The sequence below is a fragment of the Streptosporangium sp. CA-135522 genome, assembly GCF_050949235.1.
GTDB lineage: Bacteria > Actinomycetota > Actinomycetes > Streptosporangiales > Streptosporangiaceae > Streptosporangium.
This window is the reverse complement of sequence record NZ_CP192026.1, coordinates 6,514,679-6,628,673: the sequence shown is the minus strand read 5'-3', so window position 1 is coordinate 6,628,673 and position 113,995 is coordinate 6,514,679. Positions and strand designations below refer to the sequence as shown.

The following is a 113,995-nucleotide window of genomic DNA, read 5'->3' as shown; positions in this document are numbered from 1 at the left end:
GCCCGGCGTCACCGCGCAGATCCTGCGCGAGGCGTACGAGAGCGCGACCAAGGACGAGCCGTTCCTGCGGCTGCTGCCGGCGGGGCAGTGGCCCGCGACCTCGATGACCCTCGGCGCCAACACCGCCGCCCTCCAGGTGACCTTGGACGAGCGCGCCGGACGCGTCGTCGCGGTCATCGCCATCGACAACCTGACCAAGGGCACGGCGGGAGGCGCGATCCAGAGCGCCAACCTCGCCCTCGGCCTGTCAGAAGAGCTCGGCCTTCCTCTCAATGGAGTTGCCCCATGAGCGTGACCGCCCCCCTCGGCTTCCGGGCAGCGGGTGTCGCCGCCGGTATCAAGTCCGGCGACGCCCGCGACCTGGCGCTCGTCGTCAACGACGGTCCGTCGCGCGCGGCGGCGGGCGTCTTCACCAGCAACCGCGTCAAGGCCGCGCCGGTGCTCTGGTCCCAGCAGGTGCTGGCCGGAGGCCGAGTTCACGCGGTCGTCCTCAACTCCGGCGGCGCCAACGCCTGCACCGGCCCGCTCGGCTTCCAGGACACCCACGCCACCGCGGAGAAGGTCGCCGAGGCGCTCGACGACTCGGCGGGCGAGATCGCGGTCTGCTCCACCGGCCTGATCGGCGAGCGGCTGCCCATGGACGCCCTGCTGAGCGGAGTGGACCTCGCGGTCTCCCAGGTCAGCAGGGACGGCGGCCTGGCCGCCGCGGACGCCATCCGCACCACCGACACCGTCTCCAAGATCTCCTTCAGGCGGGGCGAGGGCGGCTACATGGTCGGAGGCATGGCCAAGGGCGCGGGCATGCTCGCACCCGGCCTGGCCACCATGCTCTGTGTGATCACCACCGACGCCGACGTGCCCGCCGAGCAGCTCGACGCGGTGCTGCGCAAGGCGACCAGGGTCACCTTCGACCGGCTCGACGCCGACGGCTGCATGTCCACCAATGACACCGTCCTGCTGCTGGCCAGCGGCGCGTCCGGCCTCACCCCGGACCTCGTCGAGTTCGAGCAGGTGGTCCGCGCCGTCTGCGCCGATCTCGCCCGCCAGCTTCTGGTGGACGCCGAGGGCGCCACCAAGGCGATCGCCATCGAGGTGGTCGGCGCGGCCTCGGAGGAGGACGCGGTCCTCGTCGGCCGTACGGTTTCTCGATCCAATCTCCTCAAGTGCGCCATCCACGGAGAGGACCCCAACTGGGGGCGGGTGCTGTCGGCGGTCGGCACCACCGACGCCGTCTTCGAAGCAGACCGGCTCAACGTGGCCATCAACGGCATCTGGATCTGCAGGAGCGGCGCCGCCGGAGACGACCGCTCCAAGGTGGACCTGCGCCCCCGCGACGTGACGATCACCATCGACCTGTCGGCGGGCCCGCACTCGGCGACGATCCACACCACCGACCTCACCGCGGCCTACGTCCACGAGAACTCGGCCTACTCCTCATGAGGACCAACGACATGAGGACCAATGACGCCCTGACCAAGGCGCACACGCTGATCGAGGCGCTGCCCTGGCTCGCCCGCTTCAACGGCGCGACCGTCGTCATCAAGTACGGCGGCAACGCGATGACCGAGGAGCACCTGCGGGAGAAGTTCGCCGCCGACATCGTCTTCCTGCGCTACGCCGGGCTCAAGCCGGTGATCGTGCACGGCGGGGGACCGCAGATCAACGCCCAGCTCGACAGACTCGGCATCGAGTCCACCTTCACCGCCGGACTCCGGGTCACCACCCCCGAGGCCATGCAGATCGTCAGGATGGTCCTGGTCGGCCAGGTCAACCGCGACGTGGTCGGCCTGATCAACCGGCACGGACCGCTCGCGATCGGCATGTCGGGCGAGGACGCCCACCTGTTCACCGCGATCCGCAAGCACGCCGTCGTCGACGGCGCCCGGGTGGACATCGGCCAGGTGGGCGACATCGTCAACGTCGAGGCCGGAGCCGTGCAGGCGCTGCTGGACGACGGCCGGATCCCGGTGGTCTCCTCGATCGCGCGCAGTGACGACGGCACCGTCTACAACGTCAACGCCGACACCGCGGCCGCCGCCCTCGCGGTGGCCCTCCAGGCGTCCAAGCTGATCGTCCTCACCGACGTCGAGGGCCTCTACCGTGACTGGCGCCCCGAGGCCGGGGCCGGCGGCAACGAGGTCATCAGGCAGCTGTCCGCCACCCAGCTCGACGAGCTCCTGCCCGGTCTGTCCAGTGGCATGGTGCCCAAGATGGAGGCGTGCCTGACCGCCGTCCGAGGCGGCGTGCCCCAGGCGCACGTGCTCGACGGCAGGGTGCCCCACTCGGTGCTGCTGGAGATCTTCACCGACGAGGGCATCGGAACCATGGTGCTGCCGGACGCCGCGAAGGCGCCCGCCGTGCCGAATCTGGTCAACCGGCGGCTGACCGCCACCATCCAGCTGAACGGGAGCGACAAGTGATGGACGAGCGCCCCGCCTCCGACGCGCTCAGCAAGCGCTTCGAGGCCGTTTTCATGCCGAACTACGGCGTGCCCCCGGTCGCGCTGGCCCGCGGCGAGGGCTCGAAGGTCTGGGACGTCGACGGCCGCGAGTATCTCGACCTGATCGGCGGCATCGCGGTCAGCTCCCTCGGTCACGCCCACCCGGCGCTGGTGGAGGCCGTCTCCAGGCAGGTCGCCACGCTCGCGCACACCAGCAACCTGTTCCTGCAGGAGCCGGAGGTGCTGCTCGCCGAATGCCTGATCGGCCTGCTCGGCGCCTCGGCCAGGGTGTTCCTCACCAACTCGGGCACCGAGGCCAACGAGGCCGCGCTGAAACTCGCCATCAAATATGGCAAGACGAACGGTCGCGGCTACTTCGTGGCCGCCGAGAACGCCTTCCACGGCCGTACCCTCGGCGCGCTCTCGCTGACCGGCAAGCCGTCGATCCGTGACCAGTTCGGCCCGTTCCCGGTGGACGTCCGGTTCGTCCCGTACGGCGACGCCGACGCGCTGAAGAACGCGGTCACCGCGGAGTGCGCCGCGGTCTTCCTGGAGCCCACCCAGGGCGAGGCCGGCGTCGTGCCCCCGCCCGACGGCTATTTCAAGGCCGCCAGGGAGATCTGCGACGCGACCGGCGCGCTGCTGGTCGCCGACGAGATCCAGTCCGCCATCGGCCGTACCGGCCACTGGTTCGCCCACCAGCACGACGGGGTCGTGCCCGACGTGCTGACCCTGGCCAAGGGCCTGGGCGGCGGCATGCCGATCGGCGCCTGCGTCGGCTTCGGCCCGGCGGGCACGATCTTCGCCAAGGGCGACCACGGCTCCACCTTCGGCGGCAACCCCGTCTCGGCGGCCGCCGCGCTCGCCGTACTCGACACCATCGACCGGGACGGCCTGCTGGAGCACGTCCGGACGGTCGGCGCACAGCTCGCCGAAGGCATCGCCGCGATCGACCACCCGCTGCTGAAGGGCGTCCGCGGCCGAGGCCTGTGGCTGGCCATCGTGCTCGACGGCGACCGCTCCGCACAGGTCCAGGCGGCGGCACAGCGAGCCGGCTTCCTGGTCAACGCCCTCCAGCCCGACGCGGTACGGCTCGCACCCCCGCTGGTGATCACCTCCGAGCAGGTGGCCACCTTCCTGGCCGCCCTCCCCACCATCCTCGACGAGGCCGCTGATGACTGAGCACCACACCAGCCCCGCGCCGGTCCGGCACTTCCTCCGGGACGACGACCTGTCGCCCGCCGAGCAGGCCGAGGTGCTCGACCTGGCCGCGGCCATGAAGAAGGACCGCTACGGCTACCGCCCCTTCGAAGGCCCGCAGACCGTGGCCGTGCTCTTCGACAAGCCCTCCACCCGCACCAGGGTCTCCTTCGCCGTCGGCATCGGCGAGCTCGGCGGGCTGCCCCTGATCATCGACGCCGGGTCGTCGCAGCTGGGCCGGGGCGAGCCCGTCGAGGACACCGCCCGAGTCCTGGAACGCCAGGTCGGCGCCATCGTGTGGCGGACGTCGGGACAGACCAGAATCGAGGCCATGGCCCGTGTGTCCTCGGTGCCGGTGGTGAACGCGCTCACCGACGAGTTCCACCCCTGCCAGATCCTCGCCGACCTGCAGACCATCAGGGAACGCTTCGGCAAGACCGCCGGGCTGACCCTGGCCTACCTCGGAGACGGCGCCAACAACATGGCCCACTCCTACCTGCTCGGCGGGGCCGTCGCCGGCATGCACGTGAGGATCGGCGCCCCGGCCGGATACCGGCCGGACCCGCAGATCCTGCGACGGGCCGGTGAGATCGCCGCGGAGACCGGAGGATCGGTGACCGTGCTGCCCGACGCGGCCGCAGCCGCCGCCGGCGCGGAAGTGATCGCCACCGACACCTGGGTCTCGATGGGCCAGGACGGCAAGGAACAGCGCGTCACCGACCTGATGCCCTTCCAGGTCGACGCCGAGCTGATGGGCCGGGCGGCCCCCGGCGCGATCGTGCTGCACTGCCTGCCGGCCTACCGGGGCCTGGAGATCTCCGCCGACGTTCTCGACGGCCCGCAGAGCCTGGTGTGGGACCAGGCGGAGAACCGGCTGCACGCGCAGAAGGCCCTGCTGCACTGGCTGATCTCGGCGTCCAGGGAGGCGGACGACAACGAGGACAGTGGCAGGTTCATGAGGCCGGCGGAAGAGGCCACACGATGATTCCCATGACCAAGGTCGCCCGTCAGGCGCGGATCGCCGAGCTCCTGGAGCGGCAGCCGGTCCGTTCCCAGCCCGACCTCGCCAAGCTCCTGCTGGAGAGCGGGGTGGAGGTCACCCAGGCCACCCTCTCCCGAGACCTGGACGAGCTCGGCGCGCTGAAGTTGCGCGCCGAGGACGGTTCCCTGGTCTACGCCCTGCCCGGTGAGGGGGGTGGCCGGATCCCGCTGGCCCGGCTCGGTTCCGGTGAGTCGCCGGCCGCCCGGCTGAGCCGGCTCGCCGAGGAACTGCTCGTCTCCGCCGAGGCGTCCGCGAACCTGGTGATCGTCCGCACGCCGCCGGGAGCCGCCCAGTTCCTCGCCTCCGCCATCGACCACGCCGACTGGAAATCCATCCTCGGCACGGTGGCCGGAGACGACACGATCCTCGTCATCAGCCGGGATCCGATGGGTGGAGAGTCGGTCGCCGAAGCCCTGCTCCGGCACGCCGACCGACGTATGTAGCCCGCTCCGGCGGGCCGCCCGGCTTCACCCACAACCTGTGACGTAAAAGACTTTGGAGAAATTGATCATGACTGACCGGGTCGTACTCGCCTTTTCCGGCGGCCTCGACACCTCCGTCGCCATTCCCTTCCTCGCCGACAAGACCGGCGCCGAGGTGATCGCCGTGGCCGTCGACGTCGGCCAGGGCGGCGAGGACATGGAGGTCATCCGGAAGCGGGCCATCGAATGCGGTGCCGTGGAGTCCGTCGTCGTGGACGCCCGCGAGGAGTTCGCCACCGACTTCTGCGTGCCCGCCCTGCAGGCCAACGCCCTCTACATGGACCGCTACCCACTGGTCTCCGCGCTGTCGCGGCCGTTGATCGTCAAGCACCTGGCCGCCGCGGCCAAGGAGTTCGGCGGCACCCACGTCTCGCACGGCTGCACCGGCAAGGGCAACGACCAGGTTCGGTTCGAGGCCGGCCTGGCAGCCCTCTTCCCCGAGCTCAAGGTCATCGCCCCCGCCCGTGACTACGCGTGGACCCGGGACAAGGCGATCGCCTACGCCGAGGAGAAGAACCTCCCGATCGAGACCAGCAAGAAGAACCCCTACTCGATCGACCAGAACATCTGGGGCCGGGCCGTCGAGACCGGTTTCCTGGAGGACATCTGGAACGGCCCCATCGAGGACGTCTACTCCTACACCGACGACCCGGCCCAGCCGCGCGAGGCCGACGAGGTCATCATCAGCTTCGTCAAGGGCGTCCCGGTGGCTCTGGACGGACGGCACCTGACCCCGTTCCAGGTCATCTCCGAGCTCAACCAGCGCGCCGGCGCCCAGGGTGTGGGCCGGCTCGACATGGTCGAGGACCGGCTCGTCGGCATCAAGTCCCGCGAGGTCTACGAGGCGCCCGGCGCCATCGCGCTGATCACCGCCCACATGGAGCTTGAGAACGTCACCGTCGAGCGGGACCTCGCCCGGTTCAAGCGCTCGGTGGACCAGCGCTGGGGCGAGCTCGTCTACGACGGCCTGTGGTTCTCCCCGCTCAAGAAGGCCTTGGACGTCTTCATCGCCGAGGCCCAGCAGCACGTCACCGGCGAGATCCGGATGACCCTGCACGGCGGCCGGGCCACGGTCACCGGCCGTCGTTCCGAGGCCTCGCTGTACGACTTCAACCTCGCCACCTACGACACCGGCGACACCTTCGACCAGTCGCTCGCCAAGGGCTTCGTCGAATTGTGGAGCCTGCCGTCGAAGATCGCGTCAGCCCGGGACGCCCGACTGGTCTGATTGGGCTATGGTCGCGGATTGAACTGGGAGGGAGAACAACGGTGACTGATGGTGGTAAGCCGATGCGGCTGTGGGGCGGCCGGTTCGAGGGAGGTCCGGCCGACGCGCTGACCAGGCTCTCGGTGAGCGTGCACTTCGACTGGCGGCTCGTGCCGTACGACCTGCTGGCCTCGCGTGCGCACGCCCGGGTGCTGCACCGCGCCGGCCTGCTCACCGAGGAGGAGCTGGGGCGCATGATCGGCGCCCTCGACGACCTCGAGCAGGCCTGCAAGGCGGGCGAGTTCCGGCCGACCGTGGCCGACGAGGACGTCCACACCGCGTTGGAGCGCGGCCTGCTGGAGCGCCTCGGCACGCTCGGCGGCAAGCTGCGCGCCGGCCGCAGCCGCAACGACCAGGTGGCCACCGATCTCCGGCTCTACCTCCGCGACCACGTCAGGCACATCGTGTCCCGGCTCGTCGAGCTGGAGACCGCGCTGATGAGTCAGGCGGAGGAGCACGCCGAGACGGCGGCTCCCGGCATGACCCACCTGCAGCACGCCCAGCCGGTCTCCTTCGGTCACCAGCTCCTGGCCCACGTGCACGCCTTCGCCCGCGACATCGAGCGGCTGCGCGACTGGGACAGGCGCGCGGCCGTCTCGCCGCTCGGCTCCGGAGCGCTGGCGGGATCGTCATTGCCGTTGGACCCGCAGGCCGTGGCCAGGGAGCTGGGCTTCGACTCCGCCGCGCCCAACTCGATGGACGCGGTCGCCGACCGCGACTTCGCCGCCGAGTTCCTGTTCGACGCGGCGATGATCGGCATGCACCTGTCGCGGCTGGGCGAGGAGATCGTCCTGTGGGCCTCGCAGGAATTCCGCTGGATCGAGATGGACGACGCCTACTCCACCGGCTCGTCGATCATGCCGCAGAAGAAGAACCCGGACGTCGCCGAGCTCGCCCGGGGCAAGAGCGGTCGTCTCATCGGCAACCTCATGTCGCTGCTGACGACGCTCAAGGGCCTGCCGTTGACCTACAACCGCGACCTGCAGGAGGACAAGGAGCCGGTGTTCGACTCCGTCGACACCCTGCTGCTGGTCCTGCCGGCCGTGGCCGGCCTGGTCGCCACCATGCGCGTCAACACCGCGAAGCTGGAGTCCTCGGCCCCCGACGGATTCGCGCTCGCCACCGACCTGGCCGAACTGCTGGTGCGCAGGGGCGTTCCGTTCCGTGAGGCGCACGAGGCGGTCGGCCACCTGGTGGTCTGGTGCCAGGTCAACGACAAGGACTTCGACGAGCTCACCGACGAGGAGCTGGCCAAGGTCTCGCCGCACTTCACGCCCGACTCGCGCGAGGTGCTCTCGGTGCCGGGCGCGCTGGCCGCGCGCAAGGCTCATGGCGGCACCGCCCCGGACAGGGTCCGTGACCAGCTCACCGAACTGCGTGAGGTCGTCGACGCCCAGGCCGCCTGGGCGAGCGGTAACTGATGCGGCCCAGCGGGCCCGGCGAGCGCCCGCTCGCCGGGCTCGTGCCCTTGACCCGCGAGTTCTTCGACCGTCCCGGCCACGAGGTCGCCCCGGACCTGCTGGGACGGGTGATCGCCCACGGTCCGGTCTCGGTCCGTCTCACCGAAGTCGAGGCCTACGGCGAGCCCGGACAGGATCCCGCCTCCCACACCTACCGGGGCCGGACACCGCGTAACGCGGTGATGTTCGGGCCGCCGGGGCATCTCTACGTCTACTTCACCTACGGCATGCACTTCTGCGCGAACATCGTCTGCCTGCCCGAAGGGGTGGGTTCGGGGGTGCTGCTGCGAGCCGGCGAGGTGGTCTCCGGCGAGGAGGTCGCCCTGGCCCGCCGGACGGCGGGGGCGAGCCGCACCGTTTCCACGCGCGACCTCGCTCGCGGACCCGCGCGCCTGGCGGTCGCGCTGAACTTCACCCGGGAGCACGATGGGCTGGACGTCTGCCCGCCCGGCCCGATCAGCCTCCTGGAGGGCGACCCGCCCAAGGCCGAATCGATCCGGTCGGGACCTCGCACCGGGGTCTCGTCGGCGCGGGAGACTCCCTGGCGCTTCTGGATCGACGCGGATCCCACCGTCTCGCCGTACCGGCCGCACGTCCCGCGCCGCAGGTAGATCCTTCGACAGACGGCCGGCCCGGCCCGGCCTCCGCACAGGTTTCGAGTGGCGCGGTGGTGTCGTGATCGGGCAGGCTGTACGGGAGCGGTATGTGTCCCTTCGAACATTGGAAAGCAAGGATCGTGACCGACATTCTGGATGACCTCGCCTGGCGCGGTTTGATCGCGCAGTCCACCGACATCGACGCCCTGCGCGAGACGATGGCCGAGGGTCCGATCACGGTCTATTGCGGGTTCGACCCGACGGCGCCTTCGCTCCACGTCGGCAACCTGGTCCCGCTGCTGACCCTCACCCGGCTGCAGCGGGCAGGGCACCGCGTCATCGGCCTGGTCGGCGGCGCAACGGGTCTCATCGGCGACCCCAGCGGTCGCAGCACCGAGCGTTCACTCAACTCCTCCGATGTCGTCGCCGAGTGGGTCGCGCGGATCCGCGTCCAGTTGGAGAAGTTCCTCGACTTCTCCGAGGAGAGCGGAGGGGTCCTGGTCAGCAACCTCGACTGGACCGAGGGCATGTCCGCGATCGACTTCCTGCGCGACGTCGGCAAGCACTTCCCGGTCAATCGCATGCTGGCCCGCGAGTCGGTCTCCGCCAGGCTCGGCGGCGAAGGGCTCAGCTACACCGAGTTCAGCTACCAGATCCTGCAGGCCAACGACTACCTGGAGCTGAACAGGCGGTACGGCTGCGCACTGCAGGTCGGCGGCAGCGACCAGTGGGGCAACATCACCGCGGGAACCGATCTGATCCGCAGGGTGACCGGCAACCATGTGCACGCGCTGACCGTGCCGTTGATCACCAAAGCCGACGGGACCAAGTTCGGCAAGACGGCCGGCGGCGCGGTATGGATCAATTCGGAGATGACCTCGCCGTACGCGTTCTACCAGTTCTGGTTGAACGCGGACGACCGAGACGTGATCAAGTTCCTCAAGATCTACAGCTTCAAATCCCGTGAGGAGATCGAGGAGCTGGAGAAGGCCGCCATGGAGCGGCCCGCCGCGCGTGAGGCGCAACGCGCGCTGGCGACGGAGTTCACCACATTGCTCCACGGCGCCGACGAATGCGCCGCGGTGATCGCGGCCTCGGCGGCCCTGTTCGGTCAGGGGTCGCTGGAGGACCTGCCCGCCGGGACGTTGGGCGACGCTCTCGCCGAGGTACCGCGCGCGGAGGTCGCCGCGCTGGGCGCCACGTTCGTCGACCTGCTGGCCGAGAGCGGGTTGGTGGAGTCGAAGTCCGCCGCCCGCCGGGCGGTCAAGGAGGGCGGCGCGTACCTCAACAACGTGAAGATCACGGATGAGGCCTACGTGCCGACGGCCGATGACCTGCTGCACGGCCGCTTCCTGGTGTTGCGTCGCGGCAAGCGCTCCATCGGTGGTGTCGAGGTCATCGCCTGACCTTCGAGTGTGCACGAACGGATCCCGCTGAGATGAACGCCCCGGCTTTCGCCGGGGCGTTCGCGTTTGGATCTGTAACGTTCGGGTAGCGAAGAGCAGGGCTTCTTCTGTCACTTCACCAGTGACCTGCAGCTTCGCCGGATGCGGCTGATTTGACGATGTTCCAGAGGCCGCTTAATCTTCTGAATGCCCCGGGAGCGAGCCGGACGCCGGATCGGCGGACGGGCCCCAGGGACGACTCCCACTGAACGAACCTCAGCCTTCGGCTCCCGTTAAGATCGCCAAAAACCGGTGGTTTGACGAGGCCTGGATGTCAAGGTAAGTTCAGAGGGTTGCCCCTGAAAGGGGGTAGTCAAAATCCTAGTCAAGCTTCACCGTTTTGAGGCAAATAGCTCAAAACAAAATGGTTTGACAGGAGAATGACAAAGAAGCTAAGATAGAAATACGAAATGGAACGCCCTGAAGTCGGGACCATGGTCACGGCGACGGAGAACGCGTCCGTTTCTTGAGAACTCAACAGTGTGTTAAAAGCCAGTGCATGAAGCACAACCCCGTCCACCCACCCTCGGTGGGAGACGGATTCCTTTGGTTGATACACCCCCGGCCCGCTCGCGGGCCCGAGGGGGTGCTTTCAGCCGGGAAACGACTGTTCAGACATTGTTTGGAGAGTTTGATCCTGGCTCAGGACGAACGCTGGCGGCGTGCTTAACACATGCAAGTCGAGCGGAAAGGCCCTTCGGGGTACTCGAGCGGCGAACGGGTGAGTAACACGTGAGTAACCTGCCCCCGACTCTGGGATAAGCCCGGGAAACTGGGTCTAATACCGGATATGACCACTTCCCGCATGGGATGGTGGTGGAAAGTTGTTTCGGTTGGGGATGGACTCGCGGCCTATCAGCTTGTTGGTGGGGTAACGGCCTACCAAGGCGACGACGGGTAGCCGGCCTGAGAGGGCGACCGGCCACACTGGGACTGAGACACGGCCCAGACTCCTACGGGAGGCAGCAGTGGGGAATATTGCGCAATGGGCGAAAGCCTGACGCAGCGACGCCGCGTGGGGGATGACGGCCTTCGGGTTGTAAACCTCTTTCAGCAGGGACGAAGTTGACGTGTACCTGCAGAAGAAGCGCCGGCTAACTACGTGCCAGCAGCCGCGGTAATACGTAGGGCGCAAGCGTTGTCCGGAATTATTGGGCGTAAAGAGCTCGTAGGTGGCTTGTCACGTCGGGTGTGAAAGCTTGGGGCTTAACTCCAGGTCTGCATTCGATACGGGCTGGCTAGAGGTAGGTAGGGGAGAACGGAATTCCTGGTGTAGCGGTGAAATGCGCAGATATCAGGAGGAACACCGGTGGCGAAGGCGGTTCTCTGGGCCTTACCTGACGCTGAGGAGCGAAAGCGTGGGGAGCGAACAGGATTAGATACCCTGGTAGTCCACGCTGTAAACGTTGGGCGCTAGGTGTGGGGGCCTTCCACGGTTTCCGCGCCGTAGCTAACGCATTAAGCGCCCCGCCTGGGGAGTACGGCCGCAAGGCTAAAACTCAAAGGAATTGACGGGGGCCCGCACAAGCGGCGGAGCATGTTGCTTAATTCGACGCAACGCGAAGAACCTTACCAAGGCTTGACATCGCCCGGAAACACTCAGAGATGGGTGCCTCTTCGGATCGGGTGACAGGTGGTGCATGGCTGTCGTCAGCTCGTGTCGTGAGATGTTGGGTTAAGTCCCGCAACGAGCGCAACCCTTGTTCAATGTTGCCAGCACGCTCCTTCGGGGGTGGTGGGGACTCATTGGAGACTGCCGGGGTCAACTCGGAGGAAGGTGGGGATGACGTCAAGTCATCATGCCCCTTATGTCTTGGGCTGCAAACATGCTACAATGGCCGGTACAGAGGGTTGCGATACCGTGAGGTGGAGCGAATCCCAAAAAGCCGGTCTCAGTTCGGATTGGGGTCTGCAACTCGACCCCATGAAGTCGGAGTCGCTAGTAATCGCAGATCAGCAACGCTGCGGTGAATACGTTCCCGGGCCTTGTACACACCGCCCGTCACGTCACGAAAGTCGGCAACACCCGAAGCCCGTGGCCCAACCACTTGTGGGGGGAGCGGTCGAAGGTGGGGCTGGCGATTGGGACGAAGTCGTAACAAGGTAGCCGTACCGGAAGGTGCGGCTGGATCACCTCCTTTCTAAGGAGCATCGGTCAGGGACTCGTTATGAGTGTCTGGTCCATGTCGTGTTCGTGGGCGAACGTCTCACGCTCGACGCGCTCATTAGTGGAGCACTGGCTAATCAATCGGATCGGGTCGCCGACCGGCTAGTACCGCCTGACTTTTCGGAGTCGGGAGTGGGAACGCGGGTGCGGGGGGCCGGGTCGGGGTTGGACACACTGTTGGGTCCTGAGGAAACGGGCCGGATACGGAGCCTGCCTGCGGGTGGGCTTCGTGGTCTGTGTGACCTCGTGCGGGATCGGTCTTCCGTCAGATCAGCTCACCGGTGGGTGGGTGTTGCTGGCGGGGTGGATCTGGTCGCTGTTTGTTGTTTGAGATTTGCATAGTGGACGCGAGCATCTTTGTGGCCAAGTTTTTTAGGGCACACGGTGGATGCCTTGGCATCAGGAGCCGATGAAGGACGTGGGAGGCTGCGTTAAGCCCCGGGGAGTCGCCAACCAGACTTTGATCCGGGGATGTCCGAATGGGGAAACCTAGCACCAGTCATGTGGTGTTGCCTCCGCCTGAATGTATAGGGCGGTTGGTGGTAACGCGGGGAAGTGAAACATCTCAGTACCCGTAGGAAGAGAAAACAATTTAGTGATTCCGTGAGTAGTGGTGAGCGAAAGCGGAAGAGGCTAAACCGTATGCGTGTGATAGCCGGCAGGCGTTGCGTGTGCGGGGTTGTGGGACCCTCTGGGAGGAGCTGCCGCTCTTCCAAGCAGTGAGAAATCGATGGGATAGTCGAAGCTTCTGGGAAGAAGCGCCGTAGACCGTGAGAGCCGGGTAGGCGAAATCTTGTCGACTGTTTGAGGGGATCCCAAGTAGCACGGGGCCCGAGAAATCCTGTGTGAATCTGCCAGGACCACCTGGTAAGCCTAAATACTCCCTGATGACCGATAGTGAACAAGTACCGTGAGGGAAAGGTGAAAAGCGCCCCGGTGAGGGGTCGTGAAATAGTACCTGAAACCGTGTGCCTACAAGCCGTAGGAGCGTAAACAGGCTTGCCTGTTTGTGATGTGACTGCGTGCCTTTTGAAGAATGAGCCTGCGAGTTATGGTGTGTGGCGAGGTTAACCCGTGTGGGGGAGCCGTAGCGAAAGCGAGTCTGAATAGGGCGTTGTCAGTCGCATGCTGTAGACCCGAAGCGGAGTGATCTAGGCATGGGCAGGTTGAAGCGCGGGTAAGACCGCGTGGAGGACCGAACCCACCAGGGTTGAAAACCTGGGGGATGACCTGTGTTTAGGGGTGAAAGGCCAATCAAACTCCGTGATAGCTGGTTCTCCCCGAAATGCATTTAGGTGCAGCGTTACGTGTTTCTTGCCGGAGGTAGAGCACTGGATGGCTAATGGGCCCTACCAGGTTACTGACGTCAGCCAAACTCCGAATGCCGGTAAGTGAGAGCGTAGCAGTGAGACTGCGGGGGATAAGCTCCGTAGTCGAGAGGGAAACAGCCCAGACCACCGACTAAGGCCCCTAAGCGTGTGCTAAGTGGGAAAGGATGTGGAGTCGCAGTGACAACCAGGAGGTTGGCTTAGAAGCAGCCACCCTTGAAAGAGTGCGTAATAGCTCACTGGTCAAGTGATTCCGCGCCGACAATGTAGCGGGGCTCAAGTACACCGCCGAAGTCGTGGCATTCACACGTTTGCTGAGCCTTTGTGGTTTAGGTGTGTGGATGGGTAGGGGAGCGTCGTGCGGCCGGCGAAGCAGCAGAGTGATCTAGTTGTGGAGGCCGTGCGAGTGAGAATGCAGGCATGAGTAGCGAATCAGAAGTGAGAAACTTCTGCGCCGGATGACCAAGGGTTCCTGGGCCAGGCTAATCCGCCCAGGGTAAGTCGGGACCTAAGGCGAGGCCGACAGGCGTAGTCGATGGACAACGGGTTGATATTCCCGTACCCGCTACGATGCGCCAATACTGAATCCAGTGATACTAAGGGTCCTTAAGCCCCTAACGCCCTTCGGGGTGTGGGTGAGGCTGAACGCCTGGCCTGATCTGGTAGTAGGTAAGCGATGGGGTGACGTAGGAAGGTAGCCCAGCCCAGGCGATGGTAGTCCTGGGGTAAGCAGGTAGGGAGGACCGTAGGCAAATCCGCGGTCCGTTAATCCTGAGATGTGATGCCGAGCCGATTGTGGCGAAGTGGGTGATCCTATGCTGCCGAGAAAAGCCTCTAGTGAGTGTCGTGGCGGCCCGTACCCGAAACCGACTCAGGTGGTCAGGTAGAGAATACCAAGGCGATCGGGTGAACTGTGGTTAAGGAACTCGGCAAATTGCCCCCGTAACTTCGGGAGAAGGGGGGCCTTCGCTGGTGACGAGTCTTGCACTCCGAGCTGGTGGGGGTCGCAGAGGCCAGGGGGAAGCGACTGTTTACTAAAAACACAGGTCCGTGCGAAGTCGTAAGACGATGTATACGGACTGACGCCTGCCCGGTGCTGGAACGTTAAGGGGACCGGTTAGTGCGCCTTTGGGTGTGCGAAGCTGAGAACTTAAGCGCCAGTAAACGGCGGTGGTAACTATAACCATCCTAAGGTAGCGAAATTCCTTGTCGGGTAAGTTCCGACCTGCACGAATGGCGTAACGACTTCCCCGCTGTCTCAACCGCAGACCCGGCGAAATTGCACTACGAGTAAAGATGCTCGTTACGCGCAGCAGGACGGAAAGACCCCGGGACCTTCACTACAGCTTGACATTGGCGTTTGGAACGTCTTGTGTAGGATAGGTGGGAGACGGTGAAGCGGTGACGCTAGTTACCGTGGAGTCATTGGTGAAATACCACTCTGGTCGTTTTGAACGTCTAACTTCGGTCCGTGATCCGGATCAGGGACAGTGTCTGGTGGGTAGTTTAACTGGGGCGGTTGCCTCCTAAAGAGTAACGGAGGCGCCCAAAGGTTCCCTCAGCCTGGTTGGCAATCAGGTGTCGAGTGTAAGTGCACAAGGGAGCTTGACTGTGAGACCGACGGGTCGAGCAGGAGCGAAAGCTGGGACTAGTGATCCGGCGGTGGCTTGTGGAAGCGCCGTCGCTCAACGGCTAAAAGGTACCCCGGGGATAACAGGCTGATCTTCCCCAAGAGTCCATATCGACGGGATGGTTTGGCACCTCGATGTCGGCTCGTCGCATCCTGGGGCTGGAGTAGGTCCCAAGGGTTGGGCTGTTCGCCCATTAAAGCGGTACGCGAGCTGGGTTTAGAACGTCGCGAGACAGTTCGGTCCCTATCCGCTGCGCGCGCAGGAGACTTGAAAGGAGCTGTCCCTAGTACGAGAGGACCGGGACGGACGAACCTCTGGTGTGCCAGTTGTTCCGCCAGGAGCACGGCTGGTTGGCTACGTTCGGAAGGGATAACCGCTGAAAGCATCTAAGCGGGAAGCTCGCCTTGAGATGAGGTCTCCCACCCTGTGAGGGGGTAAGGCTCCCGGTAGACGACCGGGTTGATAGGCCGGAGGTGGAAGCACAGTAATGTGTGGAGCTGACCGGTACTAATAGGCCGAGGACTTGACCACAAAGCATATGCTTGGTTTCTGCAGCGCTCTGTCCCTTCGCCGGGTCCGGAGCAGCGCGAAACCAGGGTTGTTGCCCGCGTCCACTAGGCAATTCTGAAACAACAAGCACCCGTTGTGTGTGTTTGATAGTTTCATAGTGTTACGGCGGTTATGGCGAAGGGGAAACACCCGGTTACATTCCGAACCCGGAAGTTAAGCTCTTCAGCGCCGATGGTACTGCACCGGGGACGGTGTGGGAGAGTAGGTCGCCGCCGGACAATCGTTTGGGAGAGGCCACCCCTTTTTTGGGGTGGCCTTTTCTGTTTTCCCGACCCTTTTCAGCCGAGCGGGCAGTCGCTCAAGGGCGGTCCCTGCTTCGCGATACAAGATCGTTTTACTGTAGTCGTGGCGATCATTCGGACCTTCTTCCCCTTTGCGATCAGTGTCGACGATCATCTTTCGTCCTGGAGAGCTGCGACGACCTGCTGAATCGTCAGGCTCTTCCGACCTCAGCCACCTCACGCTCGTCCGGATGCGGGAGGAGATTCCCCGCAGGTAAGAGGCCAGAAGGCGTACGGACTTTGGGGGGCTTGCTAGGCTGAAGGGGCCGGGCCACCCCCACCGCGGGTGGCCTTCGTCGCGCCAGACCACGATAGGGCGGGGCAGCGATAGCGAACGGGGCGCACCCCGCGGCCGGAGACCGCCCGCACAGCGAATCGTCCCATCCGTCTGAGAAGACAGGACGCGCTCGCCGAGTGAGCAAACGAATGGACCAGAAGTGAACAGTGACAATGGGCGTGACGGCGCGGGCCGGCGCGACGAAGGCGAGAACCGCGGATCCGGCGGGCAGGAAGGCTACCGGGCTGGTGGCGGCAGGGGGCGTCCGGGGGACGGCCCTCGATACGGTGAGCGCCGTGAAGGACGTTCGGGCGGTTCGTACGGTTCCCGCGATCGAGGCGACCGTCCGTCCGGTGGTTACCGCGACAACCGCGGCGGCGGTGAGCGGTCCTCCTTCAATCGTGATGACCGCCCGGGTGGTCAGCGTTTCTCTGGGGCGCGAGACAGCGGCGAACGTCGTTCCTATGGCGATCGTGACCAGGCGCGTGGTCAGTATGGTTCGCGGGATCGGGGTGAGCGGCCGCCGTTCAACCGCGATGACCGTCCCGGTGGTCAGCGGCCGCCGTTCAATCGTGAGGGTGGTCAGCGGCCGCCGTTCAATCGCGATGACCGTTCCGGTGGGGAGCGTCGTCCGTTCAATCGCGATGACCGTCCTGGTGGTGAGCGTCGTTCGTACGGCGATCGTGACCAGGCGCGTGGTCAGTATGGTTCGCGGGATCGGGGTGAGCGGCCGCCGTTCAACCGCGATGACCGTTCCGGTGGTCAGCGGCCGCCGTTCAACCGTGAGGGTGGTCAGCGGCCGCCGTTCAATCGCGATGACCGTCCTGGTGGTGAGCGTCGTTCGTACGGCGATCGTGACCAGGCGCGTGGTCAGTATGGTTCGCGGGATCGGGGTGAGCGGCCGCCGTTCAACCGCGACGACCGTTCCGGTGGTCAGCGGCCGCCGTTCAACCGCGATGACCGTTCCGGTGGTCAGCGGCCGCCGTTCAACCGTGATGACCGTTCCGGTGGGGAGCGTCGTCCGTTCAACCGTGATGACCGTCCCGGTGGCGAGCGTCGTTCGTACGGTGACCGTGAGGGTGGCCAGCGGCCGCCGTTCAACCGCGATGACCGTCCCGGTGGTCAGCGGCCGCCGTTCAATCGCGATGACCGTTCCGGTGGGGAGCGTCGTCCGTTCAATCGCGATGACCGTCCTGGTGGTGAGCGTCGTTCGTACGGCGATCGTGACCAGGCGCGTGGTCAGTATGGTTCGCGGGATCGGGGTGAGCGGCCGCCGTTCAACCGCGATGACCGTTCCGGTGGTCAGCGGCCGCCGTTCAACCGTGATGACCGTTCCGGTGGGGAGCGTCGTCCGTTCAATCGCGATGACCGTCCCGGTGGCGAGCGTCGTTCGTACGGTGACCGTCCCGGTGGTCAGCGGCCGCCGTTCAATCGTGAGGGTGGTCAGCGGCCGCCGTTCAATCGCGATGACCGTTCCGGTGGGGAGCGTCGTCCGTTCAACCGCGATGACCGTCCTGGTGGTGAGCGTCGTTCGTACGGCGATCGTGACCAGGCGCGTGGTCAGTATGGTTCGCGGGATCGGGGTGAGCGGCCGCCGTTCAACCGCGACGACCGTTCCGGTGGTCAGCGGCCGCCGTTCAACCGTGATGACCGTTCCGGTGGGTATCGGGACAGTCGTGGTGGGGAGCGTCGTTCGTACGGTGACCGTGAGGGTGGTCAGCGGCCGCCGTTCAACCGCGATGACCGTTCTGGTGGCCGGCCTTTCGCTGCCCGCGACGGTGGATTCCGCGGCGAGGGCGAAGGATCTCGCACCCGTTACAGCCGGGACGACCAGCCGGTCGGCCGTGACGAGGCTCCGAGCAGGGAGCGCGAGGAACTGCCTCCCCTCGCTCCGGACATCACCGCGGAGGAGCTTGACAAGGAGATCAGGGAAGAGCTGCGTTCCCTCCCGCTCGATCTCGCCGATCTGATCTCTCGCCACCTGGTGGCGGCGGAGCGGGCCCTTGGCGAGGACGACGCCGAGCAGGCTTACGAGCACACCAAGGTGGCCCGTCGCTTCGCGGCCCGGATCGGTGTGATCCGTGAGGCCGTCGGTATCGCGGCCTACCATGCCGGGCACTTCGCTGAGGCGCTGAGCGATCTACGCGCGGCGCGTCGTATGACGGGCTCCGATTCCTTCCTGCCGATCATGGCGGATTGTGAGCGTGGCCTCGGCCGTCCGGAGCGCGCTCTCGACCTCGTTCGTTCCAAGGAGGCCGAGCGCCTCGACCGGATGGGCAAGATCGAGCTCGCCATCGTGGAATCCGGCGCTCGCCGGGACCTTGGTCAGAAGGACGCCGCGGTCATCACCCTGCAGCGTCTGCCGGAACTGCGCGACACCCGTCCGCAGCCCTGGTCGGCCCGTCTCGCCTTCGCCTACGCCGACGCCCTGGCCGATGCCGGTCATGAGGAGCCCGCCACCGAGTGGTTCGGTCGCGCCATGGCTTTCGACGAGGACGGAGAGACCGACGCGGCCGAGCGCTATGCGGAGCTGACCGGCGCCGTCATCGAGGACCTCGAAGAGGATGACGAGGACGTCGACGGTGAGCTCAGCGCCGACGGCGATGAGGACGCCGAGGACTTCGACATCGAGAATGTCGACGACGAACTCGACGTCGATGAGGACCCCGAAGACGAGGACCTCGAGGGCGACGCCGATATCAGGATCGATGATGTCGCGACTCTCGACGCCGAGATCGAAGCCGAGGATGTCCTCGACGAGGACAAGCTCATTCTCGGCCGTGCCGGCGAAGACGAGGATCTCGCCGCCGAGGACAAGCCCGAGAAGGTCGAGACCGGTGTCGGCCCGGCCTTCATCGAGCCCGACTTCGGTGACATTCTCGATGACTCCTCTGACGACACCGCTGATGAGGACAAGGCCAACAAGAAGTGACCTGTTCTGTCCCGGGTGGATTGACGCGTCCACCCGGGACAGGGGCGCTCTACGGCTGGACCCGGTCCAGCCAGTGAAGAATGCCGGCCACGTTGGACGGGGCGCCGCTGAGGAGCTCGAACTGCTCGGCGGTCGCGTCGTCGGCCTTCAACGCCGCGTAACGTTCCCGGGTGCGCTCTTTGACCATCGCCACCGCGTGGTCCAGATCCATGCCTTCCGAGTGTGCTTGGCGGGTCAGCTCGACCCAGACGCGCAGTTCCTCCGCCGAGCGTCCCAGGATCTCCTCTACGTCTGTGACCGGCCCGTAGTGGCTGAACAGCAGCCGCTGCGGACCAAGTGCTTCGAACAGCGCGACCGAGTCCAGCGCGGTCTGCAGGTCGAAGTCCGGCGGTGGGGTGGCGGGGCGTAGGTCACCCGTCTGCGGGAAGTAGACCCCGGCGGCGTCACCGACGTAGAGGTCGCCGGTGCCCGAGTCGATCAGTCCCACGTGGTGCTTGGCATGGCCGGGAGAGTAATGGCTGTCCAGCGTGCGCCCGTTACCGAGATCGATGACTCCGGTGTCGCCGAGCGCCCGGATCCGCGAAGCCTCCGTGGGTGATAACTCGCCGAACAGGGTGTCCAGCATGTCACCCCATACGCTTCGGGCACTGGCCATCAACCGGGACGGGTCGGCGAGGTGTCGTGCCCCCTTCTCGTGGACCACGATATCCGCTTGCGGGTAGAACCCGGCGATGTCCCCGACCCCGCCCGCATGGTCCAGATGGATGTGTGTGACGACGACCGTGGCGAGATCGTTCGGGCCGACGCCCAGTGAGGTCAGGGCGTCGCGAACGATGGGGGCGGAGGTGGAGGTGCCTGTCTCCACCAGGCAAGGTCGATCGCCCAGGATCAGGTACCCCGCGGTGATGCCGGCGTATCCGGCCATTCTCGTGTCGATCTCATAGACGTCTCCGCCGAGAGCGGTGATGTTGTCCACATGCCACCTCAGAACTGGAACGGGCATCCCCAGAATGGTGTTCAAGCCATCCCGGCACAGCTCACATCGTAAAGAGTCGACTTCGATCGGCAGAGATCGAAGGAGGATTCGATGGATCGCAACGAGGTCATTCTGGTGGGCCGTCTGCCCGAAACGGCGCGGATCAGATCGCTGCAGAGCGGGAGCACGCTCGGTGCCTGGCGGTTGATCGTCCGGCGGCAGCAGCGCGGCCGGGGGACGCGGGTGGACACCATCCCGTGCGTGTCCTTTGAGCCCGAGGTCACCGTGGCCGTGGCCGACTGGTTGCCTGACGACATGGTGGAGGTGGTCGGCTCCCTGCGGCGTCGATGGTGGGGAAGCGAAGGGGCCAAATCATCCGGTTACGAAGTCGAGGTCCGCTCAGCCAGACGCCTCGAACGCCGGATCACCACAGTCCTGCCCGGCGATGAGAGCACGCCGGCTCAGCCACCCGCCCCGCCCAGATCGGTGCGCTCGCTCGTACGCGCCGGGACCGCCTCGGTTAGGAGGGCTGGTTCCGATCCGGTGGTGAAGGAAGAGCCGACCGGGCCCGTTGACCCGGAGCCGGCCCGCATCGTCGAGGAAGCCGCGGAGGAAACTGTGGGCACAGCGCCGATATCTGTCCGGCGCTCTGTGGAGGCCCCGTCTCTGAGATAACCGCTCCACCCACGATTTCCTCGATCGAGGCCTGCAAGCGCACGGCTATGCCTGTGATCGCACGGCTAAGCCTGTGAGCACCCGGCTAAGAGGGAGAGTCCGTCTCCGGCGGATCAGTCGAAGGCGAATGTGCGCAAGACCAGTCCGGTGCGGGGCTTGGGACCGAAGGAGGTGGACTTACGCGGAACCCGTTCCTCCTGGGCCGCGACCGCGAGCACGTCGTCGACCGTCAAAGGGTTCAGCAGCACCGCGGTTCCTCCCGACTCACTTGCGAGCCGTACCGCCGCCTCCGGGTCGTGGTGCACGATGCGCACCGTCTGCTCGTCGTCGACCCTCCCCCACACCTTCGGAAGGAGGAACTCCGAAAGGACGGAGGTGTTCAGCGCACGCCATCGTGCGGATCGGTTGGCGGGCATGGCCTGCTCGACCTGACCTGGGTCCGGGTCGGTGAGGAGGTAGGACTGGGTTCCGGCGGACAGCAGGTAGGCCGGTTCGGTGGCGTTCCGCAACGCGGTCAGTCCTTCGGCCAGGTCCGCGTGCCGGTGCACCTGCCAGGCCCCCTCCGCCCTCATCAGGGCCTCCTCCAGCGGCAGTCCCGGGATGACCCGGTGGATGGCCTTCAGATTCGGCGGATAGGAGGTGGAATCCACCAGGAGTGCCAAACCGAAATCCCAGGGGCCCGGCTTCGGCCGTCCGGTCGTGCTCGTGCCGTCCGTGCCGTCCGTGCCGTCCATGGTGCCTGTACCGTGGTGCTCCTGCCGGAGAGCGTGGTGTTCGCGCTGGAGGGTGAGATAGGTGGCGTAGCGGTGGTGGCCGTCGGCGATGAGGGCCTGACGGGCGCGGAGATCGGCGTCGAGGGCGGTGAGCTCGTCGGGATCGGTGATGGCCCACAACCGGTGCCTGACCCCGTCACGGGTCTGCGCCTCGGCCAGTGGCGGGCGGGAGGCGGCGACTCGGTCCACGAGAAGGGTCGCGGTACCGCCATCGCCGTCGTAGAGCAGGAATATGGGCTCTAGATTGGCCTCGGTCGTGCGCATGAGGGCCAGCCGGTCGGCGACCGGCCCGGGCATGACGTCCTCGTGAGGGAGGATGACCTGCTGCTCCGGGCCGGCCAGACCCACGTCGCCGATGAGACCGCGCTGCAGGATCCCCGGACCGCTCTGCTCGTAGACGTAGACGGCGGGTGTCTCGTCGGGGGCGAGCACACCATGGGAGAGCCAGGCCCGAAGGGTCTCCCGCGCCTGGGCGTACCGATGGTGATCGGCGCCGGGAAGGATCAGGCGCACCACGTTGTTCGGATGGGAGTCGAGCAAGTCTCGCACGGCGGATTCGTCGATCAGGTCGTAGGGCGGAGAGGTCACCTTGGCCAGATCGTCGATCGTGAACCGTACGCCGCGAAACGGGCGTAGCACGAGCCCGTCCGGTACCGGCAGTTCAGGATTCGCCATAAGGGGCATGCTGCCATAAAGGCCTGAAACGTCCAGGGGCCGCTCCGACGGTGCGGCGGTGCTCGGGCGGCCGTCAGGAAATCGGTCAGATCTGTCGTCTGTCGATGAAGGAGGCCTCACGTATGGTCCAAGGACGTAGCGGTCCGTCTGATTCCCCCAGCCCCGAGACGGGCGCTCCGGCCGGGGACGTCTATGACTGGTTCCAACGAGGAATGAAACTGCTGGCCGAGGGGAGTCCGGCGGCGGCTGTCGCGCTGCTGGAGCGCGCCGCCGACGCCGAGCCGGAATCGCGGAGTATTCGAGAGGCGCTCGCCCGTGCCCAGTTCAACTCCCGGCAGTATGCCGATGCCGTCGACAGTTTCCGCTGGATCGTCGATGCCAATCCGACCGAGGACTACGCCTATTTCGGACTCGGTCTCGCGCTGTGGCGCACCGGTGACATGGAAGGAGCCCAGGAACCTCTGGCCATCGCCGCAGCGATGCGTCCCGACCAGCGACACTACGTTTCGGCGCTGAAAAGCGTCCGCGCCACCTTACGCGCCCGCCGGAGGTGATCCCCGTGGGTGGTGGAATGGGCACGTGGACACACAGACGCTGATCGATCCGTACGACACGCTCCTGCTCGACCTCGACGGGGTGGTGTATCTCGGGCGCGATGCCGTACCCGAAGCCCCGGAGTCGCTGCGCGAGGCGGCGGAGCGTGGCGTACGGCTCGCCTACGTCACCAACAACGCCTCGCGAACCCCGGGCGCGATCGCCGAGCATCTGAGCGCTCTGGGGGCTCCGGCGACTCCTGAAGACGTGGTCACCTCGGCCCAGGCCGCTGCGCGGCTGGTGGCCGAACGGGTGGAGCCGGGCGCGGCGGTGCTGGTGGTCGGGGGGATGGGGCTGCGCAGCGCCCTGCGTGCGCACGGTCTGCGTCCGGTCAGCACCGCCATGGACGACCCGGTCGCGGTGGTGCAGGGCATCGCACCCGGCCTGTCCTATGGCCTGCTGTCGGAGGGCACGCTTGCCGTGCGGCAGGGAGCGCTGTTCGTGGCGGCCAATGCCGACTCGACCATGCCGACCGGCCGGGGCGAACTGCCCGGAAACGGCGCGATGACCCGGGTGATCGCTACAGCGAGCGGCGTGGAGCCGATCGTGGCGGGTAAACCCGAGCCACCGCTGCACCGCGAGTCGATGCTGAGGACCGGGTCGAAACGGCCACTGGTGGTCGGTGACCGCCTCGACACCGACATCGAGGGGGCCACCAACGCCGGAGTGGACAGCCTGCTGGTGCTCACCGGCGTGGCGACCCCTCTTGATCTGCTGACCGCCGGTCTCCGGCACCGGCCCACCTATGTCGCCGCCGATCTGTCGGCCCTGCATCGGCCCTACCCCCGGGTGGGGAAGGGCGGAGGCGGATGGGCCTGCGAGGGGTGGACCGCCCGCTGGGAGGACGGGCGTCTCCGTCTCGAAGGGCATGGTGATCCACTCGACGGGCTCCGGGCGGCTTGCGCCGCCACGTGGGAGGCCGCAGGGGAGGGGCAGGCGGACGAGGACGCGGTGAAGGCCGTGCTCGGCTCCTCGCTCTTCGGTCACGCGTCCACCGAGTAGCTTCCGGCTACGCGTCCACCGAGTGGCTCCGGCTACGCGTCCCCGAATAACTTCCGGCCACACACACGTCCCCGAACGGTTTCCGATCATCCGTCCTCCGACCGGTTTCGGTCACGCATCGCCCGGACACGGGTCGGGTCACGCGTTCTCCCCCGGCAGCCCACACGCCTTCGGGAGAACGCGATATCACTCTCCGTTCACTCTCCGGAGCCGGACCCTTTCCAGAAGTCCCAGAAGTCACAGGAGTTTGCGGAGACGGAGAAGGTCACCGAAGCTGGCGTCGATCTTGACCCGGCCGCTGAACACGGCGCGTCCCATGTCGAGCTCGCCGTTGACCAGGGCGACCAGGTCGTCGCTGCCGATGGTCAGCTTCACCTCGGCGGGCCTGCCGTCGGAGGGAGGCGAATCATCGAAGGGACCGAGGCCGCCGTGGTGGATACGGCCGTAGAAGGTGACGTCGAGATCGCGGATGTGACAGCTGATGCTGCGCTCGACCACGTGCCTGCTGCGACTCTCCTGGTCAACCTCGTCGAACTGCTCGCCGAGTTTGCGTAGTGCCACCCGGCACTCGTCGACGGTCGCCATCGCGCGGCGCTCCCTTCTGTTCGGACCGGGCTGTTCGGCCCGGCCCGAATCTCTCGAACCTACGGACGGTAGCGTTCCACATGAATGGAACCCGCGATCCGGCACATGGGGGATGCGCCGGAGGAAAGGAGGCCTCTGCCATGGCGTTCGAAGCACTGCGGGGGTACGTGCAGGCGGCTACCGGTCTCACGGAAATGACAACGAGCAAAGCCCGCACGCTGGTTCGCGAATTGCTTGCTTCTGGAGAAACCGGTCTTTCCCAAATGTCTGACCAGGTGGACCGGATGGCCAAGGAACTCGTCGCGACGGGAAAGGCCAACCGCGGCCAGCTCGACGAGCTCATCACCTCGGAGGTGAGCCGTCTGCTCGGCGCGCTCGACCTGGTTCGCAGTGCGGACGTCGACCGGTTGCGGGCGCGGGTGGGGGAGCTGGAGGCCAAACTCGCCGCCGTCGAGGAAGCGCTGGAAAAGGTCTCCGCGACGCCGAGCCGTACCGCCGCGAAGGGCGGCTCGCCGCAGAAGGCCGGCAAGAGCACGACGGGGGCGAGGAAGGCGACCGCCAAGGCCGCGGGGAAGGACGCCGAGGCGACGAGCGCCGCGGCTTCCGATACGGTCAAGGCGTCCACGGGTAAGGCGGCTCGCACGCCGCGTTCCCGTTCGACCACCAAGACGGCGAAGAGCACCTCCGGAGGGGGCGCATGACGGACCTGCCGGAAGAGACCGGTGAGGAGCGGGTCGACACCGCGCTGGGCGGCCTCGCCCGGCTCGGCGCGATGCCCGTCTCGGCGCACGTGAGCGTGTTCGAGGAGGTGTTCACCGGGTTGGAGCAGGCGCTCGCCTCGGTGGACGGCATCCCGGACCGGCAGCGGTGAGCCGGCGGGTACGTCTCGACAGCGAGCTCGTCCGCCGGAAACTGGCCCGTTCCCGGGAGCAGGCGGCCCAGCTCATCGAGGCGGGACGGGTGAGCGTCGGCGGCCGGCAGGCGGCCAAGCCCGCGACCCAGGTGGACACCGCCTCCGCCATCGTGGTCACCGAGGCCTCCGAGGGTCCCGACTACGTCTCGCGAGGGGCGCACAAGCTCCTGGGCGCGCTGGAGGCCTTCGGCCCCCGCGGCCTGACCGTCGCGGGTCGGCGCTGCCTGGACGCCGGCGCCTCGACGGGGGGGTTCACCGACGTGCTGCTGCGCAACGACGCGGCGCACGTGCTCGCCGTCGACGTCGGATACGGCCAGCTCGCCTGGTCGCTGCGCACCGACGAGCGGGTGACGGTCATGGAACGGGTCAACGTCAGGGACCTGACACCCGACATGGTGGGACAGGCGCCCACGCTGGTCGTCGGCGACCTGTCTTTCATCTCGCTGCGCCTGGTGCTGCCCGCCCTGACGCGGTGCGCCGCCGAGCGGGCCGACTTCGCGATGCTGGTCAAACCGCAGTTCGAGGTCGGAAAGGAGCGGGTCGGCGCCGGCGGGGTCGTCCGCGATCCCGCACTTCGGGCGCAGGCCGTGCAGGATGTGGCTGAAACCGCGCAAACACTCGGTCTGATCGTGCGGGGCGTCACCGCGAGTCCCCTGCCGGGTCCCTCGGGCAACGTGGAGTACGTCATCTGGCTGGGCAAGGGCGAAGGCGCGCCGCCGGTCGCGGACCTCGGCGCCGAGATCGAACGCGCGGTGGCAGAAGGCCCCCAGTAGTGGTTATCCCCCGAAAGAGTGGAACATGACTACAAAGCGCACCGTGCTGGTCACCGCCCATACCGGGCGGGGGGCGGCCGTCGACACCGCTCGAGTGGTGATCGGCCGGCTGCTGGACGCGGGGCTGACCGTGCGCATCCTCAACGCGGAGGCCGACGCCATCGCGTGCGCGGGCGCCGACGTGGTGCCCGCGGGCGCGGAGGCGGTGCAGGACGCCGAGATGATGATCGTGCTGGGCGGTGACGGCAGCCTGCTGCGGGCCGCCGAGTTCGCCCGCCCGGCGGGGGTGCCGCTGCTGGGGGTCAACCTCGGGCACGTCGGTTTCCTGGCCGAGGCGGAGGTGGAGGATCTGGCGGTCACGGTGGACTGCGTGGTCGAGGGCCGCTACGACGTGGAGGAGCGGATGACCATCGAGGTCACCGCCCGCCTCAACGGGCAGCTGTTGGCCGACACCTGGGCGCTCAACGAGGCCACCGTGGAGAAGAACGACCGGATGCTCGAGGTGGTCGCCGAGATCGACGGGCGTCCTCTGTCGCGCTGGGGATGCGACGGGGTCATCTGCGCCACGCCGACCGGTTCCACGGCCTATGCGTTCTCGGCCGGCGGTCCGGTGGTCTGGCCGGAGGTGGAGGCGCTGCTGTTGGTGCCGATCAGCGCTCACGCGCTGTTCGCGCGGCCGTTGGTGATCTCCCCGCGCTCCACGCTGGCGCTGGAGGTTCAACCCGACACGGCCGGGGCGGTGCTGTGGTGCGACGGCCGCCGCCGGTTCGACCTGCCCGCCGGCGCGCGGATCGAGGTCCGCAGGGGTGAGGTGCCGGTACGGCTGGCGCGGCTGCACGGTCTGGAGGACACCGGGGCGCCGTTCACCGACAGGCTGGTCGCCAAATTCGACCTCCCCGTGCAGGGGTGGCGCGGCCGGGTAAGGCCGTAGCGCGTCCGGGCGGTTCCCGTCGCGAGCGCGTAGGATCGTGCCCGCGCACCGCACTGATGTTCGGTGAATTCGATGTGACGGGAGGGACCAGTGCGACCCAGGGTCGAGGAGGTCCGCATCCAAGGGCTCGGTGTGATCGACGAGGCCGTCCTGGTGCTGTCGCCGGGATTCACCGTGCTCACGGGCGAGACCGGTGCGGGCAAGACCATGGTGGTGACCGGTCTGGGGCTGCTGTTCGGCGGCAGGGCCGACCCCGCCCGGGTCCGTCCCGGCTCGGACAAGGCCACCGTCGAGGGCACGCTCGTGATCGACCCGGCGGGCCGGGTGGCCCAGCAGGTTCAGGACGTGGGCGGTGAGATCGAGGACGGCGAGTTGATCATCTCGCGGACGGTCTCCGCCGAGGGCCGTAGCCGGGCCTGGCTGGGCGGCCGCACCGTTCCGGTGGGCACGCTCACCTACCTCGCTGAGGATCTGGTGGCCGTGCACGGCCAGATGGACCAGCAGCGGCTGCTCCAGCCCGGCCGTCAACGGGCCGCCCTCGACCGCTACGCGGGCGAGGAGCTGGTCAAGCCGCTGCGCGCCTACGAGCACGCCTACAAACGTCACAGGCAGGTCGCCGATCAGCTGACCGAGCTCACCGCCAGGGCCCGCGAGCGGGCTCAGGAGGCCGACCTGCTCAGGTTCGGGCTCGACGAGGTCGAGAAGGCCGATCCCAAGCCGGGTGAGGACGCCGAGCTCCGTGAGGAGGTGGAGCGGCTCTCGCACGCCGACTCTCTCAGGAACGCGGCGGAGACGGCGCACCGGGCGCTGCTCGGTGATCCCATGTCCAGCGAGCAGGCCATGCAGGACGCCGTCACCCTGGTAGGCCAGGCCCGCACGGCCGTCGAGGCGGTGCGGGAGTTCGACCCCGTGCTGGGCGGCATCGCCGACCGGCTCGCGGAGGCGGGTTATCTCATCTCCGACGTCGCCACCGAGCTGGCCGCCTACGCCGAGTCCGTCGAGGCCGACCCGGTCCGGCTGTCGGTGGTGCAGGAGCGTCAGGCCGTGCTCGCCCACCTCGTCCGCAAGTACGGCGAGGACACCGGTGTGGTGCTCGCCTGGGCCGCCCAGGCGGCGCAGCGCGTCACCGAGCTCGAAGGCGACGACGAGCGGATCGGCGAGCTCACCCGGGAGCACGAGGAGCTCACCGGACGCCTCACCGAGCTGGCCGCCGAGCTGACCCGGATCCGGGCCGCGGCGGCCGAACGGTTCGGGCGGGCCGTCACCGAGGAGCTCGCCGCGCTGGCCATGCCGCACGCCCGGGTGGTGGTCACCATCACGGCCGCCGACGACTTCGGCCCGCACGGCGTCGACGAGGTCGAGCTACGGATGTCCCCGCACCCGGCCTCCCCGCCCCTGCCGCTCAACAAGGGTGCCTCCGGCGGTGAGCTCAGCCGGGTGATGCTCGCCATCGAGGTCGTGTTCGCCGGCGCCGACCCGGTGCCGACGTTCGTGTTCGACGAGGTCGACGCGGGCGTGGGCGGCAAGGCCGCGGTCGAGATCGGCCGGCGGCTGGCACGGCTGGCTCGCACCGCGCAGGTGATAGTCGTCACTCACCTGCCCCAGGTGGCGGCCTTCGCCGACCAGCATCTGGTCGTGGAGAAGGCCGACGACGGCAGTGTGGTGCGCAGCGGTGTGGTCGCGCTGGACAAGGACGGCCGGGCACGGGAGCTTTCCCGTATGCTCGCGGGCCTTGAGGACTCCGAGCTGGGCCGCGCGCATGCGGAGGAGCTTCTCGCGATTGCGGCTGCGGACAAGGCGTAATGCTGTGGACAAGACGTAAATAAGGACTGTTTTCAAAGTCTCGGGGGAGCAGAAGCGCGTGGGAATCTTCTGTGACGAATCTGGCATGCCGTCGGGGGTTTGGCTTTCCTGGTCATTCGCTCTGGCAGGATGGTCGTGATGAAGGTGCCGATTGACGAGCTTCAGAGCAGGCTCACCGGTTACCTCCGCCGCAGGAAGGTCACGGACCTTCCCGGGGTGACGGCAGTGGCGAGAATCGATCGGCGGACCAAGGGGCTGACCAAACGCCTCCGGGCCGGAGAAATCGCGATTATCGATCACGTTGACGTCGACCGGGTGAGCGCGGAGGCGCTTGTCGCGTGCGGCGCGGCGAGTGTGGTCAACGTCGCCGCGGGCATCAGCGGTCGTTACCCCAACCTGGGCCCCCAGATCATCGTCGAGGCCGGGGTGTCGTTCATCGACAACGCCAGCCCCGAGCTGTTCGAGCGGATCAAGGACGGCGACCTGGTGCGGGTGCACGAGGGGGCCGTCTATCTCGACGACGAGGTGGTCGGCAAGGGCGATGTGCAGACGGCCGACTCCATCGAGGCCGCGATGGTCGAGGCGCGGGCCGGGCTGACCGTTCAGATCGAGGCGTTCGCGGCGAACACCATGGAATACGTCCGGCGCGAGCGTGACCTGCTCATCGACGGTGTCGGCGTGCCCGACATCCGGACGGTCATGGAGGGGCGGCATGTCCTGATCGTGGTGCGCGGCTACCACTACAAGGAAGACATCGCCGCCCTGCGTCCCTACATCCGCGAATACCGCCCGATCATGATCGGAGTGGACGGCGGCGCCGACGCGCTCATCGAGGCCGGTTACGTGCCCGACATCATCGTCGGCGACTTCGACTCGGTCTCCACCAAGGCCCTCACCTGCGGCGCCGAGCTGGTCGTGCACGCCTACCGCGACGGCAGGGCGCCGGGTCTGGAGCGGGTCGAGCAGCTCGGCCGCGACGCCGTGGTCTTCCCGGCGATCGGCACCAGCGAGGACATCGCGATGCTGCTCGCCGACGACAAGGGCGCCGACCTGATCGTCGCCGTCGGCACCCACGCGACCCTGGTGGAGTTTCTCGACAAGGGCCGTTCCGGCATGGCCAGCACTTTCCTCACCCGGCTCCGGGTGGGCAGCAAACTCGTCGACGCCAAGGGCGTCAGCCGGCTCTACCGCAGCCGGATCTCCACCCCGTCCCTGCTCCTGCTCGTCGCCACGACGCTGATCACCATGGGGGTGGCGATCATCGTCTCCCCGGTGGGCAAGATCTGGCTGGACAGTGTCCGCGACGTCTGGAACGGCTTCATCTTCTGGCTGGTCGGACTCTTCTCGTGATCGATTTCCGCTATCACCTCGTCTCCATCGTCGCGATCTTCCTCGCGTTGTCCGTCGGCATCGTGCTGGGCACCAGCTTTCTGGAGGATCCCGTCATCAAGGCGACCGAGAGCCTCGCCAACCAGCTTCGCGTGGGAAACAACGAGCTCCGCACCGAGCTCGAGGCCCTGCAGAGCCGCGAGACGGGCAACGACGCCTTCGTCACCGCCGGCACGCCCCGCCTCGTCCAGGACGCGCTCGCGACCGAGCGCGTCGTGATCGTGGAGGCCCCCGGGGCCACCGCGGGCATGCGCGAGGCGGCCCAGCAGGTGATCGCCGAGTCGGGGGCGACCGTCACCAACAGGATCACCCTCACCGACAGATACGTCGACCCCAGCCGTTCGGCCGCCATCGACAAGCTGGTCACCGAGGCCAAGCCCGTCGACATGACCTTCCCCGTCGAGGGCACGGCCTACGACAAGGCGGCCGCGCTGCTCGCCAGCGCGATCGTGACCAGTGACCCCGCGCAGGTAGGCAAGGTGAACCCGGCAGCGGCCGGGATCCTCGATGCCTTCCAGCGCGGTGGCCTGCTCACCGTCACCGACCAGCCCGCCAAGCGCGCCGACCTGGCCGTGCTGATCGCTCCCACAGAGCCCTTCACCGGCGACGGCGCCCCTCAGCAGGTGAGCGCGATCGTGTCGATGGCCATCGGCCTGGACGAGGGCAGCCGGGGAGCCGTGCTGGCCGGCACCCTGGCCAGTACCACCTCCGGCGGCGCCATCGCCGCGCTGCGCGAGGACACCGCCGCCGCCGAGAAGATCTCCAGCGTCGACAACCTCGATATGCCCGCGGGCCGGATCGTGGTGGTCTACGCTCTGCGGGAGCAATTGTCCGGGGTCGCCGGGCAGTACGGCATCGGCCCTGGCGTCTCGGGCATCGAGCCCAGCGCGCCCCCCGCCCCCACGGCCACCTCCGGAGGATGACCCGATGGCCCGTCGTGCTTTTCTCGGTGCCCTGGCCGGCGCCTTTCTCGGTGCGGCGGCCGCCCGCGCCGCCTACGCCGCCTTCACCCGCAGACCGCCGGTCGGCGACGCGGAGACCTGGAACCGGACCAACCACCGAGGCGAGCCGATCACCCTGCTGGAGGGGCCGGCCTTCGTGGCGGGCGCCGGCACGGCCGCCGCGGTGCTGCCGGGGCTTCCGGCCAGGATCCGCGCGGCCGTCCTGCTGGCCGTGGCCGGCAGCGGCGGTCTCGGCGCCTACGACGACCTGTACGGTGCGACGTCCTCCAAGGGTTTCAAGGGCCACCTGAGCGCTCTCGGCAAGGGCGAGGTCACCAGCGGCGCCGTGAAGATCATGGGCATCGGCGTGACCGGGCTGGCCGCCGCCGCCCTGACCTCCCGGGGGCCCGTCGACACGATGGTCAACGGCGCGCTGGTCGCCGGCGGCGCCAACCTGGCCAACCTCTTCGACCTGCGTCCGGGCCGCGCCGTCAAAGTCGGCCTGCTCAGCGGCACACCCCTGCTCATCGCGGCTTTGCGCCGAGAGGCCCCGGTTCCGGCCACCCTGGCGGCGCTGCCGATCGGCGCCGCCGTCGCGCTGCTGCCCGAAGACCTCGGCGAGCGTGCGATGCTGGGTGATGCGGGAGCGAACGCGCTGGGCGCGTTGCTCGGCCTGGCCGCCTCCCTCACCCTCGGTCGCCCCGGCCGCCTGGCCGTACTCGGCACCGTGATCGCGCTGACCGCGGCCTCGGAGAAGATCAGCTTCACCAGGGTCATCGCCGGTAATCCCGTGCTCAACCGCATCGACATGCTCGGCCGTCGTCCCGTGGAGCAGGCGCCCACCGGCCGATGACCAAGAAGATCGGGCAGGGGGTCGCCGGGGCGGCGCTCCTCATCGGGATCGTGACCGTGGCGGCCCGGCTGGTGGGGTTCGGCCGCTATCTCGTCCAGTCGCAGACCGTCGGCAACCTCTGTCTGAGCACCGCCTACAACACCGCCAACTATGTCCCGAACATCGTCTTCGAGCTGGTGGCCGGTGGCGCGCTGGCCGGGATGGTGGTGCCGGTGCTGGCCTCGGCGGCCTCCCGGGCCGGGGACGACCCCGAGGCCAGGGCGGAGGTCGGCTGGACCACATCGGCCCTGCTCACCTGGGTGATGCTCGCCCTGGTGCCGCTGACCCTGCTCATCGCCGCGTTCGCCGGGCCGATCGTCACGCTGCTGATCGGCAACCCCGGCGAGTGCGACGTGGCCGAGGTCATCGGCGCGGGCACGAGCATGCTCGTCGTGTTCGCCCCCCGCATGGTCTTCTTCGGCGTGGCGGTGGTCCTGTACGGCGTGCTCCAGGCTCACCGGCGGTTCCTGGGGCCCACCCTGGCACCGCTGGTCTCCAGCCTGCTCATCGTCGCCTCCTATCTGGTGTTCGAGCCGGTCGGCAACGGGGCCGCGACGAAGCTGTCGAACCTCACGACGGCGGGGCAGCTGACGCTCTCCCTCGGCGCCACCGTCGCCGCCGCGGCGATGGTGGTCACCGTGGTCGGCCCGGTGGCCCGGCTCAGGCTGAGACTGCGGCCCTCGCTGTCCTTTCCCCCCGGTGTCGCGGTCCGGGCGCGACAGCTCGCCACCGCCGGGGTGGCCGTGCTCATCGCCCAGCAGGTCGCGCTGACCGTCGTGGTCCGCCTGGCCAACGATCTGGGCGGGGCGGGGGCGGCGGGGATCTACACCTACGCATGGGCGCTGTATCAGCTTCCCTTCGCGGTGCTCGTGGTGCCGATCGCCACCAGCTCGTTCCCGGTGCTGTCGGCCCGTGCCGCCGACGGCGACCGGGCCGGGTTCGACGGCCTGGCGTCCTCCACCACCCGCGCGATCCTGTTGGTGACGGGTCTGGCGGCGGGGGTGATGGTGGCGGTCGCCGGCCCCGTGTCCCGGGTGTTCCTGGAGGGCACGCCGGGCGGTGACCCCGAGGAGATGGCCAGGGCCGTCGCGCTGTTCGCGCCCGGCCTGGCGGGTTACGCGCTGATGCTCCACCTCGCGCGGGTGCTGTACGCCCGCGGCCGGGGCAGGTCCGCGGCGGTCGCCTCGGTGGCGGGCTGGGGCGTCGCGTTGGTGGCCCAGATCCTGCTGGCCCGTGCCGCGCAGGCCCCCGCGGACGTCGTGGGGCAGCTCGCCCTGGGCAGCACGGTCGGCATGACCGCCGGCGGGGCGCTGCTGGTGCTCGCCGTTCTCCGGGGCGCCGGCGCGGCGTCGCTGGAGGGGATGTGGCGGGCGCTGCCGGCCGCGGTGCTCGGCGGGATCGCCGCCTGCGGGGCCGGGCTGGCCGTCGTAGCGGCCTTCGGCGAGGTGTCACGGTGGATGTGCGTGGTGGTCGGGGCGGGGGCCGCGGTGGCGGGCTCGATGGCGTTCGCGGCGGTGGCCGCGTTGATCGACGGGCCGGACGCCCGGATGCTGCTGGAACGCTTCGGACGGGCGTCCATTCCAGGAGGGAGGCGTTGACGGTGGCCGATTCGGGCTCACGACTGGCGTTCGTGCTGGGGACCAGCGCGGGCGGGGTCGGGCGACATGTGGCGATGCTGGCCGACGGGCTGGTGCGCAGGGGACATCAGGTGGTCGTGGCCGGGCCGCCGGACACCGAGGAGGTCTTCGGGTTCGGCCGGCTCGGGGCGCGGTTCCTGCCGGTCCCGATCGCCGACCGGCCTCGCCCGCTGAACGACCTGCGAGCGGTGCGGGCGCTCAGAGCGCTGCGCGGGGCGCACGCCGTACACGCGCATGGGCTGCGGGCCGGGGCGCTGGCCGGGCTCGCCCTCCTCGGCACCCGCACCGGCCTGGTGGTGACCCTGCACAACGCCGCCACCGCGGGCGGCGCGATCGGCGCCGTCCACGGCGTCCTCGAACGGATCGTCGCCCGCCGCGCCGACCGGGTCCTGGTGGTCTCCCCTGACCTGGGGGAGCGGATGGCCGCTCTGGGCGCCGGTCGGGTCGAGGCGGCCGTCGTCCCCGCGCCAGCGTTGCCGCCCTCCGGGCGCGGGGCGCAGGAGGTGCGTGCCGAGCTCGGCACGCAGGACCGGCCCGTCTTGCTGACGATCGCCAGGCTCGCCCAGCAGAAGGGTCTGGAGACGCTGCTCGACGTGGCGGCCGGGTTCGGCTCCGGCCGGGCGTCCGGCGAATCCGCGACGCGGGCGGTGTTCCTGGTGGCCGGCGACGGGCCGTTGCGCGGGCGACTCCAGGAACGCATCGACCGGGAGGATCTGCCGGTGCGGCTGCTGGGCGAGCGGGGCGATGTCGGTGATCTGCTCGGGGTCGCGCGGGCCCTGCTGGTGCCCAGCCGCTGGGAGGGGCAGCCGCTCAGCGTGCAGGAGGCCCTGCGGGCGGGGACGCCGGTGATCGCCACCGCGGTGGGCGGCGTCCCGTCGATGGTGGGCGAGGCGGGGTTGCTGGTGCCGTACGGGGACGTCGCCGCGATGCGCGAGGCGGTGGAGAGGGTGCTCGCCGACGATGATCTCGCCGGGGCTCTGGCCGAGGCGGCCGCCCGCCGGGGCGGCGAACTGCCGGGACCGCAGCAGGCTCTGGAGGCCGTACTGGCGGTCTACGGCGGCATCTCGCGGGTGCGCTGAGGGGCGGAACATCCGGCTGTGCCTGATTGTTGGATTAGGCGCAGCCGAGCCTCACATCTATACTGGCTTGGTTAGGGGGGGAGTATCCCTTCGTGACAGTCTCGTCATCACGGTGCTGCCTCGCTCCACGAGGCCCCCGGGGCTGTCGGTCCGCGCTGGTTTTCCCTGGTTTCCGCGGGCGGGAGAGACCTCCGGCAGTCAGTCATGCACGCCGCCGGAGGATTATTAATCGTGGCTATTCCTTTCTGGGCATGGATCGCCGTCATCGGCGGGCTCCTCGTCGTCCTCGCCATCGATCTGTGGGTCGTCGACCGGGGTGAGCCCCGAGAGTTCTCCATGAAGCAGGCCGGTTTCTGGGTCGCTTTCTACGTCGGACTGGCCATCGTCTTCGGCGTCATATTGTGGATCTTCGCCGGGCCCACCCCGGCGGGTCAGTTCCTCGCCGGCTACATCACCGAGTACAGCCTGAGCGTCGACAATCTCTTCGTCTTCTACATCATCATGACCCGCTTCGCGGTGCCGAAGATCCACCAGCACAAGGTGCTGCTGGTCGGCATCCTGATGGCCCTGGTCATGAGGGGCATCTTCATCGCCGTCGGCGCCGCCGCGCTGGCGAGCTTCGGGTGGCTGTTCTACGTCTTCGGTCTCTTCCTGATCTACACCGCGGTGCAGCTGGTCCGTCAGCACGGGCACGACGACGACGAGTTCAAGGAGAACGCGGTCCTTCGCTGGGCGCGCAGGGTGCTGCCGCACACCGACGACTACGTGGGGTCCAAGATCACCGTCAAGGTCGACGGCCGGCGCATGGTCACCCCCCTGCTGATCGTCATGGTCGCCATCGGCACCACCGACCTGCTCTTCGCGCTCGACTCGATTCCGGCGATCTTCGGTCTCACCACCGACGCCTTCATCGTCTTCAGCGCCAACGCGTTCGCCCTGATGGGACTGCGTCAGCTCTACTTCCTGCTGGGCGGTCTGCTGCAGCGCCTGACCTATCTGAGCTATGGTCTCGCGTTCATCCTTGGTTTCATCGGGGTTAAGCTGATTCTCGAGGCGCTGCACTCCAGTGGCGTGTCCTGGGCACCCGAGGTGCCGATCTGGCTGTCGCTGTCGGTCATCGGTGTAACCATGGTGATCACCACTGTGGTCAGTCTGATCAAGGCCCGTCGTGACGGACGCGAAAGCAAGGAAATCACCACCTCCGCGAGTGGCAAGCAGGGCTAGCGGATCGGGGCGTGAGGAGCTTTGCTTGTCTGGTTGCGCCATATAAGGGCTGAGAGATGGGTAGCATCCTGCCCCAGGGTAGGTAGACATACCGGTCTAACGCCGCAAGACATCACAAAAGGTTCCCTGTGTCCCACGATTCAGTAAGCCATCAGCCAGGCCGGATACGACTGGCACGTGGCGTCTCCCCGTGGTTGCTCCCCACCGTGGCCGCCGCCGCAGCGACCTCACTGCTCAGCCGTCGTGATCGGCGCTGGGCGCTGGCGGCGGCTCCGCTGACCGCGCTCACCGGCGGCATGCTCTGGTTCTTCCGGGACCCCGAGCGCACCCCGGGTCCCGCTCGGATCCTGTCGCCCGCCGACGGCGTCGTGCAGAGCATCGACCCCTGGCCGGACGGCCGCACGAGGGTGGCCATCTTCATGAGCCCTCTCGACGTGCACGTCAACCGCGCGCCACTGGCCGGTACGGTGACCTCGGTGGAGCATGTGGCCGGAGGGTTCGTGCCGGCCTTCAACAAGGACAGTGACAAGAACGAGCGGGTCGTGTGGCACCTGGACACCGCGCTCGGCGACATCGAGCTCGTCCAGATCGCCGGCGCGGTCGCGCGCCGCATCGTGCCCTACCTCGCGGCGGGGGCGAAGGTGGCCAAGGCCGAGAGGATCGGCCTCATCAGGCTCGGCTCGCGCGTCGACCTCTATCTTCCCGAGGGAATCGCCCCCGCCGTGTCGGTCGGGCAGCGGACCGTCGCGGGGGTGACCGGTCTTGACCACGGCTGACGCGAGCTGGCCCCTGGATGAGACGGACGACGAGCCCCGGGGGCCCGTCGGCAAGGCGTTCCGGCTCTCGGCGGCTGACTCCCTCTCCCTCGGAAACGCGCTGTGCGGCTTCCTGGCGGTCTGCGTGCTGGCCTGGTCGGCGATCAACCAGCTCCAGTCGAGCGGGAAGTTCGCGGCCGTTCCCCAGTTCTTCGGCACCGCGGTGGTGCTGCTCCTGATCGGGGCCACCTGCGACCTGTTCGACGGCCTGGTCGCCCGCAAGTTCCGCGCCTCGGCCATGGGCGCCGAGCTCGACAACCTGGCCGATGTCATCAGCTTCGGCTTCGCCCCCGCCTTCATGGTGGTCATCTGGGGCGGCTTCACCCAGCGGGTGCCGTTTCCGCTGGTGATGGTGGCCGCGGCGTCGGTGCTGCTGGCCGGCGTCATCAGGCTCGCGCGTTTCGCCTGCGTGAAGACCAAGAGCGGTGACTTCATGGGGCTGCCCATCCCGATGGGCGCCATGACGGTGGTCTCGATCGTGCTGCTGTTCCCGCCGTCGGTCGTCAGCCTGCTGCCCATCTTCGGCGTGGCCTACCTGATGGTGAGCCGGATCGAGTATCCCAAGCCCAAGGGCAACCTGGCCGCCGTCGTGCTCGCCTGGATGATGATCAACGTCGCCTGCCTGACCATCTGGGCCGCGGGCCTGCCCGGTGGCGACACGCTGATCAAGGTCGGCGCCATCATGCAGGTGGCCATCGTGGGCGCCATCCCGCTGCGCATCCTGATGTTCAAGCGGGAAAAGCGCAAGGAGCGCAAGGAGTCGGAGAGCGTCACCTGACACGCACGACGAAACCGGCTCGGGGTGGATCTTTCCCCGGGCCGGTTTCGCATGCGGCCGCCACCGTCCGGGCCCCTGTCGCCCGGACCGATGCCGCCGCGGTGCGGCTGAACGGGGGCCTACCAGCCGCGCTCGCGCCACTCCGGCAGGCTGGGGCGCTCGGCACCCAGCGTGGTGTCCTTGCCGTGGCCCGGATAGACCCAGGTCTCGTCGGGCAGCCGGTCGAAGACGCGCTCCGACACGTCCGTGAAGAGCTGGGCGAAGCGCTCCGGGTCCTTGTTGGTGTTGCCGACGCCGCCGGGGAAGAGCGAGTCACCGGTGAACAGGTGGCCGGGGTGGTACAGGGCGATCGAACCCGGCGTGTGCCCGCGCAGGTGGATCACCTCCAACGTGACCACGCCGACGGTGACCCCGTCGCCGTGCTCGACCTCCAGGTCCACCGGCACCGGTAGCGCCGCCGCGTCGAGCGGATGGGCGATCACCGTCGCGCCCGTCGTCCGGGCGACCTCCTCCAGGGCCTGCCAATGGTCGCCGTGCTGGTGAGTGGTGACGATCTTGCTGATCGGCCGGTCTCCGATGAGCGCCAGCAGCCGGTCGGCCTCGGCGGCGGCGTCGATGAGCACGCCGTCGCCGGTGTCGTTGCACCGCACCAGATAGGCGTTGTTGTCGAACGGGCCGACGGCCAGCTTGGAGATCGTCAGGGCGGGCAGTTCGCGAACGTCGGCGGGGCCGCCGACCTGCACGTCACCGGTGTACGTCACGGATACTCCTCGGGCGGGGTGGTGGGCAGGTGAGGAGGTGCGGGCATGGTCAGCCACGGTGGCGGCACGGGCAGCGGCACGGCGCCGGCCGCGGCGGGCCGGTCGCCCCCGGTCCCCTCCGGCATCACCCTAAGCCCCGCTCCCGGTGAGCGGCCGGTCAACCAGCCCAGCAGGGTCCAGGCGTCTCCCTGCACCATCGGTCCCGAGCCGAGCCCCCGCCAGACCTGGTGATGCTCGTCGCCGTCCTTGACCTCCTCGACCACGATCTCGCTGACCGTGCCGAGCTCACGCGGCCAGCAGACCATCGTGTCGTGCAGCTCCCTGCGGACGAACGCCTCCGGCCAGTCGGCGCATTCGTAGCCCGCTCCGAGGTCCACGTGGTGGACCTCGACCTCGCGCAGGCGGTGGACCAGCAGGTACCACGCGGGATAGTCGGGTGGGCGCAGGCCGCCCACCATCGTCGTCCATCCTCCGGCGGGCACCGCGGCGACCGCCTCGGTCAGCCGCGCCGCGCTCTCCTCCAGGTCGGCCACCTGCTCCTTCGCCGGCCGTACGGCTCCCGCCTCGATCTGCCTCTCGCGCGTCTCCCGATCGGGGTACTGCGGCGTCCGGACGCCGGTCCCGGCCCACGTCGCCAGATTGGTCAGGCCGTCGGCGTTGCGGGCCAGATGGCTGAGCAGGTGCCCCCGGGTCCAGCCGGACAGCCGGGAGGGGGCCGCGACATCGGCGTCGGACAGTCCGGTGGCGGTGGTGAGAAGCCGGGCGGTGGAGTCGGCCAGCTCGGCCCGGAGCGTTTGGGTGACATCCATCCTCCCACTCCATCATCCGGTCGCCGGGCCGCGCCGTCCGGGCCGCGCCGTCCGGGCCGCGCCGTCCGGGCCGCGCCGTCCGGGCCGTGTCGTCCGGGCCGTGTCGTCCGGGCCGTGTCGTCAGGGAGGGGAGGTCGGGGCGGACACGGGGCGGGGCATAAACGACCATGTACCGGTGGTTGGAAGTTGTGGTTGAAGCATCAAGCGACCTGTACGGCTCGCGGGAAGCCCGTAGTCTGGAGAAGGCGGGGAAGCCTTGGGCCCCCGGATGTGGCTCCGAAAACTGTCGGACCCCGTCGCTAGTCTTCCCGCGACCGCTCTTAACCCTCTACACCGACGTCGGGATTACTGTGGCTGACCGCCTCATCGTGCGTGGCGCACGTGAACACAACCTCAAGGACGTCTCGCTCGACCTGCCGCGAGACTCTCTGATCGTCTTCACTGGACTGTCCGGTTCGGGCAAGTCCAGCCTGGCCTTCGACACCATCTTCGCCGAGGGTCAGCGTCGCTATGTGGAGTCACTGTCGGCGTACGCCCGCCAGTTCCTCGGGCAGATGGACAAGCCCGATGTCGACTTCATCGAAGGGCTCTCGCCCGCGGTGTCGATCGACCAGAAGTCGACGAGCCGCAACCCGCGTTCGACGGTCGGCACCATCACCGAGGTCTACGACTACCTCCGACTGCTGTGGGCCCGCATCGGCAAGCCGCACTGCCCGCAGTGCGGCCGCGCGATCGCCCGGCAGAGCCCGGAGCAGATCGTCGACCGGGTGATGGAGCTCGCGGAGGGCACCCGCTTCCAGGTGCTCGCCCCGGTGGTCCGCGGTCGCAAGGGCGAGTACGCCGAGCTCTTCGGCCAGCTCCAGGCCAAGGGTTTCGCCCGGGCCCGCGTCGACGGCACCGTGGTCCGGCTGGACGAGCCGCCGACGCTGAAGAAGCAGGAAAAGCACGACATCGAGGTGATCGTCGACCGGCTCGCGGTGAAGGAGAGCGCGCGCAGCCGCCTCACCGGCTCCGTGGAGACCGCCCTGCAGCTTTCGGGGGGCACGATCACGCTGGAGTTCGTCGACCTGCCCGAGGGTGATCCCAACCGTGAGCGCTTCTACTCCGAGCACCTCTACTGCCCCTACGACGACCTGTCGTTCGAGGAGATGGAGCCCCGCTCGTTCTCCTTCAACTCGCCCTTCGGCGCCTGCCCGGAGTGCACCGGGCTCGGGGTGCGGATGGAGGTCGACCCGGATCTGATCGTCCCCGACCCGGAGAAGACCCTGGGCGACGGCGCGATCTCCCCGTGGGCCGGCGGGCACACCAGCGACTACTTCGTCCGCCTCGTCGAGGCGCTCGGCCTGGCGATGGGGTTCAAGCTCACCACCCCGTGGGAGAAGCTTCCGAAGAAGGCGCAGAACGCCCTGCTGCACGGCTACGACGAGCAGGTCCACGTCCGCTACAGCAACCGCTACGGCCGTGAGCGCTCCTACTACACCACCTTCGAGGGGGCCATCCCCTGGGTGCAGCGCCGCCATGCCGAGTCCGAGAGCGACGGCATGCGGGAGAAGTACGAAGGCTACATGCGGGAGATCCCGTGCCCGGCGTGCAGGGGGGCCAGGCTCAAACCGGTCTCGCTGGCCGTCACGGTGGACGACCGCTCGATCGCCGACGTCTCGGCGATGTCGATCGGCGAGTGCGCGACGTTCCTGGCCGGGCTGAAGCTGTCCGACCGGGACATGCAGATCGCCGAGCGGGTGGTCAAGGAGATCAACGCCCGGATGGGCTTCCTGCTCGACGTGGGCCTCGACTACCTGACCATGGACCGCGCCTCGGGCACCCTGGCCGGTGGCGAGGCACAGCGGATCCGGCTGGCCACCCAGATCGGCTCCGGCCTGGTCGGCGTGCTCTACGTGCTCGACGAGCCGTCCATCGGCCTGCACCAGCGCGACAACCAGCGGCTGCTGGAGACCCTGATCCGGCTGCGGGACATGGGCAACACGCTCATCGTGGTCGAGCACGACGAGGACACCATCGCCGCCGCCGACTGGGTGGTGGACATCGGTCCCGGAGCCGGTGAGCACGGCGGCCAGGTCGTCGTCTCCGGCACGGTGGCCGACCTGCTCGCCTCCGAGGACTCGATGACGGGTGCCTACCTCTCCGGCCGTAAGAGCATCGTTATCCCCGCAAAGCGCCGCAAGCGTGATAAGAAGCGGCAGATCGTGGTGAAAGGGGCCCGCGAGCACAACCTCAAGGGGGTGGACGTGGAGTTCCCCCTCGGGGTGTTCACCGCGGTCACCGGTGTGTCGGGCTCGGGCAAGTCCACGCTGGTCAACGACATCCTCTACAACGCGCTGGCCAAGGAGCTGAACGGCGCGCGCACCGTCCCCGGACGCCACTCGCGGGTCAACGGGATGGATCTCGTCGACAAGGTCGTGCACGTGGACCAGTCGCCGATCGGCCGCACCCCCCGCTCCAATCCCGCCACCTACACCGGTGTCTTCGACAAGGTGCGCGACCTGTTCGCGCAGACCACCGAGGCGAAGGTCCGGGGCTACCAGAAGGGCCGCTTCAGCTTCAACGTCAAGGGCGGCCGCTGCGAGGCCTGCTCCGGTGACGGCACCATCAAGATCGAGATGAACTTCCTGCCCGACGTCTACGTGCCGTGCGAGGTCTGCCACGGAGCGCGATACAACCGGGAGACCCTGGAGGTCCACTACAAGGGCAAGACGATCTCCGAGGTGCTCGACATGCCGATCGAGGAGGCCCTCGGCTTCTTCGACGCCATCCCGTCGATCAAGCGCTACCTCCAGACGCTCAACGACGTCGGCCTGGGCTACGTCCGGCTGGGTCAGCCGGCCACGACGCTGTCGGGTGGAGAGGCCCAGCGCGTCAAGCTCGCCTCCGAGTTGCAGCGCCGCTCCACCGGCCGGACGATCTACGTGCTGGACGAGCCGACCACCGGCCTGCACTTCGAGGACATCCGACGGCTGCTGGGCGTGCTCGGCAAGCTCGTGGACGGAGGCAACACGGTCATCGTCATCGAGCACAACCTCGACGTGATCAAGACCGCCGACTGGCTGATCGACATGGGACCCGAGGGCGGCTCACGCGGCGGCAGCGTGCTCGCCATCGGCACGCCCGAAGAGGTCGCGCTGGTCGAGGAGAGCCACACCGGCCGTTTCCTGCGCAAGATTCTCGGCACCTGAGGCCGGTTGCGGAGCCGGGCTCCCGCGTCAATACCCTTGGTGTGGGAGCCCGGTTTGGCGGGGGACATCGGGAGAAAGGCTGCCATGAGCAGCAGTGAAGGTTCCACCATGCCCACAGACAGGTCCGAGCGCACGCCCACACGAAGGCATGTGCTCGGCGCCACGGCGGTCGTGGCGTGCGGCGCGGCGCTCACCGGCTGCGCCGCGGGCGCGTCCACCCCGGGCGGCGTCCCGCCGGGTGTCAAGGGGCAGGTCGTCGCTCAGGCCGCCGACATACCGGTGGGCGGTGGCAAGGTCATCTCCCAGTGGAAGATCGTGATCACCCAGCCCACCGCCGGGGTGTTCAAGGCGTTCAACGCGACCTGCCCGCACCGGGGCTGCTCGGTCGGCCAGGTCGCGGACGGGATCATCCGCTGTCCGTGTCACGGCAGCGAGTTCGCCGCCGACTCGGGCAAGTGCGTCAAGGGTCCGGCCGAGTCCCCATTGGTCGAGTTCGCGCTGAAGGTCGACAACGGTGGCATCGTGATGGTCTGACCTCCCACCCGCCGGGACGTGCCCGAAGGCGCGTTCCGGATGCGGCCGGGGACGCGCCGAGGGTGTAATTCTTCACAGTTTCCTGACGCCGGCTACGGCATGCTGAACCGGCATCGGGGTGCAGCCGTACATGTAGATGACGATCCTGGAGGATGAACATGACCGATACGACGCGGCGCGCGGTGATGCTGGGCGCGGGAGGCGCCGGAATGGCGGCGGTGTTGACCGCGTGCGCGGGTTACGGCGAGTCGGCCGCCGACAACGCGCAGGTGACCGGCTCGCCGGAGGCGGAGGCGGGGGCGGGCGCGGGTTCGCAGGCTCTGGCCAAGACCGCTGACATCCCCGAGGGCGGTGGCAAGGTCTTCAAGGACCAGAAGGTGGTGGTGACGCAGCCGACGGCCGGGCAGTTCAAGGCCTTCACCTCCGTGTGCACCCATCAGGGGTGTGACGTCGCGAGCGTCTCGGGTGGCACGATCAACTGCCCGTGCCACGGCAGCAAGTTCAAGATCGCTGACGGCTCGGTCGCCAACGGCCCGGCGAGCAGGCCGCTGACCGAAAAGACGATCACGGTCGAGGGCGACTCCATCACCCTCGCCTGAGGGGTCCGCGCGACGCGGCCCGGGACGGGCGGATCCGGGCACGGGCGTCGCGGGACGGGCGCCCGTGCCCTACGATGCCGGGTCGAGTAGGGGTTCCGACGAAGAGATCCTGTCGGTGAAGGCCGATAGGCTTTCGGCGTGGCGAGATCTGTGGTTGGTCCGGCGAGTTTCCGACCGAGGCCGGGGTCGATCCCCGAATCACCCGGCGTCTACCGGTTCAGGGACGCCGGGGGCCGGGTCATCTACGTCGGCAAGGCCAAGAACCTGCGCCAGCGGCTGAACTCCTACTTCGCCGACTTCGCGGGGCTCCACCCACGCACCCAGACCATGCTCACCACCGCCGTCGACGTCGACTGGACGGTCGTCGGCACCGAAGTCGAGGCGCTCCAGCTCGAATACTCCTGGATCAAGGAGTACGACCCGCGGTTCAACGTCAAATACCGCGACGACAAGTCCTACCCCTACCTCGCGGTCACGATGGGGGAGGAGTTCCCCCGGGTGCAGGTGCTGCGTGGGGCCAAGCGCAAGGGCACCCGCTACTTCGGCCCCTACTCCCACGCCTGGGCCATCAGGGAGACGGTCGACCTGCTGCTGCGGGTGTTCCCGATCAGGAGCTGTTCGGCGGGGGTGTTCAGGCGCGCCGAACAGATCGGCCGGCCCTGCCTGCTGGGCTACATCGACAAGTGCTCGGCGCCCTGCGTGGGCAGGGTCACCGCCCAGGAGCACCGGACGCTGGCCGAAGACTTCTGCGACTTCATGGCGGGCAACACCGGCCGGTTCACCAAGCGTCTGGAGCGTGAGATGCGCCAGGCGGCCGCCGATCAGGAATACGAGAAGGCCGCCCGGCTGCGCGACGACATCCAGGCGCTGTTGCGCGCGATGGAGAAGCAGGCCGTGGTGCTGGGCGAGGGCACCGACTGCGACGTGATCGCCTTGGCGGAGGATCCGCTGGAGGCGGCGGTCCAGGTGTTCTACGTCCGGGGCGGGCGCATCAGGGGCCAGCGCGGGTGGGTGGTCGACAAGGTCGAGGAGGCCGGGCCCGGCGAGCTGGTCGAGCAGTTCCTGCTGCAGATGTACGGTGATGCGACCCCTGAGGTGCTGCCCAAGGAGGTCCTGGTGCCGGTCCTGCCCCCCGACGCCGAGGCGGTCGCCGAGCTGCTCGGTGAGCACCGCAAGGCCCGGGTGGAGATCCGTGTCCCGCAGCGCGGGGACAAGAAGGCTTTGATGGAGACCGTCTGGCGCAACGCCATGGAGGCCCTCAAGCAGCACAAGCTCAAGCGAGCCAGCGACCTGACCACGCGCAGCAAGGCGCTGCAGGAGGTCGCCGACGCGCTCGACCTGGACCAGGCGCCGCTGCGCATCGAGTGCTACGACGTCTCCCACATCCAGGGCACCAACGTGGTGGCCTCCATGGTGGTGTTCGAGGACGGCCTGGCCCGCAAGAGCGAATACCGCAAATTCTCCGTTCGTTCCACCGAGGGCGACGTCGCCTCGATATACGAGGTGATCTCGCGCCGGTTCAAGCGTTACCTGGAGGAGCGCTCGGCCACCGGTGAGCTCGACGCCGGCCCCGACGCCGGTATGGACTCCGAAACCGATCCTGACGCCGGCCCCGGAGCCGGTGCGGACTTCAAAGCCGGTGTGGACTCCGAAGCCGATCCCGACGCCGGTGTGGACTCCGAGACCGGCATCGGCGCCGAACCGGCCATCGACCCCGAGACCGGCAGGCCGCGTAAGTTCGCCTACCCGCCCAACCTGGTCGTCGTGGACGGTGGTCCGGCCCAGGCGGCGGCCGCCCAGCGCGCGCTGGACGAGCTGGGCGTGGACGACGTGGCGGTCTGTGGCCTGGCCAAGCGGCTGGAGGAGGTCTGGCTGCCGGGCGAGGACCTGCCGGTGATCCTTCCTCGGTCGAGCGAGGCCCTTTACCTTCTGCAGCGGGTACGTGACGAGGCCCATCGATTCGCCATCACCTACCATCGTTCGAAGCGGTCGAAGAGCGTCAAGGAAAGCGCCCTGGACGAGGTCCCCGGGCTCGGTCCGGCCCGCAAGCAGGCTTTGATCAAGCATTTCGGATCGGTGAAACGGCTGCGGGAAGCGACCGCGGCCCAGATCTGTGAGATTCCCGGGATCGGCCCCGCTACGGCCGAGACGATCGTGTCGGCGTTGAAGGGGGAGAACCCATGAACGAAAGAGAACGCGCGTTCGTCATCGTCACCGGAATGTCGGGGGCGGGACGGAGCACCGCGGCCAAGGCCCTGGAGGACCTCGGCTGGTTCGTCATCGACAACCTGCCGCCAGGCCTGCTGTTCGCCATGGCCGAGGAGGCCGGACGGGTGAAGCTGGCCGCGGACAAGGTGGCCGCGGTCGTCGACGTGCGCAGCCTGGCCTTCACCACCGACCTCAACGCCGCGATCGAGGAACTCGACGGCCGCGGCGTCGCGGTGCGGGTGGTGTTCCTGGAGGCCAGCGACGAGGAGCTGGTCCGCAGGTTCGAGAACGTCCGCCGCCCGCACCCGCTGCAGGGCGACGGCAGGCTGGTCGACGGGATCGCCCGCGAGCGCGGCATCCTGCGAGAGGTCCGGGCGAACGCCGATCTGGTCATCGACACCTCCAACCTCAACGTCCACGAGCTCCGCGGCAAGATCGTCGCTTTCTTCGGCGGTGAGGACCGACCCGGCCTGCGGGTCAACGTGGTCTCCTTCGGCTACAAGTACGGCCTGCCCGTCGACGCCGATCTGGTCGTCGACTGCCGTTTCCTGCCCAATCCCCACTGGGTCCCGGAGCTTCGCCCGATGAACGGCCTCGACGCCCCCGTGCGGGACTACGTCCTCAACCAGGCCGGCGCCAAGGAACTGCTGGACGCCTACGAGGAGGTGGTCGGCATCATCGCGGCCGGTTACACCCGCGAGGGCAAGGGCTATGCCACGCTCGCCGTCGGCTGCACCGGTGGCAAGCACCGCAGTGTCGCCATGGCCGAGCAGATCGGCGCCCGGCTGCGAGATCGGGGCGGCATGGAGGTGCAGGTAAGCCACCGGGATGTGGGCCGGGAGTGATCGACGGGCTCAAGGTCGTAGCGCTGGGTGGAGGACATGGGCTGTACGCGTCGTTGACGGCGCTGCGCAGAGTCACCTCCGAACTGACGGCGGTGGTCACCGTAGCCGACGACGGGGGATCGAGCGGACGGCTGCGCCGCGAGCTCGGAGTGCTGCCTCCGGGAGACCTGCGGATGGCCCTGGCCGCGCTGTGCGGTGACGACGAATGGGGGCGGACCTGGAGCGAGGTCGTCCAGCACCGGTTTCGGAGCGAGGGCGATCTGCATGGGCACGCGGTCGGCAATCTGCTGATCGTGGCCCTGTGGGAGAGGCTCGGCGACACGGTCGCCGGGCTCGACTGGGTCGGGCGGCTGCTCGGCGCGCACGGACGAGTGCTGCCGATGTCCTCGGTGCCGCTCGACATCGCCGCCGAGGTGGAGCTGGACGGCCAGGTGAGCACCGTGCGCGGCCAGGTGGCCTGCGCGCTCACCCCCGGCCGCGTCCGGGCCATCTCGCTGCTCCCCGAGGATCCACCCGCCTGCCCCGAGGCGATCCAGGCGGTCCTGGACGCCGACTGGGTGGTCTTCGGGCCTGGATCATGGTTCACCAGCGTGCTGCCCCACCTCAAGGTGCCCGAGTTGGCCGAGGCGCTGCACGCCACCGAGGCGCGCCGTCTGGTGGCGCTGAACCTGGCCCCGCAGCCCGGCGAGACCGACGGTTTCTCCCCCCAGGAACACCTGGAGGTGCTGCGCCGGCACGCGCCCTCCCTGGAGATTGACGTGGTGCTGGCCGACGCCGGCGTGGCCGATGACCGGGAGGAGCTGGAGAAGGCCGCGGCCGAGCTCGGCGGGCGGCTCGTCCTGGCCGCCGTGGCCGAGGCCGACGGCTCGCCGCGGCACGATGCGCAACGTCTTGCCTCCGTCCTGGACGAGATTTTCCGTGAGAAGCGTTGATCCTGGTCAGCGGTGCTCAGGAGTGCGAGAAACTTCTGTGAGCCTGATTTATCTCGGGCCGCAAGAGGTCTGTATGGGGGAGGACGAACGCACATGGCGATGACAGGTGTGGTCAAGGACGAGCTGAGCAGGCTGCCGGTCCTGAAGCCTTGCTGCCGTAAGGCCGAGGTGTCGACGCTCCTGCGGTTCGCGAGCGGGCTGCACCTTGTGGGCGGACGGATCGTGATCGAGGCCGAGCTGGACACCAACGTCACGGCCAGGCGGCTCATCAAGGACATCGGCGAGGTGTTCGGTCACAAGGCGGAGGTGCTCGTCCTGGCTCCCGCGGGACTGCGCAAGGGGTCGCGCTACGTCGTGCGCGTCTATCGCGACGGGGAGGCGCTGGCCCGCCAGACCGGGCTGATCGACAATCACGGCCGCCCGGTGCGCGGCCTGCCGCGTCAGGTGGTCGCGGGGGCGACCTGTGACGCCGAGGCCGCCTGGCGCGGAGCCTTCCTGGCGCACGGCTCGCTCACCGAGCCGGGACGCTCGATGTCGCTGGAGGTCACCTGTCCCGGGCCCGAGGCGGCGCTCGCGCTGGTCGGATCGGCCCGGCGGCTGAAGATCCATGCCAAGGCCCGTGAGGTCCGCGGGGTGGACCGGGTGGTGGTGCGCGACGGTGACGCCATCAGCGCGCTCCTCACCCGCCTGGGTGCCCACGACAGCGTGCTGGCCTGGGAGGAGCGGCGGATGCGCCGCGAGGTGCGGGCGACGGCCAACCGCCTGGCCAACTTCGACGACGCCAACCTGCGCCGTTCGGCCCGTGCCGCGGTCGCCGCCGGCGCCCGGGTCCAGCGTGCCCTGGAGATCCTCGGCGAGGAGGCCCCCGAGCACCTGGTGATCGCGGGCCGACTCCGGGTCGAGCACAAGCAGGCCTCACTGGAGGAGCTCGGCCAGCTCGCCGATCCGCCGCTGACCAAGGACGCCATCGCCGGCCGCATCCGCCGCCTGCTCGCCATGGCCGACAAGCGCGCTCAGGACATCGGCATTCCCAACACCGAGGCGAACCTCACGGTGGACATGCTGGCGCCGTAGGCGTGCCCGCGAGGGTGGAGTCGGTCCCCGCGTCGGGGCCCGGCTCTGACCTGGGGCCCGGCTCTGACCTGGGGCCCGCGGCGACCTGGGGTCCGCAGCCGTCCCCTCCGTCCCCGGGCCGGTGCGCCCGGCCGCGCCGCACGGATCCGGACCGTCTCCGTCCGACGAATTCATCCGTGTCACAGCAGGTCCTGCGGGTGTCACAGGCGACTGGAGTGATGATTCGGGCACTCCGCTTGAACGGTGCGATACGTACTCATGGGTTAAGTAACACCACACCCGACCCCACCAGTGGTCTAAACCAATTTGGGTCCGATAGGGTTCGTGGTTGAGGTTTCAGCCCGCCCCAAGTCGCCGGTCCGACGGACCGGCGCACCGACGTACGAGGAGATTGGCACCGTGACCATCCGCGTAGGCGTCAACGGATTCGGCCGCATCGGCCGCAACTTCTGGCGTGCGGTCGCTGCCAGCGGCAAGGACATCGAGATCGTTGCGGTCAACGACCTGACCGACAACGCCACGCTCGCTCACCTGCTCAAGTACGACAGCATTCTCGGCCGCCTGCCTTACGAGGTGAAGAGCACCGCCGACGAGATCGTCGTGGACGGCAAGTCGATCAAGGCCTTCGCCGAGCGCGACCCCGCCAAGCTGCCCTGGGGCGACCTGGGCGTGGACGTCGTGGTGGAGTCCACCGGCTTCTTCACCGACGCCAACAAGGCCCGTGTGCACGCCGACAACGGCGCCAAGAAGGTCATCATCTCGGCTCCGGCCAAGAACGAGGACGTCACCGTCGTGATGGGCGTCAACCACGACGCGTACGACCCGGCCAACCACACGATCATCTCCAACGCGTCGTGCACCACCAACTGCCTGGCCCCGCTGGCGAAGGTCCTCAACGACACCTTCGGCATCGAGAAGGGCTTGATGACCACCATCCACGCCTACACGCAGGACCAGAACCTGCAGGACGGCCCGCACGGCGACCTCCGCCGCGCCCGCGCCGCCGCGCTGAACATCGTGCCGACCTCCACCGGTGCCGCCAAGGCCATCGGCCTGGTCCTGCCCGAGCTCAAGGGCAAGCTCGACGGCTTCGCGCTGCGCGTGCCGATCCCCACCGGCTCGGCCACCGATCTGACCGTCGACCTCAGCCGTGAGGCCAGCGTCGAAGAGGTCAACGCCGCGTTCAAGGCCGCCGCGGAGGGGCCGTTCAAGGGCTACCTCAGCTACACCGAGGACCCGATCGTCTCCTCCGACATCGTCACCGACCCGTCCTCCTGCATCTTCGACGCGGGTCTGACCAAGGTGATCGGCAACCAGGTCAAGGTCGTCGGCTGGTACGACAACGAGTGGGGCTACTCCAACCGTCTCGCCGACCTCATCGAGCTGGTCGGCGCCGACCTCTGATGAAGGATCTGTCTGAGTTCGACGTGAAGGGTCGGCGCGTCCTCGTCCGCGCCGACCTCAACGTCCCCCTCGACGGGGACGTCATCACCGACGACGGCCGGATCCGGGCCTCGGTGCCGACGATCAAGGAGCTCGTCGACAAGGGCGCGCGCGTGATCGTCGGCGCTCACCTGGGGCGCCCGAAGGGGGAGCCGAACCCGAAATACTCGCTGGCCTCCGTGGCCAAGCGGCTCAGCGAGCTGCTGGGCGCCGAGGTCGCCTTCGCGACCGACGTGGTCGGGGAGTCGGCCCAAGGCGTCGTGACGGCCCTCCAGGACGGCCAGGTGGCCCTGCTGGAGAACCTGCGGTTCGAGCGAGGCGAGGAGTCCAAAGACGACGCCGAGCGCGGAGCCTTCGCCGAGAAGCTGGCCGCTCTCGCGGAGGTCTACGTGGGTGACGGCTTCGGCGCCGTGCACCGCAAGCACGCCAGCGTCTACGACGTGCCCCTGCTGCTGCCGCACGCGGCGGGCAGGCTCGTCGTGGCCGAGGTCGAGGTGCTCAAGAAGCTGACGGACGAGCCGGTCAGACCGTACGCCGTGGTGCTCGGCGGCGCCAAGGTCTCCGACAAGCTCGGCGTCATCGGCAACCTGCTCACCAAGGTCGACAGGCTGCTCATCGGCGGCGGCATGGCCTACACCTTCCTGGCCGCCCAGGGCTATGAGGTGGGGCGGTCGCTGTTGCAGGAGGACCAGCTCGACCAGGTGCGCAGCTTCCTCAACGAGGCGACCAAACGTGGTGTGGAGCTCGTCCTGCCGGTCGACGTGCTGGCGGCCGTCGACTTCGCCGAGGACGCCGAGTACGAGGTGGTCGACGCCACCGCGATCCCGGCCGACCGGCAGGGTCTCGACATCGGCCCGCGCAGCCGTGAGCTGTTCGCGAGCAAGCTGGCCGACGCCAAGACCGTGTTCTGGAACGGCCCGATGGGCGTCTTCGAGTTCGAGGCGTTCTCCGGGGGAACCCGGGCCGTCGCCGAGGCGTTGATCCGGTCGGAGGCCTTCACCGTCGTGGGCGGCGGTGACTCGGCCGCGGCCGTGCGCAAGCTCGGCCTTCCCGAGGACGGCTTCTCGCACATCTCCACCGGTGGCGGCGCCAGCCTCGAATACCTGGAAGGCAAGACCCTGCCCGGACTCGTCGCGCTGGAGGCATAGGAGTGGACCGACGCAGTGAGCATCGTGCCGTCTGGGCGTGCCCGCGGCATGAAGGCGCCGCAGGTGACCCCGGAAGCGAGCGAGGAGCGGTGAGCGACAGATGACCACGGCGCGCAAGCCCCTCATCGCCGGTAACTGGAAGATGAACCTCAACCACCTCGAGGCCATCGCTCACACCCAGAAGCTGGCGTTCGCACTGAACGACAAGGACTTCGACAGGGTCGATGTGGCGGTTCTGCCGCCGTTCACCGATCTGCGCAGCGTGCAGACCCTGGTGGACGGCGACAAGCTGCGCATCGTGTACGGCGGACAGGACCTGTCCCAGCACGACGGCGGCGCCTACACCGGTGACATCTCCGGAGCGATGCTCGCCAAGCTCGGCTGCACCTTCGTCACCATCGGGCACTCCGAGCGGCGGCAGTACCACCACGAGGACGACGACCTGGTCAACGCCAAGGTGCTCGCGGCCTACCGGCACTCGCTCACGCCGATCCTGTGCGTGGGCGAGGGCCTGGCGGTCCGTCAGGCCGGCGGGCAGGTGGCCCACAGCGTCTCGCAGCTCGACGGGGCGCTGCGCAAGGTCACCGCCGAGCAGGCCGCGTCCATCGTGCTGGCCTACGAGCCCGTCTGGGCGATCGGCACCGGCGAGGTGGCCACCCCGGCCGACGCCCAGGAGGTCTGCGCGGCGCTGCGTGTCCGACTCGCCGAGCTGTATGACGGCGAGGTGGCCGCCGCTGTCCGTATCCTTTACGGAGGCTCGGTCAAGTCTGACAACATCGCCGGCATCATGGCCCAGCCGGATGTGGACGGGGCCCTGGTCGGCGGTGCCAGCCTCGACTCGGGGGAGTTCGTCAAGCTTTGCCGCTTTGGCGAAATGTCCGTCTGAGTAGGTCGTTCGGAGGGTACGACTTGACAGCACGTCGTACCCTCTTAGAGCAAGTTTGAATCGTCACGCCATAGGCGTCATACAAGGGTCGCGCCCGGACGCGGGCCGCGCGTTAATAGGGAACAGGTCAACGGTGACAATCGGAATCTCCATCGCCCTCATCCTGGCGAGCATGCTGATGGTACTGCTTGTGCTGCTTCACAAGGGCAAGGGCGGTGGTCTGTCGGATCTGTTCGGTGGCGGTTTCTCGTCGTCGTTCGGAGGCTCCTCGGTCGTGGAGCGTAACCTCGACCGGCTCACCATCATCACCGGTGTGGTCTGGTTCGTGTGCATCATCGCGCTGGGCCTGTTGCTCAAGCCCTGACCCTGAAGCCCTGACCTGGCTTTCGCAAAGCGTGACTGTGGTTCAGCCCCCCGCATCCAACCGAGCGGCGGGGCCATCGAGCGAGGAGTTCATCCGTGGGTAGTGGCAACGCGATCCGTGGCAGCCGTGTCGGCGCCGGCCCGATGGGGGAGGCGGAGCGTGGCGAGGCGGCTCCCCGTGTAAGGGTCCCGTTCTGGTGCGCGAACATGCATGAGACGCGTCCCAGTTTCGCCAGTGACGCGGCCGTGCCGGAGTTCTGGGACTGCCCCCGGTGTGGTCTCCCGGCCGGTCAGGACGAGGCGAACCCGCCCGCGCCGCCGCGCAACGAGCCGTACAAGACGCACCTGGCCTATGTGAAGGAGCGTCGCAGCGACAAGGACGGCGCCCAGATCCTGGCTGAGGCACTGGAGCGCCTGCGTTCCTCCTCGCGTCCGATTTACTAGCAAGGCCCCGAGGGCCCCCGTGGACGTCGTCCCCGGGGGCTCTCGCATGTCCGCGGGCGGAGGCGGCTCTTTTGGCCGGGCCCCCTGGACCGCCGTGGAGTCGTCCCGTCGGCATCGCTACGGCCGGCCCGGCCGAAACGCCATCGGCGTCGCCGGTCGTCGTGAGCAGCCATCGTGAACGGTCGTGAGCGGCCGTCGTGAACGGCCGCCGTGAACGGTCGTGAACGGCCGGCGAGTTCGGCCGGTGAGGTCGGTCGCCGGGCGTCCCCGGCCGGCCGATGATCGGCCTCAGGCGTCGGCGATACCTCGGCGGTAGGCGTAGGCGACGGCCTGGGCCCGGTCGCGGACCCCGATCTTGGCGAAGAGGTTGTTGATGTGAGTCTTGACCGTGGCCTCGCCGATGAACAGGGCGGTGGAGATCTCGGCGTTGGACCGACCCTGGGCGATGAGACGCAGGACCTCGCCCTCACGCCGGGTCAGCCCGTCGGGCAGCCCGCCCTCCGACCCCTCGGGATCCCGGCCTGGACGGGACGGCCGGCCTCCGCCGGGAGCGTCGGGCGGGGTCATGGTTTCGAGAAGGCGGCGCTGGACGGTGGGGTCGAGCTGGGCGTCGCCTCGCATCACGGTGGCGATGGCCCGGGAGATCTCCTCCGCATCGGCGCTCTTGGTGAGAAAGCCCCTGGCCCCGGCCTGAAGAGCGGCGAACACCGACTCGTCGTCGGAGTATGTGGTCAGCACGACGACCTGGGTGCCCGGATGCGCCGCGCGGATCCGCCCGGTGGCCTCCACTCCGTCCATCCTCGGCATGCGCAGGTCCATCAGCACGACGTCCGGCCGCTCGGCCTCGACCAGCCGCAGGGCCGCCTCGCCGTCGCCCGCCGAACCGACCACCTCGATGCCCGGCAGCAGCCCGAGCAGCAGCGTGAGTCCTTCGCGCACGACCGTCTGGTCGTCGACCACCAGCACCCGGGCGGTCATGACGAGCATCCCGGCACGCTCCGGCCGCCGGTCACGACAGCACCTTCTCCGCGGCCCGGTCGACCGTCGCCGGCAACCTCAACCGCACCCGGAACCCTCCGTCCAGATCTCCCACCTCCAGGGATCCACCGAGCAACTCGGCTCGCTCCGCCATTCCCACGAGTCCGTATCCTCCACCCGGGGCCGTGGGGCCGTCTCCGGCGGGGTTGGTCACCTCCAGTTCGGATCCGTTCTCCCCGAAGCTCAGCCGTACGGCCGCCGCGGCCCCCGGGGCGTGCCGGCCGACGTTGGTGAGGGCTTCCTGCGCGGTGCGGATCGTCGCGAGCTCGGCCTCGGGGGTGAGGCGGTGCTCGGGGCCCGTCACGGTGAGCGTGCACGCCTGGCCGGTCGTGGCGCGAAACTCCTCGGCCAGCGTCCTGAGCGCCACGGGCAGCGGGGGACTGTCCTCGCGCAGCGCCGACACGGCTCTGCGAGCCTCCTCCAGACCTGCCTTGGCCATGTCCCTGGCGTGCTCCACCCGCTCCAGAGCCTCTTCGGTACGGTCGGCCCGCAGCAGCAGGCGCGCGCCCTCCAGATGCACGATCTGCGCCGACAGGGAGTGGGCCAGGACGTCGTGGATCTCCCTGGCGATCCGTGCCCGCTCGGCGAGCACGGCCTCCCTCGCCTCGGCCTTCCTGGTCGCCCTGCGCTGCCGGATCGCGTAGGCCGCCAGGAAGACCACGCAGACGCTGAAGCCAAGGCTCAGCTCCTGGTCCCAGCGGTGGTCGGCCAGGCCGATCAGCAGCAGGCCCGCCAGGGAGAGCAACCCGATCGGGAGCGAGAGGGAGAGCGGATACCTGAGGGCCGCCACTGCGACGGCGAAGAACATGACGGCGATGGAGGGGCCGCCGTCCGGAGTGATCGAGAGGAGCCCGAGAGAGGCCACCACGGCGGCGCCGAGCGCGATCGGCACTCCCAGGACCGTGGCCGGAGGGCGTGTCCTAACCACGCCTGACAGGGGCGCGGCGGCCAGGGCTCCAACGGTGACCACGGTCAGCGTCGCGGCCAGGGCTCCCCGCCCGGCCGGGGCGAAGTCGCCCTGCCGCGTGACCTGGGCCACCGTGAACGCCACGATCGCCACGAGCCGTATGGCGACCGGGATGGTCGTGGCCTTCCCGCGAATCGTGGTCATAGCGGCAAGATACCGAGAGGGTGGGGAATCCCCCCACCCGGACCGCTCGCCGTACGGCGGCGCTGGGAGGGGCCGGAGGGCGGGCGGCGGTCACAGGCGGACCCGAACGGCGGGGGAGGCGGGGGTGGGCAGGGCGCGGGCGCGGCGGGCGACGAAGAGGGATTGGGCGCCGACGGTCAGGCCGGCGAAGAACAGGACGGCCGTGGGAGCGGAGGTGAGGCCGAGGGCGTAGCCGGCGCCGAACAGGGCGGCCCGCGCGGCGAGCGAGGCCAGCCAGCCCAGCAGGGTCCAGCCGGTACCCCTGGACCACGGCACTCCCGCGTCGTCCCGCCAGACCCGCACGGTCCGGGCGCGCACGGCGCCGAAGGCGACGGCGGAGGCGACTTCCACGAGCAGCAGCGCCGCGCTGAGGGCCAGGTGGCGCATGTCGAGGAGGCCGCCGGAGAGAAGGCCGACCGTGACCAGGGCGAGGGCGAGGTAACGGAGGCCGTATCCGGTGGCGATCCGGGTCTTCATCTGCCGGTAGAGGACGAGGGCGATCAGGGCGAGGGCGACGACCGCGGTCTGCATTGGCTCCATGCGTGAGACGGTAGAGAAACACACGTCGGAGCGGATCGGCGCGGCGGTGGAGATCGTCTTCTCCACCCCTGGGTGGAGTTCGCCGGCGCGGGCCGTCCGGATGGGGCCGGCGGGCATCCGGCCGGTCATTCCCGGTGTGCCTCCCGCCGGCGGGCGTCTGATCCACCCGCCGAAATTGGATCTTCATCGGGACTCGGGTAGCGTGCGCGGGGCCGTCGAGCGCTTCGGCGTGGCCGGGACGCACGGATTGTCGCAATGCTGGAAGGACACGCACGCATGAACGCCGGAAACCATCGCCCCCTGCGAATGCTCGTCACAGGAGGGGGGACCGGCGGTCACACCTACCCCGCGCTGACCACCGTCGCGGCCGTCCGCGAGCGGGCCGCCGCCCGCGGTCTCGACCTCGACGTGCTCTGGGTAGGTACGGCCACCGGCCTGGAGGCCCGCATCGCCGTCGAGCACGGCATCCCGTTCCGGGCGATCAAGGCGGGCAAGCTGCGCCGCTCGCCCAGTCCCCGCGAACTGCTCACCAACCTCGCCGACATGTTCCGGATCCCGATCGGGGTCATGCAGGCCTTCGGTATCGCCGCCCGCTACCGTCCCGATGTGGTGCTGTCCACAGGGGGATATGTGTGCGTGCCGCTGGGGGTCGCCTCCCGGATGCTCGGCCGGCCGCTGGTGATGCACGAACAGATCACCGCGCTCGGCCTGGCCAACCGCATCCTGGCGCGGTTCGCCACCCGGATCGCGCTCACCCACCCGTCGTCGATCGAACACCTGCCGGTCTCGGCGCGGGAGCGGGCCGTGGTCACCGGCAACCCCGTCCGGCCCCACCTGCTGAACGGCAACGCCCCGTCCGGCCGGTGGCACTTCCGCCTCTCACCCGAGCTGCCCCTCGTCTACGTGACCGGCGGGGCCCAGGGAAGCCGTCAGATCAACACCATGGTCGAGACGATCCTGCCCTCGCTGCTCACCCGGGCGCAGGTGCTCCACCAGTGCGGTCCCGACTGGATCGGCCATTTCAAGCAGGCCGCGGCGAGCCTCCCCGCGGAGCTCGCGGGGCGCTATCAGCCGGTGCCCTACGTCGGCGACGAGTTGGCCCACGTGTTCGCCGCCGCCGACATCGTGGTCTCCCGCAGCGGCGCGGGCACCATCGCCGAGCTGACCGCCATCGGCAAGCCGTCGGTGCTGATCCCCCTGGTCCCGTCCGCGGGGGACGAGCAGCGCCAGAACGCCCGCTACCTGGCCGAGGCGGGAGCGGCCCGGGCGCTCCTGGAGACCGGTCCCCACGCCGACCGGCTCCTCGCCGAGCTCGATGCCCTGCTCGCCGACCCGCAGGCCCGCGTCACCATGGCCAAGGCCGCCAGGTCGCTCGGCCGCCTCGACGCCGCCGACACCCTCGCCCGGGTGATCCTCCAGGAGGCGGACGCCGCCTCCACTAGGTGAGCCGTCTCCGCATGAGGCGACCTCTCACTACCGGGTTCGGACGCGCGGGCACATCGTTGTGTCCACGGCTGATTCCTGGAGGTGGTGACGAGTGCGGCTCTCAGCGGAAGACGCTGCCTGGGGACGAATGCGCGACCGGTACGCCGGAGCGTGGTCGATCTGGAGAAGCGACAGGGGACGCTGGTACGCGACCCGGCGGACCGGAGCGCTGTCGCGGGCCGAGATGGACGCGGGTCTCGTCATGACCGTGTTCGGAGACGACGCCGACGAACTCACCGCGATCCTCGCCGAGCAGGAGAGGTTCGCCGTACAGGCGCTCTCCGGTTCCTGACCTGGCGGTCGTCGCCGGAAACGGACCGGGCGCCGGGCGAGGCGGAACCGCGCCGGGCGAAGCCGCCCCAGGCTCCGGCCGCCGCCGCCGGCCGAGTGTCGGTCGTTCTCGTAGACGCCCGCCTGGTCAGTTGTCCTCGCAGGTGCGGATCAGGTCGCCTCGTGAGGAGACGCCCAGCTTGGGGAAGGCCTTGTAGAGGTGGTTGCCCACCGTTCTCGGGCTGATCCCGAGGCGGGCGGCTATCTCCCGGTTGCCGTGGCCGGTGGCGGCGAGCCGTACGACGCGCTCCTCCTGCGCGGTGAGCCGGGGGCATTCCGGTTTGCCGGGCGCCCTCCCGGCGAACCTCTCCGCGGTGCTTCCGGTGACGTCTCCGGCGGCGCGTCGTTCGGCCAGTGCCCGCTCGGCCCATGGCTCGGCACCCAGCCGGGTGAAGGTCGCGTGCGCGGCCTCCAGCGACTGCCTCGCGCTGCCGCGCCGCCTGGCCCTGCGCAGCAGCTCACCGTGGAGCAGAAGGGCGCGCGCGTGCTCGTACGGCACGGCTCGCAATAGGGCCGCCGCCGCGGGAAGCAGGTGCTCGGCCGTGGGGCCGCCGTCGAGCAGCGCCCGGCAGCGCAGGGCGAGACCGGCGTGGCCGGGCCGTCCCGTCCTCGCTGCCCAGTCCTCGAAGCGAGCCGCCAGGGCAGGCACGCCGCCGGATCACCGGCCCCGACCGCCGCCTCGACCAGGTCGGGCATCCGCCGTGGCAGACCTGCCCCCGATCGCATGGCTCCAGCCGGGGGCGGGCCGAGCGGCGGCCGTGGTGGAGGAGGGGCCGGGTCGTCGAGGCGGGAGCCGTCCGGGGCGAGGGACGGGTGGCGCTCGGCGGAGCGGCGGACGGCTGCGGCGGACGGCTTCGGCGCCGCCGGTCCTCACGGATCGGGAGATTCTCCCGAGGCCGGAGCACCGGACCTCGAAGGTCAGGCGGATGGGCAGGTCGTTCATGTCCCGGCAGGCGTCGTCAGACGGCTCCGCAGGTAGTCTCGCAGCACCACGGCGTTGTTGTGCTCGGTGTCCCTGGCCGCGTACAGGAGGGTGACCGGCCCCCGGCGGACGGCGTCCAGCAGCGGGCGTACGGCATCCGGCTTGCCGTCCAGTTCCCGCCGGTAGCGAAGGCGGAACTCCTCGAAACGCTCCGGACGATGCCCGAACCAGCGACGTAGCTCAGGGGAGGGGGCGAGGTCGCGGACCCATCCCTCCATCCGGAGATCCTGCTTGCGGACACCGCGCGGCCAGATCCCGTCGACGAGGAACACCGCCCCCTCGGCGGGCTCCGCTTCGTACACCCGCCTGATGACGATGTTCCCGATGTTCCTGGTATTCCCGATATTCCCGCTGTCCCCCATCTCTCCTGCCTACCCGGGCCGTGCGTTCCGAAGCGGGCGGAGGGCGCGCGGCGCGTCGGGCAGGGGTCCGGCCGGTGTGACTGCCGGTGTGACGGTGGGCGTGCCGTGCATGGAGGACCCGCACCCGGGTAGGCGCCTGTCATCGACGCCGGGCGTCGGTGGCGCCGAACGTCGAGGCCGAGCGTGGAGAGGGAAGTGGTTCTCATGTCCGACCGAATCGCCGATCCCTGGGGCTGGCGCACGCCGTACGACCCCCCTGTGAGCGCGGCGGATCTTCCGCCGGACGCGTCATCCGGCGATCCCGGCCGGCGCAGCGGCTGGCCGGTGCGGACGGACATGTTCCTCGACGACGGGGTGAAGGAGGCCGACGTCGACGCCTGGATCCAGGCCGCCTCGATCCTGCACTCCAACGGCGACGCGATGGACATCGCGGTCCGCGGCGGTCGCATCGCGGGCGTGCGCGGACGTGCCTCCGACCGGATCAACCACGGCCGCCTGGATCCCAAGGACCTGTACGGCTGGCAGGCCAACAACAGCCCCGACCGGCTGACCCGCCCCCTGGTCCGGCAAGGGGGCGAGCTGGTCGAGACGGACTGGGACACCGCGATGGGACGGATCGTGGCGCGCTCGAAGGAGTTGCTCGACGGGCCAGGCGGCTGGGGACACTTCGGCTTCTACACCAGCGGGCAGCTGTTCCTGGAGGATTACTACACGCTCGGTGTGATCGGCAAGGCGGGAATCGGCACGCCGCACATGGACGGCAACACCCGGCTGTGCACGGCGACCGCCGCCGCGGCGCTCAAGGCCAGCTTCGGCACCGACGGGCAGCCCGGCTCCTACACCGATGTCGACCACTGCGACGCGATCGCGCTATGGGGCCACAACGTGGCCGAGACGCAGACGGTGCTGTGGATGCGGATGCTGGACCGCCGCCGCGGCTCGCGGCCGCCGGCGATGATCGCCGTCGATCCGCGGCAGACGCCGGTGGCGCGGGAGGCCGACGTGCATCTGGCCGTCCGCTCCGGCACGAATCTGGCGCTGATGAACGCCCTGATCCACGAACTGATCGCCAGAGGCCGATATGACGAGGAATACGTCGAGGCTCACACCCTCGGGTTCGAAGAGCTGTGGCGGACCGTGGAGGGCTGCCCGCCGAAGTGGGCGGCGGAGATCTGCGACGTGCCCGCGTGCCTGATCGAGCGGGCGGCCGAGATCCTCGGCTTCTGTGACCGGCTGCTTTCCACCGTGCTGCAGGGCTTCTACCAGTCCAACCAGGCGACCGCGGCTTCCTGCCAGGTGAACAACATCCACCTGCTGAGGGGCATGCTGGGCCGTCCGGGAGCGGGTCTGTACCAGATGAACGGCCAGCCGACCGCGCAGAACGCCCGTGAGACGGGGGCCGACGGCGACCTGCCCGGTATGCGCAACTGGAACAATCCCCGCCACATCCAGCAGCTCGCGGAGCTGTGGAACGTCGACTCCTCCGTCATCCCGGCCTGGGCGCCGCCCACCCACGCCATGCAGATCTTCCGCTATGCCGAGCAGGGGTCGATCAAGCTGTTGTGGATCTCGGCCACCAATCCGGCGGTCTCCCTGCCCGACCTGGGACGGATTCGCCGGATCCTCGCCGATGAGGGGCTGTTCGTCGTGGTCCAGGACCTGTTCCTCACCGAGACGGCACGGCTGGCCGACGTGGTCCTTCCGGCCGCGACCTGGGGCGAGAAGCAGGGGACGTTCACCAGCGTCGACCGTACGGTCCACCTCGCGGACAAGGCCGTGGACCCGCCCGGCGAGGCCCGGCCCGATCTGGACATCTTCCTGGACTACGCGCGCCGGATGGACTTCCGCGACAGGAACGGGGAGCCGTTGATCAAATGGCGTGACCCGGAGTCGGCGTTCGAGGCGTGGAAGAGATGCTCGGCGGGCCGGCCGTGCGACTACACCGGCATCACCTACGACCGCCTGCGCGGGGGCAGCGGCATCCAGTGGCCCTGCACCCTGTCGGCGCCACACGGCACGGAACGCCTCTACGCCGGCGGGAGGTTCAACACCGATCCGGACTACTGCGAGACCTACGGCCACGACCTGGCCACCGGCGCCGAACACGACGAGGAGCACTACCGTGCGAAGGAGCCCCGCGGGCGGGCCTTCCTGCACGCGGCGGCCTACCAGCCGTCACCGGAGGTGACGAGCGAGGAATACCCGATGCTGCTGACCACCGGCCGCACCGTCTACCACTTCCACACCCGCACCAAGACCGGCAGGGTCGTCCAGCTGAACGACGCCGCCCCCGAGCCCTGGGTGGAGATCTGTCCCGGCGACGCCGCGTCCCTCGGCGTGGCCGAAGGCGACCTGCTGTGTCTCGAATCGCCCCGGGGAGCGCTGGAGGCCAGGGCCCGGGTGTGCGGAACACGGTCCGGCGTGGTGTTCGTCCCGTTCCACTATGGCTACTGGGACCTCGGCTCCGCCGGTCCGGGCGACGCGGCGCCCAGGGCCGCCAACGAGTTGACCATCACCAGCTGGGATCCGGTGTCCAAACAGCCGATCTACAAGGTCGCGGCGGTCCGGGTGACCAGGACGGCCGAGGGGCGGGGCGCGGTGTCCGCGGCGCCGACCGTCGGCGTCCCTCCCGCTGACCCGCGCGTCCCCGCCACCGCCGGCGGACCGGCGGCCGAGGTGTCGGAACGCCTGGAGGAGGCCTGACGATGCATCTCGCCCACTATCTGGGACTGCTGCACCGCTCCCAGAACGAGCTGGCCGACGCCTTCCGGGGCGTCGGACGCGATCATCCCGACGAGCCCGACGTGTACCACGTCTGCGAGCGGCTGGCCGGGCAGTGCGACGACCACGCCCGGCGGCTGGAGCCGTTCGTCCAGCGCTACTCCGAGGAGGCCCCGGACGAACCCGAGCGGCTGCACTCGACGCTGTTCTCCGGCACCCGCGCGGGCGGGCTGGGGCTGCTGCGCGACCTGCACGACCTGTATCTCATGGCGGCCGAGTGCGACATCTCCTGGACGATGATCGGGCAGGCGGCGCAGGCGGTCCGGGACGAGACGCTGACCGAGGTCGTCGGCCGCTGCGAAGGTGAGACCGCTACCCAGTTGCTGTGGCTGCGCACCCGGATGAAGCAGGCCGCCCCGCAGGCACTGGTCGTCGCCTCCTGACCGCCGCCGAAGGAGTGCACTCCGGAGCGATCAGCCGGGTCGGGCGGCAGCTCGACCTTTCGCCATGGGGAGGGCGCCCCTCGCGGTGCCGCGGCGCGTCAATGGGCGGAGACCAGGGTCTTGAGCGCCACGATGGCCAGCCCGAGGACAAGGTTGGTGATCGCGGAGACGATGACGACGCCTGTGGTCGAACGGGTCTTCACCGCGGCCGTGACCGCCCAGGCGACCTGGCTGGCCACCGCCGCGCACAGCGCCGCCCAGGCCGCCACCGTGTCGGACGCTCCCGCCGCGGAGGTGAGGGCGGCGGCGATGGCCGGGAAGAACGAGGCCTGGGCCAGCGGCCATTCCTGCCGGGCGACTCCGCGTGCACTCGCCCAGGCGAAGCGTGCCGGGTGCCCCCGGCTCACGAGCTGGGCGTACACATGAGTGATCCAGAACACCACCCCCGTGCAGATCAGCAGGACCACCAGCTCAGACGCGGAAGGCGGGCCCCCTTCCGCGGTGCTGCCCGCGACCACGGAGGCGGCCAGCAGCGAGCCGTACACGGCGCCCGCGTACTCCACCTGCCTGTGTGCCGCGCCCGTGTCCCGCTCGCTCATGACAGCAGTGTGATTCCCGCACGCGCGAACCACCCGGACGGCATGCGGGACAATGCACAGATTTGGCAACCTGAGATCCGCTGCGTTTCCGCTCGGAGAGCGAGGTCAGGGCGTCCTCCGCGAGGTCAGGGCGTCCTCTGTGGGAATAACGGTAAATCTTCCGCGCAGTACATTTTTCGCCGTCATGTTGTCCGGTGTGGAACAGAACCGGGTCACCGAGTTGGTTTAGCGTCGGTGGCCCGCGAGGCGAGGAGACCGCACAGGTGAACTGGCTCATTCATGACTACCGCGAGGATGATCTCGCAGCCGTGGTCCATCTGATCGACATGACCGCTGGGCTCGGCCAGGAGTCGGTGTTCTCGCTCGCCGAGTGCATCAGCGCTCTGACGTCGCGTCAGCCTGCCGTCGTGGCCGTCCACCGGGGTGCGCCCATCGGAGCCGCTCTGGCGCATGTGACCGGGGAGCGGGCCTGGGTGATGCGGATCGCGATCGCCTCCGCGTGGCGCGGACGCGGACTGGCCAGCGCGCTGCTGAGGGAGCTGGAGCGGCGGCTGGTCGACGCGCGGGTGCGGCGTATCGCCTATGTGCTGCCGGAGGAGGAGCTGCTCGGTGAGGGGTTGGTGAACGCCGGCTACACCCGGAGGCCCGCCGTGGCGTATTCGGCCGGATCGCTGAACTGGAGCGGGTGTTGGTCTTCATCGACGAGGTCGAGGAGATCGCTTCTGTACGCGGTGAGCGCCCCGGGTCCGGCAGTCACGGCATCACCAACGAGTTGCTCAAGCTGATTCCCGGCTTCCGCGAGCGAGACGAGAGGCTGCTGGTCTGCGCGACCAACTCCATCCGCTCGCTGGATCCGGCGTTCCTGAGGCCCGGTCGGTTCGACTACCTGGTGCCGATCGGCACTCCGGACGTCGCCGCCCGCGCGGCGATCTGGGCACGGTACTCCGGCGGGCGGGCCGATGTGGATCTGGACACGCTGGTCGTCGCCAGCGAGCTGTTCACACCGGCCGACATCGAGCACGCCGCGCGGATCGCGGCGCAGGCGGCGTTCGAACGGGACCTCACCACCGCCGGCCAGAGCCCTGAGATTCCGGCGGGCGCCGGCACCGCCGACTATCTGGCCGCGATCGGTCAGTGCAGGCCCACCGTCACGCCCACGATGATCGACGAGTTCACGGCCGACATCGCCTCACACGCCCGTCTCTGAGCGGCATTCGATCGGCTCTACTCACCGCATGCGATTCGACCTTTCGGCGTTGCCATGCGGCGAAGCTAGAGTGTGCCCAGCGCGTCTGTCAATCCTGACGTACGTCTCCATCGACTGACGAAGGCCCGCTGAAAACGAGCGGTTCGAAGCTCGGGACGCGGAGCATCAGAGGTCGCGCTCCTGCTGGTCGAGAATGGCGAGTGCGATCGTGACCGCGCTCGCCGCGTCGCCGGCCTCGATCGCCTCGTACAGCTCCTGGTGAGAGGAGTCGAAGCCGAGCACGGCGCGTTTCATGCAGTGGTCGCGGCGGACCGTGTCGCGCAGTGCCTCGCTCATGCCTCGATACAGGTCCAGTAGCACGGGGTTGTGCGAAGCCGCGGCGATGAGCAGGTGGAAGTCGACGTCGGCATCGGCGAACGCGTTGAGATCCACGGCCTGGTGGGCGGCCGTGCGCCGCTCCAGCGACTCTCTCAGCGCGTCGAGATCCTGCGGTGTCCGTCGTGCGGCGGCCAACCGGGCGGCCACGAGGTCCAGGCCGCGCCGTACGTCGATGATGTCCATCACGGCCGCGCGGTCCAGGCGGCGCTTGAGCGCCATCTCGCTCTCGTCGGTGGCGATGACATAGGTTCCGTCGCCCTGACGCGTGGTGAGCAGGCCGGAGTGGACAAGGACGCGAACGGCCTCGCGTACCGACAGCCTGCTCACGCCCAGTGCCAGGGCCAGCTGGCTCTCTGAGGGGATCTTGGTGCCGACCGGCCAGGCACCGCTCGCGATCTCCTGGCGGAGTTCACCGATGGCGGCGTCGACGAGGGAAATCCGGCCCACGTTCTGCATTCATCCTCTTCTCTAAACATCTGATGTCTGATACCTCTATGGCACTGTCGTCCTCAGGGTAAGGGGATCAAGCCGGTATGGCTCAAACTCTGTTCACCGATGTTCGCCCCCACGATGTCCTGGTCGAAGACGGCCGCATCGTTCCCCTGGAGCACAGAGCCGAAGGATGCGAGGTGGTGGAGGCGGGTGGGTTGCTCGTCCTGCCCGCCCCGGTCGACGCGCACATCCACCCGGACAAGACCACCTGGGGTCAGCCCTGGCTGAGCCGTACCCCGGCCCGGACGCTGCGCGAGCTGATCGATGGCGACGTCGCGGCGCGGGCGGAGATGACGGCACCGGTGGCCGAGCGGGCCGGGGCGCTGATGGACCAGGCGATCGCGCACGGTACGCGAGGGTGGCGGGCACACGTGGACGTCGCCCCGGTGTACGAGCTGAGCAACGTGCACGGCGTGCGGGAGGCGGCCCAGGCGCGTGAGGACCTGCTCGACGTCCAGATCGTCGCCTTCCCCCAGCTCGGACTGCTGTCGATGCCGGGTACGGCGCAGCTGATGGAGCGGTCGCTGAAGGAGGGCGCGGACATCCTCGGCGGACTCGATCCCGTGGGTGTGGACGGCGACCTGCACGGACACCTCGACCTGCTGTACGGCATGGCCGAGCGGCACACCGTACCCGTTGACATCCACCTGCACGACGGAGGTGAGCAGGGGGTCGCGCAAGTACTGGAGATCGCCCGCAGAGCGAAGTCCAGCGGCGTGCCGACCACGATCAGCCACGCCTTCTGCCTGGCCGACCGGGAGGACCTCGCCGAGACGCTGGCCGAAGCGCGGGTCGCGCTGACCACCTGCGCGCTCGGCGCGGACCCGGTCCTGCCGGTCGGGCCGCTGCTCGAAGCCGGTGTGCTCGTCGGCCTCGGATCCGACGGGGTGCGGGATCCGTGGACTCCGTTCGGAGACGGCGACATGATCAGCCGCGCCCATCTCCTCGCCTATCGCACCGACGCCCGCACCGACGAGGAACTGGCAGCGTGCTACGCGACGGCGGCGCACGGGGGCGCCGCGCTGCTGGGCCTGGAGCGGGCCCGGCTCCAGCCCGGCGATCCCGCCGACTTCCTCCTGGTCCGTGCCGAGTCCGTGGCCCAGGCCGTCGTGGACAAGCCGATCCCCCAGTTCGTCGTCCGCAACGGACGCGTACTCGAAAGGTCCTACCGATGATCCGCCGTGCCGTACCCCTGGCCGCCCTCGCGCTGGCCCTGACCTCCTGCGCGCAGCAGACCGCGTCGCCCCGGCAGCAGGGGGCGACCGAACCGCCCAAGCTGGAGTTCAAAACCGTCACCGCCCCGGCCACCGGGGAACTGGACAAGGTGACGTGGAACCTGCCGTACGAGCCGCAGACGCTCGACCCGATCAGGTCGTTCAACTACGCCGAGAACACCGTGCTGGCCAACATGTGCGAGAGCCTGCTGCGGCTGACCCCCGACTTCGGCATCGAGCCCGGCCTGGCGGTGAAGGCCGACAACCCCACCCCGACCACGTGGGTCTACACGATCCGCGAAGGCGTGAAGTTCTGGAACGGCGAGTCGCTGACCGCCGAGGACGTCGCGGCCAGCCTCAACCGCCACCTCGATCCCGCGCTCGGCACCTGGTGGGGTGACTACTTCCAGACCGTGGAGTCGATCAAGGCGACGGGGAAGATGCAGGTCACCGTCGCGCTGAAGCAGCCCGACGTGCTGTTCAACCAGGCGATGGCCACCGCGGCGGGCGCGATCGTCTCGGCCGACCACGCCAAGAAGAAAGACCTGGGCTCGCCGGCCGCCGGTGTGATGTGCACCGGCCCCTACACGTACGGGAGCTGGAAGTCCGGGGATTCGCTGACGCTCAAGCGCAACGACGCATACTGGGACCCCGCGTTGCGGGCCAAGACCAAGGAGCTGGTCTTCCGGTTCATCGCCGACGAGACCACCGCGGTCAACGCGCTGCGCTCCGGCGAGGTGGACGGGCAGTACTTCTACCTGCCTCCCGCGGGGCTCGGCCGGCTCCGGCAGTCCGCGACCGGCTCGGTCACGCTCGGCAAGTCGCTGACCTTCTGGACTCTGCTGGGCGCCGCCAAGTCCGGCCCCTACGCCGATCCGAAGGTCCGCCAGGCCCTGTCGCTGGCGCTGGACCGGGCGGCCATCTCCAAGGTGGTCTTCCAGGGTACGGCGATGCCGCAGCGGACCCTGGCAGGCACCGAGTACTGGGGATACCAGCGGGAGGCCTTTCAGAAGGCCTACGAGGCGATCCCTCCGGAGACACCCGACCTGGCCAAGGCCATGCAGCTGCTCACCGAAGCCGGCTCGCCGACCCAGACCGTCACCATCGGGATCCAGGGCAGCTCGGCCGTCCACGAGCAGACCGCCAACCTGATCAAGGCGACCGGCGAGGCGCTCGGCCTGAAGATCGAGATCAAGGTGATCCCGGTCGAGCAGTACGGAAACCTCTACAGCGACCCCAAGGCCCGCGAGGGCGTCGACGCCTTCTTCTCCACCTGGTACGGCAACGTGCCCGACCCGCTTGACGTCTACACCGTCTTCCTGGACGGCGGGCGCACCAACTTCAACGGCTACGCGGCCGTGGACGCCGACGTCAGGAAAGCGCGGGCGGCCTACGACGAGGCGGAGCGGGCGGCGTTGGTGACGACGATCCAGCAGAAGGTCACCGCCGACGTGCCGTGGATGCCGCTGAACAACCTGCCGGTGATCCTCTACACGAACAATCGGGTGACCGGAGCCGTCGCCTCCTTCCCCTACCTGTACTACCCGTGGGCCGCGGGGCTCGGTGCGCGATGAAGTTCCTGGCGAAACGACTGGCAGGGCTGATCGCGGTCCTGCTGGTCGCCTCCTTCCTGGTCTACGGCCTGCTCTACCTGGTGCCCGGCGGCCCGATGGCGTTCCTGCTCGGCAACCGCAGCGGCACCCCCGAGCAGATCGCGGCCATCCGCGCGCAGTACCACCTGGACGATCCGTTCCCGGTGCGCTACGCAGCATGGCTGCGCGACGCGGTGACCGGCGACTTCGGTACCTCCCTGGTCTATCGGCAGGACGTCTCCGCGCTGATGGCCTCCCGATCGACGACGACCGTCTTCCTGGTCGTCTACGCGACGCTGCTGATCGTGGCCGGGGGGGTGGCGATGGGTCTGCTGGCCGGGCTGCGCGGCGGCAAGGTCGACGGCGCGGTCGGCCTGATCTCCTCGGTCTTCCTGGCCACGCCGCCGTTCGTGGTCGGGGTGATCCTCGTCATCGTCTTCGCGCTGGGTCTGGGCTGGTTCCCGGTCTTCGGACCCGGTAGCGGACTGGGCGATCGGATCCATCACCTCACGCTTCCCGCGATAACGCTCAGCCTGGCCAGCGCCGCGTTCCTCGCCCGCATCACTCGCGCCTCGGTGTACGAGGAACTGGGCCGGGAGCACGTGGAGACCGCTCGCAGCCGTGGCCTGGCCGAGGGGCACATCGTACGCAGGCACGTGCTGCGCAATGCGGCGATCCCGGTGGTGACCGTGACCGGACTGAACGTCGCCGGGCTGATCGCGGGCTCGGTCGTGGTGGAGAGCATCTTCGCCCTGGACGGGCTCGGCTCGTTGTTCGTCCGCGCGATCCTGCAACGCGACTTCGCGATCGTCCAGGCGGTGGTGCTCGTGCTCGTCGCCGCCTTCGTCCTGATCAATCTGGTGGTGGACCTGTGCTACTCCGCTCTCGACCCGCGCCTGTCACGGCAGTGATCCGCCGTCTGGGCGGCCTGGGCTGTGTCGCCGCCGTCCTCCTGGCCGCCATCGTGACGATCACCCTGCTCGCGCCGCTGCTCGCTCCCCACGACCCCGACCTGCCCGACCTGTTCAACGCGCTGGCCGGCGGCTCCCTCGCGCATCCGCTGGGAGGCGACGCCCTGGGCAGGGACGTGCTGTCCAGGCTGATGTACGGCGCGCGGACCACGCTGCTCGCTCCGGTGCTGGTGATCTGCATCGCCGGCCTCGCGGGCACCACGCTGGCGATCACCGCCGCCTGGGCGGGCGGCAAGGTCGACGCGGTCATCTCCCGCCTGCTGGATGTGCTGTTCGCCGTGCCCGGCATCGTTTTCGCACTGGTCACCGTGGCCGTCTTCGGTCCCGGCATCCCCGGCGTGGTGATCGGTCTGGCCGTTGCCTACACCCCGTACGTGGCTCGCGTGGTGCGGGGCGCGGCGCTGCGTGAGCGCCGCCTGCCGTACGTGGCCGCGGCCTGGGTGCAGGGCCGTTCCGCGCCCGCCATCTGCCTTCACCACCTGCTGCCCAACCTACGGCCGATCATCGTCGCCCAGTCGGTCTCCGCACTCGGATTCGCGGTGATCGACGTGGCGGCGGTTTCCTTCCTCGGGCTGGGCGTGCAGCCTCCCACGGCCGACTGGGGGCTGATGGTCAAGAGCGGCCTGGACAGTGCCATGCGAGGCCAGCCGCTGGAGGCACTGAGCGCGGGCCTGCTGATCGCGCTGGTGGTAGCCGCGGTGAACCTGTTGGGCGATCGCCTGGGGAGGCAGTCATGAGTCTATTGATCATGGAAAGGTTCGGCCTGGCCGTGCCGTACGAACGTGGCTGGCGGACGCTGGTGGAGCAGGTGGACCTGACCATCGGCCCGGGAGAGGCCGTCGGGCTGGTGGGGGAGTCGGGGTCGGGCAAGTCGATGACCGCCCGGGCGATCATCGGTCTCACCCCGCCGGGCGCCCGCATGACCGGGAAGGTTTTCTTCGACGGCGCCGAGGTGCCCTCGGGCGGGGCGCTGCGGCGGCTGCGGGCCAAGCGGATCGCGATGATATTCCAGGATCCGCGGGCGCACATCAATCCCGTCCGCAGCGTCGGCGACTTCCTCACCGAGGCCATGGTCCACAATCTGGGGATGCCGGTACGGCAGGCGTCGGCGCGAGCCGTACGGCTCCTTCACGAGGTCGGCATCACCGACGGCGAGCGGCGGCTGCGCCAGCACCCCCACGAGCTGTCCGGCGGCCTGCTCCAGCGCGTCATGATCGCCTCCGTGCTGGCCGTCGAACCTGACCTGGTGCTGGCCGACGAGCCGACCACCGCACTGGACGTGACCACCCAGTCGGAGGTCATGGCCATCCTGGACGAACTGCGCCGCGAGCGCGGCATGGCCATGTTGTTGATCACCCACGACCTGGAGTTGGCCGCCGCGACGTGTGACCGGCTGGCGGTGATGTACGCGGGCCGGATCGTGGAGGACCTCGACGGTCCGCCGCGTCACCCCTACACGCGCGGGCTCATGAGATCGCGACCCGGCCTGGAGGAGGCCGTCCACCGGCTGCCGGTGATCCCCGGACGGCCCGTGGCGGCCTTCGAAGCCGAGGCGGGCTGCGCGTTCGCGCCACGATGTGACCTGGCCGAACCGCGCTGCCACCAGACGCGGCCCGCGTCCACCCACGGGGTCGCCTGCCTGCGAGTGGAGGAGCCGGCATGATCGTGATCGAGGCGGAGCGGTTGCGGAGGGTGTACGGCGCCGCCACCGCGGTCGACGAGGTCTCCTTCACCGTGGCCGAGGGGGAGTCTCTGGCCATCGTGGGAGAGTCGGGGTCCGGGAAGACCACGGTCGCCCGCATGCTGCTCGGCCTGGAGACGCCCACCAGCGGAACGATCAGCGTTTGCGGGCGTCCGCGTCTCCCCGGCCGGGCGTCGGCCGCGGAGCGGCGCAGGCGGGCAAGAGAGATCCAGATCGTCTTCCAGGACCCCTATTCCTCGCTGGACAAACTCCAGCGCGTCGGCGACGTCATCGAGACGAGCCTGGCCCTGCACTTTCCGCTCACCCCCGCCGAGCGACGGGAAAAGGCACTGAACCTGCTGGAGTCCGTGGGCCTGGCCGAACGCCACGCCGCGATGCTGCCCAGGCAGCTGTCCGGAGGGCAGCGCCAGCGCGTGGCCATCGCCCGCGCCCTGGCCGTGGAGCCACGCGTGCTGGTACTGGACGAGGCGGTGGCCGCGCTTGACGTCTCGATCCAGGCGCAGATCCTCAACCTGCTCGCCGACATCCGCGAGCAGCGGTCGATCAGCTACGTCTTCATCTCCCACGACCTGGCCGTGGTCAACCAGATCAGCGACACGGCCATCGTGATGCGTCACGGCCGCGTCGTGGAGGGAGGAACCACCCGCGCCCTGTTGCGCGAGCCGCGGGAGGACTACACCAGAGCCCTGCTGGCCGCGGTGCCCCGGCCCGGCTGGAAGCCGACCAGGAGAGGAGCACAGTGAGCACCCTCGTCAAGGCGTCGTTCGTCATCGGCTTCGATGGCGACGACCACGTCGTCCACCGTGACGCGTGCGTCGTCTACGACGGCGACCGGATCGTCTTCGTCGGTCGCTCCTACGACGGCCCGATCGACGAGGTGATCGACGCCGGGGAGGCGATCGTCGGGCCGGGCTTCATCGATCTGGACGCGCTGGCGGACATCGACCACGCCATCCTCGACACCTGGCACGCCGATTCCCGTGGGCTGGTCTGGTCGCAGGACTACGCGGTCACCCGGCGCCGCGCCGTCTTCCCGCCGGAGGAGACGCTCTTCATGCGGGAGTACGCGCTCACCCAGCTCATCCGCAACGGCGTCACCACCGCGATGCCGATCGCCGCCGAGACGCACAGCGCCTGGGCGGAGTCGTACGAGGAGCTCGCCGGCGTCGTGGAGATCGCCGGACGGCTCGGCCTGCGCATGTACCTGGGGCCGTCCTACCGCTCCGGCGTTCCCGTGGTGCGCGCCGACGGCACCAGGGACGTGCACTGGGAGATCGCGCTCGGAGCGGAAGGATTGGCGGACGCGGTCCGTTTCGTCCGGGATTTCGACGGTGCCTTCGACGGCAGGATTCGTGGGGCGCTGCTGCCCTGCCGCATCGAGACCGTCACCCTCGACCTGCTGCGCGCCACCGCCCAAGCCGCTGGGGAACTGGGCTGCCCGGTGCGCCTGCACTGCATGCAGGGGCTGACGGAGCTGCGGTTGCTGCGCGAGTGGTACGGCCGGCACCCGCTGGACGTGCTGGCGGAAGCCGGACTGCTCGGCCCCCGGCTGCTGATCCCGCACGCCCTGTACCTCGGTGATCCCGACACGCCGTTCGAGGGATCACCGGACCGGCTGGCGGCGCTGGCCGGGATCGTGCACTGCCCCCTGACCATGGTCAGGTACGGCGACGCGCTCCGCGACTTCGACCGTTACCGGGCGGCCGGGGTGAACGTGGCGCTGGGCACCGACTCCTTCCCACCCGACATGATCCGCAACATGGACTATGGCAACAACCTGGCCAAGCTGGTCACCGGACGGCTGGACGCGGGATCGGCGGCCGACTACTACCGGGCCGCCACGCTGGGCGGTGCCCGCGCGCTGGGCCGGGACGATCTGGGCCGGCTTGCCCCGGGCGCCAAGGCCGACCTGGTCGTGGTGGGGCTCTCCGGCCCGCACACCGGCCCCGTGGACGATCCGATCAGGACGTTGTTGATGAACTGCTCGGGTACGGACGTGGACACCGTGGTGATCGACGGGCGGGTGGTGATGCGTGACCGGGTGATCCCGGGGGTGCACGAGGCGACGATGCGCTCGCGCGCGCAGACCTACTTCGAGACGATGAAGGCCGCTTACTCCGCGCGTGACCACATGCGTCGCGATCCGGCGGTGTTGTTCCCCGCGTCCTTCCGAGAGGTTCGAGGCACGTAGCGGACGGCGTGTGCCGGGCCGGCGGCTGTGCCGGCCTCGCCGCCGTGTCACGTCGCGCCTACCGGTACGGGCGGCCGTGCCGGTAGGCGGATGACGACTCCGCCGGGCGTGCGCCGATCTGCCGCAGCGGTTCCGAACAGTGAAATCGACAGACAGATCGACAGACAGATCGACAGGCAGATCGACAGGCAGGGGCATCGTGACGATGACGTTCAGGTTCTCGGCCCGGGAAGTCGCCGCGGCCCGCATCGGCCGATGCCGCGGTCGCGTCTGCGGCCGGCGGGCCGGCGCGGCCGGCGCGGTGCGTGGCGACGCCGGCCGGACGGATGGACCGAGATGCGCATCCTGATCGTGAATGTGAACACCACCGCGTCGATGACCGACACGATCCGCGCGCAGGCCGCGGCGTACGCGTCGCCGGGCGTCGAGATCGTCGGGCTCACCCCGTCGTTCGGGCCGGAGTCGGTGGAGGGCAACTTCGAGAGCTACCTGGCGGCGGTCGCCGTGATGGACCGGGTCGTCCGGTACGACGAGCCGTACGACGCGGTGATCCAGGCCGGGTACGGCGAGCATGGCCGGGAGGGCCTGCAGGAACTGCTCGACGTACCCGTGGTGGACATCACCGAGGCGGCCGCGCAGGTCGCGATGCTGATCGGCCGGACGTACTCGGTCGTCACGACGCTGGAGCGCTCCGTGGCGCAGATCGAGGACAGGCTGCGGCTCGCCGGGCTGGCCGGCCGGTGCGCGTCCATCCGGGCCAGCGGGCTGTCGGTCCTGGAGCTCGACGGGAACCCCGGCCGGGCCGTCGACGCGATCGTCGCCGAGGCCCGCAAAGCCGTCGTCGACGACCGGGCCGAGGTGATCTGTCTTGGCTGCGGCGGAATGGCCGGCCTCGACCGGAAGATCACTGCCGCCACCGGGGTACCCGTCGTCGACGGCGTCGCCGCCTCGGTCGCCCTCGCCGAAGGACTCGTCCGGCTCGGCCTCACCACCAGCAAGGTGCGCACCTACGCGACGCCCCGGTCCAAGACCGTGACCGGCTGGCCGATCGCCGGCGGATTCCCGCACGCCGCCGCCTCGACCGGGCGGCGCGATGAGCCGAGGTCGCGGTGAGCGACGTAACGACAGGAGGTGCCGGTCGATGGCCGAGCTGGACGTGCTGATCAAAGCCCGCCGAGTGATCACCGCAGCCGGAGAGGTGGCGCGCAGCATCGGCGTACGGGACGGGATGGTGACCGCGGTGGAGCCGCTGGAGGCGGATCTGGAGGCCGCCGAAGTCGTCGAGCTCGGCGACGACGAGGTGCTGCTGCCCGGCCTCGTGGACAGCCACGTGCACGTGAACGACCCCGGCCGGACGGAGTGGGAGGGCTTCGAGAGCGCCACCCGGGCGGCCGCGGCCGGCGGCGTCACGACGATCATCGACATGCCGCTGAACAGCGTCCCGCCGACCACCGACGTCGCGGCGCTGCGGACGAAGTGGAGGACCGCTCAGGGGCAGGTGTACGTCGACGTCGGCTTCTGGGGCGGCGCCGTACCGGGCAATCTGCGCGACCTGCGCGGGCTGCACGACGCGGGCGTGTTCGGGTTCAAGTGCTTCCTGCTGCACTCCGGCGTGGACGAGTTCCGGCACCTGGAGCCGGGCGAACTGGTGGACGCGCTGTGGGAGATCGGATCGTTCGACGCACTGATGATCGTGCACGCCGAGGACCCGCACGTGATCGAGCACGCGCCGGCCGCGCACGGCGCAGGCTACGGGGACTTCCTGCGGTCCAGGCCACGGGAGGCGGAGAACCGCGCGATCGCACAGGTGATCGAGCTGGCCCGCCGGACCGGCTGCCGGGTGCACATCCTGCACCTGTCCAGTTCGGACGCGCTGCCGATGATCCGGTCGGCCCGGCGCGACGGCGTCCGGCTCACCGTGGAGACCTGCCCGCACTATCTGACGTTCAGCGCGGAGGAGATCGCCGAGGGCGCCACCCAGTTCAAATGCTGCCCGCCGATCCGCGAGGCGGCGAACCGCGAGCTGCTCTGGCAAGGGCTCGCCGACGGCACGATCGACTGCGTGGTGTCCGACCACTCGCCGTGCACACCGGAACTCAAGCGGTTCGACATCGGTGACTTCGGCGTCGCCTGGGGCGGTATCGCGTCGCTGCAGCTCGGCCTGCCGGCGGTGTGGACCGAGGCCCGGCGTCGCGGTCACGCGCTGGCCGACGTGGTGCGCTGGATGGCCGAACGCCCGGCGGAGCAGGCGGGGCTGTCGCGCAAGGGCCGGATCGCGACGGGCTACCAGGCCGACTTCTGCGTGTTCGCACCCGACCAGGTGTTCGTGGTCGAAAAGGAGCGGCTGCACCACCGCAACCCGGTGACGCCGTACCACGGCCGGCCGCTTGCGGGTGTGGTCCGCGGCAGCTGGCTGCGCGGCGTACCGATCGACATCGACAGCCCGCCGCGGGGCCGGCTGCTCAACCGAGGAGGGGCATGAGCATCGACGGTTTCACCCGGTTTCCGGACCTGGCCTCGCGTGCGCTGGCCGGTAGCGTGGTGCACGCCAACGACGAGTCGTTCGCCGAGCGGGAGAACCTGATCAAGCCTGAGCCGCCGGTGTTCTCGGCGGAGGACTTCGGCCACAAGGGCAAGGTGTACGACGGCTGGGAGACCCGTCGTCGTCGCGAGCCCGGGAACGACCACGCGATCGTCCGGCTCGGCGTACCGGGTGTGGTGCACGGCGTGGTGATCGACACCGCCTGGTTCAGGGGCAACTATCCGCCGTACGCCTCGGTGGAGGCGACCAGCGTCGAAGGAACGCCGTCACCGTCCGAGCTGGAGCGGGCGAGCTGGGAGACGATCGTCGAGAAGGCCGCGATCGAGGGCGACACCGGCAACCCGTTCGAGGTGGCGGACCGGCGGCGCTGGACGCATGTCCGGCTGAGCATCTACCCCGACGGCGGGGTGGCCCGCTTCCGGGTGCACGGTGAGCCTGTGCCGGACCCACGGTTCATGGACGGCACGATCGACCTGGCGGCGCTGGAGTACGGCGGCGACGTGGTGGACTGCTCGAACACGTTCTACTCCGCGCCGGTGCAGTTGCTGCTGCCCGGCAGGGCCAGGATCATGGGCGACGGCTGGGAGAACGCCCGCCGCCGCGACGACGGCAACGACCACGTGACGGTCAGGCTGGCGGCCCGTGGCCGGATCCGCAGGGTCGAGATCGACACGTCGTACTTCGTCGGCAACGCGGCCGGCTGGGCCGCACTACGCGGGGCCGACGCCGAGGGCGACCGTCCGGGCGAGAACGCGCACTGGTTCGACCTGCTTCCGAAGACGCGGCTGCAGCCGGACACCCGGCACTTCTTCCGCCCGGTGGCGGCCACGCCCGCGACGCACGTCCGGCTGGACGTCTTCCCCGACGGCGGCCTGGCCAGGCTCCGGGTGCATGGTGAGCTGATCGCCGACGCCCACCGCGCGGCCGTGCTCCGCTGGCTCGATCTGCTCCCCGCCGAACACGCCGCCCAGGTTCTCGGCGAGGCCGGCGTCACCCCGGAGAGCGCCGAGGACCTCCTGCGCCGACGGCCGTTCACCGCCGGCGGCACACTGCCCTTGACGGTGCTGTCCACCTTGCTGGGGGGCGTCCGAGCTCCGTGATCCTCCCGGTCGCCTCGCTGCCGAGGCGACCGGTTCGGCAGCGAGGCGACCGGTTCGGCACGCGGTGCCGGGCTGAGGGCGGGGCAGGTCAGCGGCGGTGGACGAGCTCACCGCCGACGAACGTCATCGCCACCTCGGTCCGCCAGATCTCGCCCTGGGGCTCGGCGAACGGGTCGCGGTCCAGCACCACCAGGTCGGCGCGGTTTCCCGGGGTGATGGTGCCCGCGTCGTCGTCGTGGTTGATCCAGGCCGAGCCCGCGGTGTAGGCGGTCAGCGCGGTGGCCAGGTCCAGGCTCTGGCCGGGCAGGAACGGGGTCTGCGCCGTCGGGTAGCCGGCGTGCACCGAGCCGCCCGGCTCGGTGCGGTTGACCGCCACGTGCATGCCCTGGATCGGGTCGGCGTTGGAGACGGGCCAGTCACTGCCCGCGCAGAAGCGGGTGCCGTGGGCCAGCAGGTCGGCGAACGGATACTGCCAGGCCGAGCGCTCGTCGCCCAGGAACGGGATCGTCAGCTCGTCCATCTGGGCGTGGTGGGTGGCCCACAGCGGCTGCAGGTTGGCCGTCACGCCGAGGGCGGCGAAGCGCGGCACGTCGGACGGCTCGATGATCTGCAGGTGCGCGATGTGGTGCCGGTTGGCCGGGTCGGTTCCGGTGAAGCTGTCCAGCGCCTCGCGCACCGCCCGCTCGCCGATCGCGTGGAAGTGCACCTGGAAGCCGTGCCGGTCCAGCTCGGCGACATAGTCCTTCAGCAGTGCGGGATCGACGTAGGACAGGCCGGTGCCGCCGCAGCGGCAGTAGGGCTCGATCACGGCGGCGGTGAAGTTCTCGGCGATGCCGTCCTGCATGATCTTCACCGAGCCGGCGCTGAAGCGCTCCAGCCCCCGGGCCGACTCGCGCCGCGCGATCAGCTCCTCTATCTGCTCGGCGCCCCGCGTGCGGTCCCACCACAGCGCGCCCACCACCCGGGCCTTCAGCGCCCCGGAGGCGGCGGCCGCGACGTAGGTGGGCAACTGGTCGTCGGAGCCCGCGTAAGAGCCGACGATGGCGTCCTGCCAGCCGGTGATGCCCCGGGAGAACAGGTAGGACTGCGCCGAGAGCAGCGCCGCCGCCTGGTCGTCCGCGGTCGGGCGCGGGGTGAGCAGGCCGACCAGGTCCATCGCGCCCTCGTGCAGCACGCCGCTCGGCGTGCCGTCCGCGTCGCGCTCGATCCGGCCGTCGGCCGGGTCGGGGGTGTCGCGGGTGATCCCGGCCAGCTCCAGCGCCCGGGTGTTGACCCAGGCGGCGTGGTGGTCACGCTGGATCAGATAGGCCGGGCGCTCGACGAAGTCGAGCTGGGAGCGGTGCGGCAGGCCGCCGGGGAAGGCCGCCATGTCCCAGCCGCCGCCGTCGATCCACTCGTGGTCGGGGTTCGCCCGCGCGTAGGCGGCGACCCGCTCCAGATACTCCGGCAGGCCGTAGACCTCGGCCAGATCGCACTTGGTCCGTTCCAGGCCGGCCTGCACCGGGTGGATGTGGGCGTCGGTGAAGCCGGGGGTCAGCAGTCCGCCGTCGAGGTCGACGGTCTCGTGGCCGGGGGTCGCCCGCCGTAGGACATCGGTCTCGGTGCCCACGGCGGCGATCCGGCCGTCGCGGACCAGCACCGCCTCGGCGAAGACGTCGGCGGCGAGGAACGCCCGGCCGCCGCGGAAAAGGATGTCGCTCACCCGATCACCGCTGAGGCGCGGAGGAAGGCGTCGGACAGGTGGGTCATGGTTCTCCTTAGCGTCCGGTGATGGAGTCGGCGACGCGCGCCAGGACGGAGGTGCGGCCGAGGCCGCCCTTCTCCCTCGCGTCGGCCCGCCGGTACAGGTCGTACATGGTGTGCACGCCGATCCACCGCAGCGGTTCCACCTCCCAGCCCCGCACCTTGCGGCCCACCCAGGGCAGCGAGGTCAACTCCGTGTCCTCGCGCAGGATCAGGTCGCGCAGGGTGCGGCCGGCCAGGTTGGCGGTGGTCACCCCGTGGCCGGTGTAGCCGCCCGCCCAGCCGATGCCGGTGGCCTGGTCGACGTGCACGGTGGCGCACCAGTCGCGCGGCACGCCGAGCACCCCGGACCAGGCGTGCGCCACCCTGGAGGCCTTCAGCGCGGGGAACATGCCGGTCAGCAGCTCCCACAGCGCCTCGATGGTCCATTCGTGGGTACGGCCCCGGTCGTCGACGCGGGAACCGTACAGGTAGGGCTTGCCGCGCCCGCCGAAGGCGATCCGGCCGTCGGCGGTGCGCTGGGCGTACATGTAGTAGTGCGCCATGTCGCCGAGCAGCTCGCAGCCCTCCCAGCCGATCGCGTCCCACAGCTCGCCGAGCGGCTCGGTGACGATCATCGAGCTGTTCATCGGCAGCCAGGCGCGGTGGTACTGCTTCAGCTCGGCGGTGAAGCCCTCGGTGGCGCGGATGACGTAGTCGGCGCGGACCGTGCCGTACGGCGTGCGGGCCTCGCGCGGGGCGATCTCGGTGACCGGGGTGCGTTCGAAGACCTCCACTCCCAGGTCCCGCACGCTCTCGGCCAGCCCTCGGGCCAGCTTGGCGGGCTGGATCCGGGCGCAATGCGGGCTCCAGATCGCGCTGACCGCGCCGTCGACCCTCAGGCGGCTCTCCCGCTCGGCCGGGTCCAGCAGCCGGACGTCCTCCTCGGTCCAGCCCCAGTGGCGTTCGTGGGCGAGCAGCTGACGCAGCCGCCGATCCTGGGCGGCGTTGGTGGCCACCGTGGTGACGCCGCCCTTGACGATGTCGGCGTCGATGCCCTCGCCCTCGGCGACCGCGATGACCTCGTCGATCGACTCGAACATCACCCGCTGGAACCGCTTGGCCGCCGTCGCGCCATGCGTCTTGGCGTACCGCTCGGGGGTGCCGGCGAGCTCGCCGACCAGCCAGCCGCCGTTGCGGCCGGAGGCCCCGTAGCCGGCGAACTCCTTCTCCAGCACCACGACCCGCAGGCTCGGGCTGGCCTTCTTCAGGTAGTAGGCGGTCCACAGGCCGGTGTAGCCGGCGCCGATGATCACGACGTCGGCCTCGCGGTCGCCGTCGAGGGGGTCGCCGGCCGTGGGGATGCCGAGGGAGCGGTACCAGAAGGAGACATCTCCATTGACGAAATCCCCAGCCAGGGGAACACGCGCGTTCATGGCCCCATATCCTGCTATATCCGTCAATTGTGGTGCACCTTCCAACGGAAACCGTTGTAGAACCGCGTCATGAGTGATCTTCTCAGACGTAACGACGGGCTCACCCGTGTGTAGCAGTCCTGTAACAGGGCCGCGCCATGCTGTGCCTGATGGAAGGAGCGTTCTGATGGGGTTTCTGAGGATTCGTACAACGGTGGACGAGCGGCCGGGGCGCCTTGCCATGCTGGCCGCGGCGCTCGCGGACAAGGGCGGCAACATCCTGGGCCTGAGCGTCCAGTCCGACACGGACGGCACCGTGGACGAGTTCGTGGCGGAGATCCCCGCCGGTCCCGAGGCCGTGCGCGAGGCGTTGGAGGCGGCCGGCGGGCGCCGGGTCCAGGTGGTCGCCGCCACCGCCCACCAGCTCACCGACGAGCCCACTCGTGCCCTCCTGCTCGCCTCCCGGCTGCGCGCGATGCCCTGGCGGCTCCCCGAGTTGCTGGGGGAGCTGCTGCGCGCCGAGGACTCCCGCTGGGTCTACGGTTCGGACATGAGCGATCTGCCGGACCCGACGCTGCTGACCGTGCCGGTGGCCCCACGCCGCTCCATCCGGCTGCGCCGGGCGGAACTGCCCTTCACCCTGACCGAGGCCGCCCGGGCCGCCTCCTTCGTGCGGCTGGCCCAGCCCTCGCCCCACCAGCCGGCGGGCGCCGAGCGGGTCGTCAAGCTGTCCGACGGCGTCGAGACCCAGGTCCGCCCGCTGACGCAGCTCTACCGCGAGGCCGTCAGGGACCTGCACGACCGCTGCTCACCCGAGGCGCGCCGCTTCCGCTACTTCACCTCCATGCCCATGCTGCCGCCGCGCGTCTTCGACCGGCTCTGCGACCGCACCCGCGGTCACTCGCTGGTCGCCGGGCACGACGGCCAGGTGGTGGCGCTGGCCAACCTGATGTTCACCCCCGACCCCGGCATCGCCGAGATGGCCTTCCTGGTCGAGGACCGCTGGCAGGGCCGGGGCCTGGGCGCGGCGCTGGCCAGGATGGTCGTCGCCGAGGCCCGCGATCTGGGTTTCGCCGAGGTCAGGGCCACCCTGCTCTCCGACAACGCGCGCATGCGCAGGCTCCTGGTCTCGCTGGGCGCGACCCTGAACCACACCGAGGACCCCGGCGTGGTGGAAGCCAGGCTGGCCGTGGGAGTGATGGCGACGGCATCCCCGAGTTGAACCCATCACCCGGCCTCCCCGGTTCGAGATCACTCAGGGGCCCCGAACCGGGGAGGCCGCATTGCTCCTCGTCATCTCTCCTCGTCGGGCGTGCCCGGGTCCGCGGGAGCGCCCATGGCGTCCAGCCGGCGCTCGATCCGGTCGAGACTCTCCTGGATCCGCTCCAGCTTCGCACCGGCCGAGGGCCCGAGCCCGTAGACGCCCTCCTCCACGGTGAGGGGGCGTTCGGGACCGCGCCGCCCGATGAGCGTGATCACCTGGGCGCGTAGGGCCTCCAGGCGCACCCCTCGCTTGGTGAGCACCTGGACCGCGAGGCCCGCCCCCTCACGGATCAGGCCGAGCAGGATGTGTTCGGTGCCGATGTAGCCGTGGTGCAGGTTGAGGGCCTCCCGCAGGGACAGCTCCAGCACCTTCTTGGCCCGTGGGGTGAACGGGATGTGGTCGGGTGGGATGCCGTCACCCGGACCGATGATCTCTTGGAGGTCGTTGCGCACCTGCGCGCGGTGGACGCCGCAGGCGTGCAGGGTCCGGCCGGCGACGCCGTCCTCCTCCCCGAGCAGGCCGAGCAGGATGTGCTCGGTGCCGATGTGGTTGTGGTTGAGCCGCCGGGCCTCCTCCTGGGCCACGACCACGACACGGCGGGCACGATCTGTGAAGCGCTCGAACACGAGTGGCCTCCGTGAGGGATGCCGAGTCCTTTGCACCCACTATGCGCCAGGTTTCCCGATAAGAGGGTGACATGCGCCGGGGAATTCCTTTCCGGCCCCGAAGCGCTGAGCAACCGGCCGCCTTCGGCGCCTGGTTCGCCGACATGGGTGCTACGAATGGCGTTAATCTAACATTCTTGTGTGAGATTAGCGCCCTATCTCTATCGGGTGCCCAGGCGGCGTGCGTAGGGTCGCCGCATGACGATCGACGCCTTCATCGACGCGCTCCCCAAGGTCGAGCTGCACGTTCACCTGATCGGCTCCGCCTCCGTTCCCACCGTGCTGGAGCTCTCCCGGCGCCACCCCGGCGGCCCGGTGCCCACCACGGAGGAGGAACTGCGCGAGTTCTACCTCTTCCGCGACTTCCCGCACTTCGCCGAGGTCTACGGGGCGGTCAACGCCCTGGTCCGCGATCCCGAGGACGTGGCGACACTGGTGGGCGGCCTGGCGCGGGACTTGGCCGCGCAGAACGTGCGCTACGTCGAGCTGACCGTCACCCCCTACTCCCACCACGTCATGGGCATGCCCATGCGCGCGGTCACCGAGGCGCTCGACCTGGCCGCCCGCGCCGCCCTCGCCGAGCACGGCGTCCGCCTCGGCTACATCTTCGACATCCCCGGCGAGTACGGAACCGAGGCCGCCCGGGCTACCCTGGACCACGCGCTCCAAGAACCTCCCCAAGCATTGGTAGGTTTTGGTCTGGCCGGCATCGAACAGGAACGACCGAAGTATCGCGACGCTTTCCGGGACGCCTTCCGTGCGGCCACTGCCGCCGGGCTGCGCAGCCTGCCGCACGGGGGTGAGATGTCCGGCCCGGAGACCATCTGGGAGGTTCTCGACGGTCTGGGAGCCGAACGGATCGGTCACGGCATCGCCTGCCTCGCCGACCCCCGCCTGGTCGCCCGCCTGCGCGAGGAGCAGATCCCCCTGGAGGTCTGCCCCACCTCCAACGTGTGCACCGGCCAGGTCGCCCACATCAAGGAACACCCCCTCCCGCGCCTGTTGGAGGAAGGCCTGTTCGTCACGCTGAACAGCGACGACCCGCCCATGTTCGCCACCACCCTCAGCAACGAGTATCAGGTGGCCGCCGAGGTCTTCGGCCTGGACCGCCCGGCGTTGACGGCACTGGCCCGCAACGCCGTCAACGCCTCCTGCCTGGATCAGCGGGGACGGCAGACGATTCTCGCCGAGATCGACGCGCTGGGCGAGGCCCCACGAACGCACTGACCCGCGCAGCCGGAGCCGCGCGGGTCAGAGGTTCACGGATCGGGGATTCGGCGCCCCTCACCGGATCAGGGGGAGGAGGGCCGGCTCAGGGACGAGGGGATCTTCGAGGCCGCTGCCCTGTCCAGCAGGAACAGCGTCCGCTGGCGTCCGCGGGCACCGGCCGCCGGCACCTGCACCGGCCCCGAGTCCGACAGCGCCAGCCGTACGGCTCCCGCCTTCTCCTCACCGGCGGCGATCAGCCAGACCTCGCGCGAGGCCTGGATGACCGGGAGCGTGAGGGAGATACGGGTGGGCGGCGGCTTCGGCGCGCCGTGCACCGCGACCACCGGCCGTGTCTCGTACAGCGCGGGCATGCCCGGAAACAGCGACGCCACGTGGCTGTCCGGGCCCATGCCCAGCATCATCACATCGAACGACGGCGCCGGCCCGTGGTCCTCGGGGCGCGCCGCCTTGCGGAGCTCCTCGGCGTACGCCTCGGCCGACTCCTCGGCGGTCATGCCCGAGTCGGGGCCGCGCATCACGTGGACACGGTCGGGATCGACGTCGACGTGGTCCAGGAGGGCCTTGCGCGCGCCGGTCTCGTTGCGTTCGGGGTGGCCGGAGGGCAGGAAACGCTCGTCACCCCACCAGATGTCCAGATTGCGCCAGTCAATGGCGTCGCGAGCCGGGTTGGCGGCGATCTCGGCCAAAGTGGCGATGCCGATGGTGCCGCCGGTGAGCACCAGCGAGGCCGAGCCCTTGCCCGACTGCGCGTCGACGGTGCGGGTGATCACCCGGGCGGCGGCGGCCTTGGCGAGCATGTCGGCGTCGCGATGGACGATCACGTTGGGAACGCTCACGAGGACTTCTCTTTCAACGGGCTTTCGAGGACCAACGGGCTTTTACGACTGATGGGCTTTTCAAGACTGATGGGCTTTTGACGGCCGGCGGGCTTCGCGCGCCCGACGGGATCTCTACGACAGAGCGCCCCGCGGCAGGCCGCGGGGCGCTCCCGGGTCAGGACTTGCGCGCCCGGGCGAGTCGCCGGATCGCCGCCTCGTAGATCTCGTCAGGGTCCAGACGGCGCAGCTCCTCGGCGAGCAGCTCCGACGTCGGGCGACGGGTCAGGGCGACATGACGGTCCGGCTGGCCCGGACGGGCCAGTGTGGCCAGACGGCCGTCGCCACGGCTGATGGCGATCTCACCGTCGGACGTGGCCAGCTTGACCGCGGTCAGGCCGGGGCCCTGCGAGTCGACGACCTTCACCTGGGCGCCGAGACGCTCGCTGAGCCAGGCCGCCAGCAGCAGGGCGCTGGCGTGGTCCGGCACGGCCTCCACGACACCCTTCTTGACCTTGCCCGCCGGCTGGTCGAACGCGGCGGCCAGCAGGCTCCGCCACGACGTCAGCCGGGTCCAGGCCAGGTCGGTGTCACCGGGGACGTATCCGCCGGCCCGGCTGGTGATCGCCTGCACCGAGTCCGCCGCCGACCGCGCGTCGACGATGCGGCGCTGGGCGAGCATGCCGATCGAGTCCTTGGCCGGCACCGCCGGGCAGGCGCCCGGCCACCAGGCCACCACCGGGGTGTCGGTGAGCAGCAGCGGGCCGACCACAGAATCGGCGTGCTCGGTGAGCTCGCCGTACAGGCGCAGCAGGATCACCTCGCCCGGGGTCGACTCGCCGAAGCGCAACTCGGCGTCGAGCCGGTTCGGCTCCTTCGGGTCGCGGGGGATGACGACCAGTATCCGGGAGGGGTGCTCCCTGGCCGCCTCGGTCGCGGCGCGGACCGCGTCGTACTGGTTGCTCTCGTCACTGACCACCACCAGGGTCAGCACCATGCCGACCGCGGGGGTGCCCATCTGGTGGCGCAGATGGGTGAGCTGTGAGGAGATCTTCGACGCGGTCGTGTCGCTGAGCATGAAGCTCGCCATCTACAGCCTCCTCCAAGCGCGTCCGTCGCGGGCCATCATCTCGTCGGCCGACTTGGGACCCCACGTGCCCGACGGATATTCCTGCGGCGGTCCCTGGGAGGTCCAGAACTCCTCGATGGGGTCGAGGATCTTCCACGACAGCTCGACCTCGCGCTGGTGGGGGAAGAGCGGCGGGTCGCCGATCAGCACATCCAGCAGCAGCCGCTCATAGGCCTCGGGGGAGGACTCCATGAACGACTCGCCGTAGGCGAAGTCCATCGAGACGTCCCTGACCTCCATGGCGGTGCCGGGCACCTTCGAACCGAACCGCACCGTGATGCCCTCGTCCGGCTGGACCCGGATGACCAGGGCGTTCTGCCCCAGGATCTCGGTGTCGTCCTTGCTGAACGGCAGGTGCGGCGCGCGCTGGAACACCACGGCCACCTCCGTCACCCGGCGGCTCAGCCGCTTGCCGGTGCGTAGGTAGAACGGCACCCCGGCCCAGCGGCGGTTGGCGATCTCCAGCTTGATGGCGGCGTAGGTCTCGGTGATGGAGTCCGGTGGGATGCCGTCCTCCTGCGTGTAACCGACGACCGGCTCGCCGCCCTGCCAGCCCGGCCCGTAACGGCCGCGCGCGGTGGAGTCGGCCAGGTCCTGCGGCAGCCGTACCGCCTTGAGGACCTTCTCCTTCTCCCTGCGCAACGAGTTGGCCTCGAACGAGGTCGGGTCCTCCATCGCCACCAGCGCCAGGAGCTGCAGCAGGTGGTTCTGGATCACGTCACGGGCCGCGCCGATGCCGTCGTAGTAACCCGCCCGGCCGCCGATGCCGATGTCCTCGGCCATCGTGATCTGGACGTGGTCGACGTAGCTCCGGTTCCAGATCGGCTCGAACAGGTTGTTGGCGAAGCGCAGCGCCAGGATGTTCTGGACGGTCTCCTTGCCCAGGTAGTGGTCGATGCGGAACACCGAACTCTCCGGGAAGACCGCGCTGGTGATCGCGTTGAGATCCTGGGCGCTCTTCAGGTCGTGCCCGAAGGGCTTCTCGATCACCACCCGGCGCCAGGACCCCTCGGGACCGTGCGCCAGCTCGGTCCGCTTGAGCTGCTCGACCACGACCGGGAAGAACTTCGGCGGCACCGAGAGGTAGAAGCCGTAGTTGCCGCCGGTGCCCCGGGTCTGGTCGATCTCCTTGAGCATCATGGCCAGCGCGTCGAACGCGCCGTCGTCGGTGAACTCTCCCGGGCAGAAGAAGATGCCCTCCGACAGCTGCTTCCAGACCTCCTCGCGGAAGGGCGTGCGGGCGTGCTCCTTGACGGCGTCATGGGTGAGCTGCGCGAAGTCCTGGTCCTGCCAGTCGCGGCGGGCGAAGCCGACCAGGGAGAAGCCCGGGGGCAGCAGCCCCCGGTTCGCCAGGTCGTAGATCGCCGGCAGCAGCTTCTTGCGCGCCAGGTCACCGGTCACGCCGAACAGCACCAGCACGCACGGCCCCGCCACCCGCGGCAGGCGCTTGTCACGCGGATCGCGCAGTGGGTTGGCGGCCACCACCTCGTCGGTGGTGGCGGCGGTCGCGGCCGCCGAGGCGACGCTCACCGACTCCTCGGCGTGCGGCCCTGCGGGGGGTACGCCGTCGGTGTGCGAGGCGTCGACCTGGGTCACATCGGCCTGCACCACGGGGCGTTCCTTGCTCATTCAGACCTCCCGCGCCGCGGCGAGCAGACGTGCCACCCCGGCCGCGCGATCGGTCAGGTGCAGCCGTACGGTGGGACGCCCGCGCTTGGCCAGCGCGCCCTGGTCTCCCAGAGCCTGCGCGAGCTGGAGGCGGCCCAGCGTGTACGGCTTGCCGGGCACCTCGACGTCCTCCTCCACGGCGCCGGTGATCTGCAGGAACACGCCGTTCTGCGGGCCGCCCTTGTGATACTGGCCGGTGGAGTGCAGGAACCGGGGGCCCCACCCGAAGGTGATCGGCCGCTCGGTCCGCACCGCGAGCTGCGCGCGCAGCGTGGCCGGGTCGGCCGCGCTCCACGCATCGGTCATCTCCTCGAACGAGGCGCCTTCCGCGTGAGGGGCGTCGAAGGCCGCCTCCCGGTCGAGGTAGGCCATGATCGCGAGGTAGCCGTCGGCGGGAACGGCCTCCAGCAGCTGGGTGAACACCCCCGACAGGTCCTTGGGGACCTCCGGGCCGGGCAGCTCGCCGTACACCTCGACGGGGCCGTCGACCAGGATCGGCGTGCCGGTCGGCAGCTCCGGCCGGGCCAGCAGGTTGCCGGTGTTCTCCTTGGACTCGGCCACGTTCGGCTGGTTGAACGGGTCGATGCCGAGGACCCGGCCGGCGATGGCGGTGGCGTACTCCCAGACGAGGAACTGCGCGCCCAGCGGACCGCTGACGGTCAGCGCGCCGCCGGTGTCGATCCCGGCGACCAGCTCGTCCTCGGCCTCGCCCGGCTCGGCACCGACGACCGGCAGGATGCCCTTGCCGCTCTTGCCGGTGGACTCGGCGACGAGCTGCTCGATCCAGTCGGGCAGGCCGTTGATCTCCGACAGGCCGTCCTCGAGCACGAGCTTGTCGCGACCGGAGACCGCGGCGGCGCCGAGGGCGGCGCCGAGGTCGAGGCCGGGGTTGCCCTCGGCCTGCGAGAGCAGCGGCTGCACGGCGGCCGCGTCGTCGAGCAGCTGCTTGACGTCGGCCCCGGCCAGCGCGCTGGGCACCAGGCCGAACGCCGTCAGGGCGCTGTAGCGGCCGCCCACGTTGGGGTCGGCCAGGATGACCTGGTAGCCCGCCTCGATGGCGCTCTGCTCCAGCGGCGAGCCCGGGTCGGTGACCACGACGATCCGCTCGGCCGGGTCGATCCCCGCGTCGCGGAAGGCCTTCTCGTAGATCCGCCGGTGGCTGTCGGTCTCGACCGTGCCGCCGCTCTTGCTGGCGACCACCAGGATCGTGCGGTCCAGCCGGTCGTCGAGCGCCCGGCGCACCTGACCGGGATCGGTGGTGTCGAGCACGGTCAGCGGCACGTCGGCGGAGGTGGTGATGACCTCCGGGGCGAGCGAGGAGCCGCCCATGCCGGCCAGGACCACGTGGTCCAGACCCTGCGCGCGGGCCCGCTCGACGAGCTTGCCGATCTCGGGCAGCAGCTCCCTGCTGGTGTGCGGGAGGTTGAGCCAGCCGAGGCGGACCGTCGCCTCGGGCTGGGCGTCCGGGCCCCACAGGGTGGGGTCGCCGGCGGCGAGGGCCTCGTGGACCCCTTCGGAGACGAGCCGCCCGGCCGTCTCCGCGGCCTGCTCGGCCAGTTTCTCCTCGCCGAACGTCACGGACACTGACATGTGCTTCACGCCTTCCGCAGCTCGGCGGAGACGGTGGCCAGGAGTTCTTTCCAGGACGCTTCGAACTTCTCCACGCCCTCCTCCTCCAGCACCTTCACCACGTCGTCGTAGTCGATACCGGCCTCCTTGAGGGCGGCCATGGTGTTCCAGGCGTCCTCGTAGTGGGGGCGGATGGTGTCGCCGGTGATCCGGCTGTGGTCGGCCACGGCGTCGAGGGTCTTCTCCGGCATCGTGTTGACCGTGCCCGTCGTGACCAGCTCGTCGACGTAGAGGGTGTCGGGGTAGCTCGGGTCCTTGGTGCCGGTGGAGGCCCACAGCGGGCGCTGCGGGCGCGCTCCGGCCGCGGCCAGGGCCTGCCAGCGCGGGGAGTCGACCACGTCCTCGAAGGCGGCGAAGGCGAGACGGGCGTTGGCGACCGCCGCCTTGCCCTTGAGAGCCTTGGCCTCGGGGGTACCGATCTTCTCCAGGCGCTTGTCGATCTCGCTGTCCACGCGGCTGACGAAGAAGGAGGCCACCGACTCGATGCCGGCCAGGTTCAGGCCGTTGGCCTGCGCGCGCTCCAGGCCGGTCAGCCAGGCGTCCATGACGGCGCGGTAGCGCTCCAGGGAGAAGATCAGCGTGACGTTGACGCTGATGCCCTCGGAGATCGCCTGGGTGATCGCGGACAGACCCTCGACCGTGGCGGGGATCTTGATGAACAGGTTGGGCCGGTCGACCATCCACCACAGCGCGCGCGCCTCGGCGATCGTCTTGTCCGTCTCCCGGGCCAGACGCGGGTCCACCTCGATCGAGACCCTGCCGTCCACGCCGCCGGTGGCGTCGTAGACCGGCCGGAGCACGTCGGCGGCCCAGCGGATGTCGTAGGTGGTGATGGCGCGCACCGCCTCCTCGACGTCCACGCCGCGCACCGACAGGTCGTGCAGCTGGGTGTCGTAGGCGTCGCCCTTGCTCAGCGCCGAGGCGAAGATCGTCGGGTTGGAGGTGACGCCGACCACGTGCTTGTCGCGGATCAGCGACTCCAGGTTGCCGGTGCGCAGGCGCTCGCGGCTGATGTCGTCCAGCCAGACGGAAACGCCCTGTCCGGAAAGGCTCTTCAGGATCTCACTCATGATCAGTTTCCCGTCGTCTCGCCCTTGTCGGCCCCGGTCCGCGCGAGGCTCGCCTTAGCGGCGGCAGCCACTCGCTCGGCGGTGAGGCCGAACTGCTCGTAAAGGGTCTTGTAGGGAGCCGAGGCACCGAAGTGCTCCAGGCTGACCACCTCCCCTTCATCTCCCACGAACTGCCGCCAGCCCAGCGAGATTCCCGCCTCGACGGCCACGCGTGCGCGGACCGCCGAGGGCAGCACCGTCTGCTTGTAGGCCGAGTCCTGGGCCTGGAACCACTCGACGCACGGCATCGACACCACCCGGGTCGCGATGCCCTCGGCCTCCAGCAGCTCACGGGCTCCCACGGCCAGCTCGACCTCGGAGCCGGTGCCGATCAGGATCACCGCGGGCTGGCCGTTGGAGGCGTCCTCCAGGACGTAGCCGCCGCGGGCCACCTTCGCGGCGTCCGCCGTACCGGCGTAGACGGGGAGGTTCTGCCGGGTCAGCGCCAGCGCGGCCGGACGGTCGTTGTGCTCCAGCACGATCCGCCACGCGGCGGCCGTCTCGTTGGCGTCGGCCGGGCGGACGACGTCCAGGCCCGGGATGGCGCGCAGCGCCCACAGGTGCTCGACCGGCTGGTGGGTCGGGCCGTCCTCGCCCAGGCCGATGGAGTCGTGCGTCCACACATAGGTGACCGGCAGCTTCATCAGCGCCGCGAGCCGTACGGCCGGGCGCATGTAGTCGCTGAAGACCAGGAACGTGCCGCCGTAGGGCCGGGTGCCGTTGTGCAGGGCGATGCCGTTGAGGATCGACCCCATGCCGTGCTCGCGGATGCCGAAGTGGAGCGTGCGGCCGTAGCGGTTTCCGGGGAACTCCTTGGTCTGGTATTCCTCCGGGATGAAGGACGGCTCGCCCTTCATCGTGGTGTTGTTGGACTCGGCCAGGTCGGCCGAGCCGCCCCACAGCTCGGGCAGCACCGGCGCGAGGCTGTTGAGAACCTCGCCGGAGGCCTTGCGGGTGGCGACGGAGGCGCCGGGCTCGAAGGTCGGCAGCGCGTCGGTCCAGCCGGCCGGCAGCTGCCGCGCGCTGATCCGGTCGAACTCGGCCGCCCGCTCGGGGTTGGCCGACCGCCAGCTCTGGTAGGCCTTCTCCCATTCGGCGCGGGCCGCCCGGCCACGCTCGACGACCTCGCGGGTGTGCTCCAGGATCCGGGCCGGGACGTCGAAGCTCTTCTCCGGGTCCTGGCCCAGGATCGCCTTGGTGGCGGCGATCTCCTCGGCGCCCAGGGCGGAGCCGTGCGCCTTGCCGGTGTTCTGCTTGTTCGGCGCGGGCCAGCCGATGATGGTGCGCAGGCGGATGAACGAGGGCCTGTCGGTCTCGGCGCGCGCGGCCTCCAGGGCCTGGTGCAGCGCCTCGACGTCCTCGTCGTAGTCGCCGTTCTTGGTCCAGTCGACGGTCTGCACGTGCCAGCCGTACGCCTCGTAGCGCTTGGCGATGTCCTCGCTCAGCGCGATCTGGGTGTCGTCCTCGATCGAGATGTGGTTGCTGTCGAAGACGACGACCAGGTTGCCCAGCTTCTGGTGGCCGGCGATGGCGCTGACCTCGTGGCTGACGCCCTCCTCGATGTCACCCTCGGAGGCGATGCACCAGATCATGTGGTCGAACGGGCTGGTGCCCGGAGCGGCGTCCGGGTCGAACAGCCCGCGCTCGCGGCGGGCCGCCATGGCCATGCCGACCGCGTTGCCCAGACCCTGGCCGAGGGGGCCGGTGGTGGTCTCGACGCCGATGGTGTGGCCGTGCTCCGGGTGGCCCGGGGTCAGGCTGTCCCACTGGCGCAGGGCCTTGAGGTCGTCCAGGGACAGGCCGTAGCCCGACAGGTACAATTGGATGTAAAGGGTGAGGCTGGTGTGGCCGGCGGAAAGAACGAACCGGTCTCGGCCCGCCCAGGTGGGGTCTGAGGGGTCATGCCGCAACGTCTGCTGGAAAAGCAGGTACGCGGCGGGTGCGAGGCTCATCGCGGTGCCGGGGTGGCCCGATCCCGCCTTCTCTACCGCGTCCATCGCCAGGGCCCGTACGACGTCGACCGCCTGACGGTCCAGGTCGCTCCAGTCAAGGGCTGGCACGAGTTCGCTGCTCAAGTGCTCGATCTCCGGATCTAGTCATGTGATGGTGGCGCCGGTTTGGCTTTTCCCGCCCACACCGGACCCTAACGGGTCGGCCTTGCTACCGTTGCGTAGGCCGATCCGGGGCGAGTCCACAGGAGTCGTGAGCAGCGCGGACGAAACTCCCACGGGGCCTCCCGTCGTGCCGCCTCCGCACCCCATGCCGGAACCGGCCACCCCAACAACTACAGTTGAGTCTTCAAGGCTGGCTGGTGCCCGCATTCACGGATTCGCTCTAATCAGAGGTTACGCGTTGACCCCGCACGTGCTGGAAGCGCCTTAGATGGTGCTGACCGACAAGCAATCGACGGCCCTGTCCGGGACGGGCACGGCCGACATCGTCGCGCCGCGTTCGTTCGGCGACGTCGTGAAGGCCTATGTCGCCCTCACCAAGCCGCGGATCATCGAACTACTGCTGATCACGACGCTGCCGGTGATGTTCCTGGCCGCCCGCGGTCTGCCCCCGCTGTGGATCGCCGTCTCCACCCTGGTGTTCGGCACCCTGTCGGCGGGCAGCGCGAACGCGCTGAACTGCTACATCGACCGTGACATCGACGCCGCGATGCGCCGCACCCGGCGCCGGCCGCTGGCCCGCGACCAGGTCCCGCCGACCAACGCGCTGATCTTCGGCGTCGTCCTCGGCGTGCTGTCGACTCTTGGCCTCGGATTGACGGTGAATTGGCTCGCGGCCGGCCTGTCGCTGGCGGCGAACCTTTTCTACGTCCTCGTCTACTCGATGATCCTGAAGCGGCGGACCTCCCAGAACGTCGTGTGGGGCGGCCTGGCCGGGTGCATGCCGGTGCTGATCGGCTGGGCCGGCGTCACGGGCGGCCTCGACTGGGCCCCGGTGGTGCTCTTCGGGGTGGTGTTCTTCTGGACGCCGCCGCACACCTGGACCCTCGCCATGCGCTACAAGGAGGACTACGCCGCGGCGAAGGTCCCCATGCTCCCGGTGGTCGCCACCGAGCGCCGGGTCGTGCTGGAGAGCATCGCCTACACCTGGGCGACGGTGGCCTGCTCGCTGCTGCTGTGGCCGATGGCCCAGACCACCCTCCTCTACCCCGCCGTGGCCATCGTGCTCGGCGCCGCCTGCCTGTGGGAGGTCTACCGCCTCCTCGGCCGCGTCAACGCCGGCAAGACCGGCGTCGACCTGCGCCCGATGCGTTTCTTCCACTGGTCCAACGCCTACCTGGCGCTGCTCTTCCTCGCCGTCGCCGTCGACTCGATGCTCGTCTGAGCCGTTCCGACGACGGGCGAACCCTCGTGGGCCGTGCCACGGGGGTCGCCGGCCGTTCCACGCCGTCCATGCCCACGCCGTCCATGCCCATGCCGGCCGTTCCACACCGTCCACGTTCCCACCCGCCGACCGGCGGAGCGGACCGTGTCCTCGGGCGGTCGCCGGCCGCGGAAGACCGGAGGGGACACCTCGTGTTTGATCGGTTACGGTTGCCGTATGGCAAGCCGTGATCCTCGGTGGGTGTTCAAGGACCGCCCGTCCGTCGCCCTGATCGCCGGTCTTGTCGTCGCCGGTCTGTGCGCGCTGGCGTCGTTCTCCTTCGATGTGCTGAACGGCGACCCGGTCTACTTCTTCATCGCCCTGGCCCTGGCCCTGGCGCCGGTCCCGGTGCTGCTGGCCGCGGTGCTCGCGCTGGACCGCATGGAGCCGGAGCCGCGCAGCAACCTGGTGTTCGCGTTCGCCTGGGGCGCGGGCGTGGCGGTCCTGGTCGCGGGCCTGGTCAACTCCTTCAACCTGGTCTACATCGAAAACACCGTCCGACTGGGCTATGACAGCTCGCGCAACATCGCCGCGACCTTCGGCGCCCCGGTGGTCGAGGAGACGATGAAGGGGCTGGTCCTGCTGGGCCTGCTCAGGTTCAAGCGGGCCGAGCTCGACGGGCCCACCGACGGCATCATCTACGCCAGCATGGTCGGCCTCGGCTTCGCGATGAGCGAGAACGTCAGCTACTACGTGGCCGCGCTCGACGACATGGGCGCGCGGGGGCTCGCGGTGACCGTCGTGCTGAGGGGCGTCCTGTCGCCCTTCGCGCATCCGCTGTTCACCTCGATGATCGGTGTCGCGGTGGCCTACGCCGCGCAGCGCCGGGGTCAGGTGCGGATCTTCGTGATCGCGGCGGGCTGGATCGGCGCGATGCTGCTGCACGGGATATGGAACGGCTTCGCCTCCTACGTCGGCATCGGCGGCCTGGCCATCGCCTACGTCCTGCTGATGATCGTGCTGTTCATCCTGATCGGGATCGTCTTTCGCGACCGTAAACGCATCGTCGGCCTCATCCAGACCTATCTGCCCGCCTACCAGGCGACCGGTCTGGTGGGGCCCTACGACGTCGCCATGCTCTCCTCGCTGCCGGGCCGCCGCCAGGCCAGGCAGTGGGCCAAGACGAACGGCGGCCGGACCGGGCTGCGGGCGATGAACGACTACCAGCTCGCCGCCACCGAGCTGGGCCTGCTCCACGAGCGGGCCAGGCGGCACATGATCGACGAGCACACGTTCGACGAGGAGCAGCGGGCGCTGCTGGAGTGCATGGCGGCCGCCCGTGCCCACTATCCGGCCCCCCAGCCGCCCCCGCCGGCCCCACTGGCCCCGCCGGGCGTCATGGGCCACCCCCGATCAGGTCGCGTTCCGCCCCCGCAGGGCGCTCCCGGCACTCCTTCGCCCGGCTACGTCTCGTGGCAGGCCCCGCCGCCCCCGCCGGGCGCGGGCCCCCACCCGCCGCACCGCTAGCGGCTCACCCCGTCCGGAGCGCGGTGTCCAGGGTGCTCTCGCGGGGCCCGGGGAAGACGGGGGAGGAGTCGAGGACCACCGCGTCGAGGAAGGCCTTGCCGCAGGCGAGGAACTCGCGGGCCGCGTAGGCGTAGGTGGACGCCCACTGCCTGGCCGAGTCGTCGCCGACACCGAAGGCCGCCAGGCCCGCCGTACGGCACAGCGCGACGGCCCTGGGCAGATGGAAGACCTGGGTGACCACGGTCAGCCGGGTGGCCCCGAACACGTCGCGGGCCCGCACGCACGAGTCCCAGGTGTCGAATCCCGCGTAGTCCAGCACGAGGGCGCCGGCGGGGATGTGCCGGCGGGTGAGCAGGTAGTCGCGCATCGCGGTGGGCTCGTCATAGCCTGCCCGGCCGTTGTCGCCGGACAACAGGATCGCCTTCACCTTGCCCGCCCGGTACAGCTCGGCGGAGATGTCCAGTCGTCTGGCCAGCATGGGGGAGGGGCCGTCCCTCCAGGTCGCCGCTCCCAGGACCAGGGCGACCGGAGCGGCGGGGACCTCCTCTACCCAGCCGGGGGAGGTGTCGGCCACCACCCGGTGTCCCGAGCTGGCCAGCCAGGCCCAGGTCAGCGGGGCGATCGCCAGCAGACTCAGCAGCACGGCCGCCCGGTAGGAGCGCCGGAGGGTCTTACGCGACAGCGGCATCCGCCCATTGTCCCGGCCCCACGGGCGCCCGGCTAGGCGGGGATCGAGTCGAGTCTGCCGGACCGGGTGGCCGGAGAGTCGGCCGGGCCCCGTGACCGCAACGCGTACACCACCCGCAGCGCGCCGATCCACACCAGCGTCGCGCCGAGCACGTGCAGGCCCACCAGGAAGGCGGGCACGGCAAGGAAGTACTGGACGTATCCGATGACCCCCTGCGCCATCTCCACCGCCAGCAGGGTCAGCGCCGCCCGGCGCGCGTGCCGGGGCGCGTCGCTCACGTGCAGCGCGAAGAGCAGGGCGAAGGTGAGCCCGACCACGACGTAGACGACGTCGGCGTGGATCCGGGCCACGCTCTCGATGTCGAACGGGAACCGGGAGGCCATCTCGTCCCCGGAGTGCGGCCCGGTGCCGGTCACCACCACGCCCGCGACGAGCAGGACGGCCACCGCGGCGATGAGGACGTGGCCGAGCGTACGGATGTCGCGGTGGACCAGCCGTTGCGGCGCGGCGTCACCCTCGTTCGAGCGGGCGTAGAGCGCGAAGCAGGCGGCGATCAGGCCGATGGAGATCAGGAAGTGCACGCTCACGGTGACCGGGTTGAGCACGCTGCGCACGACCAGGCCGCCCCAGAGCCCCTGCGCGGCCACGCCGGCCGGCTGCAGCCAGGCCAGGCGGACCAGGTCGCGGCGGCGCGGCAGCAGCCTCATCGCGGCGACCAGGCAGGCCAGGCCGATGGCCAGGACCAGGAAGGTCAGCAGCCGGTTGCCGAACTCGACGGCCATGTTGACCGGCGAGATCTGGCCGTGGGCGGTCGGAAGCAGGCTGTCGGGGGTGCACCTGGGCCAGGTCGGGCAGCCCAGGCCCGACTTGCTGACCCTGACCGCCGCGCCGGTCACCGTGATGCCCGCGTTGGCGACGACCGCCGCCAGCGCCCACCGCCGCAGCGTGGCGGCCGTGGGGGACCACACGGTCTGCGTCAGGTTCACGGCATGCCGACGGGCCTGGTCAAAGAGGTGCTTCACGGCTCACATGTTAGGCGGCGAAGGCGGCGGTCCCGCCGCGGGCCCATGCGCTCCCGGCGGAACGATCTCTCCGCCGCCCGCGCGGCTCGCGGTGTGGAGGGCCGGGTAGGGGTAGGCGGGAAGAGAGAACGTAGATGTCCGATTGAACTGGTTAAAGGTATGTGACATAGTACTGATGAGTCAGGTTGCAGGAGTGAGGTGAGTCATGCCGGATGTCGTGGTGATCGGCGCCGGGGTCGTCGGAGCCGCGTGCGCGTACTACGCGGCGCGCGCCGGACTGGACGTGGTCGTCGTCGACCGCGGACCCGTGGCGGGCGGCACGACCGGCGCGGGAGAGGGCAATGTCCTGGTCTCCGACAAGGAGCCGGGCCCCGAGCTCGATCTGGCGCTGCTCTCCAACGACCTCTGGCGTGAGCTCGCGGGGCCCTCGGAGCTCCCGGACCCCGACGGGTTCGAGTTCGAGCCCAAGGGCGGGCTGGTGGTCGCCGAGACCGACGAGGTGCTGCGGGCGCTCAGGGACCTGGCGGGCAAGCAGGGCGTCGAGCACGTGGTGGTCGCTCCCGACGGGCTCGGCGACTACGAGCCGCACCTGGCGCGAGGCTTCGCGGGGGGCGTGTTCTACCCGCAGGACGCCCAGGTCCAGCCCATGCTGGCGGCGGCCAGGCTGATCCGGCGGGGTGCCGACCACTTCGGCGGCGGCACGCTGATGCTGCGCACCGGGGTGACGGTCACCGGCTTCCTGCGCGACGGCGACCGGGTCACCGGCGTCAGGACCGACCGCGGCGACATCCTCGCCGGCGCCGTCGTCAACGCCGCCGGGACCTGGGGCGGTGAGATCGCCGCGCTGGCCGGGACGCATGTCCCGGTCCTGCCCAGGCGGGGCTTCATCCTGGTCACCGAACCCTTTCGGGAGCCGCTCGTCAGGCACAAGGTCTACACGGCCGCCTACGTCACCAACGTGGCCAGCGACTCGGCGGGCCTGGAGACCTCCGCCGTCGTGGAGGGCACCCCGGCGGGACCGGTGCTCATCGGCGCCAGCCGCGAGCGCGTCGGCTTCGACCGCACGATCTCCGTCCCGGTGCTGGAACGCCTCGCCCGCCAGGCCGTGGAGTTGTTCCCGGCGCTGGCCGAGCGCAGGGTGATACGGACCTACTGCGGCTTCCGGCCATACTGTCCCGACCACCTGCCGGTGATCGGCGAGGACCCTCGCGCGCCCGGCCTGTACCACGCCTGCGGCCACGAGGGCGCGGGCATCGGCCTGGCCCCCGCCACCGGCCACCTGATCGCCCAGGCGCTCACCGGCCGCCGTCCCGACCTCGACCTGACCCCCTTCCGCCCGGACCGCTTCGAGGAGGAGCGCCCATGAAGCAGCCGTACGTCCTGGTGCGGGCACGACCCGAGCCGGAGTTCGAGATCAGCGTGGACGGGATCCCCGTCCCGGTGATCCCCGGCCAGACCATCGGCGCGGCCCTGCACGGTGCGGGCATCCGCTCCTGGCGCGCCACCAGGTTCGGCGGCCGTCCACGCGGGTTGTTCTGCGGCATCGGCGTCTGCTTCGACTGCCTGGTCACGGTCAACGACAGCCCGTCCCTGCGGGCCTGCCTGGTGGAGGCCCGCCCCGGAGACCGGGTGAGCACCCGCACGGAGACCGGACCCGGCGAGCCCGCCGTCCAGGACCCGGCCGCACGGAATCCGGCGGCCCCGGACCCGGCCGCCCGGGACGGTCAAGGCGGGCGGGACCAGGACGAGCGGCGCCGAGACGGACAGGGCACGGTGAACGGACGGTGAAGCCCCTGTACGACCTCGCCGTCATCGGCGCCGGTCCCGCCGGCGTCGCCGGCGCGCTCACCGCCTCCCTCGCCGGGCTGGACGTCGTGGTGATCGACGCCGCGGCCAGGCCCGGCGGCCAGTACTTCCGGCACCTGCCCGAAGGCTTCAACGCCGAGGCTCCCGGGGCCCTCCACCACGGCCTGGACAGGTTCACCCGGCAGTGGCGGACGCTCCGTGACCGTGCCGAGGTGCTGCTCGGCCACAAGGTCTGGGCGGTCGAGCACGCCGACGGGACGGTGACCGTACGATGTCTCGAAGGGGACCGCGAGGAGCGCCCCCGCACGGTCACCGCGCGCAGGCTGCTGATCGCCACCGGAGCCCACGACCGTCCCCTGCCGTTCCCCGGCTGGGACCTGCCCGGCGTGCTGACCGCGGGCGGGGCGCAGGCCCTGCTCAAGGGCAATCTGGTCGTCGCGGGCCAGAAGGTCGTGGTCGCCGGGACCGGCCCCTTCCTGCTGCCGGTCGCCGCCGGGCTGGCGCAGGCCGGCGCGCAGGTGCGCGGCGTCTACGAGGCCAACGGCCGCTTCGGACTCGCCAGGCACCCGCTGCTCGCCGCGGGCAAGGCCGGTGAGGCTCTGGGGTACGGCGCGAGCCTGGCCCGGCATCGGGTGCCCTACCACGGCCGCCAGGCGGTGATCGAGGCGCACGGCGACGACGCGCTGACCCATGTCACGGTGGCGAGGCTGGACGACGACTGGCGGCCACTGTCGGTGCGGACCGTCGAGTGCGACACCCTCGCCTACGGCTACGGCTTCGTCCCCCAGGTCGAACTGCCGGTCCAGCTCGGCTGCGCGACCCACGCCGGCGCGGACGGCGCCCCCGTCGTCACCGTGGACGCGGGACTGCGCACCAGCGTGTCCGGCGTCTACGCGGCGGGGGAGCCCACCGGCGTCGGCGGAGCCGTGCTGGCCGAGGTCGAGGGCCGCATCGCGGGCCGCAGCGTCGCCGCCGACCTGGGCCGCCGGATCCCGCCTCTGCCCCGGCTGTCGCGCCGCCGGGACCGTCTGGCGGCCTTCGCGCAGGCGCTGCTGGAGGCCTATCCGGTACGGCCCGGCTGGCAGGAGTGGCTGCGCGAGGACACGCTCGTCTGCCGCTGCGAAGAGGTCCCCCTGTCGGCCGTGCGCGAGGCCCTGGACCTGGGCGCCACCGACGCGCGCTCCATCAAACTGCTGGCCCGCCCGGGTATGGGCTGGTGCCAGGGCCGCATATGCGGCTACGCCGTGGCGTGCCTCGCCGGTGAGGACCCCACGGCGCCCCGGCGTCCGATCGCCCAGCCCGTACGGCTCGGCGACCTCGCCGCATCGACCCAAACCCCTGTGGAAGGATGATCTATGACGACCCGTGTGAAACCCTGGCGCGGCGTGATGGTGGCCACCGCGCTGCCGCTCGGCGATGACCTCTCGGTCGACTTCGACGGCTACGCCGAGCACTGCCGATGGCTGGTCGCGGGCGGTTGCGACGGCGTGGTGCCGAACGGCTCGCTGGGCGAATACCAGACGCTCACGGCCGAGGAGCGGGCCAAGGTCGTGGAGACCGCCGTCGAGGCGATCGGCGGTGACCGGGTCATGCCGGGAGTCGCCGCCTACGGGGCGGCCGAGGCCCGCCGCTGGGCCGAGCAGGCTCGCGATGCCGGATGCGGGGCGGTGATGCTGCTCCCGCCGAACGCCTACCGGGCCGACGAGCGGATCGTGATGGAGCACTACCGCGAGGTGGCCAAGGCAGGTGTGCCGCTGGTGGCCTACAACAACCCCCTGGACACCAAGGTGGACCTCACCCCGGCGCTGCTGGCCCGGCTCCACGCCGAGGGCCTGATCGTGGCGGTCAAGGAGTTCACCGGCGATGTCCGCCGGGCCTATGAGATCGCCGAGCTCGCCCCGGGGCTCGACCTGCTGATCGGCTCCGACGACGTGGTGCTGGAGCTGGCCCTGGCCGGCGCGGTCGGCTGGGTGGCCGGCTACCCCAACGCGCTGCCCGAGTCCAGCGTGGCCCTGTACCGGGCGGCCCTGGCCCGGGACCTGGACACCGCGCTCCCGCTCTACCGCGCGCTGCACCCGCTGCTGCGCTGGGACTCCAAGACCGAGTTCGTGCAGGCCATCAAGCTCTCCATGGATCTGGCCGGGCGCAAGGGCGGCCCGTGCCGCGCGCCGCGGCTGCCGCTGGCCGACGAGATCGAGGCCGTCGTCCGCGCCGCCACCGAGAAGGTCCTGGCCGAGGGCCTGCGATAGGCGGTCGTCTCCACTCCGCGGCCGGGCGCACCATTGGGCGCGCCCGGCCACGGGCCCGAAAGGCAGTTCACTCCCGCGAGGAGAATCAATGAGGACGAAACGGGTCTTCCATGCGGTGGACTCCCACACCGAGGGCATGCCCACCCGGGTGATCACCGGGGGAGTGGGGGTCATCCCCGGCTCGACGATGGCCGAGCGCCGCGAGCACTTCCTGGCCGAGATGGACCACATCCGGACGCTGCTCATGTACGAGCCGCGCGGCCACTCGGCGATGAGCGGGGCCATCCTGCAGCCGCCCACCCGGCCTGACGCCGACTACGGCGTGCTCTACATCGAGGTCTCCGGCTGCCTGCCGATGTGCGGCCACGGCACCATCGGCGTCGCCACCGTTCTGGTGGAGACCGGGATGGTCGAGGTCGTCGAGCCGGTCACCATCATCCGGCTGGACACCCCGGCAGGGCTGGTCGTCGCCGAGGTGCGGGTCGAGGACGGCGCCGCCACGGCGGTGACCATCACCAACGTGCCCTCCTTCAGCGTCGGCCTGGACCGCGTGGTCAAGGTGCCCGGCATCGGTGAGGTCGGCTACGACCTGGCCTACGGCGGCAACTACTACGCGATCCTGCCGATCGAGTCGGTCGGCCTGCCGTTCGAGCGCTCGCACAAGCAGCAGATCCTCGACGCGGGCCTGGCGGTCATGGAGGCGATCAACGAGCAGGACGAGCCCGTCCATCCGCTGAACGCCGGCATCCGCGGCTGCCACCACGTGCAGTTCACCGCGCCCGGCTCCGACGCCCGGCACTCGCGTCACGCGATGGCCATCCATCCCGGCTGGTTCGACCGCTCTCCCTGCGGCACCGGCACCAGCGCCAGGATGGCCCAGCTCCACGCGCGGGGCGAGCTGTCCCTCGGCACCGATTTCGTCAACGAGTCGTTCATCGGCACCCGGTTCGTCGGGCGGCTCGTTGAGGAGACGAAGGTGGCCGGTCTGCCCGCGGTGGTTCCGACCATCACCGGGCGGGCATGGGTCACCGGCACCGCCCAGTACTTCCTCGACCCCCGTGACCCGTTCCCCGAAGGTTTCCTGCTTTGACACACGTGATCAATCTGATCGAGAGCCGTTCCCCACAGGCCCCCGCCGACCTCGTCGCCTCCTTCCCCGCCGCGGGGGAGGCGGGCGTCCAGGCCGCCGTGCGGCTGGCGCAGGCCGTACAGCACGACTGGGCATCAAGGAACGCCGCCGCGCGGGCCACCGCGCTGTCCAGAGCGGCCGACGCGGTGGAGGGGGCGGCCGACGAACTGGCCGCCCTGGTGGTCCGCGAGGTCGGCAAGCCGATCACCGAGGCGCGCGGTGAGGTCGCCCGCTCGGTGTCCATCCTGCGCTACTACGCCCAGCAGGTGTTCGACCCGGCCGGTGCGGTCCACGAACCGTCCGGTGCGGGTCTGCTCTTCACCCGGCGGCGGCCGCTCGGCGTCGCCGGGCTGATCACACCGTGGAACTTCCCGCTGGCCATCCCGCTGTGGAAGGCCGCGCCCGCGCTGGCGTTCGGCAACACGGTCGTGCTCAAGCCCGCCCCGCAGGCGCTGGCGTGCGCGCTGCGCCTGGCCGAGCTGATCGACCTCAACGAGTTCCAGGTCGTGCCCGGCGACGCGGAGGAGGGCGCCGCGCTGGTGGAGACGGCCGACGTGGTCTCCTTCACCGGCTCCGCCGCCGTGGGCGCGCTGGTGCGCCAGGCCGCCGTACGGCGCGGCGTGCCGGTGCAGGTGGAGATGGGCGGGCAGAACGCCAGCATCGTGCTGCCGGACGCCAACCTGGAGGCCGCGGCGGCCCAGATCGCGGCGGCGGCGATGGGCTTCGCCGGGCAGAAGTGCACGGCGACCAAGCGGATCATCACGGTCGGCAACGGCGAGGAGGTCCGCGAGGCCGTGCTCGCGGCCGTGGCCAAGCTCGGATTCGGCGACCCGTCCGATCCCGGCACCGCCATCGGCCCGTTGATCGACGAGGCGGCCCGCGACCGGGTCGTGGACGCCGCGGCGAACGCGGTCGCCGCGGGCGGCCGGATCCTGACCGGGGGTCGGATCCCCGGCGGCCTGGCCGGAGAGGGCGGGTCCGGCGGCTGGTATGTGGAGCCGACGATCGTGGACGGCCTGCCCGCCGACCACCCGCTCGCCTGCGAGGAGGTTTTCGGTCCGATCTGCGTGGTCCAGGACGCGGCCTCGGTGGACGAGGCGGTGGCACTGGCCAACGGGGTCCGCTACGGCCTGGCCTCGGCCGTCTACACCGGTGACCTGGACCGAGCCCTGGACCTCAGCGCGCGGCTGGACACCGGCCTGGTCAAGGTGAACGCTCCGACCAGCGGGGTGGACTTCTACCTGCCGTTCGGCGGGGAGAAGGACTCCAGCTACGGCGGCCGGGAGCAGGGCAAGGCCGCCCAGGAGTTCTATACCTCCACCCATACGATCACCATCGGCCCGGCAGGCTGAGGGCTCGACGTCGATGAAAGGGGCATCCCCGCCGGGGGTGCCCCTTGGCATTTCCGCACAATCGGCAAAGAAACGATGTGTGAAGGTTAACGGTCTTATCTCGGCTCTTGACGTGAACAACCGTAACTACTGCAATGTCACATATCATTAGCGTGAGGAGCCGCAAATGCGCGCCATCCCCCTGAAGTCCTTCACCTCGCTGGCCGTTCTCGGCCTCCTGGCCACCGGATGTGGCCAGGGCCTGCTCGGCGGCGGCGGCGACGGCGGCGACAAGACCGCCGACAAGGCGAGTGACCCGATCGTCCTCGGCATGCTGATCCCTCAGTCGGGCAGCGAGGCGGCCATCGGTCCCTATATGAGCAACGCGGCGCAGCTCGCGGTCGACGAGATCAACGCCAAGGGCGGGGTCCTCGGCCGCAAGCTGGAGCTGAAGACCGCCGACGACGCCTGTGACGCCCAGTCGGCGGCGGCCGGAGCCAACAAGCTGGTCACCGAGGGTGTGAACATCTCGGTCGGAGGATACTGCTCCGGCGCGACATTGCCCACTTTGCCGATTTTCGGCAAGGCCAACATCCCGATGATCATCCCGGCGGCCAACTCCCAGGAGCTGGTCGACCAGAAGCTCAAGCACGTCTTCCTGATCAACGGCACCGGCTCCCAGCAGGCCACGGCCGCCGAGAAGTGGATGACCAAGCAGGGCGCCAAGAGCGCCGTGCTGATGCACGACAACACCAGCTACTCCAAGGACATCGCGCTGCGCACCAAGGCGCTGCTCGACGCCCCCGGAGGCGCCGAGGCCGCGCTCGTCGAGACGGTCACGCCCAAGGAGAGCGACTACAGCGCCAACGTCACCAACGTGCTGGCCAAGAAGCCCGACTTCGTCTACTGGACCGGCTACTTCCAGGAGGGCGGACTGATCGCCCGCCAGCTCCGCCAGGCCGGGTACAAGGGCTCCATCATGGTCGGCGACGGCTCGGTCTCGCCCAAGCTGATCGAGATCGCCGGCGCCGAGGCCGCCGAGGGCGTCTACGCCACGATGACCCAGACCCCCGACACCCTGGAAGGCGCCGAGGGGTGGATCGCGGCCTACAAGAAGAAGTACAACGCCGAGCCCGGCCCCTACTCCAACCAGGCCTACGACGCGGTGCGGCTGGCCGCGGAGGCGGTCACCAAGGCGGGCGGCACCGACGGCGCCAAGGTCACCGCCGCGCTTGAGGCGATCGACGGCTTCTCGATGTTCTCCGGGCCGCTGAAGTTCACCCCCGAGCACACCCTGTCCAGCGGCGGCTTCCAGGTCCTCGTCGTCAAGGGCGACAAGTTCACCCTGCAGGACTCCCTGAAATGACACAGCTCGTCTGGAACGGGCTGTTCGTCGGCTCGTTCTACGCCCTGGTCGCCCTGGGCTACAGCATGGTCTACGGGATCATCAAGCTGCTCAACTTCGCCCACGGCGACCTCTACATGCTCGGCGCGTTCATCGGCTTTGCCGTCCTCGGCGCGTTCGGTGGCGTGTCCTCCTCGCTGGCGCTGCCCCTGCTGCTGGCGGTGCTCCTGGCCACCATGGTCTTCACCGGCCTGGCCGGGGTGGCGCTGGAGCGGATCGCCTACCGGCCGCTGCGCAGGGCTCCCCGGCTGTCCCTGCTCATCACCGCGGTCGGTGCGTCCTTCGCCCTGGAGTACGGCATGCGCGCCGCCGCCGGAGCCGACCCGAGGGTCTACCCGGTACGGCTCGGCGGCACCTCGATGGAGGTGCTCGGGGCCCGGCTGACGCTGCAGCAGCTCGTGCTGATCGGCGTGGCCGTCATCCTCATGATCGGGCTCAACCTGCTGATCACCCGGACCCGTGAGGGCCGGGCCATGCGAGCCATCGCACTCGACCCGCGTACGAGCGCCCTGATGGGCATCGACGTGAACGCGGTGATCTCCCGGACCTTCTTCCTCGGCTCGGCCCTCGCGGGGGCCGCCGGGGTGATGGCCGGCGCCTACTACGGGAAGATCGACTTCCTGATGGGCTTTCTGATCGGGCTCAAGGCCTTCACCGCGGCCGTCATCGGCGGCATCGGCAACATCCCCGGCACGATGCTCGGCGGGTTGCTGCTCGGGCTGCTGGAGTCGTTCGGCACGTTCTGGCTGGGCGGCGAGTGGCGCGACGTGTTCACCTTCGGAGTGCTGATCCTGTTCCTGACCGTGCGGCCCACCGGCCTGCTCGGCGAACGCGTGACGGAGCGCGTATGACCAGCACGACGAAGACGAAGACGCGCCGGCTGGGCACCGACAAGCCCCAGACCAAGGCGTCGAAGCTGTTGCAGAACAGGTGGGCCGGGCTCGGCGGGCTGCTGATCGCCCTGCTCGCGCCCTTCATCAACGCCTCGAACTACGCGCTGTCGGTCATGACCACCGCGGCCATCTTCGTGATGCTCGCCGCGGGGCTGAACATCGTGGTGGGCTACTGCGGCCTGCTCGACCTCGGCTACGTGGCCTTCTTCGCGGTCGGCGCCTACACCAGCGGGGTGCTGTCCACCCGGTTCGACCTGCCGCTGCTGGTCACCGTGCCCGCCGTCATCGTGGTCACGGTCGTCGCCGGGATCATCATCGGCGCGCCGACTCTGCGGCTGCGCAGCGACTATCTCGCCATCGTGACCCTCGGCTTCGGCGAGATCATCCGGATCACGGCGAACAACCTGGACGTCACCGGCGGACCCTCGGGCATCTACGGCATCCCGTCCCTGACCGACGACCCGGTGACGTTCTACTACGTGACCGTGGTGATCGTCTCCCTGGCCGTCCTCGGCGCGGCCCGCCTGGGCCGCTCCCGCCTCGGCCGGGCCTGGCGGTTCGTCCGCGAGGACGAGGACGCCGCGGAGGCCATGGGGGTGAACACCTATCGTGTCAAGCTCGCCGCCTACATCGCGGGAGCCGTCTGGGGCGGCCTGGCGGGAGTCCTGTCCGCCGCCCAGCTGTCGGCGATCTCCCCGAACAGCTTCACCTTCCTGTCGTCCGCGCTGGTCCTGATGGCCGTCGTCCTCGGCGGCATGGGCTCGGTCCCCGGTGTCGTCGTCGGCGCCATCGTGATCAGCCTCCTGCCGGAGTTCCTCCGCGACTTCGCCGACTACCGGTTCTTCATCTTCGGCGTCCTCCTCATCGTCGTCATGCTCCTGCGTCCGCAGGGGCTCTGGCCCGCCCGTTCCAAGGAGGTCTCGTGAGCCTGCTGAGCGTGGAGGATCTGCGCCTGTCCTTCGGCGGGCTGGTGGCCATCGACGGGCTCTCGTTCTCGGTGGGCGAGGCGGAGATCGTCTCCGTCATCGGGCCCAACGGCGCGGGCAAGACGTCGGCCTTCAACTGCGTCACCGGCTTCTACCGCCCGACCTCGGGCCAGATCACCCTGCGGGACAAGAGCCTGCGGGGACTGAAGCCGTCGGCGATCGCGGGACTGGGCATCGCGCGGACGTTCCAGAACCTGCGCCTGTTCGGCGAGCTGTCGGTCCTGGACAACGTCCGCGCCGGATCCCATCTGTGGCTCAAGCAGAACGTCTTCGACGCCCTGCTGCACACCCCCCGCTACCGCCGTTCCGAACGCGAGTGCACCGAGCAGGCCCACCACTGGCTGGACTTCGTGGGCCTGCGCGGTGACCGCTACAGCGAGGCCCGCAACCTGCCCTACGGCGAGCAGCGCCTCGCCGAGATCGCCAGAGCCCTGGCCCGCCGCCCCGACCTGCTGCTGCTGGACGAGCCCGCCGCCGGGCTCAACCACGGTGAGAAGGCCGAGATGCTCGACCTGATCCGGCGGATCCAGGCGTTGGGTGTGGCCATCGTGCTCATCGAACACGACATGGGCCTGGTGATGGAGGTCTCCGAACGCGTGGTCGTGCTGAACTTCGGTAAGGAGATCGCCGACGGCCGCCCCGAGGACGTCCGCCGGAATCCGGCCGTCATCGAGGCCTATCTCGGGAGTGACGCCCATGCTTGAGATCGACGGACTGGACGTCCACTACGGCGGCGTGCACGCCCTGCGAGGGCTGTCCCTCACCATCGCGCCGGGAGAGATCGTCGCGCTGCTGGGCAACAACGGCGCCGGCAAGACCACCACGCTGTCGGCGGTCTCCGGTCTGGTGCGTCCCACCGCCGGCAGGATCGTCTTCGACGGCCACGAGGTCACCAAAGAGAAACCTCACAAGATCGCCGCGCGGGGTCTGGTACACGTCCCCGAGGGGCGCAGGGTCTTCAGCACCCTTACCGTGCACGAGAACCTGCAGCTCGGTGGATATCTGGTCCGTGACCAGGGAGAGGTCCGCAAGCGGATCGAGCGCGTCTACGAGCTGCTGCCCCGCCTGGCCGAACGGCGCGCCCAGCAGGGCGGCACGCTCTCCGGAGGCGAGCAGCAGATGCTGGCCATCGGCCGGGCCCTGGTCACCGGGCCCCGGCTGTTGCTGCTCGACGAGCCTTCCATGGGCCTGGCCCCGCTGGTGGTCGCCTCGGTGATGGAACTGATCGCCGGCATCAACGCCGAGGGCACCTCGGTGCTGCTCGTCGAGCAGAACGCCACCGCCGCGCTCAAGATCGCCCACCGCGGTTACGTGATCGAGAACGGTGAATGCGTGCTGGACGGCCCCGCCGCCGAGCTGAGTGTGGACGCCCGGGTGGTCGAGGCCTACCTGGGCGGCGTCTGACAGGACGGGAGAACATGATTCACACGGTGGATTACCACACCGCCGGCGAGCCGTTCCGGATCGTCACCGCCGGGGTGCCCGACATCCCCGGCGGCACGGTGCTGGAGCGCCGCGAGGCGGCGCGGGCCCCGGAGATCGACGGCGTGCGGCGGCTGCTGTGCCACGAGCCGCGCGGGCACGCCGACATGTACGGCTGCTTCCTCATCCCGCCGGACGACGCGGCGGCCGACCTCGGGGTGCTGTTCTGGCACAAGGACGGCTACTCCACCGCCTGCGGTCACGGCACCATCGCGCTCGGGGTCTACGCCGTCGACAGCGGTCTGGTCGAGGCGGACCCCGACGGGGAGACCGACGTCGTCGTCGACGTCCCGTCCGGCAGGGTGACGGCCCGGGTCCGCTGCTCGGGGGGTCTGGTAGAGGCGGTCACGTTCCGGAACGTGCCGTCCTACGTGCTCGCGCGCGACGTCGAGCTGGGCCCGCTCGTCGCGGCCGGCCCGGCCTCGGCGGACGCGATCTCCGGCCGCCTAGCCGGGGTCAGAGCCGACGTCTCCTACGGCGGGGCCATCTACGCCTCGGTCCCGGCGGCGGCGTTCGGGCTGAGCGTGGTGCCCGAGCACCTCACCGAGCTGATCGCCCTCGGCCGGGCGGTGAAGGCGGCCCTGGCCGGCCACCCCGCCTCCCGGCATCCTGGTGACGAGCGACTCTCCGGAATCTACGGCGTCATCTTCTACGACGAGCTGGGTCCCGGGCACCAGCGCAACGTCACGGTCTTCGCCGACGGCGAGGTGGATCGCTCGCCCTGCGGTTCGGGCACGGCCGCCCGGCTGGCGCTGCTGCACGCCGACGGCTTCACCGGAACGCTCACCCACGACGGGATCGTGGGCACCTCCTTCCTGGCCCGGGTGGCCGAGGTGACGGAGGAGGGGATCATCCCCGAGGTGGAGGGCATGGCCTACCGCACCGGGGAGCACCGGTTCGGCCTGGACCCGCGCGATCCCGTCGGCGCCGGGTTCACCCTCCGATGAACGCGCTGCCCTACCTGGACGGGCGGACCCTGCACGAGCTGGTGCCGATGGCGCTGGCCGTGCAGGTGCTCCAGGACGCGTTGCGCGGCGGCCTCGACCCTGAGGACACCCCGCAGCGGCCCATCGTGGAGGTCCCCGCCGGGCAGCTGCTGCTGATGCCCGCCGCGTGGGGCCGCCACGCGGGGATCAAGGTGGCCGGGGTGGCCCCGGCCAACCCCGGACGCGGGCTGCCCCGGATCCAGGGAACCTATCTGCTCATGGACGGGGAGAGCCTCACCCCGCTGGCCGCGATGGACGGCGTCGCGCTCACCTCGCTGCGCACCCCCGCGGTCTCCGCGCTGGCCGTACGGCATCTGGCCGAGCCCGGCGCCTCGGCGATGGCGGTGTTCGGGACGGGCCCGCAGGCATGGGGACACGTGGAGGCCTTCCGCGCGGTCCGGCCGGTGAGCCGGGTGAGTGTGATCGCCAGGGACGCGGCGAAGGCACAGGCCTTCGCCGCCCGGTGCGCCGCCGCCGGCCTGCGGGCCGACACGGCGGCCGACCCCGGCCAGGCCGACCTGATCGCCTGCTGTACGACCGCCAGAACTCCCCTGTTCGACGGTAGGCTCACTCGGGATGATGCGACCGTGGTGGCGGTCGGCTCTCACGAGCCGGACGCCCGGGAGATCGACGACGATCTCGTCGCGCGTGCCACGGTGGTCGTCGAAGCCCGCGGTGCCGCTCTCGCTGAGGCGGGGGATCTGATCATCCCGCTGCGGAACGGTACGATCACCATTGGTCATCTCGCCGGGAACCTTCGGGAGCTGGTCGCCGGCGCCGTTCCCCGTGGCCCGGGGCCCCGGGTGTTCAAGAGTGTGGGCATGGCGTGGGAGGACCTGGTGGTGGCGGCCGCCGCCTACGAGGCGTGGATGCGAGCAAGATGAGAGGCGCGGAGATGGCTCCTTCGGCGGAAGATCGGCTCGACCTGCCGGTCGTGGGCGAGCGGCAGAGCCTGCGGGAGCAGGTGGCCCACGCGCTGCGGGCCGCCCTGATCACCGGTGAGATGCGGCCCGGGGTGGTCTACTCGGCGCCGGTGCTGGCCGCCCAGTTCGGCGTCTCGGCGACACCGGTGCGCGAGGCCATGCTCGACCTCGCCAAGGAGGGCCTGGTCGAGGCGGTGCGCAACAAGGGCTTCCGGGTCACCGAATTGTCCGACCGCGACCTGGACGAGCTCACCGAGATCCGTCAGCTCATCGAGGTTCCCACGGTCGCGCGGCTGGCCGACACCGCCCGCGCGGAGAGCTTCGAGCTGCTTCGCCCGGTGGCTCAGCAGATCGTCGACGCGGCCCGGCGCGGCGACCTGCTCGCCTACGTGGACGCCGACATCCGCTTCCACGTGGACCTGCTCGCCCTGGCGGGCAACGCCCACCTGGTGAACGTGGTGCGCGACCTGCGCAAGCGAGCCCGCCTTTACGGTCTGTCGGCCCTGTCGGCGCGCGGTGACCTGACCGACTCCGCCCGCGAGCACCTCGACCTGCTCGACCTGCTGTCGGCCGGAGACACCGCGGGAGCCGAGCGGCTGATGCACAACCACATCCAGCACGTCCGGGGCATCTGGGCCAACAAGCCGGAGTAGGCGCCGATCTCAGCGGGAGCCGCGGGTGGCGCCCACGCTCGCGACGACCACGCAGCCGATGGCGGCCCATTCGCGCACCTGCAGCATCTCGCCCAGCACCAGCAGGCCGACCAGCGCGGCCACCGCCGGCTCCAGGCTCATCAGGATGCCGAACACCTGCTTGGGCATCCTGCGCAGAGCCTCCAACTCGATCGAGTAGGGGATGACCGACGACAGCAGGCCCACCCCGAGCCCGATCAGCAGCAGCTCGGGCCTGAGCAGGTCCGCGCCGCCCGTGCTGATCCCCACCGGGGCGATCACCAGGAACGACACGATCATCGCGAAGGACAGACCGGTCGTGCCCGGGAATCGCCGGCCCACGGCGGCCGACAGCAGGATGTAACCCGCCCAGCACACCGCGGCGACCAGCGCGAACCCGATCCCGGCCCAGCTGATCCGGGACGCGGTCGTCCCCCAGGGGGCCAGCAGCACCACGCCCGAGCCGGCCAGCACCACCCAGAGCAGGTCCAGGCGGCGGCGCGACGCGGCCACCGCCACCCCGAGCGGGCCGAGGAACTCGATCGCCACGGCGATGCCCATGGGCAGCCGGGCCAGCGCCTCGTAGAAGGACAGGTTCATCACGCCCAGCGTCACGCCGAACGCCACTCCCAGCCCGACGTCCACGCGGGACAGCCCCTTGAGCCGAGGCCGGGCGACCACGCCCATGATGAGCGCCCCCATCGCGATCCGCAGGAACACCACCGCGCTCGGCGGGAGCTGGGAGAACAGATCCTTGGCGAAGCCCGCGCCGACCTGGACCGACAGGATGGCCAGCAGCACCAGCCCGGACGGCGGGATGGCGTCGGCCGCGGCCCGCAGCAGCGCACCCGGCCGGGGAAGGCCGGGCTTGTACGGCTCCGCGGGCCCGTCCAGGGCTTCGACGGTCATGGGGCTCCTCGAACCAGGGGCTATACGGTCTTTCACACCTTACTCATCCCGGTGCCGCCGGCGAGGCGGCGTCCGCGATGCGAGATCGCCCTACCGGGTGTAGAGCGCCACGGTCATGCCGGGCGTCCGCCCCGCGTGCCAGATCCGGGTGCGGGTGAATCCCCGCAGCACCGGGTCGAGCCTGCCGATCCGCAGGCCCGCCGGGGCGTCTCCCCGCCATAGCACCCATACCCGCCTGCGTCCGTCGAGGGCGGCGGCGACGTCGGCGCGCTCGGGATAGTTGAAGGACTCCGGGCTGGGGGCGGTGCTCGTGAGCAGCACGTCGTCGGGAAGGTCCCGCCCGCCGTAGTAGAGCATTCCCGTCCGGAGCCATGAACCCCCGTACACGATCGCGTCGCCGGGCAGGGCTCCGCCGGAGACGATCCGCACCGCGCGCGGGAAGTTCTCGTGGTGCCCGTCCTCCTCCCGGACGTCCAGTTGTCCCGGCAGCCCCGCGGCCAGGGTGCCCACCAGGGCGAGCGCGGCGAGCGCCTGGGGCAGGGCGACGAGCGCGAGACCGGCCAGCAGCGCGTACGCGGGCACCGTCGCGAACACGTACCGGTCGACGTAGACCGGGGAGAGCAGGTGCGACAGGCCGAACAGCAGGACGGGCGGCAGCAGGGCCCAGCCGGCCAGCAGCGTGACCCAGAGCCGATGGGCGCGGTGCCGCCGCAGCAGCAGCAGGCCGGCCAGCGCGAGCACCAGCAGGACGTGGCCCGCGAGCGCGGTGCCACCGGTCGTCCTGGGCAGGGCGGCGAAGACTCCGGGGCCGGGCATCTGGATCCAGCTGATCGCGTGCCGCTCGTTGAAGCCGACCACGGCCCAGATCGCTCCGGGGACGCATCCCAGAGCCATCGCGGGCAGCATCCGGACCAGGACTCCCCGGCGGTACAGCGCCACGGCGAGCAGGTGGGCGGCCAGCACGAGCAGCGCGAAGACCTGCGTGCAGCCGAGCAGCGCGACGGCCGCGGCGTACTTCCACCAGCCCCCGCGCCGTCCCGGCTCCTCGATCGCGCGATACAGCGCCCAGGTGGCCAGGACCGCCGCGGCGGCCGCGAAGGCGTAGGAGCGGACGTTCTGCCCGTGGTAGGAGACCGAAGGCAGGAAGACGTAGACGGTGGAGGCCGCCACCCCGGCGGGCAGGGAGTGCAGGCGCCGTCCCAGATCGGCGATGAGCGCGGCCGCCACGCCCGTCGCGATCGCCGAGGGCAGCCGCAGCCACCACTGTGCCTGGCCGAACTCCAGCCACAGGTGCATGAAGGCGTAGTAGGGCAGGAAGTGCCCGTCGACGTGCTGCGCCAGCTCCCACAGCCCGGCCGCGCTACGGCGGGCCGCGCTGAGAGTGGCCATCTCGTCCGCTGACTGGGACACCGTCCACGAGCCGGCGACGGCGACAATCGTTGCGGCAAGTCCCATGGCCAGAACTGACCGAATTTGCCCCGTTTGTCGTGTCGCCGGCGCGTGCGAGGAGCGCGTTCCGGTAATGATCACTCAGAGGATGCTAAGGATCCTTGATCATCTTCGGAGGGGTCTTCAAGCAATGATTGCCCGGAAATGCCAAATTTTCGCGATCACTCCCAGCGGAATGTGCGGGAGGTTACGAAAAGCGAGACCGCGGCCCATCCCGCCAGGATCGCCGCGGCGGCCACCGGCAGGCCGGCGCCCTCGGCCAGGATCGAGCGGAGCCCGCCGGTCAGAGCGGAGATCGGCAGCAGTTCGAGCACCGGCCGCACCGCGTCGGGGAACTTCGACATCGGGAAGATGACGCCGCCGCAGCCGAGCAGGATCAGGTAGACCAGGTTGGCGCCGGCGAGGGTGGCCTCGGCGCGCAGGGTGCCCGCCATCAGCAGGCCGAGCCCGCTGAACGCGGCGGTGCCCAGCAGGATCAGGGGGAGCGCGAGCAGAGGCGAGCCGGCGGGCCGCCAGCCCAGGGCGAAGGCCACCGCGCAGATGACGACCACCTGGATGATCTCCACGGCGATCACCGCGAGCGTCTTGGCCAGCATCAGCCCGGTCCGCGACAGCGGGGTCGCGCCCAGCCTCTTCAGCACGCCGTAGCGGCGCTCGAACCCGGTCGCGATGGCCTGCCCGGTGAAGGCCGTGGACATCACGGCCAGCGCGAGCACGCCGGGAGTGATGAAGTTCACCCGCGGGCCGCCGCCGACGTCCACCAGCGGCGCGGCGGAGAAGCCGACGAGCAGCAGCACCGGAATGATCATTGTGAGCAGGAGCTGCTCGCCGTTGCGGAGCATCGCCCGCATCTCCGCGCCCGTCTGGGCCAGCACCATCCGGGGCAGCGGCGCGGCCCCCGGGGCCGGGGTGAAGTCCAGGGCGGTCACTGTGCTCTCCTGCGGTCTGGCGCGAGCCGTACGGGATGGGGGGTCATCGGAGCTCCCGGCCGGTCAGCTCCAGGAAGACGTCTTCCAGGGTGCGGCGCTCGATGCTGAGGTCGTCGGCGGTGACGCCCTCGGCGGCGCACCAGGCCGTCACGGTCGCCAGCAGCTCCGGTCCGACCTGTCCTTCGATGATGTAGTGCCCCGACGGCGACTCCTTGGCCGCGCTGCCGGCGGGCAGGGCGGCGAGCAGCTCGTCCAGGGTGAGCCCCGGCCGGGCGCGGAAGCGCAGCTGCCGCTCGGCGCCGGTGAGCGAGGACGGGGTGCCCTCGGCCACCACCGCGCCGTGGTCGATGATCACGACGCGGTCGGAGAGCTTCTCCGCCTCGTCCATGTGATGGGTGGTCAGCACCACCGAGACCCCGGCGGCGCGCAGATCGCCGACCAGCTCCCAGCACGCGTGCCGTGCCTGGGGGTCCAGGCCGGCGGTCGGCTCGTCGAGGAAGACCAGCTCGGGGCGGCCGATGACGGCCGCCGCCAGCGACACGCGCTGTTGCTGGCCGCCGGAGAGCCTGCGGTACGGCGTGCGGGCGTGCTCGGTCAGGCCCAGCCGCTCCAGCAACGCGCGCGGGTCCAGCGCGTTGGCGTGGAAGCGGGCCATCAGGTGCAGCCACTCCCCGCAACGCATCGCCGGGGGCACGCCCCCCGCCTGGAGCATCACTCCGACCCGGGCTCGCAGTCGCGGACTCGTGGGGGCGAGCCCGAGCACCTTCACGCTACCGCCGTCGGCTCGGCGGAATCCCTCGCAGATCTCGATGGTCGAGGTCTTGCCCGCGCCGTTGGGCCCGAGGATCGCGGTGACCGCGCCGCGGGCGGCACCGAGGGTGAGGCCGTCGATCGCCGTCGTCCGGCCGTATCTCTTGACCAGGTCGACGATCTCGACGGCTGGGGATTCCATGGCCACGAGTTTAGGGACTGTACCGGCCGGTCATGCGCCCGGACCTGCCGGTTGGAGCCTCCCATGCCCGGTAAAAGGCTTCGGGCGGATCATGCCAAGGCCGCCGATCGCCCACCAGGTGGCCCAAGCCACCCATGTAACGCTGAGTGTGTCCCGAATCACGACTTGAGGAGGTTCGGCGTGTCCGAACGGAGTGGCTACAAATCCGGCGTCCCGTGCTGGGTCGACCTGTCGAGTACCGATGTCACCCTGTCGGTCAGGTTCTACCGGGAGATCTTCGGCTGGGAGGCGGTGTTCGACCCGCGCCCGGAGTCCGGCGGATACGGACGGTTCACGTCGAACGGCCACGCCGTCGCGGGGATCGGGCCGAGCTGCGGCGACGGCGTGCCCTCCATCTGGAACACCTACATGGCCACCGACGACGTCGGCATCATGGCCGCGAGGGTCCGCGAGGCCGGGGGCACGGTCGTCATGGAGCCCGTGGGCGTCCTCGACGAGGGCGTCACCGCCGCCTTCCAGGACCCCGCCGGGGCCCTTTTCATGGCCTGGCAGGCGGGCCGGCACCGAGGCGCGGAGATCACTGACGAGCCCGGCGCGCTCACCTGGAACGAGCTGGTCACCTGGGACGCCGCCGCGTGCCGGGCCTTCTACCCGGCCGTCTTCGGCTGGGACGCCGAGGACGGCGGCACGGGAGCCGGTACGGGAGAGGCGGCGTGGAGCACGCGGTACACCGAGTGGCGGGTGGACGGCCACGCCGTCGCCGGGATGGCGGAGCCGGGCCCGCGCTTCCCGCCGGGCACGCCGCCGCACTGGCTGGCCTGCTTCGCCGTCGAGGACACCGGGACCAC

102 protein-coding genes, 3 rRNA genes and 1 pseudogene (2 of these 106 cut by a window edge) are annotated in these 113,995 nt (G+C 69.7%); 77 read left to right on the top strand and 29 right to left on the bottom strand.

What is annotated here, in order from left to right:
- The 13 genes from argC to rrf form a co-directional block, all read left to right on the top strand.
- Positions 1 to 289, top strand: the 3' end of a protein-coding gene (gene argC / locus ACQPYK_RS31640) for an N-acetyl-gamma-glutamyl-phosphate reductase (protein WP_433238897.1). 734 nt of this gene lie to the left of the window's left edge; only the last 289 of its 1,023 coding nucleotides appear in the window; the start codon falls outside the window, past its left edge; the stop codon is at positions 287 to 289.
- Positions 286 to 1,440 (top strand): bifunctional glutamate N-acetyltransferase/amino-acid acetyltransferase ArgJ, encoded by a 1,155-nt coding sequence (argJ, locus tag ACQPYK_RS31635; RefSeq protein ID WP_433238894.1) that lies wholly within the window; start codon positions 286 to 288, stop codon positions 1,438 to 1,440. The genes argC and argJ overlap by 4 nt, the downstream gene beginning before the upstream one ends.
- 11 nt (positions 1,441 to 1,451) lie before the next feature.
- Positions 1,452 to 2,420, top strand: coding sequence for an acetylglutamate kinase (gene argB, locus ACQPYK_RS31630; RefSeq protein WP_433238891.1), 969 nt, complete (start codon positions 1,452 to 1,454; stop codon positions 2,418 to 2,420).
- On the top strand, positions 2,420 to 3,622 hold the full coding sequence (locus tag ACQPYK_RS31625; RefSeq protein ID WP_433238888.1) for an acetylornithine transaminase: 1,203 nt from the start codon (positions 2,420 to 2,422) through the stop codon (positions 3,620 to 3,622). Before argB ends, ACQPYK_RS31625 begins: the two co-directional genes overlap by 1 nt.
- Complete coding sequence (gene argF / locus ACQPYK_RS31620; protein ID WP_433238885.1) at positions 3,615 to 4,625, top strand: ornithine carbamoyltransferase; 1,011 nt, start codon at positions 3,615 to 3,617, stop codon at positions 4,623 to 4,625. The genes ACQPYK_RS31625 and argF overlap by 8 nt, the downstream gene beginning before the upstream one ends.
- Entirely contained in the window at positions 4,622 to 5,125 is a 504-nt protein-coding gene (locus ACQPYK_RS31615; protein ID WP_433238882.1) for an arginine repressor, read from the top strand. The genes argF and ACQPYK_RS31615 overlap by 4 nt, the downstream gene beginning before the upstream one ends.
- Positions 5,126 to 5,192: 67 nt before the next feature.
- A complete protein-coding gene (locus tag ACQPYK_RS31610) occupies positions 5,193 to 6,392 on the top strand; it encodes an argininosuccinate synthase (RefSeq protein ID WP_433238879.1) in 1,200 nt (399 codons plus the stop codon).
- Positions 6,393 to 6,433: 41 nt separating this feature from the next.
- Positions 6,434 to 7,852 (top strand): argininosuccinate lyase, encoded by a 1,419-nt coding sequence (gene argH, locus ACQPYK_RS31605; RefSeq protein ID WP_306868763.1) that lies wholly within the window; start codon positions 6,434 to 6,436, stop codon positions 7,850 to 7,852.
- Positions 7,852 to 8,502 (top strand): DNA-3-methyladenine glycosylase, encoded by a 651-nt coding sequence (locus ACQPYK_RS31600; protein WP_433238876.1) that lies wholly within the window; start codon positions 7,852 to 7,854, stop codon positions 8,500 to 8,502. Before argH ends, ACQPYK_RS31600 begins: the two co-directional genes overlap by 1 nt.
- 125 nt (positions 8,503 to 8,627) lie before the next feature.
- Complete coding sequence (tyrS, locus tag ACQPYK_RS31595; protein ID WP_433238873.1) at positions 8,628 to 9,893, top strand: tyrosine--tRNA ligase; 1,266 nt, start codon at positions 8,628 to 8,630, stop codon at positions 9,891 to 9,893.
- A gap of 658 nt (positions 9,894 to 10,551) precedes the next feature.
- Positions 10,552 to 12,073, top strand: a 16S ribosomal RNA gene (locus ACQPYK_RS31590).
- A 387-nt stretch (positions 12,074 to 12,460) separates the two neighbouring features.
- A 23S ribosomal RNA gene (locus ACQPYK_RS31585) occupies positions 12,461 to 15,589 on the top strand.
- A 140-nt stretch (positions 15,590 to 15,729) separates the two neighbouring features.
- Positions 15,730 to 15,846, top strand: a 5S ribosomal RNA gene (rrf, locus tag ACQPYK_RS31580).
- Together the 16S, 23S and 5S rRNA genes form the textbook arrangement of a ribosomal RNA operon.
- 215 nt (positions 15,847 to 16,061) lie before the next feature.
- Here rrf and ACQPYK_RS31575 read toward each other — a convergent pair.
- Both ACQPYK_RS31575 and ACQPYK_RS31570 read right to left on the bottom strand, forming a co-directional pair.
- Positions 16,062 to 18,296 carry a hypothetical protein gene (locus tag ACQPYK_RS31575; protein WP_433238870.1) on the bottom strand — a complete coding sequence of 745 codons (2,235 nt, stop codon included), beginning with the start codon at positions 18,294 to 18,296 and terminating at the stop codon, positions 16,062 to 16,064.
- 30 nt (positions 18,297 to 18,326) lie between these two features.
- Complete coding sequence (locus tag ACQPYK_RS31570; protein ID WP_433238867.1) at positions 18,327 to 18,632, bottom strand: hypothetical protein; 306 nt, start codon at positions 18,630 to 18,632, stop codon at positions 18,327 to 18,329.
- A 33-nt stretch (positions 18,633 to 18,665) separates the two neighbouring features.
- Here ACQPYK_RS31570 and ACQPYK_RS31565 point away from each other — a divergent pair, with 33 nt between their 5' ends.
- Positions 18,666 to 19,118 (top strand): hypothetical protein, encoded by a 453-nt coding sequence (locus ACQPYK_RS31565; protein ID WP_433238864.1) that lies wholly within the window; start codon positions 18,666 to 18,668, stop codon positions 19,116 to 19,118.
- Positions 19,119 to 19,167: 49 nt separating this feature from the next.
- Here ACQPYK_RS31565 and ACQPYK_RS31560 read toward each other — a convergent pair whose 3' ends face one another.
- Entirely contained in the window at positions 19,168 to 20,121 is a 954-nt protein-coding gene (locus ACQPYK_RS31560) for an MBL fold metallo-hydrolase (RefSeq protein ID WP_433238861.1), read from the bottom strand.
- Between the two features lie 84 nt (positions 20,122 to 20,205).
- Between ACQPYK_RS31560 and ACQPYK_RS31555 the strand changes: the two genes are divergently transcribed.
- On the top strand, positions 20,206 to 20,769 hold the full coding sequence (locus tag ACQPYK_RS31555; RefSeq protein ID WP_433238858.1) for a single-stranded DNA-binding protein: 564 nt from the start codon (positions 20,206 to 20,208) through the stop codon (positions 20,767 to 20,769).
- Between the two features lie 113 nt (positions 20,770 to 20,882).
- On the opposite strand, the gene ACQPYK_RS31550 is transcribed toward ACQPYK_RS31555, so the two are convergent.
- On the bottom strand, positions 20,883 to 22,217 hold the full coding sequence (locus ACQPYK_RS31550; RefSeq protein ID WP_433238855.1) for a DUF1015 family protein: 1,335 nt from the start codon (positions 22,215 to 22,217) through the stop codon (positions 20,883 to 20,885).
- Positions 22,218 to 22,321: 104 nt separating this feature from the next.
- On the opposite strand from ACQPYK_RS31550, the gene ACQPYK_RS31545 reads away from it, so the two are divergent.
- Both ACQPYK_RS31545 and ACQPYK_RS31540 read left to right on the top strand, forming a co-directional pair.
- On the top strand, positions 22,322 to 22,771 hold the full coding sequence (locus ACQPYK_RS31545) for a tetratricopeptide repeat protein (RefSeq protein WP_433238852.1): 450 nt from the start codon (positions 22,322 to 22,324) through the stop codon (positions 22,769 to 22,771).
- Positions 22,772 to 22,796: 25 nt separating this feature from the next.
- On the top strand, positions 22,797 to 23,813 hold the full coding sequence (locus ACQPYK_RS31540; protein ID WP_433238849.1) for an HAD-IIA family hydrolase: 1,017 nt from the start codon (positions 22,797 to 22,799) through the stop codon (positions 23,811 to 23,813).
- A gap of 237 nt (positions 23,814 to 24,050) precedes the next feature.
- Here ACQPYK_RS31540 and ACQPYK_RS31535 read toward each other — a convergent pair whose 3' ends face one another.
- Complete coding sequence (locus tag ACQPYK_RS31535; RefSeq protein WP_433238846.1) at positions 24,051 to 24,398, bottom strand: SCP2 sterol-binding domain-containing protein; 348 nt, start codon at positions 24,396 to 24,398, stop codon at positions 24,051 to 24,053.
- Positions 24,399 to 24,538: 140 nt separating this feature from the next.
- On the opposite strand from ACQPYK_RS31535, the gene ACQPYK_RS31530 reads away from it, so the two are divergent.
- The 13 genes from ACQPYK_RS31530 (at position 24,539) to pssA (ending at position 37,573) form a co-directional block, all read left to right on the top strand.
- Positions 24,539 to 25,099 carry a hypothetical protein gene (locus tag ACQPYK_RS31530; protein WP_433238843.1) on the top strand — a complete coding sequence of 187 codons (561 nt, stop codon included), beginning with the start codon at positions 24,539 to 24,541 and terminating at the stop codon, positions 25,097 to 25,099.
- Positions 25,096 to 25,269: a hypothetical protein gene (locus tag ACQPYK_RS31525; protein WP_433238840.1), complete on the top strand. Its 174-nt coding sequence runs from the start codon at positions 25,096 to 25,098 to the stop codon at positions 25,267 to 25,269. Before ACQPYK_RS31530 ends, ACQPYK_RS31525 begins: the two co-directional genes overlap by 4 nt.
- Positions 25,266 to 26,084, top strand: coding sequence for a TlyA family RNA methyltransferase (locus tag ACQPYK_RS31520; RefSeq protein ID WP_433238837.1), 819 nt, complete (start codon positions 25,266 to 25,268; stop codon positions 26,082 to 26,084). The genes ACQPYK_RS31525 and ACQPYK_RS31520 overlap by 4 nt, the downstream gene beginning before the upstream one ends.
- Before the next feature lie 25 nt (positions 26,085 to 26,109).
- On the top strand, positions 26,110 to 27,015 hold the full coding sequence (locus ACQPYK_RS31515; protein WP_433238835.1) for an NAD kinase: 906 nt from the start codon (positions 26,110 to 26,112) through the stop codon (positions 27,013 to 27,015).
- A gap of 90 nt (positions 27,016 to 27,105) precedes the next feature.
- Positions 27,106 to 28,818, top strand: a complete 1,713-nt coding sequence (gene recN, locus ACQPYK_RS31510; protein WP_433238832.1) for a DNA repair protein RecN — start codon at positions 27,106 to 27,108, stop codon at positions 28,816 to 28,818.
- A gap of 138 nt (positions 28,819 to 28,956) precedes the next feature.
- On the top strand, positions 28,957 to 30,168 hold the full coding sequence (steA, locus tag ACQPYK_RS31505) for a putative cytokinetic ring protein SteA (RefSeq protein WP_433238829.1): 1,212 nt from the start codon (positions 28,957 to 28,959) through the stop codon (positions 30,166 to 30,168).
- Positions 30,165 to 31,130, top strand: a complete 966-nt coding sequence (locus tag ACQPYK_RS31500) for a copper transporter (protein ID WP_433238826.1) — start codon at positions 30,165 to 30,167, stop codon at positions 31,128 to 31,130. Before steA ends, ACQPYK_RS31500 begins: the two co-directional genes overlap by 4 nt.
- A gap of 4 nt (positions 31,131 to 31,134) precedes the next feature.
- Positions 31,135 to 32,001 carry a hypothetical protein gene (locus tag ACQPYK_RS31495; RefSeq protein ID WP_433238823.1) on the top strand — a complete coding sequence of 289 codons (867 nt, stop codon included), beginning with the start codon at positions 31,135 to 31,137 and terminating at the stop codon, positions 31,999 to 32,001.
- Entirely contained in the window at positions 31,998 to 33,638 is a 1,641-nt protein-coding gene (gene murJ, locus ACQPYK_RS31490) for a murein biosynthesis integral membrane protein MurJ (protein ID WP_433238820.1), read from the top strand. The genes ACQPYK_RS31495 and murJ overlap by 4 nt, the downstream gene beginning before the upstream one ends.
- Positions 33,635 to 34,756, top strand: coding sequence for a glycosyltransferase family 4 protein (locus ACQPYK_RS31485; RefSeq protein ID WP_433238818.1), 1,122 nt, complete (start codon positions 33,635 to 33,637; stop codon positions 34,754 to 34,756). The genes murJ and ACQPYK_RS31485 overlap by 4 nt, the downstream gene beginning before the upstream one ends.
- A gap of 231 nt (positions 34,757 to 34,987) precedes the next feature.
- Positions 34,988 to 35,980: a TerC family protein gene (locus ACQPYK_RS31480; RefSeq protein ID WP_433238815.1), complete on the top strand. Its 993-nt coding sequence runs from the start codon at positions 34,988 to 34,990 to the stop codon at positions 35,978 to 35,980.
- Positions 35,981 to 36,108: 128 nt separating this feature from the next.
- A complete protein-coding gene (locus ACQPYK_RS31475; RefSeq protein WP_433238812.1) occupies positions 36,109 to 36,756 on the top strand; it encodes a phosphatidylserine decarboxylase in 648 nt (215 codons plus the stop codon).
- Entirely contained in the window at positions 36,743 to 37,573 is an 831-nt protein-coding gene (gene pssA / locus ACQPYK_RS31470; protein WP_433238809.1) for a CDP-diacylglycerol--serine O-phosphatidyltransferase, read from the top strand. Before ACQPYK_RS31475 ends, pssA begins: the two co-directional genes overlap by 14 nt.
- 119 nt (positions 37,574 to 37,692) lie before the next feature.
- On the opposite strand, the gene ACQPYK_RS31465 is transcribed toward pssA, so the two are convergent.
- Together ACQPYK_RS31465 and ACQPYK_RS31460 are read right to left on the bottom strand one after the other, a co-directional pair.
- A complete protein-coding gene (locus tag ACQPYK_RS31465) occupies positions 37,693 to 38,334 on the bottom strand; it encodes an MBL fold metallo-hydrolase (RefSeq protein ID WP_433238806.1) in 642 nt (213 codons plus the stop codon).
- A complete protein-coding gene (locus ACQPYK_RS31460) occupies positions 38,331 to 39,143 on the bottom strand; it encodes a maleylpyruvate isomerase family mycothiol-dependent enzyme (protein WP_433238803.1) in 813 nt (270 codons plus the stop codon). The genes ACQPYK_RS31465 and ACQPYK_RS31460 overlap by 4 nt, the downstream gene beginning before the upstream one ends.
- Positions 39,144 to 39,493: 350 nt before the next feature.
- Between ACQPYK_RS31460 and uvrA the strand changes: the two genes are divergently transcribed.
- The 12 genes from uvrA to ACQPYK_RS31400 all read left to right on the top strand — a co-directional run bounded on the left by uvrA (position 39,494) and on the right by ACQPYK_RS31400 (position 52,810).
- Positions 39,494 to 42,334 carry an excinuclease ABC subunit UvrA gene (uvrA, locus tag ACQPYK_RS31455; protein WP_433238800.1) on the top strand — a complete coding sequence of 947 codons (2,841 nt, stop codon included), beginning with the start codon at positions 39,494 to 39,496 and terminating at the stop codon, positions 42,332 to 42,334.
- Positions 42,335 to 42,442: 108 nt separating this feature from the next.
- Positions 42,443 to 42,868: a Rieske (2Fe-2S) protein gene (locus ACQPYK_RS31450; RefSeq protein ID WP_433238797.1), complete on the top strand. Its 426-nt coding sequence runs from the start codon at positions 42,443 to 42,445 to the stop codon at positions 42,866 to 42,868.
- A gap of 158 nt (positions 42,869 to 43,026) precedes the next feature.
- Positions 43,027 to 43,467 (top strand): Rieske (2Fe-2S) protein, encoded by a 441-nt coding sequence (locus tag ACQPYK_RS31445; protein WP_433238794.1) that lies wholly within the window; start codon positions 43,027 to 43,029, stop codon positions 43,465 to 43,467.
- Between the two features lie 150 nt (positions 43,468 to 43,617).
- Positions 43,618 to 45,651: an excinuclease ABC subunit UvrC gene (uvrC, locus tag ACQPYK_RS31440; protein WP_433258964.1), complete on the top strand. Its 2,034-nt coding sequence runs from the start codon at positions 43,618 to 43,620 to the stop codon at positions 45,649 to 45,651.
- Entirely contained in the window at positions 45,648 to 46,520 is an 873-nt protein-coding gene (gene rapZ / locus ACQPYK_RS31435) for an RNase adapter RapZ (protein ID WP_433238791.1), read from the top strand. Before uvrC ends, rapZ begins: the two co-directional genes overlap by 4 nt.
- Positions 46,517 to 47,452 carry a gluconeogenesis factor YvcK family protein gene (locus ACQPYK_RS31430; protein ID WP_433238788.1) on the top strand — a complete coding sequence of 312 codons (936 nt, stop codon included), beginning with the start codon at positions 46,517 to 46,519 and terminating at the stop codon, positions 47,450 to 47,452. Before rapZ ends, ACQPYK_RS31430 begins: the two co-directional genes overlap by 4 nt.
- 93 nt (positions 47,453 to 47,545) lie before the next feature.
- Positions 47,546 to 48,526 (top strand): DNA-binding protein WhiA, encoded by a 981-nt coding sequence (gene whiA / locus ACQPYK_RS31425; protein ID WP_012892507.1) that lies wholly within the window; start codon positions 47,546 to 47,548, stop codon positions 48,524 to 48,526.
- Positions 48,527 to 48,925: 399 nt separating this feature from the next.
- Complete coding sequence (gene gap, locus ACQPYK_RS31420) at positions 48,926 to 49,930, top strand: type I glyceraldehyde-3-phosphate dehydrogenase (RefSeq protein ID WP_433238784.1); 1,005 nt, start codon at positions 48,926 to 48,928, stop codon at positions 49,928 to 49,930.
- Positions 49,930 to 51,117 carry a phosphoglycerate kinase gene (locus tag ACQPYK_RS31415; RefSeq protein ID WP_433238781.1) on the top strand — a complete coding sequence of 396 codons (1,188 nt, stop codon included), beginning with the start codon at positions 49,930 to 49,932 and terminating at the stop codon, positions 51,115 to 51,117. Before gap ends, ACQPYK_RS31415 begins: the two co-directional genes overlap by 1 nt.
- Positions 51,118 to 51,217: 100 nt before the next feature.
- A complete protein-coding gene (gene tpiA, locus ACQPYK_RS31410; protein ID WP_433238778.1) occupies positions 51,218 to 52,003 on the top strand; it encodes a triose-phosphate isomerase in 786 nt (261 codons plus the stop codon).
- A 133-nt stretch (positions 52,004 to 52,136) separates the two neighbouring features.
- On the top strand, positions 52,137 to 52,367 hold the full coding sequence (gene secG, locus ACQPYK_RS31405) for a preprotein translocase subunit SecG (RefSeq protein ID WP_306868819.1): 231 nt from the start codon (positions 52,137 to 52,139) through the stop codon (positions 52,365 to 52,367).
- A 95-nt stretch (positions 52,368 to 52,462) separates the two neighbouring features.
- Positions 52,463 to 52,810: an RNA polymerase-binding protein RbpA gene (locus tag ACQPYK_RS31400; protein WP_012892502.1), complete on the top strand. Its 348-nt coding sequence runs from the start codon at positions 52,463 to 52,465 to the stop codon at positions 52,808 to 52,810.
- Between the two features lie 288 nt (positions 52,811 to 53,098).
- Here the strand turns inward: ACQPYK_RS31400 and ACQPYK_RS31395 are convergent, their stop codons facing one another.
- The 3 genes from ACQPYK_RS31395 to ACQPYK_RS31385 all read right to left on the bottom strand — a co-directional run bounded on the left by ACQPYK_RS31395 (position 53,099) and on the right by ACQPYK_RS31385 (position 55,538).
- Positions 53,099 to 53,797, bottom strand: a complete 699-nt coding sequence (locus ACQPYK_RS31395; protein WP_433238773.1) for a response regulator — start codon at positions 53,795 to 53,797, stop codon at positions 53,099 to 53,101.
- Positions 53,798 to 53,819: 22 nt separating this feature from the next.
- Complete coding sequence (locus tag ACQPYK_RS31390; protein WP_433238770.1) at positions 53,820 to 54,959, bottom strand: sensor histidine kinase; 1,140 nt, start codon at positions 54,957 to 54,959, stop codon at positions 53,820 to 53,822.
- Between the two features lie 90 nt (positions 54,960 to 55,049).
- Positions 55,050 to 55,538, bottom strand: a complete 489-nt coding sequence (locus ACQPYK_RS31385; protein WP_433238767.1) for a hypothetical protein — start codon at positions 55,536 to 55,538, stop codon at positions 55,050 to 55,052.
- Positions 55,539 to 55,814: 276 nt separating this feature from the next.
- Between ACQPYK_RS31385 and ACQPYK_RS31380 the strand changes: the two genes are divergently transcribed.
- Both ACQPYK_RS31380 and ACQPYK_RS31375 read left to right on the top strand, forming a co-directional pair.
- Entirely contained in the window at positions 55,815 to 56,984 is a 1,170-nt protein-coding gene (locus tag ACQPYK_RS31380) for a UDP-N-acetylglucosamine--N-acetylmuramyl-(pentapeptide) pyrophosphoryl-undecaprenol N-acetylglucosamine transferase (RefSeq protein WP_433238764.1), read from the top strand.
- A gap of 91 nt (positions 56,985 to 57,075) precedes the next feature.
- Complete coding sequence (locus ACQPYK_RS31375; protein WP_433238761.1) at positions 57,076 to 57,315, top strand: hypothetical protein; 240 nt, start codon at positions 57,076 to 57,078, stop codon at positions 57,313 to 57,315.
- Positions 57,316 to 57,441: 126 nt separating this feature from the next.
- Here the strand turns inward: ACQPYK_RS31375 and ACQPYK_RS31370 are convergent, their stop codons facing one another.
- Positions 57,442 to 58,002, bottom strand: a complete 561-nt coding sequence (locus tag ACQPYK_RS31370; RefSeq protein ID WP_433238758.1) for a helix-turn-helix transcriptional regulator — start codon at positions 58,000 to 58,002, stop codon at positions 57,442 to 57,444.
- 290 nt (positions 58,003 to 58,292) lie between these two features.
- Positions 58,293 to 58,697 carry a DUF488 domain-containing protein gene (locus tag ACQPYK_RS31365; RefSeq protein ID WP_433238755.1) on the bottom strand — a complete coding sequence of 135 codons (405 nt, stop codon included), beginning with the start codon at positions 58,695 to 58,697 and terminating at the stop codon, positions 58,293 to 58,295.
- Positions 58,698 to 58,901: 204 nt separating this feature from the next.
- Between ACQPYK_RS31365 and ACQPYK_RS31360 the strand changes: the two genes are divergently transcribed.
- Both ACQPYK_RS31360 and ACQPYK_RS31355 read left to right on the top strand, forming a co-directional pair.
- A complete protein-coding gene (locus ACQPYK_RS31360; RefSeq protein ID WP_433238752.1) occupies positions 58,902 to 61,400 on the top strand; it encodes a molybdopterin oxidoreductase family protein in 2,499 nt (832 codons plus the stop codon).
- Positions 61,401 to 61,402: 2 nt separating this feature from the next.
- Positions 61,403 to 61,861, top strand: coding sequence for a hypothetical protein (locus ACQPYK_RS31355; RefSeq protein WP_433238750.1), 459 nt, complete (start codon positions 61,403 to 61,405; stop codon positions 61,859 to 61,861).
- A 98-nt stretch (positions 61,862 to 61,959) separates the two neighbouring features.
- Here the strand turns inward: ACQPYK_RS31355 and ACQPYK_RS31350 are convergent, their stop codons facing one another.
- Complete coding sequence (locus tag ACQPYK_RS31350; RefSeq protein ID WP_433238747.1) at positions 61,960 to 62,460, bottom strand: hypothetical protein; 501 nt, start codon at positions 62,458 to 62,460, stop codon at positions 61,960 to 61,962.
- Between the two features lie 263 nt (positions 62,461 to 62,723).
- On the opposite strand from ACQPYK_RS31350, the gene ACQPYK_RS31345 reads away from it, so the two are divergent.
- Together ACQPYK_RS31345 and ACQPYK_RS31340 are read left to right on the top strand one after the other, a co-directional pair.
- A complete protein-coding gene (locus ACQPYK_RS31345) occupies positions 62,724 to 63,245 on the top strand; it encodes a GNAT family N-acetyltransferase (protein ID WP_433238744.1) in 522 nt (173 codons plus the stop codon).
- Positions 63,146 to 63,667 carry an AAA family ATPase gene (locus ACQPYK_RS31340; protein WP_433238741.1) on the top strand — a complete coding sequence of 174 codons (522 nt, stop codon included), beginning with the start codon at positions 63,146 to 63,148 and terminating at the stop codon, positions 63,665 to 63,667. Before ACQPYK_RS31345 ends, ACQPYK_RS31340 begins: the two co-directional genes overlap by 100 nt.
- A gap of 165 nt (positions 63,668 to 63,832) precedes the next feature.
- Here ACQPYK_RS31340 and ACQPYK_RS31335 read toward each other — a convergent pair whose 3' ends face one another.
- Positions 63,833 to 64,501, bottom strand: a complete 669-nt coding sequence (locus ACQPYK_RS31335; RefSeq protein ID WP_433238738.1) for a FadR/GntR family transcriptional regulator — start codon at positions 64,499 to 64,501, stop codon at positions 63,833 to 63,835.
- 77 nt (positions 64,502 to 64,578) lie between these two features.
- On the opposite strand from ACQPYK_RS31335, the gene ACQPYK_RS31330 reads away from it, so the two are divergent.
- The 10 genes from ACQPYK_RS31330 to alc all read left to right on the top strand — a co-directional run bounded on the left by ACQPYK_RS31330 (position 64,579) and on the right by alc (position 75,849).
- Positions 64,579 to 65,712 (top strand): amidohydrolase family protein, encoded by a 1,134-nt coding sequence (locus tag ACQPYK_RS31330; protein ID WP_433238735.1) that lies wholly within the window; start codon positions 64,579 to 64,581, stop codon positions 65,710 to 65,712.
- Positions 65,709 to 67,325 carry an ABC transporter substrate-binding protein gene (locus ACQPYK_RS31325; protein WP_433238732.1) on the top strand — a complete coding sequence of 539 codons (1,617 nt, stop codon included), beginning with the start codon at positions 65,709 to 65,711 and terminating at the stop codon, positions 67,323 to 67,325. The genes ACQPYK_RS31330 and ACQPYK_RS31325 overlap by 4 nt, the downstream gene beginning before the upstream one ends.
- Positions 67,322 to 68,254, top strand: a complete 933-nt coding sequence (locus tag ACQPYK_RS31320) for an ABC transporter permease (RefSeq protein WP_433238729.1) — start codon at positions 67,322 to 67,324, stop codon at positions 68,252 to 68,254. The genes ACQPYK_RS31325 and ACQPYK_RS31320 overlap by 4 nt, the downstream gene beginning before the upstream one ends.
- On the top strand, positions 68,251 to 69,051 hold the full coding sequence (locus tag ACQPYK_RS31315) for an ABC transporter permease (protein ID WP_433238726.1): 801 nt from the start codon (positions 68,251 to 68,253) through the stop codon (positions 69,049 to 69,051). Before ACQPYK_RS31320 ends, ACQPYK_RS31315 begins: the two co-directional genes overlap by 4 nt.
- Positions 69,048 to 69,977: an ABC transporter ATP-binding protein gene (locus ACQPYK_RS31310; RefSeq protein WP_433238723.1), complete on the top strand. Its 930-nt coding sequence runs from the start codon at positions 69,048 to 69,050 to the stop codon at positions 69,975 to 69,977. The genes ACQPYK_RS31315 and ACQPYK_RS31310 overlap by 4 nt, the downstream gene beginning before the upstream one ends.
- Positions 69,974 to 70,759 (top strand): ABC transporter ATP-binding protein, encoded by a 786-nt coding sequence (locus ACQPYK_RS31305; RefSeq protein ID WP_433238720.1) that lies wholly within the window; start codon positions 69,974 to 69,976, stop codon positions 70,757 to 70,759. Before ACQPYK_RS31310 ends, ACQPYK_RS31305 begins: the two co-directional genes overlap by 4 nt.
- A complete protein-coding gene (locus tag ACQPYK_RS31300) occupies positions 70,756 to 72,207 on the top strand; it encodes an amidohydrolase family protein (RefSeq protein WP_433238717.1) in 1,452 nt (483 codons plus the stop codon). The genes ACQPYK_RS31305 and ACQPYK_RS31300 overlap by 4 nt, the downstream gene beginning before the upstream one ends.
- 336 nt (positions 72,208 to 72,543) lie before the next feature.
- Positions 72,544 to 73,320 (top strand): aspartate/glutamate racemase family protein, encoded by a 777-nt coding sequence (locus ACQPYK_RS31295; protein ID WP_433238714.1) that lies wholly within the window; start codon positions 72,544 to 72,546, stop codon positions 73,318 to 73,320.
- A 28-nt stretch (positions 73,321 to 73,348) separates the two neighbouring features.
- Entirely contained in the window at positions 73,349 to 74,689 is a 1,341-nt protein-coding gene (gene allB / locus ACQPYK_RS31290) for an allantoinase AllB (protein ID WP_433238711.1), read from the top strand.
- Positions 74,686 to 75,849, top strand: coding sequence for an allantoicase (gene alc / locus ACQPYK_RS31285; RefSeq protein ID WP_433238708.1), 1,164 nt, complete (start codon positions 74,686 to 74,688; stop codon positions 75,847 to 75,849). The genes allB and alc overlap by 4 nt, the downstream gene beginning before the upstream one ends.
- Before the next feature lie 88 nt (positions 75,850 to 75,937).
- On the opposite strand, the gene ACQPYK_RS31280 is transcribed toward alc, so the two are convergent.
- Entirely contained in the window at positions 75,938 to 77,551 is a 1,614-nt protein-coding gene (locus ACQPYK_RS31280; RefSeq protein WP_433238705.1) for an amidohydrolase, read from the bottom strand.
- A 55-nt stretch (positions 77,552 to 77,606) separates the two neighbouring features.
- Positions 77,607 to 79,007, bottom strand: a complete 1,401-nt coding sequence (locus ACQPYK_RS31275; RefSeq protein ID WP_433238702.1) for an NAD(P)/FAD-dependent oxidoreductase — start codon at positions 79,005 to 79,007, stop codon at positions 77,607 to 77,609.
- Between the two features lie 166 nt (positions 79,008 to 79,173).
- Here ACQPYK_RS31275 and ACQPYK_RS31270 point away from each other — a divergent pair, with 166 nt between their 5' ends.
- A complete protein-coding gene (locus ACQPYK_RS31270; RefSeq protein WP_433238699.1) occupies positions 79,174 to 80,208 on the top strand; it encodes an N-acetyltransferase family protein in 1,035 nt (344 codons plus the stop codon).
- Positions 80,209 to 80,420: 212 nt separating this feature from the next.
- Here the strand turns inward: ACQPYK_RS31270 and ACQPYK_RS31265 are convergent.
- Positions 80,421 to 80,876, bottom strand: a pseudogene (locus tag ACQPYK_RS31265) (Clp protease N-terminal domain-containing protein); the annotation flags it as partial.
- Between the two features lie 237 nt (positions 80,877 to 81,113).
- Between ACQPYK_RS31265 and add the strand changes: the two are divergent.
- Positions 81,114 to 82,142, top strand: a complete 1,029-nt coding sequence (add, locus tag ACQPYK_RS31260) for an adenosine deaminase (RefSeq protein WP_433238696.1) — start codon at positions 81,114 to 81,116, stop codon at positions 82,140 to 82,142.
- 65 nt (positions 82,143 to 82,207) lie between these two features.
- On the opposite strand, the gene pgl is transcribed toward add, so the two are convergent.
- The 6 genes from pgl to tkt all read right to left on the bottom strand — a co-directional run bounded on the left by pgl (position 82,208) and on the right by tkt (position 90,492).
- Positions 82,208 to 82,981 carry a 6-phosphogluconolactonase gene (pgl, locus tag ACQPYK_RS31255; RefSeq protein WP_433238693.1) on the bottom strand — a complete coding sequence of 258 codons (774 nt, stop codon included), beginning with the start codon at positions 82,979 to 82,981 and terminating at the stop codon, positions 82,208 to 82,210.
- 157 nt (positions 82,982 to 83,138) lie between these two features.
- Positions 83,139 to 84,050, bottom strand: a complete 912-nt coding sequence (gene opcA, locus ACQPYK_RS31250) for a glucose-6-phosphate dehydrogenase assembly protein OpcA (RefSeq protein ID WP_433238690.1) — start codon at positions 84,048 to 84,050, stop codon at positions 83,139 to 83,141.
- Positions 84,051 to 85,718, bottom strand: a complete 1,668-nt coding sequence (gene zwf, locus ACQPYK_RS31245; protein WP_433238687.1) for a glucose-6-phosphate dehydrogenase — start codon at positions 85,716 to 85,718, stop codon at positions 84,051 to 84,053.
- A complete protein-coding gene (locus ACQPYK_RS31240) occupies positions 85,719 to 87,347 on the bottom strand; it encodes a glucose-6-phosphate isomerase (RefSeq protein ID WP_433238684.1) in 1,629 nt (542 codons plus the stop codon).
- A gap of 5 nt (positions 87,348 to 87,352) precedes the next feature.
- Positions 87,353 to 88,456: a transaldolase gene (tal, locus tag ACQPYK_RS31235; RefSeq protein ID WP_433238681.1), complete on the bottom strand. Its 1,104-nt coding sequence runs from the start codon at positions 88,454 to 88,456 to the stop codon at positions 87,353 to 87,355.
- Positions 88,457 to 88,458: 2 nt separating this feature from the next.
- Positions 88,459 to 90,492 (bottom strand): transketolase, encoded by a 2,034-nt coding sequence (gene tkt / locus ACQPYK_RS31230; RefSeq protein WP_433258963.1) that lies wholly within the window; start codon positions 90,490 to 90,492, stop codon positions 88,459 to 88,461.
- A 385-nt stretch (positions 90,493 to 90,877) separates the two neighbouring features.
- Between tkt and ACQPYK_RS31225 the strand changes: the two genes are divergently transcribed.
- Entirely contained in the window at positions 90,878 to 91,831 is a 954-nt protein-coding gene (locus ACQPYK_RS31225; protein WP_433238678.1) for a heme o synthase, read from the top strand.
- 216 nt (positions 91,832 to 92,047) lie between these two features.
- Entirely contained in the window at positions 92,048 to 93,337 is a 1,290-nt protein-coding gene (locus tag ACQPYK_RS31220) for a PrsW family intramembrane metalloprotease (protein ID WP_433238675.1), read from the top strand.
- Between the two features lie 4 nt (positions 93,338 to 93,341).
- On the opposite strand, the gene ACQPYK_RS31215 is transcribed toward ACQPYK_RS31220, so the two are convergent.
- Positions 93,342 to 94,025 (bottom strand): SanA/YdcF family protein, encoded by a 684-nt coding sequence (locus ACQPYK_RS31215; RefSeq protein ID WP_433238672.1) that lies wholly within the window; start codon positions 94,023 to 94,025, stop codon positions 93,342 to 93,344.
- Between the two features lie 32 nt (positions 94,026 to 94,057).
- Positions 94,058 to 95,047 carry a COX15/CtaA family protein gene (locus tag ACQPYK_RS31210; protein WP_433238669.1) on the bottom strand — a complete coding sequence of 330 codons (990 nt, stop codon included), beginning with the start codon at positions 95,045 to 95,047 and terminating at the stop codon, positions 94,058 to 94,060.
- 205 nt (positions 95,048 to 95,252) lie between these two features.
- Between ACQPYK_RS31210 and ACQPYK_RS31205 the strand changes: the two genes are divergently transcribed.
- From ACQPYK_RS31205 to ACQPYK_RS31140, 14 genes are all read left to right on the top strand, one after another.
- Positions 95,253 to 96,413, top strand: coding sequence for an NAD(P)/FAD-dependent oxidoreductase (locus tag ACQPYK_RS31205; protein WP_433238666.1), 1,161 nt, complete (start codon positions 95,253 to 95,255; stop codon positions 96,411 to 96,413).
- The gene (locus ACQPYK_RS31200) at positions 96,410 to 96,835 is read left to right on the top strand and encodes a (2Fe-2S)-binding protein (RefSeq protein ID WP_433238663.1); all 426 of its coding nucleotides are present in this window, start codon (positions 96,410 to 96,412) and stop codon (positions 96,833 to 96,835) included. Before ACQPYK_RS31205 ends, ACQPYK_RS31200 begins: the two co-directional genes overlap by 4 nt.
- On the top strand, positions 96,832 to 98,205 hold the full coding sequence (locus ACQPYK_RS31195) for an FAD-dependent oxidoreductase (RefSeq protein WP_433238660.1): 1,374 nt from the start codon (positions 96,832 to 96,834) through the stop codon (positions 98,203 to 98,205). Before ACQPYK_RS31200 ends, ACQPYK_RS31195 begins: the two co-directional genes overlap by 4 nt.
- A 3-nt stretch (positions 98,206 to 98,208) precedes the next feature.
- On the top strand, positions 98,209 to 99,102 hold the full coding sequence (locus ACQPYK_RS31190) for a dihydrodipicolinate synthase family protein (protein WP_433238657.1): 894 nt from the start codon (positions 98,209 to 98,211) through the stop codon (positions 99,100 to 99,102).
- A gap of 88 nt (positions 99,103 to 99,190) precedes the next feature.
- Positions 99,191 to 100,192: a proline racemase family protein gene (locus ACQPYK_RS31185; protein WP_433238654.1), complete on the top strand. Its 1,002-nt coding sequence runs from the start codon at positions 99,191 to 99,193 to the stop codon at positions 100,190 to 100,192.
- A gap of 5 nt (positions 100,193 to 100,197) precedes the next feature.
- Entirely contained in the window at positions 100,198 to 101,583 is a 1,386-nt protein-coding gene (locus ACQPYK_RS31180; RefSeq protein ID WP_433258961.1) for an aldehyde dehydrogenase family protein, read from the top strand.
- 166 nt (positions 101,584 to 101,749) lie between these two features.
- On the top strand, positions 101,750 to 102,928 hold the full coding sequence (locus tag ACQPYK_RS31175) for a branched-chain amino acid ABC transporter substrate-binding protein (RefSeq protein ID WP_433238651.1): 1,179 nt from the start codon (positions 101,750 to 101,752) through the stop codon (positions 102,926 to 102,928).
- Complete coding sequence (locus ACQPYK_RS31170; RefSeq protein ID WP_433238648.1) at positions 102,925 to 103,818, top strand: branched-chain amino acid ABC transporter permease; 894 nt, start codon at positions 102,925 to 102,927, stop codon at positions 103,816 to 103,818. The genes ACQPYK_RS31175 and ACQPYK_RS31170 overlap by 4 nt, the downstream gene beginning before the upstream one ends.
- Positions 103,815 to 104,786 carry a branched-chain amino acid ABC transporter permease gene (locus tag ACQPYK_RS31165; RefSeq protein WP_433238645.1) on the top strand — a complete coding sequence of 324 codons (972 nt, stop codon included), beginning with the start codon at positions 103,815 to 103,817 and terminating at the stop codon, positions 104,784 to 104,786. The genes ACQPYK_RS31170 and ACQPYK_RS31165 overlap by 4 nt, the downstream gene beginning before the upstream one ends.
- Positions 104,783 to 105,550 carry an ABC transporter ATP-binding protein gene (locus tag ACQPYK_RS31160; RefSeq protein ID WP_433238642.1) on the top strand — a complete coding sequence of 256 codons (768 nt, stop codon included), beginning with the start codon at positions 104,783 to 104,785 and terminating at the stop codon, positions 105,548 to 105,550. The genes ACQPYK_RS31165 and ACQPYK_RS31160 overlap by 4 nt, the downstream gene beginning before the upstream one ends.
- Positions 105,543 to 106,250: an ABC transporter ATP-binding protein gene (locus ACQPYK_RS31155; RefSeq protein WP_433238639.1), complete on the top strand. Its 708-nt coding sequence runs from the start codon at positions 105,543 to 105,545 to the stop codon at positions 106,248 to 106,250. The genes ACQPYK_RS31160 and ACQPYK_RS31155 overlap by 8 nt, the downstream gene beginning before the upstream one ends.
- A 26-nt stretch (positions 106,251 to 106,276) precedes the next feature.
- A complete protein-coding gene (locus ACQPYK_RS31150) occupies positions 106,277 to 107,275 on the top strand; it encodes a proline racemase family protein (protein WP_433238636.1) in 999 nt (332 codons plus the stop codon).
- Positions 107,272 to 108,198 carry an ornithine cyclodeaminase family protein gene (locus ACQPYK_RS31145; protein ID WP_433238633.1) on the top strand — a complete coding sequence of 309 codons (927 nt, stop codon included), beginning with the start codon at positions 107,272 to 107,274 and terminating at the stop codon, positions 108,196 to 108,198. Before ACQPYK_RS31150 ends, ACQPYK_RS31145 begins: the two co-directional genes overlap by 4 nt.
- A gap of 11 nt (positions 108,199 to 108,209) precedes the next feature.
- On the top strand, positions 108,210 to 108,890 hold the full coding sequence (locus ACQPYK_RS31140) for a GntR family transcriptional regulator (RefSeq protein WP_433238631.1): 681 nt from the start codon (positions 108,210 to 108,212) through the stop codon (positions 108,888 to 108,890).
- Positions 108,891 to 108,899: 9 nt separating this feature from the next.
- Here the strand turns inward: ACQPYK_RS31140 and ACQPYK_RS31135 are convergent, their stop codons facing one another.
- From ACQPYK_RS31135 to ACQPYK_RS31120, 4 genes are all read right to left on the bottom strand, one after another.
- Positions 108,900 to 109,817 carry an EamA family transporter gene (locus tag ACQPYK_RS31135; RefSeq protein WP_433238628.1) on the bottom strand — a complete coding sequence of 306 codons (918 nt, stop codon included), beginning with the start codon at positions 109,815 to 109,817 and terminating at the stop codon, positions 108,900 to 108,902.
- A gap of 90 nt (positions 109,818 to 109,907) precedes the next feature.
- Positions 109,908 to 111,272 (bottom strand): glycosyltransferase family 39 protein, encoded by a 1,365-nt coding sequence (locus tag ACQPYK_RS31130; protein WP_433238625.1) that lies wholly within the window; start codon positions 111,270 to 111,272, stop codon positions 109,908 to 109,910.
- A gap of 155 nt (positions 111,273 to 111,427) precedes the next feature.
- Entirely contained in the window at positions 111,428 to 112,195 is a 768-nt protein-coding gene (locus ACQPYK_RS31125) for an ABC transporter permease (protein WP_433238622.1), read from the bottom strand.
- A gap of 43 nt (positions 112,196 to 112,238) precedes the next feature.
- A complete protein-coding gene (locus ACQPYK_RS31120; RefSeq protein WP_433238619.1) occupies positions 112,239 to 113,147 on the bottom strand; it encodes an ABC transporter ATP-binding protein in 909 nt (302 codons plus the stop codon).
- A gap of 180 nt (positions 113,148 to 113,327) precedes the next feature.
- On the opposite strand from ACQPYK_RS31120, the gene ACQPYK_RS31115 reads away from it, so the two are divergent.
- A protein-coding gene (locus ACQPYK_RS31115) for a VOC family protein (RefSeq protein WP_433238616.1) crosses the window boundary here: on the top strand, positions 113,328 to 113,995 show its 5' portion. The gene runs 136 nt beyond the window's last position; 668 of the gene's 804 nt are visible here — the first part of the coding sequence; the start codon lies at positions 113,328 to 113,330; its stop codon lies off the right edge, out of view.

Bases quoted from the DNA above. Each gene is read 5' to 3' on its own strand.
- argJ (WP_433238894.1), top strand. From the start codon at position 286: ATGAGCGTGACCGCCCCCCTCGGCTTCCGGGCAGCGGGTGTCGCCGCC.
- argB (WP_433238891.1), top strand. From the start codon at position 1,452: ATGAGGACCAATGACGCCCTGACCAAGGCGCACACGCTGATCGAGGCG.
- ACQPYK_RS31625 (WP_433238888.1), top strand. From the start codon at position 2,420: ATGGACGAGCGCCCCGCCTCCGACGCGCTCAGCAAGCGCTTCGAGGCC.
- argF (WP_433238885.1), top strand. From the start codon at position 3,615: ATGACTGAGCACCACACCAGCCCCGCGCCGGTCCGGCACTTCCTCCGG.
- ACQPYK_RS31615 (WP_433238882.1), top strand. From the start codon at position 4,622: ATGATTCCCATGACCAAGGTCGCCCGTCAGGCGCGGATCGCCGAGCTC.
- ACQPYK_RS31610 (WP_433238879.1), top strand. From the start codon at position 5,193: ATGACTGACCGGGTCGTACTCGCCTTTTCCGGCGGCCTCGACACCTCC.
- ACQPYK_RS31600 (WP_433238876.1), top strand. From the start codon at position 7,852: ATGCGGCCCAGCGGGCCCGGCGAGCGCCCGCTCGCCGGGCTCGTGCCC.
- ACQPYK_RS31575 (WP_433238870.1), bottom strand. From the start codon at position 18,296: ATGGTAGGCCGCGATACCGACGGCCTCACGGATCACACCGATCCGGGC.
- ACQPYK_RS31570 (WP_433238867.1), bottom strand. From the start codon at position 18,632: ATGACCGGCATCGGCCAGGGCGTCGGCGTAGGCGAAGGCGAGACGGGC.
- ACQPYK_RS31565 (WP_433238864.1), top strand. From the start codon at position 18,666: ATGGCTTTCGACGAGGACGGAGAGACCGACGCGGCCGAGCGCTATGCG.
- ACQPYK_RS31560 (WP_433238861.1), bottom strand. From the start codon at position 20,121: ATGCCCGTTCCAGTTCTGAGGTGGCATGTGGACAACATCACCGCTCTC.
- ACQPYK_RS31555 (WP_433238858.1), top strand. From the start codon at position 20,206: ATGGATCGCAACGAGGTCATTCTGGTGGGCCGTCTGCCCGAAACGGCG.
- ACQPYK_RS31550 (WP_433238855.1), bottom strand. From the start codon at position 22,217: ATGGCGAATCCTGAACTGCCGGTACCGGACGGGCTCGTGCTACGCCCG.
- ACQPYK_RS31545 (WP_433238852.1), top strand. From the start codon at position 22,322: ATGAAGGAGGCCTCACGTATGGTCCAAGGACGTAGCGGTCCGTCTGAT.
- ACQPYK_RS31535 (WP_433238846.1), bottom strand. From the start codon at position 24,398: ATGGCGACCGTCGACGAGTGCCGGGTGGCACTACGCAAACTCGGCGAG.
- ACQPYK_RS31530 (WP_433238843.1), top strand. From the start codon at position 24,539: ATGGCGTTCGAAGCACTGCGGGGGTACGTGCAGGCGGCTACCGGTCTC.
- ACQPYK_RS31525 (WP_433238840.1), top strand. From the start codon at position 25,096: ATGACGGACCTGCCGGAAGAGACCGGTGAGGAGCGGGTCGACACCGCG.
- ACQPYK_RS31515 (WP_433238835.1), top strand. From the start codon at position 26,110: ATGACTACAAAGCGCACCGTGCTGGTCACCGCCCATACCGGGCGGGGG.
- steA (WP_433238829.1), top strand. From the start codon at position 28,957: ATGAAGGTGCCGATTGACGAGCTTCAGAGCAGGCTCACCGGTTACCTC.
- ACQPYK_RS31495 (WP_433238823.1), top strand. From the start codon at position 31,135: ATGGCCCGTCGTGCTTTTCTCGGTGCCCTGGCCGGCGCCTTTCTCGGT.
- murJ (WP_433238820.1), top strand. From the start codon at position 31,998: ATGACCAAGAAGATCGGGCAGGGGGTCGCCGGGGCGGCGCTCCTCATC.
- ACQPYK_RS31460 (WP_433238803.1), bottom strand. From the start codon at position 39,143: ATGGATGTCACCCAAACGCTCCGGGCCGAGCTGGCCGACTCCACCGCC.
- ACQPYK_RS31450 (WP_433238797.1), top strand. From the start codon at position 42,443: ATGCCCACAGACAGGTCCGAGCGCACGCCCACACGAAGGCATGTGCTC.
- ACQPYK_RS31445 (WP_433238794.1), top strand. From the start codon at position 43,027: ATGACCGATACGACGCGGCGCGCGGTGATGCTGGGCGCGGGAGGCGCC.
- rapZ (WP_433238791.1), top strand. From the start codon at position 45,648: ATGAACGAAAGAGAACGCGCGTTCGTCATCGTCACCGGAATGTCGGGG.
- whiA (WP_012892507.1), top strand. From the start codon at position 47,546: ATGGCGATGACAGGTGTGGTCAAGGACGAGCTGAGCAGGCTGCCGGTC.
- ACQPYK_RS31415 (WP_433238781.1), top strand. From the start codon at position 49,930: ATGAAGGATCTGTCTGAGTTCGACGTGAAGGGTCGGCGCGTCCTCGTC.
- tpiA (WP_433238778.1), top strand. From the start codon at position 51,218: ATGACCACGGCGCGCAAGCCCCTCATCGCCGGTAACTGGAAGATGAAC.
- ACQPYK_RS31395 (WP_433238773.1), bottom strand. From the start codon at position 53,797: ATGCTCGTCATGACCGCCCGGGTGCTGGTGGTCGACGACCAGACGGTC.
- ACQPYK_RS31390 (WP_433238770.1), bottom strand. From the start codon at position 54,959: ATGACCACGATTCGCGGGAAGGCCACGACCATCCCGGTCGCCATACGG.
- ACQPYK_RS31385 (WP_433238767.1), bottom strand. From the start codon at position 55,538: ATGGAGCCAATGCAGACCGCGGTCGTCGCCCTCGCCCTGATCGCCCTC.
- ACQPYK_RS31380 (WP_433238764.1), top strand. From the start codon at position 55,815: ATGAACGCCGGAAACCATCGCCCCCTGCGAATGCTCGTCACAGGAGGG.
- ACQPYK_RS31365 (WP_433238755.1), bottom strand. From the start codon at position 58,697: ATGGGGGACAGCGGGAATATCGGGAATACCAGGAACATCGGGAACATC.
- ACQPYK_RS31360 (WP_433238752.1), top strand. From the start codon at position 58,902: ATGTCCGACCGAATCGCCGATCCCTGGGGCTGGCGCACGCCGTACGAC.
- ACQPYK_RS31355 (WP_433238750.1), top strand. From the start codon at position 61,403: ATGCATCTCGCCCACTATCTGGGACTGCTGCACCGCTCCCAGAACGAG.
- ACQPYK_RS31350 (WP_433238747.1), bottom strand. From the start codon at position 62,460: ATGAGCGAGCGGGACACGGGCGCGGCACACAGGCAGGTGGAGTACGCG.
- ACQPYK_RS31335 (WP_433238738.1), bottom strand. From the start codon at position 64,501: ATGCAGAACGTGGGCCGGATTTCCCTCGTCGACGCCGCCATCGGTGAA.
- ACQPYK_RS31330 (WP_433238735.1), top strand. From the start codon at position 64,579: ATGGCTCAAACTCTGTTCACCGATGTTCGCCCCCACGATGTCCTGGTC.
- ACQPYK_RS31325 (WP_433238732.1), top strand. From the start codon at position 65,709: ATGATCCGCCGTGCCGTACCCCTGGCCGCCCTCGCGCTGGCCCTGACC.
- ACQPYK_RS31320 (WP_433238729.1), top strand. From the start codon at position 67,322: ATGAAGTTCCTGGCGAAACGACTGGCAGGGCTGATCGCGGTCCTGCTG.
- ACQPYK_RS31310 (WP_433238723.1), top strand. From the start codon at position 69,048: ATGAGTCTATTGATCATGGAAAGGTTCGGCCTGGCCGTGCCGTACGAA.
- ACQPYK_RS31305 (WP_433238720.1), top strand. From the start codon at position 69,974: ATGATCGTGATCGAGGCGGAGCGGTTGCGGAGGGTGTACGGCGCCGCC.
- ACQPYK_RS31295 (WP_433238714.1), top strand. From the start codon at position 72,544: ATGCGCATCCTGATCGTGAATGTGAACACCACCGCGTCGATGACCGAC.
- allB (WP_433238711.1), top strand. From the start codon at position 73,349: ATGGCCGAGCTGGACGTGCTGATCAAAGCCCGCCGAGTGATCACCGCA.
- alc (WP_433238708.1), top strand. From the start codon at position 74,686: ATGAGCATCGACGGTTTCACCCGGTTTCCGGACCTGGCCTCGCGTGCG.
- ACQPYK_RS31275 (WP_433238702.1), bottom strand. From the start codon at position 79,007: ATGAACGCGCGTGTTCCCCTGGCTGGGGATTTCGTCAATGGAGATGTC.
- ACQPYK_RS31270 (WP_433238699.1), top strand. From the start codon at position 79,174: ATGGGGTTTCTGAGGATTCGTACAACGGTGGACGAGCGGCCGGGGCGC.
- add (WP_433238696.1), top strand. From the start codon at position 81,114: ATGACGATCGACGCCTTCATCGACGCGCTCCCCAAGGTCGAGCTGCAC.
- opcA (WP_433238690.1), bottom strand. From the start codon at position 84,050: ATGGCGAGCTTCATGCTCAGCGACACGACCGCGTCGAAGATCTCCTCA.
- zwf (WP_433238687.1), bottom strand. From the start codon at position 85,718: ATGAGCAAGGAACGCCCCGTGGTGCAGGCCGATGTGACCCAGGTCGAC.
- ACQPYK_RS31240 (WP_433238684.1), bottom strand. From the start codon at position 87,347: ATGTCAGTGTCCGTGACGTTCGGCGAGGAGAAACTGGCCGAGCAGGCC.
- tal (WP_433238681.1), bottom strand. From the start codon at position 88,456: ATGAGTGAGATCCTGAAGAGCCTTTCCGGACAGGGCGTTTCCGTCTGG.
- tkt (WP_433258963.1), bottom strand. From the start codon at position 90,492: ATGGACGCGGTAGAGAAGGCGGGATCGGGCCACCCCGGCACCGCGATG.
- ACQPYK_RS31225 (WP_433238678.1), top strand. From the start codon at position 90,878: ATGGTGCTGACCGACAAGCAATCGACGGCCCTGTCCGGGACGGGCACG.
- ACQPYK_RS31220 (WP_433238675.1), top strand. From the start codon at position 92,048: ATGGCAAGCCGTGATCCTCGGTGGGTGTTCAAGGACCGCCCGTCCGTC.
- ACQPYK_RS31215 (WP_433238672.1), bottom strand. From the start codon at position 94,025: ATGCCGCTGTCGCGTAAGACCCTCCGGCGCTCCTACCGGGCGGCCGTG.
- ACQPYK_RS31205 (WP_433238666.1), top strand. From the start codon at position 95,253: ATGCCGGATGTCGTGGTGATCGGCGCCGGGGTCGTCGGAGCCGCGTGC.
- ACQPYK_RS31200 (WP_433238663.1), top strand. From the start codon at position 96,410: ATGAAGCAGCCGTACGTCCTGGTGCGGGCACGACCCGAGCCGGAGTTC.
- ACQPYK_RS31190 (WP_433238657.1), top strand. From the start codon at position 98,209: ATGACGACCCGTGTGAAACCCTGGCGCGGCGTGATGGTGGCCACCGCG.
- ACQPYK_RS31185 (WP_433238654.1), top strand. From the start codon at position 99,191: ATGAGGACGAAACGGGTCTTCCATGCGGTGGACTCCCACACCGAGGGC.
- ACQPYK_RS31175 (WP_433238651.1), top strand. From the start codon at position 101,750: ATGCGCGCCATCCCCCTGAAGTCCTTCACCTCGCTGGCCGTTCTCGGC.
- ACQPYK_RS31170 (WP_433238648.1), top strand. From the start codon at position 102,925: ATGACACAGCTCGTCTGGAACGGGCTGTTCGTCGGCTCGTTCTACGCC.
- ACQPYK_RS31165 (WP_433238645.1), top strand. From the start codon at position 103,815: ATGACCAGCACGACGAAGACGAAGACGCGCCGGCTGGGCACCGACAAG.
- ACQPYK_RS31155 (WP_433238639.1), top strand. From the start codon at position 105,543: ATGCTTGAGATCGACGGACTGGACGTCCACTACGGCGGCGTGCACGCC.
- ACQPYK_RS31145 (WP_433238633.1), top strand. From the start codon at position 107,272: ATGAACGCGCTGCCCTACCTGGACGGGCGGACCCTGCACGAGCTGGTG.
- ACQPYK_RS31140 (WP_433238631.1), top strand. From the start codon at position 108,210: ATGGCTCCTTCGGCGGAAGATCGGCTCGACCTGCCGGTCGTGGGCGAG.
- ACQPYK_RS31135 (WP_433238628.1), bottom strand. From the start codon at position 109,817: ATGACCGTCGAAGCCCTGGACGGGCCCGCGGAGCCGTACAAGCCCGGC.
- ACQPYK_RS31130 (WP_433238625.1), bottom strand. From the start codon at position 111,272: ATGGGACTTGCCGCAACGATTGTCGCCGTCGCCGGCTCGTGGACGGTG.
- ACQPYK_RS31120 (WP_433238619.1), bottom strand. From the start codon at position 113,147: ATGGAATCCCCAGCCGTCGAGATCGTCGACCTGGTCAAGAGATACGGC.